Source organism: Kitasatospora sp. NPDC008115 (assembly GCF_042957205.1).
GTDB lineage: Bacteria > Actinomycetota > Actinomycetes > Streptomycetales > Streptomycetaceae > Kitasatospora.
Genome location: NZ_JBIBHU010000008.1, coordinates 1 through 114,728, shown reverse-complemented (window position 1 = coordinate 114,728; position 114,728 = coordinate 1). Strand labels below are relative to the sequence as shown.

At 74.4% G+C, this 114,728-nt stretch carries 91 protein-coding genes, 5 tRNA genes and 3 pseudogenes (1 of these 99 running past the window's edge); 46 read left to right on the top strand and 53 right to left on the bottom strand.

The window, feature by feature from the left end; genetic code table 11:
• The 7 genes from ACFZBX_RS12950 to ACFZBX_RS12920 all read right to left on the bottom strand — a co-directional run.
• Positions 1–296, bottom strand: partial view of a serine hydrolase domain-containing protein gene (locus ACFZBX_RS12950; RefSeq protein WP_391533563.1) — the start only. It extends 958 nt beyond the left edge of the window; only the first 296 of its 1,254 coding nucleotides appear in the window; its start codon is at positions 294–296; its stop codon lies beyond the left edge, outside the window.
• Between the two features lie 178 nt (positions 297–474).
• Entirely contained in the window at positions 475–1,245 is a 771-nt protein-coding gene (locus ACFZBX_RS12945; protein ID WP_391533561.1) for a CDP-alcohol phosphatidyltransferase family protein, read from the bottom strand.
• A gap of 99 nt (positions 1,246–1,344) precedes the next feature.
• Positions 1,345–2,067 (bottom strand): YidC/Oxa1 family membrane protein insertase, encoded by a 723-nt coding sequence (locus ACFZBX_RS12940; protein WP_391533560.1) that lies wholly within the window; start codon positions 2,065–2,067, stop codon positions 1,345–1,347.
• A gap of 76 nt (positions 2,068–2,143) precedes the next feature.
• The gene (locus ACFZBX_RS12935) at positions 2,144–2,443 is read right to left on the bottom strand and encodes a DUF6412 domain-containing protein (RefSeq protein ID WP_391533558.1); all 300 of its coding nucleotides are present in this window, start codon (positions 2,441–2,443) and stop codon (positions 2,144–2,146) included.
• Positions 2,444–2,528: 85 nt separating this feature from the next.
• Positions 2,529–3,074: a hypothetical protein gene (locus ACFZBX_RS12930; RefSeq protein ID WP_391533557.1), complete on the bottom strand. Its 546-nt coding sequence runs from the start codon at positions 3,072–3,074 to the stop codon at positions 2,529–2,531.
• Positions 3,071–4,531, bottom strand: a complete 1,461-nt coding sequence (locus ACFZBX_RS12925) for a hypothetical protein (RefSeq protein ID WP_391533555.1) — start codon at positions 4,529–4,531, stop codon at positions 3,071–3,073. Before ACFZBX_RS12925 ends, ACFZBX_RS12930 begins: the two co-directional genes overlap by 4 nt.
• Before the next feature lie 3 nt (positions 4,532–4,534).
• Positions 4,535–4,927: a type VII secretion target gene (locus ACFZBX_RS12920; protein WP_391533554.1), complete on the bottom strand. Its 393-nt coding sequence runs from the start codon at positions 4,925–4,927 to the stop codon at positions 4,535–4,537.
• Positions 4,928–5,053: 126 nt separating this feature from the next.
• Here ACFZBX_RS12920 and ACFZBX_RS12915 point away from each other — a divergent pair, with 126 nt between their 5' ends.
• Both ACFZBX_RS12915 and ACFZBX_RS12910 read left to right on the top strand, forming a co-directional pair.
• Positions 5,054–5,338 (top strand): type II toxin-antitoxin system Phd/YefM family antitoxin, encoded by a 285-nt coding sequence (locus ACFZBX_RS12915; protein ID WP_391533551.1) that lies wholly within the window; start codon positions 5,054–5,056, stop codon positions 5,336–5,338.
• Positions 5,331–5,753, top strand: coding sequence for a type II toxin-antitoxin system VapC family toxin (locus ACFZBX_RS12910; protein WP_391533549.1), 423 nt, complete (start codon positions 5,331–5,333; stop codon positions 5,751–5,753). The genes ACFZBX_RS12915 and ACFZBX_RS12910 overlap by 8 nt, the downstream gene beginning before the upstream one ends.
• Here ACFZBX_RS12910 and ACFZBX_RS12905 read toward each other — a convergent pair whose 3' ends face one another.
• From ACFZBX_RS12905 to ACFZBX_RS12890, 4 genes are all read right to left on the bottom strand, one after another.
• Positions 5,754–6,089, bottom strand: coding sequence for a hypothetical protein (locus ACFZBX_RS12905; RefSeq protein ID WP_391533547.1), 336 nt, complete (start codon positions 6,087–6,089; stop codon positions 5,754–5,756).
• 27 nt (positions 6,090–6,116) lie between these two features.
• Positions 6,117–6,311 (bottom strand): hypothetical protein, encoded by a 195-nt coding sequence (locus ACFZBX_RS12900; RefSeq protein ID WP_391533545.1) that lies wholly within the window; start codon positions 6,309–6,311, stop codon positions 6,117–6,119.
• Between the two features lie 605 nt (positions 6,312–6,916).
• Positions 6,917–7,435 carry a hypothetical protein gene (locus ACFZBX_RS12895; protein ID WP_391533543.1) on the bottom strand — a complete coding sequence of 173 codons (519 nt, stop codon included), beginning with the start codon at positions 7,433–7,435 and terminating at the stop codon, positions 6,917–6,919.
• A 99-nt stretch (positions 7,436–7,534) separates the two neighbouring features.
• A complete protein-coding gene (locus tag ACFZBX_RS12890; RefSeq protein ID WP_391533541.1) occupies positions 7,535–8,638 on the bottom strand; it encodes a Gfo/Idh/MocA family oxidoreductase in 1,104 nt (367 codons plus the stop codon).
• Between the two features lie 303 nt (positions 8,639–8,941).
• Here ACFZBX_RS12890 and ACFZBX_RS12885 point away from each other — a divergent pair, with 303 nt between their 5' ends.
• The 15 genes from ACFZBX_RS12885 to ACFZBX_RS12815 all read left to right on the top strand — a co-directional run bounded on the left by ACFZBX_RS12885 (position 8,942) and on the right by ACFZBX_RS12815 (position 24,715).
• Complete coding sequence (locus ACFZBX_RS12885; protein WP_391533539.1) at positions 8,942–9,538, top strand: HAD family hydrolase; 597 nt, start codon at positions 8,942–8,944, stop codon at positions 9,536–9,538.
• A 255-nt stretch (positions 9,539–9,793) separates the two neighbouring features.
• On the top strand, positions 9,794–10,090 hold the full coding sequence (locus ACFZBX_RS12880; protein ID WP_391533537.1) for an acyl carrier protein: 297 nt from the start codon (positions 9,794–9,796) through the stop codon (positions 10,088–10,090).
• Between the two features lie 4 nt (positions 10,091–10,094).
• Positions 10,095–11,393: a hypothetical protein gene (locus ACFZBX_RS12875; protein WP_391533535.1), complete on the top strand. Its 1,299-nt coding sequence runs from the start codon at positions 10,095–10,097 to the stop codon at positions 11,391–11,393.
• Positions 11,390–12,661, top strand: coding sequence for an ATP-grasp domain-containing protein (locus ACFZBX_RS12870; RefSeq protein ID WP_391533533.1), 1,272 nt, complete (start codon positions 11,390–11,392; stop codon positions 12,659–12,661). The genes ACFZBX_RS12875 and ACFZBX_RS12870 overlap by 4 nt, the downstream gene beginning before the upstream one ends.
• A gap of 82 nt (positions 12,662–12,743) precedes the next feature.
• Positions 12,744–13,886: an aldo/keto reductase family protein gene (locus ACFZBX_RS12865; RefSeq protein ID WP_391533531.1), complete on the top strand. Its 1,143-nt coding sequence runs from the start codon at positions 12,744–12,746 to the stop codon at positions 13,884–13,886.
• Entirely contained in the window at positions 13,879–15,153 is a 1,275-nt protein-coding gene (locus tag ACFZBX_RS12860) for an MFS transporter (RefSeq protein WP_391533529.1), read from the top strand. The genes ACFZBX_RS12865 and ACFZBX_RS12860 overlap by 8 nt, the downstream gene beginning before the upstream one ends.
• 70 nt (positions 15,154–15,223) lie before the next feature.
• Positions 15,224–15,886: an LmbU family transcriptional regulator gene (locus ACFZBX_RS12855; protein ID WP_391533527.1), complete on the top strand. Its 663-nt coding sequence runs from the start codon at positions 15,224–15,226 to the stop codon at positions 15,884–15,886.
• A 195-nt stretch (positions 15,887–16,081) separates the two neighbouring features.
• Positions 16,082–17,131, top strand: a complete 1,050-nt coding sequence (locus ACFZBX_RS12850; RefSeq protein WP_391533525.1) for a hypothetical protein — start codon at positions 16,082–16,084, stop codon at positions 17,129–17,131.
• A gap of 30 nt (positions 17,132–17,161) precedes the next feature.
• Positions 17,162–19,063, top strand: a complete 1,902-nt coding sequence (locus ACFZBX_RS12845; protein ID WP_391533523.1) for a 1-deoxy-D-xylulose-5-phosphate synthase — start codon at positions 17,162–17,164, stop codon at positions 19,061–19,063.
• 45 nt (positions 19,064–19,108) lie between these two features.
• The gene (locus ACFZBX_RS12840; RefSeq protein ID WP_391533521.1) at positions 19,109–20,149 is read left to right on the top strand and encodes a zinc-dependent dehydrogenase; all 1,041 of its coding nucleotides are present in this window, start codon (positions 19,109–19,111) and stop codon (positions 20,147–20,149) included.
• Positions 20,150–20,277: 128 nt separating this feature from the next.
• The gene (locus tag ACFZBX_RS12835; protein WP_380761078.1) at positions 20,278–20,415 is read left to right on the top strand and encodes a hypothetical protein; all 138 of its coding nucleotides are present in this window, start codon (positions 20,278–20,280) and stop codon (positions 20,413–20,415) included.
• 242 nt (positions 20,416–20,657) lie between these two features.
• Positions 20,658–21,437: an HAD-IIA family hydrolase gene (locus tag ACFZBX_RS12830; protein ID WP_350544932.1), complete on the top strand. Its 780-nt coding sequence runs from the start codon at positions 20,658–20,660 to the stop codon at positions 21,435–21,437.
• Between the two features lie 86 nt (positions 21,438–21,523).
• Positions 21,524–22,660, top strand: a complete 1,137-nt coding sequence (locus tag ACFZBX_RS12825; RefSeq protein WP_391533518.1) for a low temperature requirement protein A — start codon at positions 21,524–21,526, stop codon at positions 22,658–22,660.
• A gap of 168 nt (positions 22,661–22,828) precedes the next feature.
• The gene (locus tag ACFZBX_RS12820; RefSeq protein WP_391533729.1) at positions 22,829–23,506 is read left to right on the top strand and encodes a uracil-DNA glycosylase; all 678 of its coding nucleotides are present in this window, start codon (positions 22,829–22,831) and stop codon (positions 23,504–23,506) included.
• A gap of 165 nt (positions 23,507–23,671) precedes the next feature.
• On the top strand, positions 23,672–24,715 hold the full coding sequence (locus tag ACFZBX_RS12815) for a glycoside hydrolase family 6 protein (RefSeq protein WP_391533516.1): 1,044 nt from the start codon (positions 23,672–23,674) through the stop codon (positions 24,713–24,715).
• 24 nt (positions 24,716–24,739) lie between these two features.
• On the opposite strand, the gene ACFZBX_RS12810 is transcribed toward ACFZBX_RS12815, so the two are convergent.
• Positions 24,740–26,671, bottom strand: coding sequence for a galactose oxidase-like domain-containing protein (locus tag ACFZBX_RS12810; RefSeq protein ID WP_391533514.1), 1,932 nt, complete (start codon positions 26,669–26,671; stop codon positions 24,740–24,742).
• A 9-nt stretch (positions 26,672–26,680) separates the two neighbouring features.
• Entirely contained in the window at positions 26,681–28,597 is a 1,917-nt protein-coding gene (locus ACFZBX_RS12805; protein ID WP_391533512.1) for a glycosyltransferase family 2 protein, read from the bottom strand.
• Between the two features lie 758 nt (positions 28,598–29,355).
• Here ACFZBX_RS12805 and ACFZBX_RS12800 point away from each other — a divergent pair.
• Complete coding sequence (locus ACFZBX_RS12800; protein ID WP_391533727.1) at positions 29,356–30,237, top strand: alpha/beta fold hydrolase; 882 nt, start codon at positions 29,356–29,358, stop codon at positions 30,235–30,237.
• A 62-nt stretch (positions 30,238–30,299) separates the two neighbouring features.
• Here ACFZBX_RS12800 and ACFZBX_RS12795 read toward each other — a convergent pair whose 3' ends face one another.
• Both ACFZBX_RS12795 and ACFZBX_RS12790 read right to left on the bottom strand, forming a co-directional pair.
• Positions 30,300–31,583, bottom strand: coding sequence for a hypothetical protein (locus tag ACFZBX_RS12795; RefSeq protein ID WP_391533726.1), 1,284 nt, complete (start codon positions 31,581–31,583; stop codon positions 30,300–30,302).
• 250 nt (positions 31,584–31,833) lie between these two features.
• Positions 31,834–32,430, bottom strand: coding sequence for a DedA family protein (locus ACFZBX_RS12790; protein ID WP_391533510.1), 597 nt, complete (start codon positions 32,428–32,430; stop codon positions 31,834–31,836).
• Positions 32,431–32,938: 508 nt separating this feature from the next.
• Here ACFZBX_RS12790 and ACFZBX_RS12785 point away from each other — a divergent pair.
• Positions 32,939–34,054, top strand: a complete 1,116-nt coding sequence (locus ACFZBX_RS12785; RefSeq protein ID WP_391533508.1) for an LLM class flavin-dependent oxidoreductase — start codon at positions 32,939–32,941, stop codon at positions 34,052–34,054.
• Between the two features lie 31 nt (positions 34,055–34,085).
• Here ACFZBX_RS12785 and ACFZBX_RS12780 read toward each other — a convergent pair whose 3' ends face one another.
• Both ACFZBX_RS12780 and ACFZBX_RS12775 read right to left on the bottom strand, forming a co-directional pair.
• Positions 34,086–36,185 (bottom strand): putative bifunctional diguanylate cyclase/phosphodiesterase, encoded by a 2,100-nt coding sequence (locus tag ACFZBX_RS12780; protein ID WP_391533506.1) that lies wholly within the window; start codon positions 36,183–36,185, stop codon positions 34,086–34,088.
• Positions 36,186–36,569: 384 nt separating this feature from the next.
• On the bottom strand, positions 36,570–36,998 hold the full coding sequence (locus tag ACFZBX_RS12775) for an OsmC family protein (RefSeq protein ID WP_391533504.1): 429 nt from the start codon (positions 36,996–36,998) through the stop codon (positions 36,570–36,572).
• A 299-nt stretch (positions 36,999–37,297) separates the two neighbouring features.
• Here ACFZBX_RS12775 and ACFZBX_RS12770 point away from each other — a divergent pair, with 299 nt between their 5' ends.
• Entirely contained in the window at positions 37,298–37,660 is a 363-nt protein-coding gene (locus ACFZBX_RS12770) for a chorismate mutase (RefSeq protein ID WP_380758082.1), read from the top strand.
• A 121-nt stretch (positions 37,661–37,781) separates the two neighbouring features.
• Complete coding sequence (gene lepB / locus ACFZBX_RS12765) at positions 37,782–38,570, top strand: signal peptidase I (RefSeq protein WP_391533502.1); 789 nt, start codon at positions 37,782–37,784, stop codon at positions 38,568–38,570.
• A 21-nt stretch (positions 38,571–38,591) separates the two neighbouring features.
• Here the strand turns inward: lepB and ACFZBX_RS12760 are convergent, their stop codons facing one another.
• The 8 genes from ACFZBX_RS12760 to ACFZBX_RS12725 all read right to left on the bottom strand — a co-directional run bounded on the left by ACFZBX_RS12760 (position 38,592) and on the right by ACFZBX_RS12725 (position 47,926).
• Positions 38,592–39,677, bottom strand: a complete 1,086-nt coding sequence (locus ACFZBX_RS12760; RefSeq protein WP_391533724.1) for a DMT family transporter — start codon at positions 39,675–39,677, stop codon at positions 38,592–38,594.
• 121 nt (positions 39,678–39,798) lie between these two features.
• Positions 39,799–42,375, bottom strand: coding sequence for a transglycosylase domain-containing protein (locus ACFZBX_RS12755; protein WP_391533500.1), 2,577 nt, complete (start codon positions 42,373–42,375; stop codon positions 39,799–39,801).
• Positions 42,376–42,631: 256 nt separating this feature from the next.
• Positions 42,632–42,705, bottom strand: a tRNA-Lys gene (locus ACFZBX_RS12750).
• A 165-nt stretch (positions 42,706–42,870) separates the two neighbouring features.
• A tRNA-Lys gene (locus ACFZBX_RS12745) sits at positions 42,871–42,944 on the bottom strand.
• A gap of 86 nt (positions 42,945–43,030) precedes the next feature.
• Positions 43,031–43,789, bottom strand: coding sequence for a DUF4239 domain-containing protein (locus tag ACFZBX_RS12740; RefSeq protein WP_391533498.1), 759 nt, complete (start codon positions 43,787–43,789; stop codon positions 43,031–43,033).
• A gap of 93 nt (positions 43,790–43,882) precedes the next feature.
• Positions 43,883–45,952 carry a dipeptide ABC transporter ATP-binding protein gene (locus tag ACFZBX_RS12735; RefSeq protein WP_391533496.1) on the bottom strand — a complete coding sequence of 690 codons (2,070 nt, stop codon included), beginning with the start codon at positions 45,950–45,952 and terminating at the stop codon, positions 43,883–43,885.
• Complete coding sequence (locus ACFZBX_RS12730) at positions 45,949–46,830, bottom strand: ABC transporter permease (RefSeq protein WP_391533722.1); 882 nt, start codon at positions 46,828–46,830, stop codon at positions 45,949–45,951. Before ACFZBX_RS12730 ends, ACFZBX_RS12735 begins: the two co-directional genes overlap by 4 nt.
• Before the next feature lie 115 nt (positions 46,831–46,945).
• The gene (locus tag ACFZBX_RS12725) at positions 46,946–47,926 is read right to left on the bottom strand and encodes an ABC transporter permease (protein WP_391533494.1); all 981 of its coding nucleotides are present in this window, start codon (positions 47,924–47,926) and stop codon (positions 46,946–46,948) included.
• A gap of 284 nt (positions 47,927–48,210) precedes the next feature.
• On the opposite strand from ACFZBX_RS12725, the gene ACFZBX_RS12720 reads away from it, so the two are divergent.
• On the top strand, positions 48,211–49,917 hold the full coding sequence (locus tag ACFZBX_RS12720) for an ABC transporter family substrate-binding protein (protein ID WP_391533492.1): 1,707 nt from the start codon (positions 48,211–48,213) through the stop codon (positions 49,915–49,917).
• Positions 49,918–50,394: 477 nt separating this feature from the next.
• Entirely contained in the window at positions 50,395–51,588 is a 1,194-nt protein-coding gene (locus tag ACFZBX_RS12715; RefSeq protein ID WP_391533490.1) for a low temperature requirement protein A, read from the top strand.
• A gap of 323 nt (positions 51,589–51,911) precedes the next feature.
• Here ACFZBX_RS12715 and ACFZBX_RS12710 read toward each other — a convergent pair.
• Positions 51,912–52,718: pseudogene (locus ACFZBX_RS12710) on the bottom strand (LysR family transcriptional regulator); the annotation flags it as partial.
• A 592-nt stretch (positions 52,719–53,310) separates the two neighbouring features.
• Between ACFZBX_RS12710 and snpA the strand changes: the two are divergent.
• Both snpA and ACFZBX_RS12700 read left to right on the top strand, forming a co-directional pair.
• Positions 53,311–53,940 carry a snapalysin gene (gene snpA, locus ACFZBX_RS12705; protein WP_391533488.1) on the top strand — a complete coding sequence of 210 codons (630 nt, stop codon included), beginning with the start codon at positions 53,311–53,313 and terminating at the stop codon, positions 53,938–53,940.
• A 207-nt stretch (positions 53,941–54,147) separates the two neighbouring features.
• Positions 54,148–54,804 carry a pentapeptide repeat-containing protein gene (locus tag ACFZBX_RS12700; protein WP_391533486.1) on the top strand — a complete coding sequence of 219 codons (657 nt, stop codon included), beginning with the start codon at positions 54,148–54,150 and terminating at the stop codon, positions 54,802–54,804.
• An 11-nt stretch (positions 54,805–54,815) separates the two neighbouring features.
• On the opposite strand, the gene ACFZBX_RS12695 is transcribed toward ACFZBX_RS12700, so the two are convergent.
• Positions 54,816–55,613, bottom strand: a complete 798-nt coding sequence (locus tag ACFZBX_RS12695) for a phosphoribosyl-dephospho-CoA transferase MdcG domain-containing protein (protein ID WP_391533482.1) — start codon at positions 55,611–55,613, stop codon at positions 54,816–54,818.
• 215 nt (positions 55,614–55,828) lie between these two features.
• Between ACFZBX_RS12695 and ACFZBX_RS12690 the strand changes: the two genes are divergently transcribed.
• A complete protein-coding gene (locus ACFZBX_RS12690) occupies positions 55,829–56,095 on the top strand; it encodes a hypothetical protein (RefSeq protein ID WP_391533480.1) in 267 nt (88 codons plus the stop codon).
• A gap of 39 nt (positions 56,096–56,134) precedes the next feature.
• Here ACFZBX_RS12690 and ACFZBX_RS12685 read toward each other — a convergent pair whose 3' ends face one another.
• On the bottom strand, positions 56,135–59,362 hold the full coding sequence (locus ACFZBX_RS12685) for a S41 family peptidase (protein WP_391533478.1): 3,228 nt from the start codon (positions 59,360–59,362) through the stop codon (positions 56,135–56,137).
• Between the two features lie 258 nt (positions 59,363–59,620).
• Here ACFZBX_RS12685 and ACFZBX_RS12680 point away from each other — a divergent pair, with 258 nt between their 5' ends.
• A complete protein-coding gene (locus tag ACFZBX_RS12680) occupies positions 59,621–61,309 on the top strand; it encodes a chitinase (RefSeq protein ID WP_391533476.1) in 1,689 nt (562 codons plus the stop codon).
• Here the strand turns inward: ACFZBX_RS12680 and ACFZBX_RS12675 are convergent.
• Positions 61,294–61,710, bottom strand: coding sequence for a MerR family transcriptional regulator (locus tag ACFZBX_RS12675; RefSeq protein WP_391533474.1), 417 nt, complete (start codon positions 61,708–61,710; stop codon positions 61,294–61,296). The genes ACFZBX_RS12680 and ACFZBX_RS12675 overlap by 16 nt on opposite strands.
• A 65-nt stretch (positions 61,711–61,775) precedes the next feature.
• Between ACFZBX_RS12675 and ACFZBX_RS12670 the strand changes: the two genes are divergently transcribed.
• Positions 61,776–62,990 (top strand): MFS transporter, encoded by a 1,215-nt coding sequence (locus tag ACFZBX_RS12670; RefSeq protein ID WP_391533472.1) that lies wholly within the window; start codon positions 61,776–61,778, stop codon positions 62,988–62,990.
• Between the two features lie 9 nt (positions 62,991–62,999).
• Here the strand turns inward: ACFZBX_RS12670 and ACFZBX_RS12665 are convergent, their stop codons facing one another.
• Both ACFZBX_RS12665 and ACFZBX_RS12660 read right to left on the bottom strand, forming a co-directional pair.
• Positions 63,000–63,701, bottom strand: coding sequence for a response regulator (locus ACFZBX_RS12665; protein WP_391533470.1), 702 nt, complete (start codon positions 63,699–63,701; stop codon positions 63,000–63,002).
• Positions 63,698–64,867, bottom strand: coding sequence for a histidine kinase (locus tag ACFZBX_RS12660; protein ID WP_391533468.1), 1,170 nt, complete (start codon positions 64,865–64,867; stop codon positions 63,698–63,700). The genes ACFZBX_RS12665 and ACFZBX_RS12660 overlap by 4 nt, the downstream gene beginning before the upstream one ends.
• A 214-nt stretch (positions 64,868–65,081) precedes the next feature.
• On the opposite strand from ACFZBX_RS12660, the gene ACFZBX_RS12655 reads away from it, so the two are divergent.
• Positions 65,082–65,777 carry a DUF2306 domain-containing protein gene (locus ACFZBX_RS12655; protein WP_391533466.1) on the top strand — a complete coding sequence of 232 codons (696 nt, stop codon included), beginning with the start codon at positions 65,082–65,084 and terminating at the stop codon, positions 65,775–65,777.
• A gap of 70 nt (positions 65,778–65,847) precedes the next feature.
• The gene (gene hemC, locus ACFZBX_RS12650; RefSeq protein ID WP_391533464.1) at positions 65,848–66,783 is read left to right on the top strand and encodes a hydroxymethylbilane synthase; all 936 of its coding nucleotides are present in this window, start codon (positions 65,848–65,850) and stop codon (positions 66,781–66,783) included.
• A gap of 85 nt (positions 66,784–66,868) precedes the next feature.
• Here hemC and ACFZBX_RS12645 read toward each other — a convergent pair.
• Both ACFZBX_RS12645 and ACFZBX_RS12640 read right to left on the bottom strand, forming a co-directional pair.
• A tRNA-Lys gene (locus ACFZBX_RS12645) sits at positions 66,869–66,942 on the bottom strand.
• Positions 66,943–67,016: 74 nt separating this feature from the next.
• Positions 67,017–67,925 carry an NADP-dependent oxidoreductase gene (locus ACFZBX_RS12640; protein ID WP_391533462.1) on the bottom strand — a complete coding sequence of 303 codons (909 nt, stop codon included), beginning with the start codon at positions 67,923–67,925 and terminating at the stop codon, positions 67,017–67,019.
• Positions 67,926–68,133: 208 nt separating this feature from the next.
• On the opposite strand from ACFZBX_RS12640, the gene ACFZBX_RS12635 reads away from it, so the two are divergent.
• Together ACFZBX_RS12635 and pgi are read left to right on the top strand one after the other, a co-directional pair.
• Complete coding sequence (locus ACFZBX_RS12635; RefSeq protein WP_391533460.1) at positions 68,134–69,717, top strand: Na+/H+ antiporter; 1,584 nt, start codon at positions 68,134–68,136, stop codon at positions 69,715–69,717.
• A 212-nt stretch (positions 69,718–69,929) separates the two neighbouring features.
• Positions 69,930–71,591 carry a glucose-6-phosphate isomerase gene (gene pgi, locus ACFZBX_RS12630; protein WP_391533458.1) on the top strand — a complete coding sequence of 554 codons (1,662 nt, stop codon included), beginning with the start codon at positions 69,930–69,932 and terminating at the stop codon, positions 71,589–71,591.
• Between the two features lie 124 nt (positions 71,592–71,715).
• Here the strand turns inward: pgi and ACFZBX_RS12625 are convergent.
• From ACFZBX_RS12625 to ACFZBX_RS12600, 6 genes are all read right to left on the bottom strand, one after another.
• Positions 71,716–71,789: transfer RNA gene (locus tag ACFZBX_RS12625), tRNA-Lys, on the bottom strand.
• Between the two features lie 89 nt (positions 71,790–71,878).
• Positions 71,879–72,409, bottom strand: coding sequence for a bifunctional DNA primase/polymerase (locus ACFZBX_RS12620; RefSeq protein WP_391533457.1), 531 nt, complete (start codon positions 72,407–72,409; stop codon positions 71,879–71,881).
• A gap of 153 nt (positions 72,410–72,562) precedes the next feature.
• The gene (locus tag ACFZBX_RS12615) at positions 72,563–72,970 is read right to left on the bottom strand and encodes a hypothetical protein (RefSeq protein ID WP_391533455.1); all 408 of its coding nucleotides are present in this window, start codon (positions 72,968–72,970) and stop codon (positions 72,563–72,565) included.
• A gap of 229 nt (positions 72,971–73,199) precedes the next feature.
• Positions 73,200–74,582 carry an AAA family ATPase gene (locus ACFZBX_RS12610; protein WP_391533453.1) on the bottom strand — a complete coding sequence of 461 codons (1,383 nt, stop codon included), beginning with the start codon at positions 74,580–74,582 and terminating at the stop codon, positions 73,200–73,202.
• A gap of 8 nt (positions 74,583–74,590) precedes the next feature.
• On the bottom strand, positions 74,591–76,228 hold the full coding sequence (locus tag ACFZBX_RS12605) for a hypothetical protein (RefSeq protein WP_391533451.1): 1,638 nt from the start codon (positions 76,226–76,228) through the stop codon (positions 74,591–74,593).
• Positions 76,225–77,502, bottom strand: coding sequence for a hypothetical protein (locus tag ACFZBX_RS12600; RefSeq protein ID WP_391533449.1), 1,278 nt, complete (start codon positions 77,500–77,502; stop codon positions 76,225–76,227). The genes ACFZBX_RS12605 and ACFZBX_RS12600 overlap by 4 nt, the downstream gene beginning before the upstream one ends.
• Positions 77,503–77,729: 227 nt before the next feature.
• Between ACFZBX_RS12600 and ACFZBX_RS12595 the strand changes: the two genes are divergently transcribed.
• Positions 77,730–78,380 carry a histidine phosphatase family protein gene (locus tag ACFZBX_RS12595; protein WP_391533447.1) on the top strand — a complete coding sequence of 217 codons (651 nt, stop codon included), beginning with the start codon at positions 77,730–77,732 and terminating at the stop codon, positions 78,378–78,380.
• A 55-nt stretch (positions 78,381–78,435) separates the two neighbouring features.
• On the opposite strand, the gene ACFZBX_RS12590 is transcribed toward ACFZBX_RS12595, so the two are convergent.
• Positions 78,436–80,040 carry a tetratricopeptide repeat protein gene (locus ACFZBX_RS12590; protein ID WP_391533445.1) on the bottom strand — a complete coding sequence of 535 codons (1,605 nt, stop codon included), beginning with the start codon at positions 80,038–80,040 and terminating at the stop codon, positions 78,436–78,438.
• A 367-nt stretch (positions 80,041–80,407) separates the two neighbouring features.
• Here ACFZBX_RS12590 and ACFZBX_RS12585 point away from each other — a divergent pair, with 367 nt between their 5' ends.
• From ACFZBX_RS12585 to ACFZBX_RS12575, 3 genes are all read left to right on the top strand, one after another.
• Positions 80,408–80,908, top strand: coding sequence for a hypothetical protein (locus ACFZBX_RS12585; RefSeq protein ID WP_391533443.1), 501 nt, complete (start codon positions 80,408–80,410; stop codon positions 80,906–80,908).
• A 100-nt stretch (positions 80,909–81,008) separates the two neighbouring features.
• Positions 81,009–81,941, top strand: coding sequence for a spermidine synthase (locus ACFZBX_RS12580; protein ID WP_391533441.1), 933 nt, complete (start codon positions 81,009–81,011; stop codon positions 81,939–81,941).
• A 59-nt stretch (positions 81,942–82,000) separates the two neighbouring features.
• Entirely contained in the window at positions 82,001–82,468 is a 468-nt protein-coding gene (locus ACFZBX_RS12575; RefSeq protein ID WP_391533439.1) for a GNAT family N-acetyltransferase, read from the top strand.
• A 221-nt stretch (positions 82,469–82,689) separates the two neighbouring features.
• Here ACFZBX_RS12575 and ACFZBX_RS12570 read toward each other — a convergent pair whose 3' ends face one another.
• From ACFZBX_RS12570 to ACFZBX_RS12545, 6 genes and pseudogenes are all read right to left on the bottom strand, one after another.
• Positions 82,690–83,616, bottom strand: a complete 927-nt coding sequence (locus ACFZBX_RS12570; protein ID WP_391533437.1) for a hypothetical protein — start codon at positions 83,614–83,616, stop codon at positions 82,690–82,692.
• 83 nt (positions 83,617–83,699) lie between these two features.
• A complete protein-coding gene (locus tag ACFZBX_RS12565) occupies positions 83,700–84,146 on the bottom strand; it encodes a DUF4442 domain-containing protein (RefSeq protein WP_391533435.1) in 447 nt (148 codons plus the stop codon).
• A gap of 178 nt (positions 84,147–84,324) precedes the next feature.
• A tRNA-His gene (locus ACFZBX_RS12560) sits at positions 84,325–84,400 on the bottom strand.
• A gap of 127 nt (positions 84,401–84,527) precedes the next feature.
• Positions 84,528–85,130 (bottom strand): oligoribonuclease, encoded by a 603-nt coding sequence (orn, locus tag ACFZBX_RS12555; RefSeq protein WP_391533433.1) that lies wholly within the window; start codon positions 85,128–85,130, stop codon positions 84,528–84,530.
• 548 nt (positions 85,131–85,678) lie between these two features.
• Positions 85,679–86,866: pseudogene (locus tag ACFZBX_RS12550) on the bottom strand (helix-turn-helix domain-containing protein); the annotation flags it as partial.
• A gap of 1,676 nt (positions 86,867–88,542) precedes the next feature.
• Positions 88,543–89,388: an HAD family hydrolase gene (locus ACFZBX_RS12545; RefSeq protein ID WP_391533431.1), complete on the bottom strand. Its 846-nt coding sequence runs from the start codon at positions 89,386–89,388 to the stop codon at positions 88,543–88,545.
• Between the two features lie 784 nt (positions 89,389–90,172).
• On the opposite strand from ACFZBX_RS12545, the pseudogene ACFZBX_RS12540 reads away from it, so the two are divergent.
• The 3 genes and pseudogenes from ACFZBX_RS12540 to ACFZBX_RS12530 all read left to right on the top strand — a co-directional run.
• Positions 90,173–90,610: pseudogene (locus ACFZBX_RS12540) on the top strand (universal stress protein); the annotation flags it as partial.
• 136 nt (positions 90,611–90,746) lie between these two features.
• Positions 90,747–92,597 carry a hypothetical protein gene (locus tag ACFZBX_RS12535; protein ID WP_391533429.1) on the top strand — a complete coding sequence of 617 codons (1,851 nt, stop codon included), beginning with the start codon at positions 90,747–90,749 and terminating at the stop codon, positions 92,595–92,597.
• Between the two features lie 22 nt (positions 92,598–92,619).
• The gene (locus tag ACFZBX_RS12530; protein WP_391533427.1) at positions 92,620–93,390 is read left to right on the top strand and encodes a hypothetical protein; all 771 of its coding nucleotides are present in this window, start codon (positions 92,620–92,622) and stop codon (positions 93,388–93,390) included.
• Positions 93,391–93,495: 105 nt separating this feature from the next.
• Here the strand turns inward: ACFZBX_RS12530 and ACFZBX_RS12525 are convergent, their stop codons facing one another.
• From ACFZBX_RS12525 to ACFZBX_RS12510, 4 genes are all read right to left on the bottom strand, one after another.
• Positions 93,496–94,686: an acyl-CoA dehydrogenase family protein gene (locus ACFZBX_RS12525; RefSeq protein ID WP_391533425.1), complete on the bottom strand. Its 1,191-nt coding sequence runs from the start codon at positions 94,684–94,686 to the stop codon at positions 93,496–93,498.
• Between the two features lie 138 nt (positions 94,687–94,824).
• Positions 94,825–95,844: a hydroxymethylglutaryl-CoA lyase gene (locus ACFZBX_RS12520; RefSeq protein ID WP_391533423.1), complete on the bottom strand. Its 1,020-nt coding sequence runs from the start codon at positions 95,842–95,844 to the stop codon at positions 94,825–94,827.
• Positions 95,841–98,180, bottom strand: coding sequence for an acetyl/propionyl/methylcrotonyl-CoA carboxylase subunit alpha (locus ACFZBX_RS12515; RefSeq protein ID WP_391533421.1), 2,340 nt, complete (start codon positions 98,178–98,180; stop codon positions 95,841–95,843). The genes ACFZBX_RS12520 and ACFZBX_RS12515 overlap by 4 nt, the downstream gene beginning before the upstream one ends.
• 114 nt (positions 98,181–98,294) lie before the next feature.
• On the bottom strand, positions 98,295–99,983 hold the full coding sequence (locus ACFZBX_RS12510) for a carboxyl transferase domain-containing protein (RefSeq protein WP_391533419.1): 1,689 nt from the start codon (positions 99,981–99,983) through the stop codon (positions 98,295–98,297).
• Between the two features lie 134 nt (positions 99,984–100,117).
• Here ACFZBX_RS12510 and ACFZBX_RS12505 point away from each other — a divergent pair, with 134 nt between their 5' ends.
• Both ACFZBX_RS12505 and ACFZBX_RS12500 read left to right on the top strand, forming a co-directional pair.
• The gene (locus ACFZBX_RS12505; protein WP_391533417.1) at positions 100,118–100,792 is read left to right on the top strand and encodes a TetR/AcrR family transcriptional regulator; all 675 of its coding nucleotides are present in this window, start codon (positions 100,118–100,120) and stop codon (positions 100,790–100,792) included.
• 309 nt (positions 100,793–101,101) lie between these two features.
• Positions 101,102–105,205 (top strand): ABC transporter ATP-binding protein, encoded by a 4,104-nt coding sequence (locus ACFZBX_RS12500; RefSeq protein ID WP_391533415.1) that lies wholly within the window; start codon positions 101,102–101,104, stop codon positions 105,203–105,205.
• A 58-nt stretch (positions 105,206–105,263) separates the two neighbouring features.
• On the opposite strand, the gene ACFZBX_RS12495 is transcribed toward ACFZBX_RS12500, so the two are convergent.
• A complete protein-coding gene (locus tag ACFZBX_RS12495; protein WP_391533413.1) occupies positions 105,264–106,328 on the bottom strand; it encodes an ATP-grasp domain-containing protein in 1,065 nt (354 codons plus the stop codon).
• Positions 106,329–106,528: 200 nt separating this feature from the next.
• On the opposite strand from ACFZBX_RS12495, the gene ACFZBX_RS12490 reads away from it, so the two are divergent.
• Positions 106,529–107,110 (top strand): NUDIX hydrolase, encoded by a 582-nt coding sequence (locus ACFZBX_RS12490; RefSeq protein ID WP_391533411.1) that lies wholly within the window; start codon positions 106,529–106,531, stop codon positions 107,108–107,110.
• A gap of 14 nt (positions 107,111–107,124) precedes the next feature.
• On the opposite strand, the gene ACFZBX_RS12485 is transcribed toward ACFZBX_RS12490, so the two are convergent.
• Together ACFZBX_RS12485 and ACFZBX_RS12480 are read right to left on the bottom strand one after the other, a co-directional pair.
• Positions 107,125–108,207: a hypothetical protein gene (locus tag ACFZBX_RS12485; protein WP_391533409.1), complete on the bottom strand. Its 1,083-nt coding sequence runs from the start codon at positions 108,205–108,207 to the stop codon at positions 107,125–107,127.
• A gap of 177 nt (positions 108,208–108,384) precedes the next feature.
• A complete protein-coding gene (locus ACFZBX_RS12480; RefSeq protein ID WP_391533720.1) occupies positions 108,385–109,404 on the bottom strand; it encodes an ABC transporter substrate-binding protein in 1,020 nt (339 codons plus the stop codon).
• A gap of 393 nt (positions 109,405–109,797) precedes the next feature.
• Here ACFZBX_RS12480 and ACFZBX_RS12475 point away from each other — a divergent pair, with 393 nt between their 5' ends.
• The 4 genes from ACFZBX_RS12475 to ACFZBX_RS12460 all read left to right on the top strand — a co-directional run bounded on the left by ACFZBX_RS12475 (position 109,798) and on the right by ACFZBX_RS12460 (position 114,528).
• Entirely contained in the window at positions 109,798–111,429 is a 1,632-nt protein-coding gene (locus tag ACFZBX_RS12475; RefSeq protein WP_391533407.1) for an APC family permease, read from the top strand.
• A gap of 217 nt (positions 111,430–111,646) precedes the next feature.
• Positions 111,647–112,750 (top strand): tryptophan--tRNA ligase, encoded by a 1,104-nt coding sequence (trpS, locus tag ACFZBX_RS12470; protein WP_391533406.1) that lies wholly within the window; start codon positions 111,647–111,649, stop codon positions 112,748–112,750.
• 91 nt (positions 112,751–112,841) lie between these two features.
• A complete protein-coding gene (locus tag ACFZBX_RS12465) occupies positions 112,842–113,798 on the top strand; it encodes an LD-carboxypeptidase (protein ID WP_391533405.1) in 957 nt (318 codons plus the stop codon).
• A 13-nt stretch (positions 113,799–113,811) separates the two neighbouring features.
• Positions 113,812–114,528, top strand: a complete 717-nt coding sequence (locus ACFZBX_RS12460; RefSeq protein WP_391533403.1) for a nucleoside/nucleotide kinase family protein — start codon at positions 113,812–113,814, stop codon at positions 114,526–114,528.
• Positions 114,529–114,728: the final 200 nt, after the last annotated feature.

Genomic DNA, 114,728 nt, shown 5'->3' with positions numbered 1-114,728 from the left:
CGCACCGGGCGCCCGGAGTCGAGGTCGTTGACGCCGGCGCTGCCGCGATAGACCCGGCGGCCGTTCTCGCGGGCCTCGGTGAGCGCGGCCGTCGCGGCGCCGCGCTCGACGAGGGCCCGCAGCTCGGGGCCGAGGTCGACCCGGGCGGCGGCGTCGGCCGACACGGCGGGAGAAGCGCTTCCACCGTCGGCCGCGACGGCCGCCGTCGGGGCCAGCGCGACGACGGTGGCGCCGGCCAGTGCGACGGCGGCCAGCCGTATGGAGCGGGTGGTACGGGTGGTACGGATGGCGTTCATGGTGATCCCTCCCTGGGGCCCGAACTCCGGTCCCCTGGAGCCACGTTCGCACCCGGCCCGGGCCGCCCGCGTCATCCTCGGGAGGGCGTCGCACCGGCCGGAATCACCGTACGGACGCTTGACGGCGCGCCAACCCGCAGGTCGGCGCGCCGTCGGAGTCACCCGGCTCGGCGCCTGCTCAGCGCAGGCGGGAGGAGGACAGGATCGACGCCAGGTGCGCGACCACCATCCCCCAGGTGATCACGGTGATCGCGGCGACCGTCGCCTGCGTCGGGTCGGTGTGGCCGACCACCGCGTCCACGACCGCCGCCGCCAGCAGCACCAGCGAGGCCTCGATCCCGTTGGTCACCCGGTGGATCTTGAACACCGACGCCAGCCGGCGCGCCGTCGCGATGCCCTGGAACCGGGGCTGCGTCGACTCCTCGTCCGCCGGCGCCATCCCGCTGCGCGCCCGCGCCACGTCCACCAGGTCCGTGGACGCCTTCAGCAGCACCACGCCCAGCGCGGCCGCCAGGCCCACCGACACCCACAGCTCCGACCCGCCCCGGGCCGCCCGGACGCCCGCGCCGATCATCAGCGCCGCGTCCGCCAGGTACGCGCCCAGCCGGTCGACGTACACCCCGGCCATGCTGAACTGCTTCTTCCAGCGGGCCACCTCGCCGTCCACGCAGTCGAACAGCAGGAAGCCCTGCATCAGCACCACCGCCAGCACCGCGCCCGGCAGCCCCGGGATCAGCAGCGCCGCCCCGGCGCCCACCCCGCAGACCACCATCACCCAGGTCAGCGTGTTGGGCGACACCGAGGTCCGCACCAACTGCCGGGTGACGCGCAGCGAGACGGCGCGCATGTAGAGCCGTCCCGCCCAGTGCTCCCCGTTGCGGCTCGCCAGCTTCGCCTGCGGCTGGCAGACCTCCCGCAAATCGGCCAACGCCGGAGCAGCGACCGCCATGATTCCGACCCATCCCTTCGCCTGTGTGATCGTCCGGCCGACCGGACCAAACGATCACACAGGCTAGAGGAGACCAGGCGCTCCCTCCGACGCAGGGCGTCACACCAGCGCGACGCCGCCCGCCGGCTCCGGCGCGCCGTCCCGGTACAGCCAGGCGCGCTCGGCGGCGGACCAGGCGGTGGTGGTGAGCAGGTACACCCCGGCCGCCAGCGGGACGAGGGCGGCGAACAGCACCGTGCCGAACGACAGGTACGGCAGTACCGCCGACCCCGGCTGCGGCGGCGCGCCGTCGGCCTTCGCCGCCTGGGCGGCCTGGGCGGCCTGGGCGCGACGGGCCCGCCGGAAGCCGACGTACGCCACCGCCGTCAGCCCCGCGTACAGAACGGCGAACACCGCCCACTGACCCGCGCCCTGCGCCGAGCCCACGTGGAGGCCGAGCGGGGCGCCGAAGAGGGTGTGGCCGAGCAGGTCGTTCGGGGTGGTGAACAGCCGGTACATCACCGAGAAGAACGGGATCTGCACCAGCATCGGCAGACACCCCGCGAACGGCGAGGCCTTCTCCTCCCGGTACAGCTCGGCGAGCGCTGCCCGGAGCTTCTCCGGGCGGCCCTTGTGCTTGCGGTTCAGTTCGGCAACCCGCGGCGCCAGCCGGGCGCGCGACTTCTCGCCGCGCGCCGCCGCCCGTGCCAGCGGGTGGAGCGCCAGGCGGACGCAGACGGTGAACAGGACGATCGCCGACGCGGTCGGGACGACGTGCGCGAGCGCGGCGACGGTGTCGTGGGCCAGGCCGACGGCCGGGTCGAGAACAGCGAAAACGGACATGGTGGAGCGAGCCCTCCGGGGTCTCGGGGTACGAGTGATCGACGGAGGACGGCCGCGCCTGCGGATCTTCCAGGGGCTACGCGGCCGCCGGGGCCGCTCCCGGCGCCCTCGGGCGCCGCCGGCCCCGGGCGTCCGGATCGCGCTGCGGCAGGAACGCCGTCCGGAACGCGCGCCTGCGCAGCATCCCGTCCCGTACGTTCGCCGGCGCCCGCGCGCCCAGCAGCCGCGCGACGACCAGCGCCCCCGCGACCGCCCCGGCCACCAGCACCACGGCGGCCGCGGCCGCCACCGAGGTCAGCGACCCGCCACCCTCGGCGAGCCACTCCCCACCACTCAGCACCCGGAGCAGGCCGAGCAGCATCGCGACCACTGTCACGTCCCTGCCCTCCTCATGTGCTCCGGAGCCATGTCTTCAGAGCAGGAAGACGATCGGGACCCCGCGCCGGTTCCCGGTTTCCGGTTCAGGAGGTCTGGAAGGCGCTGACCCACACCTGACTTGTCCCGCCCGGCTGCGGGGCGAGGCACACACGCGTGGCGATGTTCTTGGCCGGGGCCGGGGAGTAGAAGTCCCCGCAGCTCAGCGGGAGCATGCTGGTTGGATCGGGTGCACCGACGTGCTGGAAGCCTGCCAGATCCACGCTCTGGACGTACGTGCTCTCGGCCCACTCGGAGACGGCGAGAGCGCCCTTGAACTCCTCCAGCCCGGTCTGTGGCAGCCGGAACGTGAGGACGGCGAAGTCGTCCTGGAACCCGTTCTGGTAGCCCCATCGGACATCGGCCGCCGCCGCCGGGATTCCCACACGGGTGAACTGGGACACCTCCTCCGGGCTCACGGTCATCCACGCCCCCGGCCGCCCGCTGTCCGGCTTCGGATGGCGGTCCTGCTCGTAGGCCCAGTAGAGCAGGGCCACTCCGGCCGTCAGCAGGACCAGGGGGCCGATGACCAGGATTCCGATCAGGCGACGGCGGGTCCGCCGGGGATCGGGGGAGGGGCGCGTCCTGCTCACCGGGTCTCCCGTCCGGGATCCGAGCGCGCGCCCTCCCGGGTGCCGTCCTGCCCGGTGCCCGCCCCGGACGGGGGCGCCGAGTCGGGAAGTGTGACGGTGGCCGGAGCGCTCCGGCCGGTCAGGTCGAACTCCCTGGCCAGGCCGGTCTGGTGGAGCTTGGCCATGTCGCTGTCCTTGATGCTGGTGAAGGCGATCGGTGTGCTCTTGCCAGGGTCCCAGTTGTAGCGGTCCCAGACATTGACCTGGTACTGGAACGAGACCAGGGGCTTCCCGTCCGGGCCGGGGCGGGCGGTCACCACACCGGAGGTGGCGTAGGGGTGGCTGCCGATCGCCAGGAACCAGTTGCGCTGGGCGGCTGCGTCGATGTTGCGGTGCGCGACGACTTCGACCGGGACGGCCACCGGGGCCCCGCCCGACTGTTCGAAGGCGTCGAGCGCCAGCTGCCGCCACTCCGCGTGGTGCTCGGCGATCTGTCGGTCCACCCGCCGGCGGAACTCCGGGTCGTCGTGCAGCATCCGGTCCACATCGACGGTGAGCGGTTCACCCGACGCGGTCAGGAAGTGCTGCAGATGACGCGCGGCGTCCGTGAATCCGGCGAGACTCCCGACTCCGACCAGCAGGTGCTCGGCCGCGACCCCGTTGGCGTAGTCACCGGGGCCGGGTGGACGCTGGGCGAAGGCACCGGCGCCGGCGTCCGGGGCGCGCCACTCGTAGTCGACCGGGCCCAGGACGCCCGCCGCGAGCAGCCGTTCCCCGTCCGCGGCCAGCAGCCCCGCGCGGACGCTCGGTTCGAGCGCACCCCACCAGGCCCGCAGCGCCTTGGCGTCGGTGGGCATGCCGGCGGCCTGGACGAGGTCGGCGCCCGCGTTCGCCACGGCCCCCGGGCGGGTCGACGGGTCGACCTCGGCGGGGTCGAGGGCGCGGAGGGCGGTCGTGGCGGCCGTGTCGGCCTCGGTGGCGGCGGACACCGCTTTGCCCATGGCTTCGATGTACTGCTGGAGTTCGTCCCACTTCCGCCGCTGGTAGGCGATCGCGTCCGGGTCGTTGCGGTCCTCGGGCGGCAGGGGCGGCAGCGTGACGGTGCCGTCGGCGGACACGACGGCGCCGAGTGCCTCGGCGTCGCCGATGGCGCGCAGCAGGTTCTGCTGCGCCTGCGTGAACGCGGACTTGGCCCGGCGCAGCGCGGCGGTGACGGCGAGCGCCTCGTAGTGGAAGGCGGTCAGCTCGTCGGCGAGCAGGCCGATCTCACGGGCGGCCTCGTCGGCCGCGACGCCGGTCCAGACGCGGGCTCCGGCGGCGGCGAAGGGGCCCGGTCCGGCGCCGGTGAGCGATTGCAGGACGCCGGACCGGACCTGGCCGGCGATCTGCTCGGTGCGTCCGGCGACGCCGTTCCAGGTGTCGCCGGCCTTGTCGAGCGGCTCGAAGGAGGCCTGCCGGAGCTGTGCGAAGGTCACCATGGCTCACGGCGCCTTGAACGGGGAGGCGGCGGACGCGTCCGTCGCGCGGTAGGCGCCGGCGGTGGCTTCCAACCGGTCTGCCGTCAGCCCGAGGCGGTTGTCGAGGCTGGTCCACCGGGCCTTCCACCAGGTGAGGACCTGGGCGAGCGCGGCGCCCGAGCCGAAGCACTCGGTGGACAGGGCCCGGGCGGCCGCGTTGGTGTCCGGCTCGGCGTGGCCGACCGCGAGCCGCAGCTCGCCCTGGAGGCGGCGCGACGTCCCGGCCGCCCGGCGAAGTGCGGCGGGCTCGACCCGGACCGGCGCGCCGGCCGAACCGGGCTGCGGCGGCACGCCGGAGGGCGGGTGCTCCTGACCGAGTAGCCACGGATTCCGTTGTGTCCCGGCGGCATCGGTCATGATCAGAACCCCCAGCGTGATTGCGCGTGTTCGTACCGTAACGAAGAGGCGGACTCCGCGCGATCGATTTAACGGAAGGCTTGCGCGGGTGTAGCCGCAGGTGCTACACGGGGCTACCTTGGGAGGATGAAGACGATTACCCAGCGGGAGTTCCGGAACAACTCCGCCGCGGTGATGGACGCCGTGGAGGCGGGGGAGACCTTCCACATCACCAGGAACGGGGTCGAGGTCGCCGAGCTGAGGCCGGTCGCGGGACGGCGGCGGCTCACGGCGGAGGAGCTGGTGGCGCGGCACGTGAAGCTCCCGCGCGTGGACTACCAGCAGATGCGCAAGGAGGCCGAGGACTACTTCGGCCCGGAGGACCTGATCGGGGACGAGGACGGCGACCCGTTCGAGCGGCCGCGTGGCTGAGCGGCGGCGGGCCTCCCGGCGCCGGCCGGCCGGGGTGCTGGACACCTGCGTCTACATCGACCTGGCCCTGCTCGGCCCGGCCGACCTGCCGGCCGTGCCGGAGCTGACCGCGATCACCTTCGCCGAACTGCAGCAGGGCGTCTCCATGGCCCGCGACCCGGTCAGCCGGGCGGCGCGGATGGAGGTGCTGGGCGCGGCGATGGCGGACTTCGAGCCGCTGCCCTTCGACGCGGCCGCCGCCGCCCGCTACGGCACCCTGGTGACGCTGACCATCGCCGCCGGGCGCCAGCCGCGCCCGCGCCGGATCGATCTGATGATCGCCGCCATCGCCTCCGCGCACGGCCTGCCGCTGTACACGCGCAACGTCTCCGACTTCAAGGGGCTGGGCTCGGCCGTCGAGGTCATCGGCGTCTGATCAGGGCCGGCCGCCCGTCGGGTGGAGGGCCGCCGGGCCCTCCCGCTCGACCCGGTCGGCCAGGGCCGCCGCGGCGAGGGCCACGGGCCGCTCGTCACGGTCGTGGTGCACGAGGACGGGCTCGCCGTCCGGCCCCACGGCGGCGACGGCCCGGCGCGGCCGGTCGGACAAGCGCAGGATCAGTCGGCGGATGCCGTGGTCGATCCCCAGCACGAGGGCGGTGACGGCGACGATCGCGAAGCCCAGCGGGTCGCTGATCCGGCCGTGCGTCGGGCCCCCGCGGAAGGCCCTGGCCACGGCCCGGTGCCGGCCGAGCCAGACCACGGCGATCCGCACCGGCTCTCCGCCGTCCGGGCCGGTGACCTAGGCGAACGTGTGGCTCCCGCCCCGCTCGCCGCGCGCCCAGGCCGCCCGCAGGGCAGCGGTGCGCTCGGCCCGCGCGCGTTCCGCCCGCGCCGCCGCCCGCCGTTCGAACTCGGCGGTCCACTCCCGCTCCCGGCGGCGCTGCTCCTCCCGGGCGGCGCGCCGCTCGTCCACCTCGTCCCGCTCCGTCGTCATGCGCCGCTCCCGGTGGTGCGGGTGGCCGCAGCGGTCAGGGCCTGCCGGCGGCTTGTGCGGTGGAGGGGCCGTGTGTGGTCGGGGCCTGCCGACCCGACCGGTGGCCGGTGGCGGGAGGTGGGGTGGTGGTGCCGTTGCGGGCGGCGAGGGTGGTTTGCGGTGGGTGGTGTGGCTCGGTCCGGCCTGGCCCGGGGCGGGGGTGGCCCCTTCCTGGGGGTCGGCTGTGGCGTTGTGGGGCCGTCGTGCGCGGTGTGGTGGTCGTCGGTGCTCGCGCTGATCGGCGGCCGGTGGTGGATGGCCGTGCGCTCCGGCGGACGCGGGGCTTCCCGGTGCCCGCTGCGGCGTTGCAGGCCCTTGCGACGAGGCGTGCCGGTCACGGGCTGCCTGCGCCGACCGTCCTGGGCGGCGAGGGTGGTTGCGGTGGATGGCCGTGTGGCCCGGCCCGGGGCGGGGCGGGGCGCCGGGGGAGGCTGTGGCGTTGTGGGGTTGTCGTGCGGGGTATGGCGGTCGTCGGTCCTCGCGCTGACCGGTGGCCGGTGGTGGGGGCGGTCCGGCGGAGGGGGCTCCGCTGCGGCGTCGCGAGCACGTCGTGCGAGGCGTGCCGGTCACGGGCTGTCTGCGCCGACCGGTGGTGGGAGGTGGAGGGCGATGGTGCCGTCGCGTTCGATGTGGTCGGCGAGGGTGGCTGCGGCGGTCAGGGCCTGTGTGCGGTGGCGGGTGCGGTGGACGGTGACGGGGGTGCCGCCGGTGGTGGCGACGACGGCCCAGCGCGGGCGGCCGGTCAGTTCGATGAACAGCCGGTGGCCGATGACGAAGCCCAGGAATGCCAGGACGCCGAAGAGATCCGAGAGGGCGCCGAGGAGTCCCAGAAGTCCGGGGAGGAGGCCGTCGCGGCTCCCGCGCTTCTTGGTGGCGCCGGTGGCGGGCAGGCCGACGTCGGTCCGGACGACCTTCAGGTCGACGGGCCGGCCGTCCGGGGTGGTCACCGTGACGGGGGACCAGAGGACCTGCTCGCCCCGGGCCCAGCTGCGGCGTTGCAGGGCGATCGCGTTGGCCCGGGCCCGCCGCGTCTGCTCGGCGCTGTCGGCCAGGCCCTGCTGGTACCGCTCCCCCCAGGTCTGCATACGGTGCAGCGTAGACAAAGGGAAACGGGCCGGCAGGGGCGCCGGGGCGAGTTCAGCGGAGTTCAGCGGCGGGCCCGGGCCGACGGGCCGGGTGGGGCGTCAGTCGAGCCGGATGGTGGTGCCGGTGGCGGCGGAGGCGCGGGCGGCCTCCAGGACGGTGAGGGTGGCGACGGCGTCGCGCGGGTCGACCGGGGGCGGGGTGCCGGGGTTGGCCAGGGCGGCGGCGACGCCCGCGTAGAAGGCGGGGTAGTCGCCGGGGTCGGTGGGCACGGTGACCGTCGACTCGTCGGTGCCGAGCACGCCGTCGCGGGCCGGGTCCTCGGCGCCCCAGGGGGTCGCGGCGTCGGGGCGCCGCCCGGACCGCAGGGCCGCCTCCTGCGGGTCCATACCGGACTTGACGTACCCGGCGGTGTCGCCGAGGACCCGCAGGTGCGGGCCGATCAGCGGGGCGAGGGCGCTGGTCCACAGGTGGGAGCGGGTGCCGTCGGCGTGGGTGAGGGCGAGGAAGGCGTCGTCGTCGACCACCGCGCCGTCGCGCCGGACGTCGATCTCCGCGTACACCGTGTCGACCGGCCCGAACAGCGTGAGCGCCTGGTCGACGAGGTGGCTGCCCAGGTCGTAGAGGGTGCCGCCGACCTCGGCCGGGTCGGCGAGCTCGCGCCAGCCGGGCTTGGGCTTGGGCCGGAAGCGCTCGAAGCGGGACTCGAAGCGGTGCACCCGGCCGAGCGCGCCCTCGCGGACCAGCCGGGCGGCGGTGAGGAAGTCGCCGTCCCAGCGGCGGTTCTGGAAGACGGTGAGCAGGGTGCCGCCCGCCTCGGCGAGCGCGCAGAGCTCGGCCGCCTCGGCAGCGGTGCCGGCCAGCGGCTTGTCGACCACGGTGGCCAGCCCGGCGGCCAGGGCGGCGCGGGTGAGCGGGGCGTGGGTGCGGTTGGGGGAGGCGATGACGACCAGGTCGAGCGCCTCCGGGTCGGCGAGCAGCTGCTCGGGGGTGTCGACGGCGCGGGCTTCGGGGTGCTCGCGCCGCAACTGCTCCCGGCGGTCCGGGTTGGCGGTGACCACCGCGTCCAGCCGGAGCCCGGGGGTGGTGGCGATGAGCGGGGCGTGGAAGGCGGAGCCGGCCAGGCCGTAGCCGATCAGACCGACGCGGAAGGGCGGGTGGGTGCCGGAGGGGGTGGCCGGGGCTCGGCGCGCGGAGGTCGTCATGCGACCTACTCAACCATGGCGTGTCCGGTTGGCCCGGTTCCGGCGTCGGCTCGGGGGCCGGGCCCCTCCCGGGCCGGGAGGGGACGGGGCGGGACGGGGCGCACGAGGAGGTCGTGCCGCCGCCGCGGTGGGGGACGCGGCGGCGTGGCGTTCACGCTAGCCGGGTCGGGCCGTGTGCCGAAGAGGCATCGCTGCGGTTAGGGGCGCCTTAAGGAGCCCTTGAGGAGGGCACGGCGACGGGTGCGGGCCGCTCAGGGACGGTGTCCTTCGGGTACGGCGTCACTCGGGTAGTACGGTGCCCCGATGATGATCACCCCGCCGCCGGGTCCCTACCGGGCCTACCTGTTCGACTGCGACGGCACCGTCGCCGACTCGATGCCCCTGCACTACGAGGCGTGGAAGCAGGCGCTGGGCGAGTGGGGGTGCGAGTTCCCGGAGGACCTCTTCTACGCCTGGGGCGGCCGCCCGGTCGCGGACATCATCGCGTCGCTCAACGACCGGCACGGCCTCACCATGCCGGTCGCGCGGGTCGCGCGCCGCCGGGAGGACCTCTTCCAGCGCATGCTCCCGCGCCTTCGGGCCGTCCCGGAGGCCCTGGAGCACATCGACGACGCGTACGGCCGCCTCCCCTTCGCCGTCGTCTCCGGCAGCACCCGCGAGTCGGTGACCGCCTCGCTGACCACCATCGGACTGCTCGACCGCTTCGACGTCCTGGTCTGCGCCGGCGACTACGTCCGGCCCAAGCCCGACCCCGACGGCTTCCTGCTGGCCGCCCGACTCCTCGGTGTCGCCCCCGAGCACTGCCTCGTCTTCGAGGACACCGACATGGGGATCCAGGCCGCGACCGCCGCCGGCATGAGGTCGGTCCGCATTCCGCAACGCCGGACGGAAAGCGACTGACGTCACGGCAGGTCACGCACGGAAGGCCGGAGGGGCCGGGGCCGGTCCCACCCGAACGCTAGCGGAAGCCCCGGGCCGAAGTCAGCCCGCGGAGCCCCGGCGGGAGGGCCGTTCGCCGCGGCTGTCCCGCCGGCGGGACAGCGGGCAGGGCGGCGGGCAGGGCGGCGAGCCGGGAAGTGGGCGGGACGGCGGACCGGAAGGCCGGAGCAATTCCTTGCCGCGGTACGGGCGGTGGCTGACAGTATTCGTCGCCGAATGATCATCAGCCCGGACGAGAAAGGCCCGCCGATGGACCACCCGCCGATGGACCGCCCATGGATCCGCACCTTGTTCAGCGGGTTGCTGTCGGAGGAGACCGTCACCCTGATCAGCGACCGGTACGACGACTACCGGGACGCCCCGCTGACGCAGCTGGGGCTCGAATCCATGGCCGTGATGGGGCTGGTGGTCAGGATGGAGAGCGAGTTCGGCAAGGAGGTCGACTACGAGGCCTTCCGGCTGGAGGACGTGTCGACGCTGGACCGGGTCAAGGAATTCCTGGGAGTTGACTGATCCGATGGACGCGCTGAGGAACACCATCAAGGCCTCCGTCGGACAGCCGGCGGTGCGTGACACGCTCACCACGCAGCTGCGCTTCTACTTCCCCCGGATCACCGCGGTCGAGTTCGGCGCGGACGAGCTGACGGTCGTCTCCGAGGAGGCCGTGCCGCAGGAGAAGCTGGAGCGCTCCGTCCGGCTGATCCTGGACCGCTTCCGGGCGATCCCGCGCGGCGTGCGGACCAGGACGCTGCTCGACTCCGGCGACCCGGCCTCCGTCGAGTCCTGGCTCGCCGCCCGCCCCGCCCGGTTCCCCTCGGCGGTGCTGTGCGACGCGGCGGACGCCTTCGCCGGGGAGCTGCGCCGGGTGGCCCGGCGGACCGGACGCCGGGCGGTCACCGGCCGTGCGGCGGAGCTGCGTTCGGGCGTCAACGTGTACGGGCACGAGAGCGCGGCGCTGCTGGCGGCGCTCGACCGCTTCGCCAACCGCTGCGTCGCCCGGGCGTACGACGCGGAGGAACTGCTGATCCCCTCGCTGATCCCGAGTTCGGTGGTGGACCGGTCCGGCTACTTCGAGACCGGTTGCCAGCACCTGAGCTTCGTCGCGCCGGTCAGCAACGACCCCGACCTGTTCGAGGAGTTCCTGCCGTTCTGGCGCGGATCGGCCGAGCGGGGCGAGCGCGGTGCGGACCGGCGGGTGCTCGACTACCTGAAGGCGCCGCGCGACCTCCTCAACCCCGCGGCCTGCCTGCACTGCTACCGGCTGCTGGAGGGCCAGGTCTTCGCCGAGGACGAGGCCCTGGTGATGACGGTGGGCGGCTCCGTCTTCCGCGACGAGTCCGGCAACCTGAACAACCAGGAGCGGCTGTACGAGTTCCGGATGCGCGAGGGCGTGGTGGTCGGCGGGGCCGGGCCGGTGGCCCGGATGCACGGCGAGCTGCTCGACCTGATGGCGATGACCGGACTGCTGCTGGGCCTGGACTTCTCGCTGGAGACGGCCTCGGACATGTTCTTCAGCGACGGCGCCGGCGCGCAGCTGTTCGCCCAGCTGGTCTCGGACAGCAAGATCGAGCTGGCCGTCCGCTCGCACACCCTCGGCCGCAAGGTCGCCAGCGCCTCGCTCAACAAGCACGGCAGCCACTTCTCCGACGCCTTCGGGATCCGCGACGAGCGCGGGCTGGCCGCCTCCACCCTGTGCATCGGCTTCGGCATCGACCGGCTGGCCTTCCTGCTCACCGAACGCGGGGACGCGGACCTCGCCGCGCTCGCCGACCGCGTCGCCGCGAACGCCGAACGGCTGGCGGGGGAGCGGTCGTGAACCGGACCTTCGTCTGCGTGGAGACCAGCGGCCACGTCACCCGGGCGCTGGAGCCGGTGGCCGCGGCCGAGGGCGACCGGCTGCTGTTCGTCTCCGCCCGGGCCGAGCCGCCGGCTGGCGTCCGCTCGCTGCGGATCGACGTGCGCGAGGACCCGCGGCGGGCGGCGGAGGCCATCGCGGAGGCCTGCGCGGACGCCCCGGCCGTCGCCGCGTTCACCAACCAGGAGCCGTACGTCATCACGACGGCGGAGCTCGCCGAGGCCCTCGGCGTGGGCCGGAACCCGCTCGCCTCGGCGAGCGCGGCCCGCGACAAGGCGCGGATGAAGGAGGTCTGGCAGGCGGCCGGGGTGAGCACCCCGCGCGGGACCCACGCCACCTCGCGCGCCGGGCTGGACCTCGCGGGCGTCGTGTACCCCGCGATCGTCAAGCCGACCCACGGCTTCGCCAGCTGCGGCGTCCGGAGGGTCGAGTCCGAGGACGAACTGCTGGCGCAGGTGCGCAAGATCGCCCTGCTCAACGCCACCACCATGGCGCAGGGGGGCGTCCCGGGCGGCGGCGGGTTCCTGGTCGAGCAGTGCCTCGAAGGGCGCGAGTTCTCCGTCGACACCGTCTGGTCCGACGGCCGGCCCGCCGTGGACCTCCTGATGACCAACAGGTCCGACCTGGTCTCCTCCGGGCCGTACTTCCCGGACCGGCTGTACGTCCTGGACCCGGCGCTGCCGCAGGAGGTCCGCCGGGCCGTCGTCGACCTGACCCACGACGCCGTGCGCGCCCTCGGCATCTCCCACGGCCCCACCCACACCGAGGTCCGGTTCCACGACGGGACGCCCTACGTGCTGGAGGCGGCGGCCCGGCCCGGGGCCGGCGGGGTCTTCTACGACCTCGCCCGGCACGCCCTCGGGGTCGACCCCATGCGGGCGATGTACCTCAGCCTGGTCTGCGAGGACCGGGAGGAGTTCGAGCGGCGCGCGGAGCCGGCCCTCCGGGAGTCGCACGTCCCCGGGGACACCAGCTACTTCTGGTTCAACGTGCCCCACCGGGGTTCGGGGATCATCCGCGCCGTCGAGGGCCTCGACGAGGTGCGCGACCGCGCGGAGGTCCTCCTCTGCGTCTGCTTCAAGGAGCCGGGCCAGCGCCTCCACCCGGACGGCGACCTGATCTCCGACTACTTCTGCAACATCATGGGCCGCCACCGCGAGGTACCGGGCGGCCCGAGCCTGTCGGAGCTCCTGAAGAGCTTCGAGGAAACGATAGAGATCGTCTACTGAGCGGCCCGCCCCCTCTCCGCCCCGACCTCTGCCGGGCGGACACGGACGGCGGAGAGCGCCCACCGGGCAGCTAGGAAACGGCATGGAATACCGTCAACTCGGCCGCAGCGGCCTGCACGTCAGCGAAATCGCCTACGGAAACTGGCTCACCCACGGGTCGCAGATCGAGGAGGACGGCGCCCGCAGCTGCATCTCCGCCGCCCTGGACGCGGGGATCACCACCTTCGACACCGCCGACGTCTACGCCCTCACCAGGGCCGAGGAGGTCCTGGGGAAGGCGCTCGCGGGAGAGCGGCGCGAGTCCGTCGAGATCTGCACCAAGGTCTACTGGCCCACCGGGCCGGGCGCCAACGACCGCGGGCTCTCCCGCAAGCACATCGTCGAATCGGCGAACGCCTCGCTGCGCCGCCTCGGCACCGACTACATCGACCTCTACCAGGCGCACCGCTACGACCACGCGGTCCCGCTGGCCGAGACGCTGCGCGCGTTCGACGACCTCGTGCGGCAGGGCAAGGTGCTCTACATCGGGGTGTCGGAGTGGCGGGCCGAGGAGATCGCCGAGGCCATGAGGATCGCCGACGACCTCGGGCTCGACCGGATCGTCTCCAACCAGCCGCAGTACAACATGATCTGGCGGGTGATCGAGACCGAGGTCGTCCCGGTCGGCCTGGAGCACGGCGTCGGCCAGATGGTCTTCTCGCCGATCGCGCAGGGGGCGCTGACCGGCAAGTACCGGCCCGGGACCGCCCCGCCGGCCGGGTCGCGGGCCACCGACGAGCACGGCGCCAACTTCATCAGGTACTTCCTGGCCGACGAGATCCTCCGCAAGGTCCAGCTGCTCGAACCGGTCGCGCGGGACGCCGGGCTGACGCCCGCCCAGCTCGCGGTGGCCTGGACGCTGCAGAACCCGGCGGTCTCCGCGGCCATCGTCGGGGCGTCGCGTCCCGACCAGGTCAGGGAGAACGCCGCCGCGTCCGGGGTCCGCCTGGAGGAGGCGACGATGCGGCGGATCGACGAGATCCTGGCCGGCGAGATCATCACCGACCCGGCGTACACGCCCGCGTCCAGCACCTACAGCACGGTCGCGGCGCGGGCCGGCCTGGCCCGGCCGTACGACCAGTCCGCCGGCACCTACAGCACGGCGGTCACGGCCGGGGCGGCCGCCGGCGGGGTGGCCGTCGGTGCGGGCGCCGGTGCGGTGGCCGGGGGTGGGGGCCGTGGCTGAACCGCCGAAGGGGCGGATCACCGCCGCGCTGCGCCACCGGGACTTCGCCCTGCTCTGGAGCGGACAGCTGGTCTCCCTGGCCGGCGACGGGATCTTCACGGTGGCGCTTCCGCTGGAGGTGCTGCGCCAGACCGGTCGCGCCTTCGACCTCGGGATCGTGGTCACCGCGCGGACCGTGCCGGCCGTCCTGCTGCTGCTGGCCGGCGGCGCACTGGTCGACCGGCTCTCCCGGCGCCTGGTGATGCTGGTGTCCGACCTGTGCTGCGCAGTCGCGGTCGGGCTGGTGGCGGTGCTGATGGCGACCGGGCGGGCCGGGCTCTGGGAACTCGCGGCGCTCTCCGCCGTGTTCGGCGTCGCCAGCGCCTTCTTCAAACCGGCCTCCTCGGCGGTCGTGCCCGAGGTGCTGCCGGCCGAGCTGCTGGTCTCGGCGGGCTCGCTCTCCTCGCTGAGCCACTCCGTGGCGAAGTACCTGCTCGGGCCGCTGGCGGGCGGTGTCCTGGTGGCCGCGATCGGGAACACCTGGGCGTTCGGCCTCAACGCGGTGAGCTTCGCCGCGAGCGCGGTCTGCCTCGCGCTGATGCGCCGGACACCGCGCCCGGAACCGTCCGGGGGGACGCTGGTGGACGGCATCCGGGAGGGGCTGCGGTACTGCCGGTCGGTGCCGTGGCTGTGGTGGAGCATGATCGCGGTCGGCATCGCCAACATCACCTGCTACGCCCCGATCACCGTGCTGCTTCCGGTGCTGGTGAAGGACGTGTTCCACGGGGGAGCCGTCGCGCTGGGGGCGCTGTTCGCGGCGGGGGGCGTGGGCGGCGCGCTGGCGGCCGCGTCGGCGGGCAGACGGCCCCCGCGGCGGCGGATGACGGCGATCTGGGCGGCGTGGTCGGGGGTCGGCGCCGCGACGGTCGCGCTGGCGCTCGCGCCGTGGGTCTGGCTGTCCGCCGTCTTCACGGCCGCCGCCTGGTTCGGCATGAGCTACGGGAACATCCTCTGGTACTCGCTGATGCAGCGTGAGCTGCGGCCCGAGATGCTGGGGCGCGCCGCCTCGGTGGACTCGGCGCTGTCGCTGGCCCTGACCCCGCTCGGCACGCTCGTCGGCGGCGCCGCGGCCGGGCTGGTGGACGTCCGGCTGACCCTGGTGGTCGGCGGCCTGGCGACGGCCGGCACCGCCGCGGTGCTGCTGGTGCCGGGGGTCAGGGACCCGGACCGCCCGGCCCAGCCCCCGGGTTCTCGAACGCTTGACCCCTCTGGGATTGTCCTGTCATGATCAAGATGTCATTAAGGTGAACAGAATTCAAACTTAAGATGAATCAGTGATTACGGGGGAAACTGTGATCATGATGCCTGTGTCGGCGCCGGGAAACTCCCAGAAACAACTGGTGGAGTTCGGGGCGGCGGCCGAGGCCGGTGCCATTTCGATTCCGCGGACCGGTCTCGACCTGCCGAACCGGCTGCCGTATGACAAATGGGTACTCATGGGGCGCATGCTTTCGACGGTCCACGCGTCGTCCGCATGGTGTCTCGGCGATTGGCTGGTGCACGGGGAGGCGGCCTACAGCGGCCGTTATCGCGAAGCCGTCGAGAATTGTTCGTTGAATTACCAGACCCTGCGGAACTACGCTTGGGTCGCCCGCAGGTTCCCGCTGTCCCGCCGGCGGGACACGCTCAGCTTCGGCCACCACGCGGAGGTCGGCTCGCTGTCCGATCCGGAGCAGGACTACTGGCTGCGCAAGGCGGAGGACCACGGCTGGTCGCGCAACCGCCTGCGCGCCGAGGTGCGGGCCAGCCTCCATGAGCGCGCGGCCGCGGACGCGCCCGCCGCCGAGGGGGAGGGCGGGGGCGCGAAGGCGGGGGCCGAGGCCGGCGAGGGCGGGATCGACCTGCAGCTGGACCTCACCGCCGACCGCGTCAAGCTCTGGCGGGCCGCGGCCGAGCAGGCCAGCCTCAGCGTCTCCGACTGGGCCCTGCGCGCGCTCGACGAAGCCGCCCGCACGGTTTGAGCCGGCGGAGTCCCCGCCCTTTCGCCTTTTCCGCCTGCTTTCCGCGTACCTTCCGCATCCTTTTCCGAATCGCGCTCCATCCGCCGTCGGCCGGTCCTCTTCCGCGCCGACCGCTTCAGCCCGCCCGATTCGCCCATGCGCCCATGCGCCTATTTGCCCATCCACCCGCCGAACCCGCGCAGTGAAGGAGTGACGGTGACCGAGACGAACGACGTCACGATGACAGCCCCGGAGCAGGCCCGCCGGGAGGTGCAGCTCGACCGGTCCCAGTACTACGTCTGCCACGAGCGGCACGTCTTCCACCGCTACTGCATCCTCCGGGACTCGCCCGCGTTCCCCCTGCTCTTCATGGACCGCTGCTACGACTGGCAGTTCGAGGTCACCGGGGACGTGCCGATCATCAGCCGCTACAACGGCTTCATGGAGCTGGTCTGCCAGGACTCCTGGGCCGAGCGCGACGTCCCCCGCGAGCAGCTGGGCAAGGAGATCAGGGCCGCCGTCGAGGCCGGCTCCCACGTCGCCCTGCTGGTGTCCCTGGTCCACACCGACGGCACGCCGTACCTCACCGAGTGGCTCGTCGTGGACATCGACGCCGAGGACACCGTCTACTACACCAAGACCAGCCCGGACCCGAACTTCCGGGCGGACCGCAAGCCGGTCCCGTTCGCCAAGCTCGCCGAGAGCCTCGCGTACACCGAGGACGGCCTGGTCCCCATCACCGAGATCCGGCCCTCGGCCGTCATCGAGCGGCTGGTCGGCCTGCCCCCGCTGGAGGCGTTCCGCGAGGTGTCCGCCCGCTTCGGCCTGCGCCTCTACGACGGGCGGCTCAGCCGCTACGTCACCCCGGTGGTCGTCGGTGTGGACGGGATCGACCGGCTCATCGCCGACTGGGAGCGCCGGGCCGACGGGATCCTCGCCGAGGGCGCCGTCCTCTTCAACGACCAGTCCCGGCTGAACAAGCACATCCAGAACCGGTTCCAGCCGGTCCAGCACTACCTGCACCACCTGCTCGGTGAGCCGGAGATCCGCGCGGCCCTCGGCGAGGAGCTGTGCGGCGAGGTCCGGGAGCAGATCGGCCTGATGGACGCCGCGCTCGCCGACATCCTGAAGTTCAGCAGCCTGCTGGTGCAGCTGCCCGACCGGCGGAACTTCGACCTCTACCTCAAGTATCTGCGCCGACTGCGCGACACGGTCGCGGTTTACCAGCAGACGAATGTCCGGATCCAGCTGACGCTGCTGAAGTAGTGGTGTCTTTTCTCGTGAAAGGATTTCCTCGTGGCTGCGCCTGGCGGCAAGGGAAACGCTGAATCCGCTGTCGGATCCGGCAGTGGAATCGACGGCGAATTCGATCTGACCGGCCTCACCCCGGAGGCGGTCCGCGGTCTGGACCTGGAGGGGTGCGAACGCCTCGCCGCGCGGATCCGGAGCTTCCTGATCACCGAGGTCAACCGGACCGGGGGCCATCTCGGGGGCAACCTCGGCGTGGTCGAACTGACCATCGCCCTGCACCGGGTGTTCCGCTCCCCGGACGACCCGATCATCTTCGACATCGGCCACCAGGCCTACACCCACAAGATCCTGACGGGCCGTGCCACGGGCTTCGCCGGATTCCGGCAGCGGACCGGCATGTCCGGATTCCCGTCCCGCGAGGAATCCCCGCACGACACGATGGAGAACAGCCACTCCTCCACCGGACCGGCCTGGGGCCTCGGCATCACCCTGGCCCGCGGCAGCAGGTCGGTGGTCGTGATCGGCGACGGGGCGCTGACCGGGGGCGTCGCGTACGAGGCCATCAACGCCATCGGCGTGCGTCGGCAGCCCGTGGTCATCGTCTACAACGACAACGGCCGCTCCTACGCGCGGACCATGAGCCGGCTGACCGCCGGCGAGCCGTGCGAGACCGGGACGGGCGGCGGTCCGCAGGACCAGGGCAACGTCGAACTCTTCTTCACCGCCCTCGGGTTCAGCTACATCGGCGCGGTCGACGGCCATGACCTCGGCAAGCTGGAGACGGCGCTGGCCGACGCGGCGGGGACCGGCGGACCGGTCGTGGTGCACGTGCGGACCCAGAAGGGGCGCGGCTGGTCCGAGGCCGAGGACGACGAGATCATGCGGCTGCACCAGGTCGCCGGGACGGGCGCCGCCGCACCCGTGGCGGCGGGCGCACCGGCGGCCACGCGGGCGGCCGGGGACCTCACCCGGCTGCCGCTCGGCGACCGGTCCTGGGGCGACGTGCTCGGCGGCACCCTGTGCGAACTCGCCGAGCAGGACCCCCGGGTCCATGTGATCACCGCGGCGATGCCCGACAGCCTGGGCCTGCTGGAGTTCCAGCGCCGCTTCCCCGAGCGCTACCACGACGTGGGCATCTGCGAGCAGTTGGCGGTCGGCCTCGCGGCCGGACTGGCCAGTCAGGGCTGCCGGCCCGTCTTCCCGGTCTTCGCCACCTTCCTCACCCGCGCCCTCGACCAGGTCGTCAACGACGTCGCGCTGCACGGGCTCCCGGTCACCTTCGTGGTCGACCGGGGCGGCGTCACCGGCGGCGACGGCGCCTCCTCGCACGGCATCTACGACGTCGGGCTGCTGCGCACCGTCCCCGACCTGGAGATCTACGCGCCCACCAGCGGCGCCCAGCTGACCGACCTGCTGCGCTCGGCGGTGAGCCGGGACGGCGGCCCGACGGTGGTCCGCTACGCGAAGTGGAAGCCGCTGCGCGACGAGCCCGAAGGCGCCCGCACCAGCGCCCTGCTGCGGCGGCGCGGCCACGACCTCTGCCTGCTGGCGCACGGTGCCATGGTGCAGACCGCGATGTCCGCGGCGGACGCACTGGAGCGCGAGCACGGCGTCTCGTCCACGGTGTGGGAGGTGGTCCGGCTGCGGCCGGCGGTCACCGAGGTGTTCGCCGACGCCGTGGGGCACCGGGCGGTCATCACCGTCGAGGACCTGGTGGCGGGCTCCGGCCTCTACGCCGACCTGCTCGCGCACCTCGCGGACGCCCGGCACCTCGGTGCTGGGCGGCCCGCCACCGCCGAGATCGCGCTGCCGTCCGCCTTCCTGCCCCTGGGGCCGCGCGACGAGGTGCTCGCCGAGTTCGGGGTGAGCACCGACGCGGTGGTCGAGCGGGCCGAGAGGCTGCTCGGGCTCACGGCCCTGGCCGGCACCGCCCCGGCGACGGGCTGATCCGCGTCCCCGCCCTGTCCTACCCCCAACGAGAGAGTCAGCGAAGTGAAGGTTGCGCGCTTTTACGCCCCCGAGAAGATCGTGATCGAGGACTCGCCCGAGCCCGCGCCAGGCCCGGGCGAGGTGAAGCTGAGGGTCCGCAACTGCTCGCTGTGCGGCACCGATCTGAAGATCTACCGGCACGGCAACCACCGGATCGACCCGCCCCGGGTGATCGGCCACGAGATCGCCGGCGAGGTGGTGGAACTGGGCCGCGGCGTCGAGGGCTGGGCCGTCGGCGACCGGGTGCAGGTGATCGGCGCCATCCCGTGCGGGACCTGCCACGAGTGCCGGCGCGGGCGGATGACGGTCTGCCCGAACTTCGAGGCGATGGGCTACCACTACGACGGCGGGTTCGCCGAGTACATGGTCGTCCCGCAGAAGGTCCTCGCCGTCGGCGGGGTGCACCGGATCCCGGACGGCGTGGGCTTCGCCGAGGCGTCCGTGGCGGAGCCGCTCGCGTGCGTGCTGAACGGCCAGGAGCTGATCGGCGTCGGGGCCGGGGACGACGTGGTGGTCGTGGGCTCGGGGCCGATCGGCTGCCTGCACGCCCGGCTGGCCCGCGCGCGGGGCGCCGCCAGGGTGTTCCTGGTCGAGCTCAACCGCGAGCGCCTCGCCCGGGCGGCCGAACTGGTCGAGCCGGACGGCGTGATCTGCGCCGCGGACGCGGACGTCACCGAGGAGGTGTTCCGGCTCACCGGCGGACTGGGCGCCGATGTCGTGATCACGGCCTCGGCCTCCGTCCCGGCCCAGGAGGAGGCCGTCCGGTACGCGGCGCGGCGGGGCAGGATCAGCCTCTTCGGCGGGCTGGCCCAGGGTGCTCCGATGACCGCCGTCGACGCCAACCTCGTGCACTACCGCGAGCTCATGGTCATGGGCGCCAACTCCTCCAGCCCGGCCCAGAACGCCCGGGCGCTGGAGCTGATCGCGGCGGGCACCGTCCCCGTGGCCGACCTGATCACCCACACCCTCCCGCTGGACCGCTTCGCCGACGCGCTGGAGATCCTGGAGCGCGGCGCGGCGCTCAAGGTGACGATCGCCCCCTGACGGGCCGGCCGCACGGGTTCCGGCCGGGGGCGCGGGTGCCCCCGGCCGGATTTCTGGCATGTCGCGGCCATTGCGGACATGATGACCGTCGGGCCCGGTCCGGGGCCGGAGGGGGAAGTGGAGTCGGAATGCTGTGGAACCGGATCCAGATAGCGTTCGCCGTCACCGTTCGATCGGTGCTGACGGTGCTGCTGTCGGCGGTGGACCTGTTGATCGCCAGTGTGCGGGGCGTGCGGCGCAGGACCCGGCCGGCGGTCCGGCGGTGAGCGCACGGTGACCGGCGGATCGGCGCACGGTGAGCGGGTGGTGAGCGGCCGGTGACGGTCCCGCGGGCGGCCGTGCCGTGCCGCCGGGCGCAGGGAGGGTGGCCGCAGGCCGTCGCCGCGGGCGACTGGCTAGGCTGGGGCGCGTTGGGGCAGCCAGTGGCGCCCGGCCCGGCCGAGGGTGTCCGGTCCGGAGCGATGTGCGAGATCGTTCAGTACCGTTGCAAGACCGAGGAGACACCGACGTGGCAGAGCGCAAGCCCATTGAGTCGTGGCTGACCGACATGGACGGGGTCCTCATCCACGAGGGCACCCCCATCCCCGGCGCCGAGGAGTTCCTGCGCCGGCTGCGGGAGTCCGGCAAGCCGTTCCTGGTCCTCACCAACAACTCCATCTACACCCCGCGCGACCTCAGCGCCCGCCTGGCCGGCATGGGCCTGGAGGTGCCGGAGGAGTGCATCTGGACCTCGGCCCTGGCCACTGCCAAGTTCCTCAAGGGCCAGCGCCCCGGCGGCACCGCCTACGTGATCGGCGAGGCGGGCCTGACCACCGCGCTCTACCAGGCCGGCTACGTGCTGACCGACAACAACCCGGACTACGTCGTCCTCGGCGAGACCAGGACCTACAGCTTCGAGGCCCTCACCAAGGCGATCCGCCTGATCAACCAGGGTGCCCGCTTCATCTGCACCAACCCGGACGAGACCGGTCCGTCCACCGAGGGCGTGCTGCCGGCCACCGGTTCCGTCGCGGCGCTGATCACCAAGGCGACCGGCGTCGAGCCGTACTTCGTCGGCAAGCCCAACCCGCTGATGATGCGCGAGGCGCTCAACACGGCCGGCGCCCACTCGGAGACCGCCGTCATGATCGGCGACCGGATGGACACCGACATCGTGGCCGGCATGGAGGCCGGCATGGAGACCATCCTGGTGCTCACCGGCCTCACCGCCGCCGCCGACGTGGAGCGCTTCCCGTACCGGCCGACCCGCGTGGTCAAGTCGATCGCGGACCTGGTCGAGCTGGTCTAACCTCTGCACTGCTGTTACGGGTCCCGCCCCCGGCCGACGACGGCCGGGGGCGGGACCCGTTCGTCGTGCGCGTCGGGGAGGACGGGATGAGCGGCACGGGGGAGAAGCGGGTCACCTGGGCGGAGTTGTACTTCGACCTGGTGTTCGTGTTCGCGATCACGCAGGTGTCGGGGCTGCTGCACCACCACCACGACTGGGCGGGGGTGGCGCGGGCGCTGGTGGTGTTCGTGCCGGTGTACTGGTGCTGGGTGGGGACCACCGTGCAGGCCAACATCCGGGACGTGGACACCGCGCGGGGCCGGCTGGGCATCCTCGCCGTCGGGCTGACGGGGCTGGTCATGGCGCTCGCCGTGCCCGGGGCGTACGAGGGGCGGGGGGTGCTGCTCGGGGCCGGGTACTGGGCGGCGCGGATCGTGCTGCTGCTCCTGGTGGTGCGGATCCCGGGGGCGTGGCGCGGGCCGTACGGGGTGGGGGCACTGGTCAGCGGGCCGCTGCTGGTGGCGGGCGGGCTGCTGCCGGAGGGGCCGCGGGTGGTGCTGTGGGCGCTGGCGGCGCTCTGCGACCTGTCGGCGCCGGTGGTGTTCCGGCGGAGGCTGGCGAACGTCTCGTACCACCCGGCGCACATGCCGGAACGGTTCGCCCTGTTCCTGCTGGTCGCACTCGGCGAGTCGATCGTCGGGATCGGCGCGACCGCGGCGGCGGCCCGCCTGGACGCGGCCGAACTCGTCTCGGTCACCGCCGCGTTCACCATCTCGGCCGGCCTCTGGTGGCAGTACTTCGTGCACGCCGCCGACGCCATGCGGTACGCCGTCGAGGTCGCCGACTCGCGCCGGGACGTCGTGCGCAGGGTCTTCCAGTACGGGCACCTGGCGCTGGTCGCCGGGGTGATCGCGGTGGCGGTCGGCTTCGGCGAGACGGTCGCCGATCCGCGCGCGGCGCTCGGCGCGGGCTCGGTGGCGCTGCTGTACGGGGGTTGCGGGCTGTACCTGCTGACCTTCGGCTACACCCGGTGGATGATGTTCCGCTCGGTCGCGACGACCCGGGTCGTCGCGGCGGCGGTGGTGCTGGCGCTCGCGCCGCTGATGGTGCGCTGGCCGGCGATCACCGCGCTGGTGGCGCTCGCGGTGGTGCTGGTGGCGCTGAACGTGGTCGAGCACCTGAGGGTGGCGCGGACGGCGGCCCGTGGGACGGCCGGGGAGCGGCTTGTCGGTGGGCCTGTGTAGCGTTCGGGGTGAAAGAGGGCGTACGGCGCGAGCGGCGCGATACGCCCGCGGGTCGGGGCGGTGCGGCGCTGCGCGGCCGCCCGGTGGGAGGTTGAGGACGTCGTGACGGACACGGTCGAGGCGGGGACGGTCGAGGCGAACGTGGGCGAGGCGGAGGCGGGCGCCGGGCTGGAACTTCCGGAGTCCTGGCGGGCGGTGCTGGGCGCCGAGACGGAGAAGCCGTACTTCGCCGAGCTGGCGGCCTTCGTGGCGGCCCAGCGCGCGGAGCACCAGGTGTTCCCGCCGAGCGGGCAGGAGTTCTCCGCGCTGGAGGCCACTCCGTACGAGAAGGTCCGGGTGCTCGTCCTCGGCCAGGACCCGTACCACGACGACGGCCAGGCGCACGGCATGAGCTTCTCGGTGCTGCCAGGCACCAAGACGCCGCCGTCGCTGCGCAACATCTTCAAGGAGCTGGACGCCGACCTCGGCATCCCGGCGCCGGACAACGGCTACCTGAAGCACTGGGCCGAGCAGGGCGTGCTGCTGCTCAACGCGGTGCTCACGGTGCGCGCGCACGAGGCCAACTCGCACAAGGCCAAGGGCTGGGAGAAGTTCACCGACGCGGTGATCAAGGCGGTCAGCGACCGCGAGGAGCCGGTCGTCTTCGTGCTCTGGGGCAACTACGCCAAGAAGAAGCTGCCGCTGATCGACACCGGCAAGCACGTGGTGGTCCAGGGCGCGCACCCGTCGCCGCTGTCCGCCAAGCTGTTCTTCGGCAGCCGGCCGTTCTCGCAGATCAACACCGCGCTGGACGGCTTCGGCGTCGACCCGATCGACTGGCGGATCCCGGACCTCAAGCAGGCCTGAGCCGGCAGGCCCTCGCCCGGGTGCGATCGCCCGCCGTTCACGGGGAGTTGGACGGCGGGCGGTACTCCGGTGTGCGAAGCTGGGGGCCGGACCGGGGCGGGGGAGGGGCGGTACGTGCGCCGAGTTGGGCGAGGGGCGGGGTTCCGGCTGGTCGTGGGGGCGGCGTTGCTGGGGCTTCTGACGGGTGTCACGGGATGCTCGGGAGGCGGCGGGGGGACCGTCGGCGACGCCAAGTCCACGCCTGGCGGCGGGAGTCCGACGACCGCGGCGCCCGCCGCGACCGCTTCGGCCGGGGCGGGGGCCGGCACGCTGCCGCAGCTTCCCGGCCAGACCTTCTACGTCTCCGACCAGACCCCCGTCGCCCGCCAGGCGGCCGCCCTGCGCGGCCAGGGCCGGACCGGCGAGGCCGACGCCCTGCTGCGGATCGCCGCCCAGCCGTCCTCGCACTGGCTCGGTGACCAGGCGGCCCGGGAGATCGCCGACCAGGTCGGCCGGCGCGCTGCCGAGGCCGACCGCACGCCGGTCTTCGTCGTGTACAACATCCCGCACCGGGACTGCGGCCTCTACTCGGCCGGCGGCGCGTCCGACGCCGCCGCGTACCGGGCCTGGATCACCGGTCTGGCGGAGGCGATCGGCGACCGCCGGGCCTGGGTGGTGCTGGAGCCGGACGCGATCGCGCACACCCTGGACACCTGCGGGGTCAAGGGCGACGCCGCGGCCGAGCGGTACGGCCTGCTGGCCTTCGCCGTCCAGGAGTTGAAGAAGCGCCCGCAGGTGCGGGTCTACCTGGACGCGGGCAACCCGGGGTGGACGCCGGACCCGACCACGCTGGCCGAGGCGCTGCGCAGGTCGGGGATCGCGGCGGCCGACGGCTTCGCGGTGAACGTCTCCAACTTCTTCACCACCGACCGCAACGCGGCGTACGGCGCGCAGCTGTCCGCCCTGCTGGACGGCAAGCACTTCGTCATCGACACCAGCCGCAACGGCAACGGCCCGCTGGACTCCGAGGCGTGGTGCAACCCGCCCGGCCGCGCGCTGGGCGCCCCGCCCACGACCGGGACCGGCCGGCCCGGCGTCGACGCGTACCTCTGGATCAAGAACCCGGGCGAGTCGGACGGCGAGTGCGGCCGCGGTGAGCCGCCGGCCGGTGAGTTCTGGCTGCCGTACGCGCTGGGTCTGGCGCGGTCCGGCGCCGCCACCGCGGGATAGCCGCGCGGCCGGCGCCCCGCTGACTCAGGGCGTGACCTGGATCCAGCGGGCCTCCGACGGGGTGCCGGCGGTGTCCGTGACGAAGAGCATGTACCAGCCGGGCGGCAGCAGGTTCGGGTTGGCGGGCAGGGTGAGCGTGACGCCGTCCGCCGTGCGCGCGGTGACGTCCAGGGCCACCGAGCGCTGCTCCACGTCGGTGGCGTGGGTGACCGAACTCGGCCGGACGAGCTTGGCGGTGGCGATGCCGCCGGGGGCCGGGGCGGCCACCCGCACGGTGCCGCCGAGCTTCGCCGCGGCCGGGGCGTCGGTCAGCCGCGGCCGCTCGCCGTGGAACAGGTACGGCGGGCTGTAGATCTCGATCCGCTGCTCGAAGCTGCCGGGCTCGTTGCCCGCCTTGTCGTTGAAGAGCGGGTCGGAGCCGAGCACCGCCACCCGGCCGTCGGGCAGCAGCAGGGCCTCGGCGTGGTAGTTCCGGCCGACGGTCGGCTCGGCGGCGGTGGTGAAGGTGTTGGTGTCCGGGTGGTAGGTCTGCGCCTTGAGCAGGTCGCTGCGGTGCTTGCCCCGGTAGTCGGCGGAGCCGCCGGTGGTGAAGACGGTGTCGTCGGGCAGGATCACGCTGTTGAGGTACCGGGTGCCGCCGGCCGGCAGGTCGGGGCCCGGGGTGAAGGCGGGCCGCGCGGCGCCGAGGTCGGCGATGTCCGTGCGGGCGGTGGAGAGCGGGGACTCGCCGACGCCCCCGCCGCCGAGCACCATCACCTTCTGCGCCTGCGCGGGCGGCAGCAGCACGGAGGAGGACGTCTCGGTGAGCCCGGGGTCGCGCAGGCCGGGCACGGGGTGGAAGCTGTTGTCGGCGAGGTCCCAGAGCCCCGGCTCGCGGCCCTTGTCGGCGGGCCCGTAGCCGGCGTTCGAGCCGGAGTAGAAGAGCCTGCCGGACGCGGTGAGGAAGATCGACGGGTAGGTCGGGAAGTACCGGTCGGGCGCCTTGGACCAGGTCTTGCCCGCCGGGTCGTAGATCTCGTTGTCGTTGCCGCTGAGGATCTGACCGGTGTCGTCCAGCCCGGAGACGGTGACCACCCGGCCGTCGCCCAGCCCGGTCAGGGTCGGGTACCAGCGGGCGTACGCCATGTCGGTGACCTGCTCGTACAGCTCGGTCTCCGGGTTGAACTCGAAGGCGGCGCGGATGCCCTGGTAGTCCTGCTTCTCCAGGGTCATCCGGTCGGCCGTGCCGTAGACGTTCCGGGCGTCGGCGCCGGTCAGGCCCTTGACCGTGTACTGGGCGGGGGAGTCCAGTACCGAGCCGGGGCCGGGGTTGACCGCCTCCGCGAACACCTTGGCCTCGGACGCCTTGACGACGGTCGCGGCGCCGGAGCCGGTCTTGGTCGCGGCGGGGACGGTGAGGTCGGCGGTGGAGACGTACTCGCGGCCGTCGGGGGCGCGGAAGACGGTGCCCTTGGGGAGGCTGCGGGCGGCGTCCGGGTTCTCGTTGCGGACCCGCATGGTGCCGGCCGCCTTCTTCACCGCGCCGTCCAGCGCCTCGTAGCGGCGGGTGCCGCCGGCCACCAGCATCCGGCCGTCGGGCAGCGCGGCGTGGCCGCCGCAGAACAGGTCGTCGGGGGTGGGGACGGTCTTGTAGGTGTTGGCGGCCGGGTCCCAGAGCAGGCTCTTGAAGGTGCCGGCGTCGAAGCTCTTCCGGTCGTTGCCGGAGCCGGCGATGATCAGGACCTTGCCGGTGCGCAGCAGGGCGGCGTGGATGGCGTTGATCCGGAACTCGGCGGGGAGCACCAGGGTCTGCCAGTGGCCGTACTCGGCCTTGTAGGCGGGGCGGTTGACCACGTAGTGGTGGTACCGGTCGGTGGCGAAGCCGAGGACGGCGGGTGCGTTCATCCCGGCCACGGTCAGGAAGACGGTGCTGCCGAGGGCGAAGCGCCGGGTGCGGCCGGTGTGGCGGATCTTCACGGTGGTTCGTCATCCCCTCGTGGCGGGTGCGGGTGCGGGTGCGGGTGTCGACTCGGCGGGGGAGCCGGGGGAGCCGGGGGAGCCGGGCGAGCCAGGGGTGCCGGGGGCCGCGCCGGGGGTGAGCGAGAGGGTGGAGACCGGCCTGGCCCGGCGGCGGCGCACGGCGTCCGCGGCGAGCAGCAGCATCGGCAGCAGGCTGAGCAGGAGCGCCAGGCAGGCCCATGTCCGCATGGCGACGTGGTCGTGGCCGGTCCGGAAGGAGGCCGCGATCGCGCCGCCGAACACCAGCGCCCAGAACAGGTGGAGCCGGAAGGTGGACACCCGGTCGGGGGTGGTCGAATCGCCCTTCGGGGTCACCACGAACCGGCTGCGGATCCGCAGGAGCGCCTGGAGGAACGCCGCCGCGTAGACCGGACCGCAGAGCGCCGACATCACCATGCCCGCCACCCCGGAGGAACCCGCCGGTTCGTGCGGGCTCACGTTGTGCTTGCGGTTCCAGGTGTAGAGCAGCAGTTGCAGCGCGGCCGCGTCGCTGTAGAGCGCCATCCAGATCTCGGACGACACATGGACGCCCGATGCGCCGAACCCCAGGTAGAGCACGCTGGACACCCCGCCGAGCAACCAGGTCAGCGCCGCCATCGGGTAGAAGGAGACCATCAGCGTGTAGTTGAGCAGCCGCCCCGGCGACAGCCCCCACGCCACCCGCCCGTACTGGGTCAGCAGGGTCTCGTAGGTGCCCCGGCTCCAGCGCAGCTGCTGCGAGAAGAAGTCCGTCCAGGACGACGGCCCCTCGCCGACCGCCAGCACGTCCGGTGTGTAGACCGACTTCCAGCGCTCGCCGGTTGCCGGGTTGCGGCGGCGGTGGAACTCCAGGCCGGTGGCCATGTCCTCGGTGACCGAGTCGTACAGCCCGCCGATCGAGCGCAGCGCTTCGAGCCGGACGGCGTTGTTGGTGCCGACGAACATCGGTGCGCCGTAGCGGTTCCCGGCCCGTTGGACCAGGGCGTGGAAGAGGTACTGCTGGCTCTCGGAGAACTTGGTGACCAGCGAACCCGAGCTGCGGTAGTTCCCGTACACCTGAGGACCGACCACGAACGCCACGTCGGGGTCGCGGAAGTAGCCGAGCATCCGCTCGCAGAACTCGGGCAGCGGCACGTGGTCGGTGTCCACCGAGACCCAGAAGTCGTAGTCGGCGCCGTACGCCTGGAGCCAGCTGTTGTAGTTGCCGTGCTTGGTCCTGGCGCGGAACCGGCCCTTGGGGGTGTTCCACTGCGGGATCTCGTCCCGGCTGAAGTGGCGCACGCCGAGCCGCTCGCAGAGCTCGCGCATGGCGGGATCGTTTCCCTCGTCCAACAGCCAGACGTGGTAGGGGCCTTCGTGCCGGACGGCGAGCGCGGCGGTGAGCGTGGCGCGCACCATCTCGGGCGGCTCCTTGCCCGGTACGAAGGTGGTGATGAACGCGACCCGGGTGCCGCGCTCGGGCGTCACCGGGACGGGGTCGCGGGCGGCGAGCGTGGCATGGGCGTTGGAGACCACGTTGACCAGCCGGAACGCCTCGACCACGGCGATGATCCCGATCATCACCTTGTCGCCGACCAGTAACCAGGTGTCGCTCTCGCCGGGCCGGACCGGCCAGTGGCCCGGCTGGAGCAGCCAGACCAGCAGCACGCCCTCGACCAGGGGGGCGGCCAGCAGGAGCAGCGCGGCCCGGATCCGGTGCGGTTCGCGGCTCAGCAGGCTGCGGTACCGCACCCGGTACGGCTCGTCCGGCGCGACGTCCTCGACCGCGCGGCCGGCCAGGCGGCTGAAGTAGGCGTAGTCGTAAGGGGCTTCGGGGACGGCGAGCGGTTCCGGCGCGCCGGCGGGCGCGGTGGCCGGAGCGGACGGTTCCGCGTCCTTCGCCCGGCGCGAGAACGGCCCGCTCATGTGCGCTCCCCCCGTGGCCGGCCGCGAGGGCCCGCCGTTCCGTGCGTGCTCCGACCAGGGGTGTGCGACCTGCCGCACCGCGCGGTCGCACGGCGGCCGACCTGGCGGTTCTGGCGACTACGGACCGTCAACCGCTAAAACGTATACGATCGATCGTGGTGCGCGATGACGCGAAAGCGTCGAGAGCCGACCCCCCGTCGACCGCCCCGGACTCCCTTCCGGGGGTGCCGGGATCCCCGGACTTCCCCAACTGTCCCGGAGGGGAGCCCTGATTGCAACCGGTCCGGAGAACGGGCGGTGCGCGGGCGGGCCGGTCCGGCGATTCCCGGCCAATCACCGGCGCACCGGTGTCGCGGGGGCCGAACCGCGTTCGGGCGCCGCCGGTTTGTCGTCCGGAACCGCGCGCGGCCCGGCCGGTTCGGTGGGCGGGTCGGCCCGGAGGCATGGAGCCGACCGCCACAGCGGCGCGGGCTGATGCGTCGGCCGGGCACATGTCGCCGCCCGCACACCCCGTCTACGGTTCCGGCATCCACCCCGCGGCACCCCCGGGAGCCGCCCGCTGCGCCCGTTCGGCCCGGACCGTCGGCGGGAATGCCGGAAGGGACACGATGCCGCCCCGGCGCCGGCCCCACAGGAGGTAGTCCAGCGTGAGCCAGTTCGAGAACCCGTCGACACCCGGGGCCACCGACCGACCCGCCGAATCCGCTCCGCCGTCCGGCGGGTCCAGGGCGGGCGCCGGGCCGGCGGCCCCGGAGCAGCTGGGCGTCCCGGTGCCCGGCGGGGAGCTGTCCGTGCTCCGGTGGCCCGCCACCGTGCCCGGTGCCCCGACCGTCGTGGCGGTGCACGGCATCACCGCCAACGGCCTCGCCTGGTTCGAGGTCGCCCGTCGGCTCGCCGGGCGGGCCACCCTGCTCGCGCCGGACCTGCGCGGGCGCGGTGGCAGCCGCGACCTCGGCGGGCCGTACGGCCTGGCCCGTCACGCCGACGACGTGGCGGCCCTGATCACCGGGCTCGGGCTGGGGCCGACCGTCGTGGCCGGCCACTCCATGGGCGCGTGGGTGGCGGCCCTGACGGCCGTCCGCCACCCGGAACTGGTCGGCCGGGTGGTGCTGGTCGACGGCGCGGTCACCTTCCCGCTGCCCGAGGGCGCGAGCGACGCCGACGCCCTGGCCGCCGTGCTCGGGCCGGCGCTGGCCCGGCTGTCGATGACCTTCCCCGACCGGCAGGCGTACCGCGACTTCTGGCAGCGGCACCCGGCCTTCGCCGCCGACTGGTGCGACGGGATCGACGCCTACACCCAGCGCGACCTCGTCGGCGCCGAGCCCGAACTGCGCTCCTCCTGCGTGCTGGCGGCGGTCGAGGCCGACGGGGCGCAGGTCCTGCTGGACCGGGAGGCCGCCACCGCCGTGCACCGGCTGCCCTGCCCGGGCGAGCTGATCTGGGCGGAGCGCGGCCTGCTCGACGAGCCGCAGGGCCTCTACGACGAGAAGCGGCTCGCGGCGATGGGGCTGGACCACACCCACCCGGTCCCGGCGTCGGGGGTGCCGGGCGCCAACCACTACTCGGTCCTCTGGGGCCGCGCCGGCGCCGGGACGGTGGTCCGCGCCCTGCTCGGCCAGGACCGCGCCACCGCCGGATAGCCGCGGCGAGGCCCTCTCCTTCGGATCACGCCGGGCGGGCGGCGTGATCCGAAGGAGAGGGCCTAACCGGCCGCGCCCAGGAAGGACTCCCAGCCGCCGGCCGGCGCCTGCCCGACGTTGAGGGTGCGCAGCTTGCGCAGGGTGGACTGATCCTGGGCCTCCAGCCACTCGACGAGCTGCTTGAAGGAGACCAGCCGGACGTCCGGCCTGCCCGCGACGGCCTTGAGCGTCTCCTCGACGGCGTCCATGTAGATGCCGCCGTTCCACTGCTCGAAGTGGTTGCCGATGAAGAACGGCGCGCGGTTGCCGTTGTAGGCGCGGTCGAACCCGGCCAGGTAGGCGTCCCGGGCCTGGGTGCGCCACTCGTCGTACTTGGCCGGGTCCCCCTTGGTGCTGCCGGAGGACTGGTTGGCCAGGATGTTGTAGTCCATGGAGAGCACCTGGAAGGTGTGCCCCGGGAAGGGGATGCTCTGCAGCGGGAGGTCCCAGACCTTGCCGTCCTGCACCTTCTGGGGCCAGATCTGCTGGCCGCCCGAGGAACTGGCGTCGTACTTCCACCCGAGGCCGGCGATGGTGGGCAGCAGGGCCTTCTGTCCCTCCAGGCAGGGGGTGCGGCCGCCGACCAGCTCCTTCCGGTAGTCGAAGGGGAGCGGGTCGACGTCGGTGAAGCCGGTGTTGGTCCGCCACTGGGTCACGAAGCCGACGGCCTGGTCTATCTCGCTCCGCCAGTCCTCGGAGGTCCACTTGTTGACGCCGTTGCCGTCCGAGCGGGTCGAGCAGAAGTGGCCGTTGAAGTGGGTGCCTATCTCGTGGCCGGCCAGCCAGGCCTGGCTGATGAGCTTGATGGTGTTCTGCACCGCGCCGTCCGACAGATAGGGGATGTCGGAGGCGCCGACCGCGTGCTTCGGCGGGTGGTACAGCTCGGCCTTGCCCTTGGGCAGGGTGTAGATGCCGGAGAGGAAGAAGGTCATCGAGGCCTTGTGCTCCTCGGCGAGCTTCAGGAACCGGGGGAACTGGTTGTCCTCGGTGGCGCCGGCGCCGTCCCAGGAGAAGACCACGAACTGCGGCGGGCGCTCGCCCGGCTTGAGTTTCTCGGGTTTGGGCTGGTTCGGCTGCGGGCCGGTGTCGGAGGTCGAGCCGTCCCCGATCGGCGTGCCCTTGGCCGGGGTCCCGGTGGGGGTGCCGGCGGTGGTCGGCCCCGTGCTGCCGGTGCCGGTCGTGGGGGCCGGGGCGGAGCCGGTGGGATCGGCCGGTCCCGAGCCGCCCCCGGAACAGGCCGCCACCGCTCCGAGGGCCGCGGTCGCGGCAGTGGCTGTGAGCACGGTCCTGCGCGAGATGCCGGCCATCGTCTCCCCTGGGCGTCCGGACCGGGTGACGACCGCGACCGCGGCCACGCCGGTCATATCGGACAATTGATTGATTATCCGTCGTTAGCATGTCATGCGAACGCGGAGGGCACCAAAGGCCCGGGGTTCGCCGGGACTGAACACGCGGGGAACACCTGCGCGGGATGCGAAGAGACGTCTTCTGTTGCCGACCCGTGACGATTCGCCCGATTCGCGCAACAGGCGTTCCGGGGGCTCGGCCGTCGCGGCGTCAGTCGAAGGAGAGCCGGCGATTGCGGCGCACGACCCGCGCGATGGCGGTGCTCACCGCGGTGGCGGCCGCGCAGGAGACCGCCAGGCTCAGCCAGGCGGTGTCGAACCAGTGGCTGTTGAGCCAGCCCAGGGTCACGATGTAGGCCGCCCAGATCATCGCGGCCAGCGCCGACCACCGCAGGAAGCGGTGGGGATGGGCGGGGGAGTGGCCGATGGCCAGGTCGAGGATGGTCCGCCCGGCCGGTACGAAGCGGGCGATCACCACCATGGCGGCCGCCGCCCGGGTGGTGCGTCCGTCCAGGGCCTGCTGGACCCGGGTCACGCTGGCCGCCAGCTTCGGCCGGTGCTCCAGGCGCCGGCTGACCATCGGCGCGCCGCGGCGTGCCAGCCGGAGCAGCAGCAGGTCGCCGAGGAAGGAGGCGGTGGCCACCCCGAGCCCGAGCATCAAGGGGGCGCCGTCTATCTGCGCCGTCTTGAGCACCGCGAGTATGACGAGGGTGCCGCTGGGGATGAACGGGAGGAAGGCGTCGCCGAGAACGGCGCAGAGCGCCAGGGCGCAGATCCACGAGGATCCGACCAGCGCGGCGATGTCCATGTCCGTCCTCCCTCCAGGCTGCCCGGGGGAGCAGTGGTTGCAAGGGACAACGCTAGCGCCTCGACTTTTCACACCATGAAGCACCCCGGCTGTGGGAAGGGCCACAGGTGACGGGCCTCACGACCGGGCCGGCAATGGCACGAGCCCCCGGAGCGGGGTGCCGCTCCGGGGGCTCGCGGGGATCGGTCGGCGCTGGTCCAGCCCGCCGATCTTGCTGGTGAGTGCGGATCCGGTTGGGTGATCCGCCTGAGCCCTAGCCTGCCGGAAGCCGGCCACCGACCGCGAGCCCGCGGGCTGGCGACTTCCCGCGCTGGCGTGAAGTCGCCACGGGTGTTCGTCCGCTGGCTCTGAGTCAGCCCCCCGCCGGACCGCGGGCCGGGAACAAGGGAGCCCGGCGACGGGGTTGACCAGTCTCGGCACCGGCCGCGGCACCGACCGCCACCGGTGGCCGGCACCGGTGAAGACGCACCGGCGGACGGGACCGACCACGGCCAGGAGGACGGACGGCATGACGACCGAGGACAGGCAGGAGAACCGGCGGGAGAACGGGGCCGGGCCGCACGCCGCGGACGCGATCCGGGGCACCGCCCGGGGAACGGCACCCGCCCCGCTGTCGATCCTCGACCTGGCCACCGTCGGGGCCGGCCACACGCCCGCACAGGCACTCGCCGCGACCACCGCCCTCGCCCGCAGCGCCGAGCAGTGGGGCTACCACCGCTTCTGGGTGGCCGAGCACCACGGGATGCCCGGCGTCGCCAGCTCCGCGCCCGCCGTCCTGCTGGCCCACCTCGGGGCCCACACCACCACCCTGCGCCTCGGCTCCGGCGGCGTGATGCTGCCCAACCACGCCCCGCTGGCGATCGCCGAGCAGTTCGGCCTGCTGGAGGCGCTCCACCCCGGCCGGATCGACCTCGGCCTCGGCCGGGCCCCCGGCACCGACCAGGCCACCGCCCGCGCCCTGCGGCGCGGCCTCGGCGAGGGCGCCGACGACTTCCCCCACCGGCTCTCCGAGCTGATCCACTTCCTCGACGGCAGCTTCCCGGCCGGGCACCCCTACGAGCGGCTCACCGCCGTTCCGAAGGGGGAGGGACGCCCGCCGGTCTGGCTGCTCGGCTCCTCCGGGTTCAGCGCCCAGCTGGCCGGCCGGCTCGGCCTGCCGTTCGCCTTCGCCCACCACTTCAGCAGCGCGAACACCCTGCCGGCGCTCGACCTCTACCGCTCGGAGTTCCGCCCCTCGGCCGTCCTCGACGAGCCGTACGCACTGATCGGGGTGAGCGCGGTCGCGGCCGACGACGAGGCCTCCGCCCGCCGCCTCGCCCGCTCCGCGGCGCTCGGCATGCTGCGCCTGCGCCGGGGCAACCCGGGCCCGATCCCCACCCCCGAGGAGGCCGAGTCCCACCCGTACAGCCCGGTGGAGGCGGACTTCATCGACGACTGGCTGGGCAACGTCGTCCTGGGCGCGCCCGGCGAGGTGGCCGACGGGCTGGAGGCGCTCCGCAAGCGGACCGGGGTGGACGAGCTGATGGTGACCTCGCACATCCACGGCCACGAGGCGCGGCTGCGCTCCTACGGCCTGATCGCCGAGGCGTACGGCCTGACGGCGGGGCGGCCCGGGAGCGCCTGAGCGGCGGCCGCCGGACGGCCCCGGGCCCGGGCTAGCGCCCGCCCGGGGCGCCCCGGTCCTCGGCGCCCTCCCGGTCCTCGCGGCCGTCGCGGAGTATCGCCGCGACCAGCTCGGCCTCCCCGGGGCGGGCGAAGTACCAGCCCTGGGCGGTGTCGCAGCCGGTGAGCCGCAGCCGCTCGGCCTGGGCGGCGCTCTCGATGCCCTCGGCGGTCACGGTCAGGCCGAGGGTGTGGGCCAGCTGCACCATCGCGCCGACGATCTGCTCGTCGGCGTCGCTGCGCCGGGAGCGGAGTTCGGGGAGCTCCGGGCGGCCGCCGGCCGGGGCCGGGTCGCGGAACCCCTCGATGAAGGTGCCGTCCAGCTTCAGCACGTGCACCGGGAGCCGGGAGAGGTAGGCCAGGTTGGAGTAGCCCGTTCCGAAGTCGTCGATCGCGATGCGCACGCCCATGTCGGCGAGCGCCTGGAGCGCCTGCAGCGGGCGCCCGCCGGGGCCGAGCAGGGCGCTCTCGGTGATCTCCAGCTGGAGCAGCCGGGCCGGCAGGCCGGTGCGCTCCAGGGCCTGGGCGACGTCGGCGACCACGTCGGAGTCCCAGATCTGGCGGGCGGCCAGGTTGACGCTCACGAAGGTCTCGGTCTCGGGGAACTCGGTGAGCCAGCGCCGCGCCTGGCGGCAGGACTCCTCCAGCACCCACTTGCCGAGCGGCACGATCGCCCCGGACTCCTCGGCCAGCGGGATGAAGCGGTCCGGCGAGAGCGTCCCGTAACGGGGGTGGCGCCACCGGACCAGGGCCTCGGCGCCGTGCACCGCGCCGTCGGCCAGGCCGACCAGCGGCTGGTACTCGATGGTGAACTCGCCGCGTTCCAGCGCAGGGCGCAGCGCGGTGGCGAGCAGCTGGCGGGTCAGCTGGTGGGCGCCCCGGTCGGGGTCGTAGAGGGTCCACCGGGCCCGGCCGTCGGCCTTGGACCAGTAGAGGGTGGCATCGGCGTCCTTCACCAGGTCGGTGGGGGTGGTCTCGTGCACGGAGCGTTCGACCACGCCGACGCTGGCGGTGACCACCAGCCGGTGGCCGGCCACGTCGAAGGGGCGCTCCAGGGCGTCGAGGATCCGGGCGGCCAGGTCGGTGAGCTGGTCGCTGCCCTGGCTGTCGGTCACCAGGACGGCGAACTCGTCGCCGCCCATCCGTGCGACCAGCTGGGTGCCGTGCGCGGAGAAGCCGCGCCGCAGACGGGTCGCCACGGCGATCAGCAACTGGTCGCCGATGTGGTGGCCGAGGGCCTCGTTGATCGCGGCGAACCCGTCGAGGTCCAGGTAGCAGACGCCGACCCGGGACCCGCCGGTCCCGGTCCCGGCGACCGTGATCGCCGTACCCGCGGCGGGACCGCCGGCCGCGCCCTCGGCCCGGTCGGGGGTGAGGCAGGCGGCGTCGAGGCGCTCGAAGAAGAGGGTCCGGTTGGGCAGCCGGGTCAGCGGGTCGTGCAGGGCCTGGTACTCCAGGCGGTCGCCGAGCCGGCGCTGCTCGGTGATGTCCTCGACGAGGGCGAGCGTGTACAGCGGGCGGCCCTCGGCGTCCCGGATCAGCGAGACGGTCACCTTGCTCCAGACCGTCCGGCCCGTGCGGTGCTTGAGCTGCTTCTCGACCCGGATCCGGTCGTGCTCGCCGTGGGCGAGCGCGCGGAACAGCCGGCGCGGCATGCCCTCGGGGTCGGCGATCTCGTGGATGTGGGTCCCGACCAGCTCGTCCACGGTGCGGCCGGTCAGCGCGGCGAAGGCGGGGTTGACCTCGATGATCCGGTCCACGGGGTCGATGAGCGCCATGCCGATGCCGGCGTCGCAGAAGGCGGCCCGCAGCCGGGACTCGCTGGCCCGCAGCACGGCCAGCTGCCGGTCGTCGCCCGGCGCCGAGCAGGCGGGGCAGCGGAGGGCGCCGTCGCCGGGCGGCCCCTCCCGGAGGCCGGCCGGCCCGGCCGGGGAGGCCGTGGCCGGTCCGTGGCCGGTGGCGCCGGCCGTGCCGTTGGCCGCGCCGTTCGCCGGGGCGGCGTGGAGGACGGGCGGCGGCAGGCGGAGCGGCCGCGGGTCCTCGTGCCGCACGCCTGGGTGGTGCGCGTCGGCCCCCTCGTTCTGGCCCGGCACGGCATGCTCCCGTCCGCTGCTGACGCTTGACGCTGGTCCGGCCGGTCACCCGACTTCGGCGGCCGGCCCCGCGCTCTGCCGCACTCGCGGAGGACGGACTCCGGTGCGGGACGCTCGGGACGGAGCGGCCGGGTGGAAACCCGCCTGAGGAACCGTGAGGAACAGGGCGCTGCGGCCGATCATAGGACGCGATGGCAACGCGCGGTGACCGCCGCCGGGGTGATTCGTCTGGTTTGGGGTCAAGTGTAGTGATACATGCGGACGCCCCCGGTGCACATCACATGATGTGCACCGGGGGCGTGTGCTCCGGGAACGCGCCCTCGGGCTCCGGGGCGGCGCCGGACGTGCGCCCGACCGGGGCCGTGGGCGGGACGCCCGGGGAGGTCAGCCGGCCAGGTTGGCCGAGAGGGTGATGGTGGTGCCGGTCAGGGCCTGGCTCACCGGGCAGTTGGCCTTGGCGTCCTCGGCGGCCTTCACGAAGCCGGCCTCGTCCAGCCCGGGGACCTCGCCGACGACCGTCAGGTGGATGCCGGTGATGCCGGTACCGGGCTGGAAGGTGACGTCGGCCTTGGTGTCGAGCTTGGTGGGCGGGGTGCCCGCGCCGGTCAGGCCGTGCGAGAGGGCCATCGAGAAGCAGGCGGAGTGCGCGGCCGCGATGAGCTCCTCCGGGCTGGTCTTGCCGTTCGCGGCCTCGGCGCGGGCCGGCCAGGAGACCGGGTACTCGCCGATGCCGGACGACGCGAACGTCACCAGGCCCTTGCCCTCGACCAGGTTGCCTTCCCAAACGGTGCTGGCGGTGCGAGTGGTTGCCACGATCGGTACCTCCGTTACTGAGGAACTGCTGATTCGTCACGTCCGGTCATGCCGCGGCCCAGCCTACGGGCAGGCCCGGGGCGTGCCACAAGTAGCACACCGGCCCGTCGCGTCCGAAAATCCCCCGGTGGTCCCGGGTGGGCCGGGCCCCGCGCGGGACGGTCCGGGGCCGTCCGGATCGTGGACGGTCGGGGTTAATGGTGCGGGCACGTGCCGGGCGTCCTGTTAGATTGGCCCGGGCCCGGGCCCGGCCGCCGCACGGTCGGGCGCACCACCGAGAGAGCCGCGGAGCCGCCCCGATGACGGACCACCCCACGACCCCCGACGCCGGACTGCCCGAGGGGGTCGGCGATGCCGTGCGGGCCGAGCTGACCAGCCTGCGCGAGAGCATCGACAACATCGACGCCGCGGTGGTCCACATGCTGGCCGAGCGTTTCAAGGCGACCCAGCGGGTCGGCCGGCTCAAGGCCGAGCACAAGCTCCCGCCGGCCGATCCGGCCCGCGAGCGGACCCAGATCAAGCGGCTGCGCGAGCTGGCCGCCGGTGCCCACCTGGACCCGGTGTTCGCGGAGAAGTTCCTCAATTTCATCATTGCCGAGGTCATCCGCCACCACGAGGCCATCGCCAGCGACGCGGTGACCCACGGGAACGCCTCCGTCTGACGGCGCGCGCGGTCCGCCGGGCCCGCGGGATGTCTGGCGCGGGTAAACGTCCGATTTCGCCTGGATCACCGGTTGGCGTAGCGTGCAGGTTCCCCCGCAGCCGGAGAGTGGAGCAGCGACGATGGCGGTGAACCTGCCCGAAACGCACGGTGGCGACGCCGGGCCCGGGCCCGCCGCCCCGGTCGGGGGCCGGGCCGAGGCACGGCGGGCCCGCCGTGCCGCCGAGGGGCGCCGGAGCGGATCGCCGAAGGCCCGCCGGTCCGGGCGCCGGCCGCGGCCGTGGTGGATCGAGATCCCGGCGATGGCGGCGGTCGGTCTGGTGGTCGCGCTGCTGATCAAGACCTGTCTGTTCCAGGTGTTCACCATCCCGTCCGGTTCGATGGAGAACACCCTGCGGATCGGCGACCGGGTCGGCGTGAACAAGCTCGCCCCGCTGACCGGCTGGGAGCCCGAGCCGGGCCAGCCGGTGGTCTTCAAGGACCCTGGGGACTGGCTGCCGCCGCAGCCGACCGGCGGGAACCCCGTCTCCAACGCGCTGGGCTCGGTGCTCTCCTTCGTCGGCCTGGTGCCACCGAAGGACGACAACTACCTGGTCAAGCGGGTCATCGCGACCGGCGGGCAGACCGTGCAGTGCTCGGGAACCACGCTGAGCGTCGACGGTGCCAAGGTCGACGAGCCGTACCTGCACCCCGGGAACGACTCCTGCGCCGGGCTGGACTTCGGTCCGGTGACGGTGCCGCAGGGCTACGTCTGGGTCGAGGGCGACCACCGCAGCGACTCCGCGGACTCCCGCTACCACCAGCGCGGCCCCGGCGGCGGGGCCGTGCCGGTGGACAACGTGGTCGGCCCGGTGGCGGCCGTCGTGTGGCCGCTCGGCCACCTCGACTGGTTCGGCTGGGCCGGTCGCTGACCGGTCGCCGCCCCGGGCCGGTCAGCGGCCCTGGCGCCGCTCCCCCTCCGGCTCGCGGTCCTGGTTCCGGTCCCGGCGGGCCTCGGCCTCGGCGGCGCGGGCGAGCCGGTCACCGAGCGCCGTCGCGCCGGCCGGTACCGCGCCGGCCGCCGAACCCGGGTTCCCGGCGGCCCCCGCCGGATCCGCTCCGGCGGCCTTGGCGGGCTTGCTCGCCTGGGCGGCGAACGCCCCGGCCAGCACCAGCAGGCCGCCGGCCGTCTGCGGCAGGCCGAGGTGCTCGCCCAGCAGCACCCAGGCCAGCACGGTGGCCACCACGGCCTCCAGGTTGGCCACCACCCCGGCGACCGGCGGTGAGAGGTGCTGGACGGCGACGACGCCGGTCAGATAGGCGAGCACGGTCGCGATCAGGACCATCCAGGCCGCCGGGAGCAGCGCGGGCAGGGTGTGTCCGTTCATCACCACGTCCCCGCCGAGCCTGCTCCAGTCCGCCTCCCAGGGGCGGGTCAGGACGGTGAGCACGATCGAGCCGATCAGCAGGCCGAACGCGCTGACGGCGATCGGGTCGACCGGGCGCTCGCCCCGGCTGCCGGCGTCGGCGAGCACGAAGTAGCCGACCTGGCAGCAGGCCGCGCCGAGGGCGAACAGGACGCCGAGCGCGTCGAAGCTCAGGCCGTTCCAGACCTCGACGACGCAGGCGAGCCCGGTGACCGCGACGCCCGCGCCGATCGCCGCGCCCCGGCTGATCGGCCGGCGCTGGACGAACCGGACGTAGCCGATGAGCAGCGGCGGGCCGAGGTACTCGATCAGCAGGGCGACGCCGACCGGGATCCGGGAGATCGCCGCGAAGTAGCAGGCCTGGACGCCGGCCACGGCGAGCAGGCCGAAGCCGATCAGCAGGCCGGGCCGCCGGAGGAAGGCGTCGCGGTGGCGGTAGGCCAGCGGCAGCAGCACGACGGCGGCGCCGGTGACCCGGAGCCAGACCACGTGGAGCGGGGAGAGCCCGGCTTCGATCAGCGGCTTGGCCGCCGTGCCGGAGCCGCCGAAGGCGAACGCGGAGACGAGGGCGAGGGTGAGCCCGAGGGTCCGGCCGGGGGAGCGGCCGAGCAGGGGGTTGGAGCTGTGCACCGACGAATTGTGACAGTCGTACCGGCAATCCGGTAAGGGGTCATTCCATCATTCGGTCCTGCTCGGCCTGCGCCACCTGCACGGAAGCGTGCGCGGGCGCGCGCTACCCGGCGGATCCGGCGCCGGCCCCGGCCGGGGTACCCGCCCCGGTGCCCGCGTCCGTCCCGCCGTCGCTCGACCCCGATCCGGACCCGGTGGACCCCGATCCGGACCCGGTGGATCCCGACCCGGACCCGCCCGAGCCGGAGCCGCCGGTGCTGCCGGACCCGGACCCGCCGGACCCCGAGCCCGATCCCGAGCTGCCGCCCGGGGGCTCCGGGGTGGTGGTCGGCGCCGGGGGCTTGGTCGGCTGGACCGGCGCGGTGCCCGTCCCACCTGACCCGGACCCGCCCGAACCGCTGGAACCGCCCGAGCCGGAGCCGCCGCTACCGCTGCCGCCCGACCCGCCGGAGTCGGACCCCGACCCGGTCGACGGCGTACTGGGCGACGACGAGCCCGTGCCCCCGGAGGAGCCGGAGGAGCCGGAGCCGCCCTGACCGCCCTGGCCGCCGCCCTGGGACGGTCCGCCGGACGGCTTCGACGACCCGCCGGAGCCGTTCGACGGCGCCGACGGCGTGCTCGAAGGCGTGGACGGGGAGCCGGACCCGGAGGAGCCCGAGCCGCTGCGCGTGGAGTACTCCGCACCCGAGGGCGCGGGGAACTCGGCGACCGGCTGCCCCTTCAGCGCGGCCTTCATGTACGTGGTCCAGATCTGCGCGGGGTACTGGCCGCCCGCCGCGCCGTCGATCCCGCCGGTGCCGCTCAGGCTGACCTGCGCGCCGGTGCCCGGGTCCTGCCCGAACAGCGCGACCGAGGTGACCAGCTCCGGGGTGTACCCGATGAACCAGACCGACTTCTGGTCGTCCGTCGTACCGGTCTTGCCCGCCGCCGGACGGCCCAGCGCCTTCGCCCGCCAGCCGGTGCCGCCCTGGTCGCTCACCACGCCCTGGAGCATCGACGTGACCTCGCGCGCGGTCTGCTCGCTGATCGCCTGGGTGGTCTTGTGCGCGGGCAGCTCGACCGGTTCGCCCTCGTGGTCCACCGACTGCACCAGCCACGGGGTGATCTGCTTGCCGCCGTTGTCCAGCGTGGCGTAGACGCCCGCCAGGTCGAGCACGCTCGGGGTGGCGGTGCCCAGCGGGATCGAGGGCACCGCCTCCATGCCGGGGGTGTTGCTGGGCAGGCCGAGCGCGATCGCGGTGTCCCGCACCTTGGCCAGCCCGGTGTCCTGGGCGAGCTGGGCGAAGGCCGAGTTCACCGACCAGTCGGTGGCCTGCTGGAGGGTGACCTGGCCGTAGCTCTTGTCGCCCTCGTTCGGCGGCGCGTACGGGGTGCCCTTCCCGCCGCGGACCTTGCGGCCGCTGGTGCCGTCGTAGACGGTGCGCGGGGTGATGGTCTGGCCGGACTGCGTCTTGGCGTCGTTCTCCAGCGCCGCGGCCAGCGCGATCGCCTTGAACGTCGAGCCCGCCTGGTAGTCCCGCCGGGTCGCGTTGTCGACGTAGTGCTTGGTGTAGTCGACGCCGCCGTACAGGGCGACCACGGCGCCGGTCTTCGGGTCCACGGAGGCGGCGCCGGGCTGGACGGCCGCGTCCTTCTTCCGCTTCTCCGGGTTCAGGGTGTCGTGCAGCTGGGCCTGGACGGCGTCCTGGAGCGCCTGCTGGCGGTTCGGGTCGATGGTCAGCTTGATCGTGTAGCCGCCCTTGGCCAGCTCCGACTCGCCGATGATCTGGTTGGTGGTGAGGTACTCGGTCGCGGCGTTGACCAGGTAGCCGGCCTGGCCGGACAGCCCGAGCTGCGCCTGCGGGTCCCTGACCTCGGGGAACGTGGTGGCGGCCCGCTCCTCGGCGGAGAGCCAGCCTTCCTTCACCATGCCGTCGAGCACGTAGTTCCACCGGTTGACGGCGTTCTGCTTGCCCGCCGGGGTGGCGGTGGCCACGTCGTAGGCGCTCGGGGCGTTCAGCAGCGCGGCCAGGTAGGCGCCCTGGGCGGCGGTGAGCTCGGAGGCGTCGACGCCGAAGTACTGCTGCGCGGCGGCCTGGATGCCGTACGCGCCGCGCCCGTAGTAGGAGGTGTTGAGGTAGCTGGAGAGGATCTCGTCCTTGCTCTCGGTGGCGTCCACCTTGATCGCTATGAAGAGTTCCTTCACCTTGCGGGAGACCGACTGCTTCTGGCTCAGGTAGGTGTTCTTCACGTACTGCTGGGTGATCGTGGAGCCGCCCTGGGTGCCCTCGCCCTTGGCGGTGTTGAGGGCGGCGCGGACCAGCCCGGGTACGTTGACGGCGCCCTCGTGGTAGAAGTTGCGGTCCTCGGCGGCCAGCGTGGCGTGCTGGGCGGCGGGGGAGACCTTGTCCAGCGGGACGTTCTGCCGGTTGGTCTGGCCGGTCCGGGCGATCACCGAGCCGTCCTGGTAGAGCCAGGTGTTGCTCTGCGCGGTCGCGGCGGCGTGCGCGTCCGGCACCTTGACCAGCGTGATGCCGAGGGCGAAGAGGCCGACGCCGAGCAGCAGCGCGGCGGCGAAGCCGACCAGGGTCATCCGCCAGGTGGGGACCAGTCTGCGCCAGCCGGTGCGGCGGGATCTGCGGAGTCTGCGGGCCTTGGGTTTCCGGGTGCGCGGTGCGCCGCTCAGGGCGGGACGGGACAAAGCGGCGGCCTCCTGCGGGCGGGCGGCTGCGCGGGGCCGGGCAGGACGCGGGGGACCGTGCCGGCTCGCGCAGACGGGATCGTCGGCGGTCGGGGACCTTTGTCCCTTTTCCGGTTTACAGCCCAGAACGCGCCGAAGGTACCGGTTGGCTCCACTACGACGGGAAGCGAGACCGACATCACACACAAATCGGACGCCAATGGGCAGCGAAAAGCCGGAGAGCCCCTCGTTGCTACGAGAGGCTCCCCGGTGTCGGTGCGCCGCCAGGGACTCGAACCCCGGACCCGCTGATTAAGAGTCAGCTGCTCTAACCAACTGAGCTAGCGGCGCCTGCTGACGAAGAGAACAATACACGCTTCCGGGCGGTGCCTCGAACCACCGGGCGCCACCCGGGGGGTCCGGCCCGTTCGCCCCCGGGCCGCCCGGGGTTCACCTCCGGTGCCGGAAACGCCGAAGGGCCCCCTCGCTGCTGCGAGAGGACCCTTCGACCGTCGGTGCGCCGCCAGGGACTCGAACCCCGGACCCGCTGATTAAGAGTCAGCTGCTCTAACCAACTGAGCTAGCGGCGCCTGCTGACCTGGAAGACATTACACGCTGTCGGGCCGATCCGCCGAATCGCCACCCTCCGGTGACCCGCAGTGACCGGGGGCGGGCCTCAGCGGGTGGTCGGGAGCCGGTTCAGGAAGACCTGGAAGGCGTCGGGCTCGACGGCGTTCACACCGTCGAAGGGGTAGTTCATCTCCTTGATCACGATCAGCACCACGCAGATCATCGCGGTCATGGTCAGCACCATCGCCAGGTGCAGCCGGATGCTGGAGATGCCGAACACGAAGGCGAAGCCCACGGTCAGCACCGCGCCGGCGATCAGTGGCACCCAGAGCAGCGGCGGCACCGCGTCCTGGACCTGGGTGAGCCGGGCACGGCGTTCGCTGGCCAGGCCCTCGACGTGCCTGAGGGCGTTCTCGAAGTGCGCCTGCTGGCGGGCGTCGACGGGCTGGAGGGCATTGGTCGTGTCGCGGATCCGGTACACCAGCTCGGTGGTGTTGGGGTCGGTCCGGTGGTCGGCCATCAGTCGCCACTCGTCGCCGATGACGGTGTGCGCGTACCGGAGGGTGAGGTCCGTCAGCTCGATGCCCGCGGGGCTGTCGAACTCCCGGGACGTCCAGTAGAGCCCGGCCAGTTGGTCGGCCTCGCGGAAAGTGGTGGCCCGGGCGTCGTCGGCCGCCTCCCAGACCACGATCACCACGAAGGCGAGCAGGACGGCGTAGAGCACGCCGACCATGGCGAAGATGGCGGCCGTCACCTCGTTGTGCTGTTCCCGGGCCTTGGCGGACACGAAGTGGGGCAGCAGCAGGAGCACCGCGGAGGCGATGGCGAGCGAGCCGACCGTGATCGTCAGGTTGGACCAGGACATAGCAGAGTTGTCGCACGGCGGCGGGGAGTCCGCCAGGCGGGTGTCCGCTGTTCGGAGCCCCCGAGCCCCGAGCCGCCCGGAGCTCGCGTCGCGTCACCTCTCCGGGAAGTGGCAGGCGGCCTGGTGGTCGCCGTGGTCGCCGTCCGCCGTGAGCGGCGGCGCCTCGTTCTCGCAGCGGGCGCGCTCCGCCGGGGTGAGCCCCGGGTGGACGGGGCAGCGGGCCCGGAACGGGCAGCCGGTGTGCCGGACGGTGGGGGAGGGCGGGTCGCCGGCCAGCAGCACGCGGGCGCGGGCGCGCTCGGCGGCCGGGTCCGGCAGCGGGACGGCGGAGAGCAGGGCGCGGGTGTAGGGGTGCCGGGGGCGGCCGAAGACGGCGGACACCTCGCCCTGCTCGACGGTCCGCCCCAGGTACATCACGCCGACCCGGTCGGCGAGGTGCCGGATCACCGAGAGGTCGTGCGAGACGAGGAGGTAGGAGAGGCCCAGCTCCGCCTTGAGCGACTGGAGCAGGTTGAGCACCCCGGCCTGGATCGAGACGTCCAGCGCGGAGACCGGCTCGTCGAGCACCAGCAGCCGGGGCCGGACGGCCAGCGCGCGGGCGATCGAGATCCGCTGCCGCTGCCCGCCGGAGAACTGGTGCGGGTAGCGGACGGCGTGCGCCGGGTCGAGGCCCACCTGGCGCAGCAGTTCGGGCACCCGGCGGGCGATCTCGTCCTTCGCGGCCCGCTGGGCGCGCAGCGGCTCCGCGACGATGTCGCCGACCGGCATCCGGGGGTCGAGGGCGGCCGTCGGGTCCTGGAAGACGATCTGCAGCCGGGACCGCATCCGGTGGGCCTCGGCGCGGGAGAGCCCGGCGGTGTCCCGGCCGAGCAGCTCGATCCGGCCGGACTCGGGGGCGGCGAGGCGCAGCAGTTCGAACAGGGTGGTGGACTTGCCGGAGCCGGACTCGCCGACCAGGCCGAGCGTCTCGCCCTCCCGGATCGACAGCTCGACGCCGTCCACCGCGTACACCGAGCCGACCCGGCGCTTGAGGACGGTGCCCTTGAGCAGCGGGAAGGTCCTGGTGAGCCCGCCGACCTCCAGGACCGGCGGGCGCTGTGCCCGGGGGAGCGGCGGGCCGGGCGCCGGAAGCTCCGGCACGGGGTACACCTCGGCGGGCGCGGGCCGCCGCGCGGCCAGCTCGCCGGCCCGGACGCAGGCGGCGAGGTGGCCGTCGCCGGCCAGTGGCGGTTCCGCCGTGCGGCAGCGGTCCTCCGCCAGCGGGCAGCGGGCGGCGAACGGGCAGCCGTGCGGCAGCGCGGCCATCGGCGCGGGCGTGCCGGGGATCGGGACCAGCGGCCCGCGCCGCCCGTCCAGCCGGGGGACGGCGCCGAGCAGGCCGAGCGTGTAGGGGTGGCGCGGCGCGGCGAACAGCTCGTCGACGCCGGCCGTCTCGACGACCCGGCCCGCGTACATCACGGCGACCCGGTCGGCCATCCCGGCGATCACCCCGAGGTCGTGGCTGACCAGGACGAGGGCCGCGCCGGTCTCCCGGCGGGCGGTGCGCAGCACGTCGAGCACCTGCGCCTGGATGGTGACGTCGAGGGCGGTGGTGGGTTCGTCGGCGAGCAGCACGTCGGGGTCGTTGGCGACGGCCATGGCGATCACGGCGCGCTGGCGCATGCCGCCGGAGAACTCGTGCGGGAAGCGGTCCAGGGCGCGGTCGGGAGCCGGGATGCCGACCAGGTCGAGCAGTTCGGCGGCCCGCTCGCGGGCGGCGGCGCGGCCGAGGCCGGGGCGGTGGACGCGCAGCGCCTCGATCAGCTGGTCGCCGATCCGGTGGACGGGGGTGAGGGCGGAGAGCGGGTCCTGGAAGACCATGGCGATCCGCCGGCCGCGGACGGCGGCCAGTTCGCGCCCGGGCAGGCCGAGGAGTTCGCGGCCGTCCAGCCGGACCGAGCCGCGGACCCGGGCGGTGCCGGGCAGCAGCCCGAGGACGGCCAGCGCGGTGACGGACTTGCCGGAGCCGGACTCGCCGACGATGCCGAGGGTCTCGCCGCGGCGCAGCGTGAGGTCGACGCCGCGCAGGGCGGGGACGGGGGCGGCGCCGCGCGGGCCGGTGAAGTCGACCCGCAGGTCGCGCACCCGCAACAGCGGAGCGTCGGTCACGGTGGTGCCGGTCACGCGCGGCTCCTCTTCCTCTTGGCGCGGTCGCGCGGGCGGCGGGGCCGTCGGGCGGCCTCGGCGGTGGGGTCGAGGGCGTCCCGCAGTCCGTCGCCGATCAGGTTGACGGCCAGCACGAAGAGCACCAGCAGCCCGGCGGCGAAGTAGAACAGCCAGGGGAAGACCGGTGCCTCGCTGGTGCCGGCGGCGAGCAGGGTGCCGAGCGAGACGTCCGGCGCCCTGACGCCGAAGCCGAAGTAGGAGAGCGCGGTCTCGCTCATCACGGCGCCGCCGACCGCGATGGTGGCGTCGATGACGAGGAAGGAGGCGACGTTCGGCAGCACGTGCCGGGTGATGATCCGCAGCGGGTGGACGCCCATGAACCGCGCGGCCAGGACGAACTCCCGCTCGCGCAGCGAGATCGTCATCGAGCGGACCACCCGGGCGGCGATCATCCAGTTGAACAGGGCGAGCAGCAGCACGAAGGCGAGCCAGCCGGTGCCCTTCAGCCGGGGCGAGACGATCGTGATGATCAGGAAGCTCGGGAAGACCAGCATCAGGTCGACCAGGAACATCAGCAGCCGGTCGGTCCAGCCGCCGAAGTAGCCGGCGCAGGCGCCCACCAGGGCGGCCGGCACCGTCGAGAACAGCGCCACCAGCAGGCCGATGACCAGCGACTTCTGCAGGCCGCGGAGGGTCTGCGCGAAGACGTCCTGGCCGATCCCGTTGGTGCCGAACCAGTGGGTGGCGGAGGGCGGTTGCCGCAGCGCGCCGTAGTCGGGGGCGGCGTAGTCCCAGGGGGTGAGGTAGGGGCCGCCGAAGGCCAGCAGGAACAGCAGCAGGACGACGACGGCGCCGAACACCGCCCCGCGGGCGGCGAGCAGCCGGGCGAGGACGATCCGCCCCCGGCCGGCCGTGCCGCCCGGCACGGGCCCGGCGGGTTCGGCGGGTCCGGCGGATTCCGCGGGCTCGGCGGGTCCGGTGATCGCGGCGGTCACGGGGCTCCTCCTCGGGTCAGGACCGCACGCGCGGATCGAGCGCGGCGTGCAGGGTGTCGGCGAGGAAGCCGGAGGCGAGCACCACGACCGCCGCGAACAGGTTGACCGCGACGACCGCGTTGACGTCCTGCTCGTTGACGGACTGGATGAACCACTCGCCCATGCCGTGCCAGCCGAAGATGGTCTCGGTGAAGGCGGCGCCGGTGAAGATGCCGAGGAAGCCGTACGCGAACATCGTCGACATCGGGACGACCGCCGTCCGCAGCCCGTGCTTGACCAGCGCCCGGCCCCGGGTGAGGCCCTTGGCCTCGGCGGTGCGCAGGTAGTCGGAGCCGAGCACGTCGAGCATGGTGCCGCGCTGGTAGCGGCTGTAGGTGGCGAGGCCGCCGAGCGCCAGCGAGAGGGTGGGCAGCAGCAGGTGCAGCGCCCAGTCGGCGAGGTGCGCGCCGAGGCCGCCGGTGAGGCCGGGCGTCTCGTACCCGGTGAACGGGACGACCTCGTGGCCGACGGCGTTCTTGGCGGCGATGGCGCCGTTCTTGAGGAAGAGCGCGACCAGGAAGACCGGGGTGGAGAGCAGGACGAAGGAGAGGACGGTCAGCAGCCGGTCGGAGAGCCGGTACTGGCGCACCGCGCTCCACGCCCCGGCGGCGACGCCGAGCGCCATGCCGAGCAGGCTGCCGATCAGCAGCAGCCGCAGCGAGACCCAGGCCCGGCGCCGGAAGTCGTCCATCACGGGGGTGTCGTGGATGGTGCGGCCGAGGTCGCCGTGCAGCAGGCCGCCGGCCCAGCGGCCGAACCGCTGGACGACCGGGGTGCGGTCGTTCAGGTTGAGGTCGGTGAGTTGGCGCTCGACCGAGGCGGCGGCCGGGCGCGGCACCTTGGCCTCGAAGTAGGCGCGCGGCTGCAGGGCGGCGCCGGCCAGCGCGTACGCGAGGAAGACGGCGGCGACCAGCAGGACGGCGTAGTAGGCGAGCCGCTTGGTCAGGTGGCGGAGCATCGGCGGCCGCCAGGGGTGGGAGCGGGGCCGACGCGTCTGGTGGGCATCGGAGGGTGGCCTTTCGGGAAAGCGCAGATCGGTCCGGCAGCGGTGCGCGGCCGGGGTGTTGCGGCCGTGTTGCGCCCCGTTTCGCTTGGATCAGGTGTCAACTCGGCCCTCTGGTAGTGATTCTGATCGGCTGTTACGTTCTGTCCCCGGCACCGACTTGGCTGCCCACGATCAAGCCTCGCCACACCTCGCGACGCTCACCCTCACCACTCGCCGGACAACACGGGGGGACCCTCATGGACGCTTCCGCCACGCCCGCGCGCCGCCTCGGCCGCGCCGCCGCCCTCGCCCTCGCCGTCGTCCTCACGGCCGCCGCGTGCAGTTCGGGCGGCGGCGGTTCGGCGGACCCGGCGGTCAGCAGTGGGGCGCCCGGGCAGGGGTCCATCGACATCAACGCCAAACCGCTGGACCAGGTCCGCGACGGCGGCGAGGTCCGCTTCCCGCTCTACCAGTGGATCACCCAGTGGAACCCGTTCCAGGTGGACGGCCGCTACGGCGACGCGGTGGAGATCATGCGCACGCTGGAGCCGAACCTGTTCAGCACCGACGAGACCGGCACCTTCCAGCCGGTCGCGGACTACCTGCTGGGCGCCGAGGTGACCTCCACCTCACCGCAGGTGATCACCTACCGGCTGAACCCGAAGGCCAGGTGGTCGGACGGCAAGCCGCTGAGCTTCCTCGACTTCAAGGCCGACTGGGAGGCCGGCAACGGGAGGAAGGACGGCTACAACATCGCCGACTCGGCCGGCTACGAGCTGATCTCCGCCGTCGAGCAGGGCGCCGACCCGACCGAGGTCAAGGTGACCTTCTCCGAGTCCTACGCCGACTGGCAGAACCTCTTCCGCCCGCTGATCCCGGCCGCCGGGATCGCCACCGCCGACGACTTCAACAAGGGCTGGGTGGAGCGGATCCCGATCACCGCGGGCCCGTTGAAGGTCGGCACCGCCGACAAGACCGCGCAGACCCTGACACTCGTCCCGGACCCGAACTGGTGGGGCGCCAAGCCGAAGGCGGACCGGATCGTCTTCCGGGTGATGACGCAGTCGGCGACCACCCAGGCCTTCCTCAACAACGAGATCGACATCGCCACCGCCGGTACCGCCACCGCGTACGGGCAGCTCAAGGACGCCAAGGACGCGGTGATCCGGTCCGCCAGCCCCTGGGACGAGGTGCACATCTCCTTCGGCGGCGGCGGTCCGCTGGCGGACGTGAGGGTGCGCCAGGCGCTCGGCAGGGCGCTGGACCGCAATGCGCTCATCAGGATCGCCAACAACGGCGTGCCGGTGGAGTTCAAGCCGCTCGGCAACCACATCTTCATGCCCAACCAGACCGGCTACCGGGACAACTCCGGGGAGTGGGCGAAGTTCGACGCGGCCGCGGCGCGGAAGCTGCTGGACGAGGCCGGCTGGAAGGAGGACGGCGCCGGCCGGCCCCGCACCAGGGACGGCCGGGCGCTGACCCTGCACTGGGTGCTCAACGAGTCCACCCCGCAGGCCCAGGTCGACCTCGCCACCGCCGCCCAGGCGATGTGGCTGGCGGTCGGCGTCAAGGTGGAGATCGACAAGGTCGCGGCCAACGACTTCTTCACCAAGTACGTCAACCCCGGCAAGTGGGACATCGCCAGCTGGCGCAACACCGACTCGTTCCCGCTCTCCACCAGCCTGACCAACTTCCGCCTGCCGCAGGGCGACAACGTCTTCGGCAACTTCTCCAAGCTGGGCAGCGAGGAGATCGACGCGCTGCTCAGGAAGGCGGCCGGAACGATCGACCCGGTGCAGGCCGCGAACCTCTACAACCAGGCGGACGCCAGGATCTGGGAGCTCGGCCACACCTATGAGCTCTACCAGCGGCCGACCGTGGTGGCGGCCCGCAAGGGGCTCGCCAACTACGGCGCGCCCGGGCTGGCCGGCGTGGACTACTCCAAGGTCGGCTGGGAGAAGTAGCCGGGGCCAGGGCCGGAGCCGGGTCCGCGGTCGGGGACGGCCGCCGCAGGGCGGGCGTACGGCGGGCACTGGCGAGCAGCGCGGTGATCACGAGGCCGGTGGTGCGGACACGGGGGGACGGCGTCGCCGCCCCCGCTGTCCTGCCACCCGCCTTGACCTTCCGCGATGCCCGCAGGCCGCCCGTGCCGGGGCCCGTCCCCGGGCCCCGTTCGCTTCGAACCGGGGACGAATCTAGCGGGCGGTCCAGGACCTCACGCCGTACGGCGCGGGCGCGCCCGGAAACCCGTCGCGCTGTCACCCGGTTCGCGCACCGGGGCGTCAACTCTCGCTGACGCCAGGGAATATCGGACGTACCGGGGCAATCGGTGCGCCCGGTCCGGCCGCGCCACGGCCCGGCCCGGTGCGTGCGCGGTGCCCGGCGCGCTGCCAGGATGCGGCGGTACCGTCCGCCCGTCCGCAGTCCGGAGACCCGTCCCCATGAGCAGTGAATCCACCGCGGCACCCCAGCCGCACCCCGTCGATCCGCGCCCGGTGCGCCGGATGGTCCCGCGCAGCCAGGACGAGCCGCACCGGGTCGCCACACCGCTGGAACTCTTCTTCGACCTCTGCTTCGTGGTCGCCGTCGGCCAGGCCGGCCGGGAGCTCGCCCACGACCTCGCGGGCGGTCACTGGGGCGACGGCCTGACCGGCTACCTCCTCGCCTTCTTCGCCATCTGGTGGGCGTGGATGAACTTCACCTGGTTCGCCTCCGCCTACGACTGCGACGACGTCCCGTACCGGATCACCACCCTGGTCCAGATCGCCGGTGTGCTGGTCCTCGCGGCCGGTGTGCCGAGGCTCTTCGCCGAGCAGGACATCGTGCTGACGGTGCTCGGCTACATGGTGATGCGGCTGGCCATGGTCACCCAGTGGCTGCGCGCGGCGGCCGCCGAGGAGGGGCTCGCCCGGGCGGTGGCGCTGCGCTACGCCGCCGGGATCACGCTCTGCCAGATCGGCTGGGGCGTGGTGATCGTGCTGCCGCACGACGTCCGCACGATCGTGATCCCGATCGGGATCCTGGCCGAGCTGGCCGTGCCGGTGATCGCCGAACTTCGGCTGCGGACCCCCTGGCACGCGCACCACATCGCCGAGCGGTACGGCCTGTTCACGCTGATCGTGCTCGGTGAGACGGTGGCGGCGGCGACCGTCGCCGTGCAGTCCGCGGTGGACGAGCACGAGGGCCTGGCCCGGCTGCTGCCGGTCGCGCTCGGCGGTCTGCTGATCTGCTTCTCGGCCTGGTGGATCTACTTCGCCCGACCGGTCCACGAGCACCTGCGCTCCAGCCGCCAGGCCTTCCTCTGGGGCTACGGCCACTACCTGGTGTTCGGCTCGGCGGCGGCGATCGGCGCCGGTCTGGAGGTGGCGGTCGAATCGGCCGTGCACAAGGCGCACATCTCCGAGACGGCCGCCACCGCGACGGTGACCGTGCCGACCGCGCTCTACCTCGTCACCGTCTGGGTGCTGCACGCCAGGCACGCCAAGACCGGCGCGGTTCAGCTGTCGCTGCTGCCGGTGGCCTCGGTCGCGGTGCTCGCCTGTACGGCGGCGGGCGGCGCCGGCGTGCTCGCGGCGGGCCTGGTGACGGCGGCCACGGTGGCGGTCGGCGTGGTGCTGCACGCCAGGGAGCGCTGAACGAGGACCGGCGGGCGGCGCTGCGCCGAGCCCTCCCGGGGCTGCCCGTCGCGGGGGTGCTCCTCGGTGCGGCCGCCCGTTCCGCCGCCCGGGCCCGCTCCGTTCGGCGGGCCCGCTCCGTTCAGTACCACCGGCCCGTTCAGTACCACCGGCCCGTTCGCCCGGAGCGGGTCCGGCGGCGGCCCCAGCAGTGCGCGTAGCACCTCGTCGTGCCCGGCGAGCCAGGCCCGGTACGCCGGGCTGGCCTGGGCGAGGTCCAGGTAGGCCGCCCGCAGTTCCTCGTACAGCGCCTCACGGGCCGGCGGGCCGAGCGCGCGGGGACGCCAGACCAGCAGCAGCCGCACCGCCAGCGGGTCGCCGTGCAGCCGGCGCACGACGGTGCCAGGGCCGGGCAGCGAGGTCGGCTGGCAGGGGCGGACCGCCTCCCCGGAGGCGACCAGTTCGGCGGCGGTGGCGTTGTCCCGCACCTGGACCACCCGGGGGTTGAGCCCGGCGGCGCGGAACACCCGGCGCATCGCGGCGTACTCGTGGTCGGCGGTCGGGTCGACCATCCAGGTGTCCTCGGCGAGTTCGGCCAGCCGGACCTCCGGCCGGGCGGCCGCCGGGTGGCCGGCCGTCAGCGCGACGAACTGCGGCTCGCGGGCGAGCAGCACCCGGTGTTCGGCGTCCGGGGGCAGCCGCAGCGGGAAGCCCTCGCTCTCGTGCACGAAGGCCACGTCCAACTGGTCGGCGGCGATCATCCGGAGCAGGGCGTTGGCCGAGATGTCGATCTGGATGGTGGTGTCGGTCTCCGGCAGCCGCTCGTGCACCCGGCGCAGCCAGGCGGCCACCGCCCGGCTGCCGACGCTGCCGATCCGCATGCGCCGGGCACGCTCGCCACCGGCCGCCTCCCGGGCCTCCTGGCGGGCGGCGGCCACCAGCGCCGCCATCTCGGCGATCACCGGCCTGGCCCGGGACAGCACGGAGTGGCCGAGCGCGGTGGGCCGGCTGCCGGTCTGCTCCCGGGTGAACAGCGTGCCGCCGACGGCCCGTTCGATGCGGTGCAGCTGGGTGGTGAGCGACGGCTGGGTCATGCCGAGCTGCAGCGCTGCCTTGCGGAGGCTTCCGGTGTCGGCGATCGCGCACAGCACCCGCAGGTGTCTCACGTCGAGCTCCACATCGGGGAGCGTAACGGTCGAAACGGGCTGACGCCAGGGACATGACAGGCTGTCGAGGGCCGGAGTGCCGGGAGCGGCCCTGCCGAGGGGGGAGCGGCGGAGGGATCGCCGGGCGGTGCGGTGATTGGTCCGGGCTATCGCCGGTTGACATCATCCGCCGGGCCGCCGGCCTGGCCGAAGCTCTGGGGGCACAAGCATTCGTCCGATGCCCGCGGCCCGGGCCCCCACCGGCCGCGGCGCACTCGTGAAGCGGAGCCCCCACATGCACCGTGTCCCGCGCAGGCCTTCCGTGGCGCCCGGACTGGAGGCCGGCCACGTGCCCGGCCCGCCCGACCACCACCGCGGTCCGTGCGGCGGGCCGGTGTCCGGCGGTGGCTCCGGCACCTCCTGACGGTCCGCCTCCCCGGCGGCCCTCGGCACGCCCCGACCGGACGACCCCCTCCGGCCGGCAGGGCGCGCGCCCACCCCGCACCACCGCACCACCCCCACCCGCGCCACCGGCGGTACGCCGTACCGCCGCACCGCGGGACCCCCACCCCCTCGACCCGTGAACGGGAGCCCCCACATGAACCGTGTCTCGCGCACGTTCTCCGCAGCCCTCGGCCTGGCGCTCGCCGCCGGCCTGGCCGCCCTGCCGACCAGCGCCGCCGCCGCGCCGACCCAGGGGTACACGCCCTCCGGCACCGCCTACGCCGGCTCGGTCGCCGAGGACGCCGACAACCAGGCGTTCTTCGAGGCCGTCATGAAGTCCGCGCGGGCCAAGCAGGCCGCCAACCCGTTCCTGCTGGCCGTCACCGTGACCTACGACGCCAGCAGCGCGCCCACGTTCCGCAACCAGATAGCCCAGAGCGCCCAGATCTGGAACAGCTCGGTCACCAACGTGCAGCTGCGGTCCGGCACGGCGGCCGACTTCCGCTACTACGAGGGCAACGACTCCCGCGGCTCCTACGCCAGCACCGACGGCCACGGCCGCGGCTACATCTTCCTCGACTACGCGCAGAACCGGCAGTACAACTCGCTGCGCGTCACCGCGCACGAGACCGGCCACGTGCTCGGCCTGCCCGACCACTACTCCGGCCCGTGCAGCGAGCTGATGTCCGGCGGCGGCCCCGGCACGTCCTGCACCAACCCGAACCCGAACGCCACCGAGCGCTCCCGGGTGAACACCCTGTGGCGGTACGGCCTGGCCGGCTGATCCCGCACCGCAGCGGACGGCCCGGTCGCCGGAACCCCGGCGACCGGGCCGCCCCGTGCGTTCCCGCCCTTCGCGGCGTACCCGAGCAGGGCCGGCGGTGCGCGCCCCACCGTGTCACCGCCGCGCCCGCTCGCGCCGGACTGTCGGTGCCCCGTGCGAGCATGCGGACCAGGACCCGTCCGCCGCCGACCGCGAGGTGCGCCCGTCATGCCCCAGCACGTCCCCGACCGCCTGGAAGACCTGCCCTACGCCGGCCACCTGACCCCGCACACCGGGCCGCTGCGCAGCGACGGGCGCTACGACACCGTCCACTTCGACGGCGGCGAGTACACCGACCAGTCGGGGGCCGGCGCGACCTTCCTGGAGTGCGCCCTCACCGGCGTCGCGCTCAGCGGCGTCAAGCTCCGCCAGGCCCGGTTCAACGAGGTCTGGGTGCAGGCCGGCCGCTGGGTGGCCTGCGACCTCGCCGACGGCGAGTGGCAGGACAGCGCCGTCACCGGCGGCGTGCTGGCCGGCATCTCCGCCCACGGCTCGGCGCTGCGCCGGGTGGTGTTCCGCGGCTGCAAGCTGGAGGCGGTCAACCTGCGCGCCGCCGTGCTGCGCGACGTCGTCTTCGAGGACTGCCTGCTGCGCGACGTCGACTTCGGCGACGCGCGGCTCACCGATGTCACCTTCCCCGGCTCCACCCTGGAGGAGGTCCGGCTGCGCGGTGCCACCCTGAGCAAGGTCGACCTGCGCGGCGCCGTCGGCCTCGGTCTGCCCGACGGCCACCAGGGCCTGCGCGGGGCCCTCATCAGCTCGACCCAACTCCTCGAACTGGCGCCCCAGTTCGCCCAGGCCCTGGGGATCACCGTGAAGGACTGAGCGGCGCGGACTCACAGGCCCCGGGGGAACCACGGATCGTGGACCTCCCGGGGTCCGTACGGCGTGAGCAGGGTCAGCGACAGCGGCGAGGCCGCGTACTCGGCCAGCAGCACCGCGCCGTGCCGGGTCTCCAGTTCGGCCTGGACCGGCACCCGCAGCCGGCTCAGCGCCCGCCGCAGTTGCAGCGCGTCGCGCCGGCTCACCGGCTGCGGCGCGCGCAGCACCAGCCGCAGCGGGCTCAGCGGGCCGGAGACCGGTTCGCCGGTGGCCAGTTCGTAGCCGATCGCGCCGATCGGCCCCCAGGCCAGCCGGTGGTCGGTGATCAGCTGCCCGGCGAGCGGCAGCACCGTCAGCGCGGGGATCGCCGCGATCCGCTCGGGCGACAGCAGGGAGAGCCGTCCCGGCAGCTGCTCGGGGCGCAGCGCGCGGGCCACCGCCGCCCGGGGCGCCAGCGCGTCCAGCCGCTGCCCGCGTTGGGGGCCGCGCACCGTCACCGGCAGCCAGGTCTCCGGCGCTGCCGACACGTCCCGGGTGCAGCGCACGGGGTGCGGGGTGTCCGCGGGCGCTCCCGCCACGGCCGGCGCCCGTCCTACGGTCACCCAGGGGTGCGCGCGCAGCACCTGCCGCGCCCAGTCCGGCAGCGGGCCGCCGCCGAGGGGGCGCAGCGAGCTGGGGCACTGCATCAGCAGCAGGTCGTGGACGCCGGGCAGCCGTCCGTCGAGCGCGGCCAGTGATCCGACCAGCCGGCGCGGTCCGCCGTGCAGTTCCTCACTCGGACGGGGGACGCGGGGGCGGGCGGCGACGGTCACGGCGGGCTCCAGGGGTGGGATCGGGACCGGCTGACGGCTTCCACCCTCCTCCCGCCCCACCGGGAGGGCTACGGCCTTTCGGCGCCCGCGACCCGGGACCAACGGCTCAACGTGGCCCCGGCGCCCCGGCCCGGGCAGCGGGTGCGGCCCGGGCGCGGCGGTGTGAGAGTGGGGGCAGTCCGGAATTCGCCCGCAGGAGGAGTCGAGGAGGAGTCATGGGCATCTTCGACAGGTTCCGCCACAGGACTCAGCACACCGCCGAGGAGACCAGGTCCACGCTCGGCGGGGGCGCCGAGCAGGACACCACCGCGATGACCGACGCCGCCCAGCGTGCCGCCCTGGCCCACGACGAGGCCGCGGACGCGTTCAGCGCCGAGACGGAGAAGGCCCGGGAGGTCCAGGAGTCGTCCGCGGCCCGCGAGCGGGAGGCCGAGGAGCGCGCCCGCCAGGACATGACCTCCGAGGGCGACCCCTGGGGCTGACCGGCCCGTCGGGGCCGACCGGCTCGTACCCCGGCCCGCTCACCGGTCCCGCGGCGGCAGCGCCGGCCGCCGCAGGTCCGGCCGCGGCGTGTCCGCCGGCGGCGGGACGGCGGCCGGCACGTCGTCCAGCAGCTCCAGCGCCAGCCGCACCGCGGTGACCAGCTCCGGGTAGCGCCCGGCGGCCCAGTCCCGGGGCGCGCGGATCACGTGCACGTCCGGCTCGACGCCCCGGTTCTCCACCGACCAGCCGAGCCCGCCGGTGAACCAGGAGGCGTTCTTCGGCACCGAGATCTGCGTCCCGTCGCCGAGCGTGTGCCGCCCGGTCATGCCGACCACCCCGCCCCAGGTCCGGGTGCCGACCACCGGGCCGAGCCCGAGCAGCCGGATGGCGGCGATGACGACGTCACCGTCCGAGCTGGTGGCCTCGTCGGCGAGCGCCACCACCGGCCCGCGCGGCGCGTCGCGCGGCCACCGCACGGGCTCCCGGCCGCGGCTGAAGTCCCAGGCCAGGACGCGCCGGGTGAGCTTCTCCAGGACGAGTTCGGAGACGTTGCCGCCGGCGTTGCCGCGCACGTCCAGGACCAGCGCGGGCTTGTCCAGCTCCCGCCGCACGTCCCGGTTGAACTGCGCCCAGCCGGAGCCGCCGAGGTCGGGGATGTGCAGGTAGCCGCACCGGCTGTCGCTGAACTCCCGGACCAGGGAGCGCCGTTTGGTCACCCAGTCCTGATAGCGGATGGCCCGTTCGTCGGTGAGCGGGGTGACCGTGATCCGGTGCACGGAGCCGTCCGGGCCGCCCCGGCGCAGGGTGAGCTCGACGCTCGTCCCGCCGGTGCCGGCGAGCAGCGGCAGCGGTCCGCGCACCGGGTCGACGGGCCGCCCGGCGACGGCGAGCAGTTCGTCGCCGCTGCGGACGCCATGGGTGGCGAGCGGGGCGCGGGCGCGCGGGTCGGAGGACTCGCCGGGCAGGATCCGGTCGACCAGCCAGCGCCCGTCGGGGGAGCGGTGGGCGTTGGCGCCGAGCAGGCCGAGCGGCTGCTGGGCGAGTGCGGGCCCCTCGCCGCGCCGGGACGGGGTGACGTAGGCGTGCGAGGTGCCGAGTTCGCCGAGCAGTTCGCGCAGCAGGTCGGCGAAGTCGTCGGGGCCGGCGATCCGTTCCAGCAGCGGTTCGTACTGGGCGGCCAGGGCCGGCCAGTCCAACCCGCACATGCCCGCGTCCCAGAACTGGTCGCGCACGATCCGGACGGCCTCCGCGAAGGCCTGGCGCCACTCGGCGGGCGGGTGCACGGTGTGGGTGATCCGCCGCAGGTCGACGGTGGTGGCGGCGGACGGGGCGGTGACCGGGACGATCCGCAGGGTGCCGGCCGTGTAGACGGCCACCGAGCCGCCGTCGCCGGAGACCGCGTAGCCGTCGAGCCGGTCGGCGAGCGTGGAGCGGGAGCCGCGGGCCAGGTCGAAGTACTCCAGGGTGGGGCGGCCGGAGGTGTCGTCGGGGTTGGTGAAGGTCTGCCCGAGGACTCCGGAGATCGGCCAGCGCAGCCAGACCAGGCCGCCGCGCACGGTGTCGGTGGCCGAGTACTTGCCGGCGAGCACCGGGAAGGGGATCAGCCGCTCGCCGATGCCCTCGGCGTCCACCTCGACGGTGCCGTCGCCGCCGCCGTCGCCGTGCGGGGCGCCGTCCTCGGCGGGGGCGGCGAACGGGGACGGGGTGCCGGTGGTCAGCGGGACGAGGTAGGGGCGGCAGCCGAGCGGGAAGGAGAGGTCGCCGGTGTGTACGTCGTGCACCGGGTCGAAGCCGCGCCAGGAGAGGAAGGCCAGGTAGCGGCCGTCCCGGGTGAAGACGGGCTGCTCGTCCTCGAACCGGCCGTCGGTGACGTCGACGACCGGCGCGGGCGCGTCGGCGCGGGTGAGCCGGATGCGGCGCAGCGAGCGGCCGGCGGCGGGCTGGGACCAGGCGAGCCAGTGCGAGTCGGGGGAGAAGCGGGCGCCGGTGACCGGCCCGTGGCCGGAGGCGGCGAGTTCGCGCACGGTGCCGTCGGCGGCGGTGACCAGCAGCAGCCGGCCGTCGGAGGTGGTGGCGGCGAGGCGGGCGCCGTCGGGGGCGGCGGTGAGCTCCAGGACCCGGCCGACCCGGCCGGCGGCGAGCACCCGGTGGCCGTGCTGCGAGGGGGCGTGCTCGTGGCCGGGCAGCGGCACGATCTCGACCGCGTCCTCGCCCTCGGCGTCGGTGATCCAGGCGGCCTCGCCGGTGCGGCCGAGCACGACGGGCAGCCGGGTGCGCACGCCGGGGGTGTCGGCGAGCGCCCTGGCCGGCCCGTCGCGGTGGGTGAGCCAGTACTGGCTGCCGCGGACGGTGACCACCCCGGCCCGTCCGGTGGCGTCGCAGGCGAGGTCCTTGACGTGCGAGGCGGCGTTCACCTGGTAGGGGCGCCGGCCGGCCCGGGCGCCGCCGAGCGGGACGTGCAGCCGGCGCGGGGCGGGCGCGTCCAGGCCGTCGAGCAGCCAGAGGTCGCCGGCGTGCTGGTAGACGATCCGGACGCCGTCGCCGGCGGCCTCGCGGGCGTAGTAGGAGGCGTGGTCGGTGTGCCGGCGCAGGTCGGTGCCGTCGGGGCGGCAGGAGTAGAGGTTGCCGATGCCCTCGTGGTCGCAGAGGAAGGCGATCCGGTCGCCGTCGGGGGCGGCGACCGGCATGGGTGAGGCGAGGTGGCCGGGCAGGCCGGCCAGGATCCGCTCGCCGTCCACCCAGAGCCGGCCGGTGGCGCCGCCCCGGTAGCGCTTCCAGGCGGCGGGCTCGTGCGGGGCGGCGCCGGTGAGCAGCACGGTGTGGGCCGCTCCGGCCTGGGCGTCGCCGACCGGGCCCCAGGGCATCCGGCGGGTGGGTCCGCCGTCGGGGGGTAGGGCGTGCGCCCAGGTGTAGTGGCCGAAGGGCTCGTGGTAGGAGGTGACGGCGAGCAGGTCGCCGTTCGGCAGCCAGCCGCGCAGCCGGGTGTCCTGGCTGCCCCAGTGGCTGAGCCGGACGGCCTCGCCGCCGTCCACGGGCGCGGCCCAGATCTCGGGGGCGAGGCCCTGCCAGGAGGTCCAGGCGAGGGTGCGGCCGTCGGGGGACAGCCGGGGGTGGCTGACCCGGGTGCGGTCGCAGCTGACCCGCCAGGCCCGGCCGGTGGTGTCGGCGCCGGGTTCGAGCGGGGCGATCCAGACGTCGTCCTCGGCGGTGAACGCCAGCAGGCCCCCGCGCAGGTGGGGGTAGCGGAGGTAGCCGGGCGACGTCACCCTTCCATGCTTCGACGGGGCGTCACGCGCGGCAACCGGAGCGGCCCCGCGTCCGCCGTCGTCGGGGCCGGAAGCAGGGGCGGACCGGGGCCGGACCGGGGCCGGAACCGGTCTGGACCATTGACACCGTACGGCCGGATCCACTTCAGTGGTCTAGTCCAACTCTCATGCCCGGCCGCGCCGTTCCCCCACCACCGGTGCGCGCCCAGGCATGCCCGGACGCCCCCACGACCGCGCCCTCCGCAAGGAGTCCCCCACATGCGCAGAACCCCCATCACCCCCTCCTCGGCCCCCCGCCGCCGCTCGCGCACCGCGCTGGCCGCCGGCACCGCCTCGGCCGTCGCCGCGGCCACTATGGTCGGCCTCACCCTGGGCCTGGCGCCCAGCGCCTCGGCCGGCGAGTTCCTGGTCAACGGCGGCTTCGAGAGCGGCTCCCTCGGCCCGTGGAGCTGCGCCGCCGGCACCGGCAGCGTCGTCACCGGCCAGGCCCACGGCGGCAGCTACGCGCTCGCCGCGGCCGCCTCGGCGGGCGACACCGCCCGCTGCGCGCAGACCGTCACGGTGGCGCCCAGCACCACCTACACGCTCAGCGCCCACCTCAAGGGCTCGTACGTCTACCTCGGCGTGGACGGCGGCACCTCGACCTGGACGCCCGGCACCGGCGGCGCCTACCAGAAGCTGAGCACCACCTTCACCACCGGCGCCACCCAGACCAGCGCCACCGTCTACACCCACGGCTGGTACGGCCAGGGCACCTACTACGCGGACGACGTCTCGCTGGACGGCCCCGGCGCGCCCAGCCCGACCATCACGCCCACCCCCACGGTCACCCCCACCGTGACGCCTACGGTCACCCCGACCGTGACGCCCACCGTGACGCCCACCGTCACCCCGACCGTGACCCCGACCGTCACGCCCACCACGCAGCCCGGCTCCAAGTCCCTGGTCGGCTACCTGCACGCCAGCTTCGCCAACGGCGCCGGCTACACCAAGATGGCCGATGTCCCCGACTCCTGGGACATCATCAACCTCTCCTTCGGCGAGCCGACCTCGGTCACCTCCGGCGACATCCGGTTCAACCGCTGCCCGGTCACCGAGTGCCCGGGCGTCGAGTCCGACGCCGACTTCAAGGCCGCCATCGCCGCCAAGCGCGCCAAGGGCAAGAAGGTGCTGATCTCGATCGGCGGCCAGAACGGCCAGGTCCAGCTCAACACCACCGCCGCCCGGGACGCCTTCGTCAGCTCCGTCTCGGCGATCATCGACAAGTGGGGCCTGGACGGCCTGGACATCGACTTCGAGGGCCACTCGCTGTCGCTCCAGACCGGCGACACCGACTTCAAGAACCCGACCAGCCCGGTCATCGTCAACCTGATCTCCGCGATCAAGACGCTCAAGGCCAAGTACGGCCCGAACTTCGTGCTGACCATGGCGCCGGAGACCTTCTTCGTCCAGCTCGGCTACCAGTACTACGGCTCCGGCCCCTGGGGCGGCCAGGACCCGCGGGCCGGCGCCTACCTGCCGGTCATCCACGCCCTGCGCGACGACATCACCGTGCTGCACGTCCAGGACTACAACTCCGGCTCCATCATGGGCCTGGACAACCAGTACCACTCGATGGGCGGCGCCGACTTCCACGTCGCGATGACCGACATGCTGCTCAAGGGCTTCCCGGTGGCGGGCAACACCAACAACGTCTTCCCGGCGCTGCCCGCCTCCAAGGTCGCCATCGGCATGCCGGCCACCACCAACGCGGGCAACGGCCACGTCGCCCCGGCCGAGGTCAACAAGGCCCTGGACTGCCTCACCAAGCTGGCCAACTGCGGCAGCTACGTCCCCAAGTCGGGCGCCCAGCCCGGCCTGCGCGGCCTGATGACCTGGTCGATCAACTGGGACCAGTTCGGCGGCCGGGAGTTCTCGAAGAACTTCGACTCCTACTTCCGCCGCTGACGGCCCGACCGCTGGGTGACGGGACCCGAACCCGTCACTCGGCGGTCCACCCGGACCGCCGCCAGGTACTCCGCGATCGCGTCCCGGTTGCGGGTCAGGCAGGCGATCCGCGCGCTCATCCCCGCCAACTCCCGCTCCAGGGTGGCGATCATCTCCGGCTCGGCGTCCTCGAAGTGGATCGCCCCCGGTGCGTTGAGACAGGGCAGGATCCGCTTGATGATCCGGGTCGGCAGCCCCGAGTCGAGCAGCCCCCGGATCTGCATCACCCGGTCCACCGTCGCGTCGTCGTACGCCCGGTAGCCGTTCGCACAGCGCTCGGCCGCGATCAGCCCCTGCTCCTCGTAGTAGCGCAGCAGCCGCCGGGACGCCCCGGTCCGCTCGGACAGCTCGCCGATCCGCATGTGGCCCACCTCACAGCCGGTCGCGTTGACCCTCACATCGATGTGAGCGTTTGAGCATAGCGGCCATGCGGACCTCCACACGGACCCCCGTCCCCACTCCCTCCCGGCCGCGGGCCACCCTGCCCCTGTTCGCCCTCCTCGCCCTCGCCACCGCGGCCTTCGTGACCTCCCTCACCGAGACCCTGCCCGCCGGCGTGCTGCCCGCCATGAGCGCCGACCTCGGCGTCGGCGAATCCGCGATGGGCCAGGCCGTCACCGTCTACGCCCTCGGCACCGCCGTCACCGCCGTCCCGCTCGCCGCGGCCACCGCCGGCTGGGGCCGGCGGCGCCTGCTGCTCACCGCGATGCTCGGCTTCGCCGCCGCCAACACCGTCACCGCGCTCTCCACCCACTACCCGCTCACCATGGCCGCCCGGTTCGTCGCCGGGGTCGCCGCCGGCCTTGTCTGGGCCCTGCTCGCCGGGTACGCCCGCCGGCTCGCCCCGCCCGGGCTCCAGGGCCGGGCGATCGCCGTCGCGATGACCGGCATACCGCTCGCCCTGTCGCTGGGCGTGCCCGCCGGGACCTTCCTCGGCGAGGTGCTCGGCTGGTGGGTGGCCTTCCTGCTGATGACCGCGGTCGCCCTCGGCGTGACCGGCTGGATCGCCGCCGCCGTCCCCGAGGTGCCCGGCCGGGCCCGCGGCGAACGGGCCCCGGTGCTGCGCGCCCTCGCCGTCCCCGGCGTCACCCCGGTGCTCGCCGTCACCTTCGTGCTCGTCCTCGCCCACACCGTCCTCTACACCTACATCGCGCCCTTCCTCGACCGGCGCGGCATGGGCGGCGCCACCGACGCCGTGCTGCTGGCCTTCGGCGCGGCCTCGCTGGCGGGCATCTGGTTCACCGGCGCGCACATCCACCGCCGGCTGCGCGCGCTCACCCTCGCCTCGGTCCTGCTGATCGCCGCCGCGGCCGTCGTGCTCGGCCTGGCGGCCGGCAGCGCCGCCGCGGTGTACACCGCCGCCGTGCTCTGGGGGCTCGGCTGGGGCGGCGTCCCGACCCTGCTGCAGACCGCCGCCGGGGACGCGGGCGGCGGGCAGGCGGACGCGGCGCAGGCGATGCTGGTCACCCTGTGGAACGCGGCGATGGCCGGCGGGGGCGTGGCCGGCGGCCTGCTGCTCGACCGGCTCGGCACCGGCTCCTTCCCGTGGGCGGTGCTGCTCCTGCTGCTGCCCGTCCTCGCCGTCGTCCTCGCCGCCCGCGCACACGGCTTCCCGGCCCGCCGCCCCGGCGCCGCCCGGTGACCGGGGCGCTCAGTACCCGCCGAGCGGGTCCGGGGACGACATCAGCCCGCCGCGGTAGGAGATGGCCACCGCCTGGGCCCGGTCCCGGGCGTCGATCTTCGCCAGGATCCGCTTCATGTGGGTCTTCACCGTCGACTCGGCGAGCACCAGCAGCGCGGCGATCTCCCGGTTCGAACGCCCCTCGGCCGCCAGCCGCAGCACCTCCCGCTCGCGCGCCGTCAACTGGGCGAACCGGCTGTCCCGCGGCTGCGGCGGGGGCCGCTCGCCGCCCAGGCCGACCACCTGGGCGACCAGGTCCCGGGTGACCGCCGGGTCCAGCACGGACTCGCCCCCGGCCAGGGTGTGCACCGCGTCGATCAGCCGCTCGGCCGAGGCCCGCTTCAGCAGGAAGCCGGCCGCCCCGGCCCGCAGCGCCCCCCACACGTAGTCGTCGTGGTGGAAGGTGGTCAGCATCAGCACCCGGGTGGGCAGCCCGGCGGCGGTGATCCGCCGGGTCGCCTCCACCCCGTCGACCCCCGGCATCCGGACGTCCATCAGCACCACGTCCGGCAGCAGCTCCCGGCAGCGGGCCACCGCCGCCAGCCCGTCCGCCGCCTGGCCGACCACCTCGATCCGGTCGTCGGTCTCCAGCACCAGGGAGACCCCGGCGCGCAGCAGCGCGTCGTCGTCGGCCACCACCACGCGCACCCGTCCGGCCCCCACGGCGTTCACGGGACCGGCAGCTCGGCGCGCAGCCGGAACCCGCCCGGCTCGCCCGGCCCGTGCTCCACCCGGCCGCCGAGGACCGACACCCGCTCGGCCACGCCCAGCAGCCCGCGCCCGGGCGCGTACCCGGCGGGCACGCCGTGCCCGTCGTCGCACACCTCGACGGCGAGCCGGCCGGACGTGCACCGGACGGTGACCCCGACGGTCCGGGCGTCCGCGTGCTTGACGGTGTTGGTGAGCGCCTCCTGGACGATCCGGTACGCCGACACGTCCAGGCTGCGCGGCACCCGGCGGGCGGCCTGGTCGATCCGCAGCCGCACCCTCAGCCCGGCCCGGCCGAGCCGCTCGGACAGCCGCTCCAGGTCGGCGATCCCGGGCTGCGGCGCGGCGCCGTCCGCGTCCCAGTCGCCCTCGCCGCGCCGCAGCAGGCCGAGCATCCGGTCGAGGTCGTCCAGCGCCTCCCGTCCGGTGTGCTCCATCCCGGACAGCAGCTCCCGGGTGCGCTCCGGCTCCCGGTCGAGCAGCCGGCGGGCCGCCCCGGCCTGGACCAGCACCACGTTCAGGGTGTGGCCCACCGAGTCGTGCAGCTCCCGGGCCAGCCGGGCCCGCTCCTCGGTGACCACCTCCCGGTGCAGCAGCAGCCGGGCGGCCTCGCGCTGCTCGCCGCGCCGGGCCGTCCCGTAGCCGACCGCCCAGCCCAGCAGCCACAGGAACAGCACCCCGGTCGGGATGACGGGGTAGGCCCGGCCGAGGTCGGCGAAGTACGCGGCCATCCCGAGCAGGGCGGCGAACGGCCCGATCCAGGCGCGCCGCCGGGGCGCGTACAGGCCCAGCGAGTAGAGGCCGACCAGGTCGGCGTACGGGGAGACCGGGCTGGGGAGCACGAACAGCGACTCCACCGACAGCGCGGCCGCCCCGACCAGGTACCCGGCCAGCGGCCTGGTCCGGCGCACCGCCAGCGGAGCGGCCACCCCCGTGCTCAGGACGAGGGCGAGCGGCAGGCCGCCGCGCAGCCCGTGTGCCACGCCGATCCGTTCGGCGGCCATCACCAGCAGGAACGCCCCGGCCAGGGCGGCGTCCCGCCGTTCGGCCGGGACCGCCCGGAGCACGGCGAGCGGCGACCAGGGCGGCGGGGCCGCCGGGATCACCCGGGTGTGCGGCGGAGAACTCATGGCGGCTCCGGGGTCGGGGGTGGCCGCCGCGCGGTGCCGCGGGCGCACGGGCCGTACGGTAGCGGCGGCCGTCCGGGCGGCGCATCGCCCTGGTGGGGTATTGCGGGCCCGCCCGCCCGGGGTCCCGGGCCGTCCGGCCACCCCCGCGGGGGTGGTCCGCGGCACCCCGCCGGGCGGACGCGGGCGGGCCCCCGCGCTCCGTAGCGTCCGCACCATGAACGCTCCCGACCCGGCGGCCGTGACCGCCCAGTCCGCCTCCGCCTCCGCCGCCCCGTCCGCGCCGCGCCCCGGCCGGGCCCGCCGGGCGGGCTGGTGGACGGTCACCGTGCTCGCCTTCGCCACCGCCCTGTTCACCGCCCGCTACCTGACCCTCGACCCCGAGGTCTTCCTCGACCAGCAGCGCGCCGTCTACCTGGCCCACCGCGTCCCGCTCGCCCTGCACGTCGGCGGCGGGGTGCTGGCGATCCTGCTCGGCCCCTGGCAGTTCCTGCCCCGGCTGCGGGCCCGCCGCCCGGGACTGCACCGGCTGACCGGCCGGCTCTACCTGCTCGCCGTGCTGGCCACCGGAACCGGCGGACTGCTGCTGGCCCCCCACGGGCTGGTCGGCCCGATCGCGCCGATCGGCTTCACCCTGCTCGCCGCCTTGCTGCTGCTCTCCTCGGTGCTGGCCTGGCGCTCCGCCCTGCGCCGCGACCTCGTCCGCCACCGGGCCTGGGCCACCCGGTCGTACGCGCTGGTCCTGGCCGCCGCCACCCTGCGGATCTGGCTGCCGGTGATGGACCTCGCGGGCGTTCCGTTCGACCAGGCCTACGCGGCCGTGGGCTGGACCTGCTGGCTGATCAACCTGGTGGTGGCCGAGCACCTGATCGGCCGCTTCCCACGCCCCGCCGCCGCGCCGCCGGCCGGGTGACCCGGCGCCGGCCCGGGTGTCGTGACGTCCCGTCATCCACCCGGACGTCATGACGGCCTATCATCCAGCAATGACCAACGCAGAGTTGATCCGCATCGTCTCCCGCTCCTCGCCGATGGCGCTCGCCCAGGTCGAACGGGTCAGGGCCGAGCTGGCCGCGCTGCATCCGGGGGTGCGCACCGAGGTGGTCCCGGTGACCACCTCCGGTGACCGCTGGATGGGCGACCTCGCCCGGCTCGGCGGCAAGGGCGCGTTCACCAAGGAGGTGGACGCCGCGCTGCTCGCCGGCGAGGCGGACCTCGCCGTCCACTGCCTCAAGGACGTGCCCGCCGACCGCCCGCTGCCGGCCGGCACCGTGTTCGCCGCCTACCTGCGCCGCGACGACATCCGCGACGCGCTCGTCCACCCCGGCGGCCTGACCCTGGACGAACTGCCGCCCGGCACCCGGATCGGCACCTCCTCGGTCCGCCGCCGGGCCCAGCTCGCCGCCTCCCATCCGCACCTGGAGTGCGTCCCGATGCGCGGCAACGCCAACCGCCGGCTGGCGAAGCTGGAGGAGGGGCAGGCGGACGCCCTGCTGCTCGCGCTGTCCGGGCTGGAGCGGATCGGCGAGGCCGGCCGGATCACCGAGGTGCTGTCGCCCGACGCGATGTGCCCGCCGATCGGCGCCGGGATCCTCGCCCTGCAGTGCCGCGCCGAGGACACCACCACCATCGACGCGGTCACCGGCCTCGGCGACCATCCGACCTGGCGCGAGGCGAGCGCCGAGCGGATGTTCCTGCACGTGCTCCAGGGCCACTGCAACTCGCCGATCGCCGGCTACGCCCGGGCCGAGGCGGACGGCCGGCTCTCACTGCGCGGCCGGGTCTTCACCCCGGACGGCAAGCAGGTCCTGGACGCCCACGAGTGGGCCGGCGCGCTGAGCCCGGAGGACCTCGGCACCGCGACCGCCCTCGCCCTCAAGCGGCAGGGCGCCTCCGAGCTGATCGCCGCCATCCCGCACTGAGCGGGGAAGGGCCGGGGCCGGGGGAGGGGCCGGCCGGAAACGCCGGAAGGCCCCTCGTTCTCGCGAGGGGCCTTCCGGCTGTCTGTGCGCCGCCAGGGACTCGAACCCCGGACCCGCTGATTAAGAGTCAGCTGCTCTAACCAACTGAGCTAGCGGCGCCTGCTGACGAGGAAGACAGTACCTGGTCAGCAGCCGAAACACACAATCGGCCCGGAGCCCCGCCCGCGGGGGCACTAGGGGGTGAGGACGACCTTCCCCCGGACGTGCCCGGCGCCGACCAGCCGGTGCGCCTCGGCCACCCGCTCCAGCGGGAAGGTGTCGGCGATCTCCAGCCGCAGCGCGCCGGACTCCCAGAGGCCGACCAGCTCGGCCAGCCGGGCCGCCGTCCGCTCGCCCCGGATCCCCAGCGCGCCCAGGCGCAGGGCCCCCGGGTAGTCGACCACGGTGCCGATCCGGGCCCGGTCGGCGACCAGCTCGACGGAGGCCTCCAGGGCGCCGCGCCCAGCCGCGTCGAAGGCCGCGTCCACGCCCTGCGGCGCCGCCGCCCTGACCCGCTCGACCAGGCCCTCGCCGTACGTGACCGGGATCGCGCCCAGCTCCCGCAGGTAGTCGTGGTTGCGCTCGCTCGCGGTGCCGATCACCGTGGCGCCCCGGGTCCGGGCCAGCTGGACGGCGACCGTGCCGACCCCGCCGGCCGCGCCGTGCACCAGCACGGTGTCCCCCTCGCCGACCTTCAGCGCGTCGAGCGCGATGTGCGCGGTCTGCCCGGAGGCGGACAGCGAGCCGGCGTGCTCCCAGGGCATCCCGGAGGGCTTGCGCACCAGCCGGGCGGCGTCGGCCACGACCAGCTCGGCCGCGCAGCCGAGCAGCCGGAAGCCCAGCACCTCGTCCCCCACCGCCCAGCCCTCGACGTCCGCCCCGACCCGGTCGACCACCCCGGCGAACTCGTTGCCCGGGGTCAGCCCGGGGTTCAGCTCGATGCCGGCCGGGGCGTCGCCCTCCCGGATCGCGAGGTCCACCGGCTGCACTCCGGCGGCGTAGACCCGGACCCGCACCTCGCCGGGGCCGGGCACGGGGTCGGGCACCGCGGCCACCCGCAGCACCTCGGGGCCGCCGAACCGGGGAACGGTCACTGCCTTCATCGCGGGCACTCCTGTCGGATCCGGCCGAGTCCCGTGGAGCGGGTCTCGGGTCCCCCGATCCTGCGGGGTGAAGCCCACTTGAGGTCAACCCCTCACCGGCGTGTCGCACCAGTTGAGATCATTGTCGGATTTATCCTCGACGGCGGCCCGGGCCATGTCCGGACCCGCACACCCGTGCGATCCCGCCCGCCACCGAGAGGACGTCCCCGTGGGCCAGCTGCCCCTGCTCTTCCTGGTGCTGCTCGCCTCCGTGGTGACCATGCCGCTGGCCCGCCGGACCGGCGTGCCCCAACCCGTGCTGATGACCCTGCTCGGCATCGCCATGGCGCTGATCCCGCAGATCCCCGACATCGCCATCGAGCCCGAGCTGATCCTGCCGCTGGTCCTGCCACCGCTGATCTTCGCCGTCGCCCGGCGCTCCTCGGTGCGCTACTTCAAGGCCAACATCCGCTCCATCCTGCTGCTCGCCGTCGCCCTGGTCGTGGTCACCACCGCCGCCGTGGCCGGCACCGTGCACTGGCTGCTGCCCGGACTGCCGATCGCCGCCGCCATCGCGCTCGGCGCCCTGGTCTCCCCGCCCGACCCGGTCGCCGCCGTCGCGGTGGCCGGCAGCGTCGGCCTGCCCCGCCGACTGGTCTCCATCCTGGAGAGCGAGGGCCTGTTCAACGACGTCACCGCGATCGTCGTCTACTCGCTGGCCATCGAGGCCGTGGTCGGCGGCGACTTCTCCGGCGGCGGCGCGGTGCTGCGCTTCGTCCTCTCGGCGGTCCTCGCGGTCGTCATCGGCGTCGTCCTCGGCTGGGCCAACACCAAGCTCGCCGCCCTCCTGGAGGACCCCACCCAGCAGGTCGCGCTCAACCTGCTGGTGCCCTTCGCCGCCTACAGCATCGCCGAGGAGATCCACGGCTCCGGCGTGCTCGCCGTCGTGGTCTGCGGCCTCTACCTCGCCGAGCGGGCCGCCGACGCGGACGCCGTCGCCTACCGGCTGGTCGGCAACGCCTTCTGGGAGATCGTCGAGATCCTGATCACCGGCGTCGCCTTCGGCCTCATCGGCCTCGAACTGGCGACCGTCCTCAAGGAGGCCGGTTCCGGCTGGACCGGCATGCTCGGCGACGCCGCCGTGGTGATCGCCGTGGTCGTGGTGGTCCGGCTGCTCTGGCTGCTCCCGGCCGGCTGGCTCTCCCAGAAGCTGCGCTCCGGCTCCGAGGAGGACACCCCGATCAGCTGGCAGGAGAGCGTGCTGCTCTGGTGGTCCGGGATGCGCGGGGTCGCCACCGTCGCGCTGGCCCTCGCCATCCCGCTCACCCTGGACTCCGGCGAGGGCTTCCCGGAGCGCGGCCGGCTGGTCTTCATCGCCTTCAGCGTGGTGCTGTTCACCCTGCTGGTCCAGGGCCTCACCCTGCCCTGGCTGGCCAAGCGCTTCGAGCTCGACCTCGGCCACGACCGGCACGAGCAGCAGGTCCGCCAGCTCTGGTGGCGGGCCGCCAAGGCCGGTCTGCGTCGGCTCGGCGAACTGGAGGAGGCCGACCGGCTGCCCGCCGAGGTCGCCGACCGCCTGCGGGACCGTCAGCACGACCGGCTGGCCCGGCTCTGCCCGGAGAACTACGCCGAGGAGGAGGCCGCCGACGCGAAGCAGCGCCTCGCCCAGTGGCGCGCGGCGCACAGCGTCGAGCAGGAGATGATCGCCGCCTCCCGGCGCGAGATGGTGGTCGCCCGGGCCGAGCCCGGCGCCGACCCGGAACTCGTCGACCAGGTGCTGCGCGGCCTCGACCTGCGCTCCGAACGGCGGTGACGCCCGGTGGGAGCCGGCCGGAGGTCCGGCCGGCGGGGGCCCGACGGGTCGTCGGGAAGCGGAATGTGCGGTCGGGCTCCCGGCGTTGCATAGGCTGGCCCCGGGCAAGGCCGTCAACGGAGTCGGCGCACCCCCAGAACCCGCACGACCTCGCGAAACCCTCCCGCCTGGCCCTGCCGGTATCTGCACCCAGATGAAACGAGGAGCCACCGATGTCGGAGACCCGCGCCGACGCCCGTACCCCGCTGGACCGCACCCCGCAGTGGGCCGCCCTCGCCAAGCACCGGGAGGAGTTCGGCGACACGCACCTGCGCGAACTGTTCGCCGCCGACCCGGAGCGCGGCCGCCGTTACACCCTCCAGGTCGGCGACCTGCACGTCGACTACGCCAAGCAGCTGGTCACCGACGAGACCCTGGCGCTGCTGCGCGAGCTGGCCGGGGCCACCGGTGTCGCCGATCTGCGGGACGCCATGTTCCGCGGCGAGAAGATCAACACCACCGAGCACCGGGCCGTCCTGCACACCGCGCTGCGCGCCCCGCGCGGCGCCGTCGTCGAGGTCGACGGCGAGAACGTCGTGCCCGCCGTGCACGCCGTGCTCGACAAGATGGCCGCCTTCGCCGGGAAGGTCCGCAGCGGCGAGTGGCGCGGCCACACCGGCAAGCGGATCCGCACCGTCGTCAACATCGGCATCGGCGGCTCCGACCTCGGCCCCGCGATGGCCTACGAGGTGCTGCGCTCCTACACCCTGCGCGACCTCGACGTCCGCTTCGTCTCCAACGTGGACGGCGCCGACCTGCACGAGGCGGTCCGCGACCTGGACGCCGCGGAGACGCTCTTCATCGTCGCCTCCAAGACCTTCACCACCATCGAGACCATCACCAACGCGGTCTCCGCCCGGAACTGGCTGCTCACCGAGCTGGGCGCGGACACCGACGCGGTCGCCAAGCACTTCGTCGCGCTCTCCACCAACGCCGAGGGCGTCGCCGACTTCGGCATCGACACCGCCAACATGTTCGAGTTCTGGGACTGGGTCGGCGGCCGCTACTCCTACGACTCGGCGATCGGCCTCTCGCTGATGATCGCCATCGGCCCGGACGCCTTCCGCGAGATGTTGGACGGCTTCCACCTGGTCGACGAGCACTTCCGCACCGCCCCGCCGGAGGAGAACGTCCCGCTGCTGCTGGGCCTGCTCGGGGTCTGGTACGGCGCGTTCTTCGACGCCCAGGCGCACGCCGTGCTCCCGTACTCGCACTACCTGTCGAAGTTCACCGCCTACCTCCAGCAGCTGGACATGGAGTCCAACGGCAAGTCGGTGGACCGCGACGGCCGCCCGGTGGGCTGGCAGACCGGCCCGGTGGTCTGGGGCACCCCCGGCACCAACGGCCAGCACGCCTACTACCAGCTGCTGCACCAGGGCACCAAGGTGATCCCGGCGGACTTCATCGGCTTCGCCGAGCCGGTCGCCGACCTGCTGCCCGGCCTGGTCGCCCAGCACGACCTGCTGCTCGCCAACTTCTTCGCCCAGACCCAGGCGCTGGCCTTCGGCAAGACGCCGGAGGAGGTCGCCGCCGAGGGCGTGCCGGCCGAGCTGGTCCCGCACAAGACCTTCCGGGGCAACCACCCGACCACCACCGTGCTGGCCACCGGGCTGACCCCCTCGGTGCTCGGCCAGCTGGTCGCCCTCTACGAGCACAAGGTGTTCGTCCAGGGCGCGATCTGGAACATCGACTCCTTCGACCAGTGGGGCGTCGAGCTGGGCAAGGTGCTCGCCAAGCGGATCGAGCCGGTGCTGGTGACCGGTGAGGGCGCGGAGGCGCTGGACAGCTCCACCGCAGCGCTGGTCGCCCGCTACCGCGAGCTGCGCGGCCGCTGACCCGCCCGGGCCGGTGGTGCGCGGGCCGTCCGCCTCGGCGGGCGGCCCGTCGCCCGGCCCGGCCGGCCCTGTCCGGAAACGCCGGAAGGCCCCTCGTTCTCACGAGGGGCCTTCCGGCTGTCTGTGCGCCGCCAGGGACTCGAACCCCGGACCCGCTGATTAAGAGTCAGCTGCTCTAACCAACTGAGCTAGCGGCGCCTGCTGACAGAGAAGACTCTAGCAGCGCGTCGCGGTCCGGCCAAAATCGAATACCCGCACCTCCCGGGCCCCGCGCCCGGCGGGCGGGCTCAGAGCGCGTCGACCGGCTCGCGGGCCGCCCGGACGCAGGCCCACAGGACGACGGAGGCCCCCGGCAGCCACGGCTCCCGGCTCTCCGGGGCCACGATCCACCGCCCCCGGCCGTGCCCCGACGCGTCCGGGCCGCCGTCGGCCGCCCGCTGCACCGGCGGCACCGTCACCGTGTCGCCCTTGCCGTGGCAGAGCAGCGGGGGCACGTCCCGGGCCCACTCCTCCCAGGCCAGCAGCCGGCGCAGCCGGGGCGCCGCCCCCGGCTGCACGAACAGCAGTGTGCGCCCCCGGACGACCGCCACCGGCCCGCAGCCGGGCCCGGAGGCCCACAGCTCGTCCAGGACCCGGCGGCCGAACAGCGCCGGCATGCTGATCACGTCGAAGGCCCGGCCGCAGGGCAGCACCGAGGGCGCCCACGGGCGGGACTCCCACAGGGCGCGCATGCTGCGCGGGTACTCGCTGGCGGAGGCGAGCCAGGCCTCTCCGGCCACGGTCACGTACTCCACCGACTGATAGGTCCAGATGTCCACGCACAGCAGAGTGGGGTGTCCGGGGCACGTCCGGGAGGGAAAGCACGGTTCGCCGGACAGCGGGGCGGGCGGGGGCGTACCCTTCCGCGTCCTCCGGCATATGCCAGGGGCGACGGAGTCGCGACGGAACCGGCCGGGGTGCCTCCGGGCGGGTCAGTCCTCGTGCCGACGGGGACGGAGCAGGGTGCGCCCGTACTCGATCATCTTGGCCGCGTAGTCCGGCGTCCAGTCCGCCCGGTCCGCGATCTCGGCCTCGGACAGCGCGTCGAACCGGCGCGGGTCCGCCAGCTGCGCGGCGGCGACCGCCTGGAAGTCGGTGGCCCGCTCGGCGGCCGTCCGGAAGGCCAGCGCCAGCTCGGTGGAGCGGCGCAGCAGCTCGGCCGGGTCGTCGATCGACTCCAGGTCGAAGAAACGCTCCGGCTCCGGTTCGTCGGCCTGCGGCTCGAACAGCAGTTGCGCCGGGCGCTGCCGCCGGCCGGACGCCGTACCGGCGCCCGTGCCGGGACCGGCCGGCGCGGCGGGGCCGCTCGGGTCGGACGCCTGCGCATGGGAGTCGGGCATGGACGGACACCTCCGGGTGCTCGATGGGGGCGGGCGACGGCTGCTCGGGCCGGCGTCGCCCGGTCGTGGCCGTCGTCCATTGTCTCGCGGCGGCGGCCGGTAACGGAACGGTGCGCGTCCGGGCGCTATTCCCGCCCGGCGCGCCGGGGGCGTACATCGGCCGGAGCGGCCCGCCGCGCGCCGGTCCGGTCCCGCGCACGCCCCCCCCGCGGCCCGCGGGCCTGACCCCTCAGGGCCGGCCCAGCCGCACCCGGTGCCCGGACAGGTGGTGCAGCACCCGGTGGTTGGCCTCCCAGCCGTCGGGGAACGCCACCGGAACGTTCAACTGCACCGGCTCGGTGGCCGGATGCTCGTCCAGCAGCTCCGCGATCCCGGCCCGGGCCACCACGATGCAGGCGTGCCGGTGCCGGGAGGCCAGCACGCAGAGCCGGCCGGTCTCCAGGTGGAACGCGGTCGCGTCCGGCCGCCCCGACAGCGGGTGCAGCACCACCGTGACGTCGTACTCGCGTCCCTGCAGCCGGTTGGCGGTGTCCACCGTCACCGCGGGCCCGGCCGTCGGGTCCACCGGCACCCCCGCCTTGACCAGCGCGGCCCGTACCGCCGCCGCCTGGTCCCGGTGCGCGGTGCCGACCGCGACCCGGTCCGCGGTGAGCGGGGCCGACCCCTGCTCGGAGTGCGCCGTCAGCCCGCGGTCCAGCAGCCGGCGCACGGTGGCCGCGACGGCCGCCACCGCCTGCGGATCGGTGCGCACGGTGTGCCGGGCGGGCAGTTCCAGCAGCGCCCAGCCGTGCTCGGTGGCGCGGTCGATCGCGGCGTCCACCGCGGAGCCGTCCGGCCGCACCGAGGCGGTCATCGAACGGTCCCCGGGGCCGGTGCCGGAGCGGAACGGCGTGAACGGGTAGAACGCCCCGGAGATCAGCGGCGCCGCACTGGCCGGCAGCCGCCAGGACACCGGCAGCCGGTGCGGCTCGATCTGCGGGTTGTGCGCCAGCAGGGTGACCACCGCGCTGCTCGACGGGTCGTACGACAGGCCCGCCCACTGCTCGGTGCCCACCACGGTGAACGGGTCCAGCTGGCCCGGGTCGCCGACGAACAGGGCCCGCTCGAACAGCCGGGCCACCGCCAGCAGCGCGTCCGAGCGCATCTGGTACGCCTCGTCGACGATCGCGTGCCGCCACGGCTGCTCGGCCCGCACCCACTGCCACTTGGCCGAGGTGGAGATCACCACGTCCAGCTCCGCCAGGTCGGCGACCTTGTCCGAGGGCGTGACATTGGCGTGCCGCAGCACCTCGGGGCCTGGGCGCGCGTCGGCCGCGTGCAGCCGGCCGATCGTCAGATCCGGTGCCTTGACGGCCAGCCGGTCGACCAGGTCGTCCACCTGGCCGTTGGTCTGGGCGACGATCATCAGCCGCTCACCGGCCCCGACCAGCTCCCGGGCGGCCCGCACCACCAGGGTCGACTTGCCGGCCCCGGGCGGCGAGTCCACCACCACGCCGCGCGGCGCGCCGACGGCCGGCCGGACGGTCGCCTCCAGGATCCGCGCCACCGCGGCGTCGGCGGCCGCGCCGGGGCTCTGGCCGGGAGTCGGGCCCGGGTCCTGCTCGGTGCTCATCGGGCGGATCACTCCCAGTCCTCGGCGGCGCCGGCCACGGCCGGCAGCACGGTGACGACGGCGCCGGGCGGGCCGCCGTGCGTCCACGGCGTGTCGTCCGGCTCGGGCAGCGGCGCGGCCTGCCGGACCGTCAGTTCGAACAGCGTGAAGGTGACCCGCTCGCCCGGCTCGGGCAGGCTCCCCGGCTCGGGCTCCTTCCTGCGCCCCATGCCGGACAGCACCCGCACGGTGATGGTGCCCTCCTCCGGGTCGGCCGCCGCGATCACGGCCTTCTGCGCCGGGCCCGCCGCGGCCTCCGGAGCCACCGGCCCACGGACCCGGTGCACCTCGCGGCCCAGGTCGGCGTGCGGGCGGTCGTCGGTGCGCACGGTGACCAGCGGGCGCGGTTTGGGGGAGCGGCCGGTGGTGTCGTAGTCCGGCACCACCTCGGTCACCACCCCGGAGAACGCCTCCCCGGCCAGCCGGTGCTCGGCCATCGCCAGCGGATCGTCCAGCGCCTCCTGGACGTCCAGCCGGGCCTGCTCGCGCTCGCGCTGGGCGAGCTTGCGGGCGGCCGTCACCGCGTCGTCGATCCGCGGCTGCGGCGGCTCGCCGGCCGCCAGCCGGTCCCGGTGGCCGGTGTACGACCAGCGGTCGCCGGTCCAGCGCTCGGGCAGATGGCCGGCCGGGGGCAGCGCGCGCAGCAGGTCCAGGCCGTGCCAGACGTCGTACCAGGTCGGCAGCAGCTCCTCGCGCAGCACCGTGCGCAGCTGGCCGACGGCGACCCGCACGGCCTCCCGGGCCGCCCCTTCGTCCACGCTCCCCGGACCACCGGGGGCGTCGGCCTTGCGCAGCGCCGCCGCGGCCGCGTCGTAGCGGGCGATCGCCGGGGCGAGCACCTTGGCGTCGAACACCGGATCGGTGGTCGGGCCGGCCGGCGGATGGAGCAGCCGGCCCTCCCCGTTGCGGCCGGTCTCGGCCAGCTCGGCCGCCTCCGCGCCGGTCAGCCCCTCCGGCGGGGAGTGCCAGGCCAGCCGGGCGGCCAGGTGCTGGTCCTCCAGATGGCTCTGGCCGGTGGCCCAGTGCCGGGCCAGCAGCCCGGTCATCGGCAGCAGCAGGCTGGAACCCGGCACCATCGCCCGTTCGGCGAGGTGGGTCAGCCAGCGCCCGAGCAGCGGCACCCGGGCCGGGGCCGGGAAGGGGCCCGGGTCCTCGTCCTCGGCGGTGCGGCGGAACCGGGTCGAGCGGCCCAGCAGCGCCAGGTACCGCACGCCCCCGCTGTTGGGCACGATCAGCTGCGGCGCGTCCGCGCACAGCTCACGGACCACCGGCGTCTTCTCGCCGCTCTCCGGGTCCTTCTCGGAGCCCTCGATCAGCTCGACCTCGTCGCCGAAGGACTCCAGGTAGGGCAGCAGCTCGGCGGCCAGGTCGGCCAGGAACTCCGAGCGCAGCGTGCGGTTGAGCGGTTGCGGCACGATGTGCAGCGCCGGCGCGTCCCGGTCGGTGCCCAGCAGCACCGCCAGCGGGGCGCCGTCCTCACCGGCCGAGGTCAGCGGGACGAGCACCATCGGGCGCTCGGAGAGGTGCCGGTGGCGGACGGTGGCCAGTGGCTCGGCCCGGCCGCTGCGTACGGCCTCCAGCCGGGCCAGGGTGGACAGCAGGCTCACCGCTCGGCCCCCGCACCGGCCGGCGCGGGGCGGCCGAGCGCCTCGGCGCGCAGCGCGGCGGCGTAGGCCAGCCGGGCGGCGGCCTCGTCGGCCCCGTCGCCGTCCTCGTCCTCCTCGGTGCCGGTGCCAGTGCTGGGGCTGGCGCTGGCGTCGGCCGCGCCGCGCGGACCGGTGCGGGCGACGTCCAGCGCCTCCCGCACCGTGCGGATGCTGCCCAGCTCGCCCCGCACCCCCCGGCCGAGCTGCTCGACCCGGTCCCCGCAGCGCGCCTGGGTGCGGCAGTGGAAACCGAGCTCGCAGGTGGACAGGCAGTCCGGGCTGTACGCGGCGGGGACCGTCCCGACCGTCTTCTCCAACTCCTCGGCCGACCGGACGGGGGTGCCGTGCGGGTCGGGTGAGAGGTCGAAGTCCGCGCCCGGCGGCAGCAACGCCAGCAGCCGCTCGATGCCGGTCATCCGGCTCAGCTGCCGGCGGGTGGTGGCCAGTTCGCGGCGCACGTCCACCGGAACGGCGGTCGGGCGGCTGCCGAAGTCCTCCGGGCAGACCAGCAGCACGCTGGTGCGGGGGCTGCCCGGCAGCCGCTGCTCGGCGTACGGGTCCGGGTCCACGGCCTGCCCGGCCAGCGAGGCGGCGGCCTCCTGGAGGGCCAGCACGTAGACGGCGGCCTGCCGGGCGGCGGCGCCCACCTTGCCCGGGTCCGCCGTGCCGTCCAGAACGGGGAAGGACTTGATCTCCACGACCGTGCAGCGGCCGCCGTGCACCACGACGGCGTCCGGCTCCAGGTAGGCGGTCGAGCCCGCCACCTCCAGCCGCAGCATCGGATGGTCGAGGAGCGTCCAGGCGTGCTCCTCGGCGGAGGCCTCCGCGAGCGCGGCCGTCGTACGGTCGGCCCGGACCGCCGGGCCGGAGGAGCGGAGCAGGTCCGGCACGAGCAGCGGACCGCCCTCGTCGGACATGCCGAGCCGGCGGCGCAGCGGCTCCAGCAGCGCCGTGTAGCCGTCCTCCTTCAGCCGGGCCTCGAACACGACGCCGCGCGCCAGCGCGAACGGCGACCGGCCGAAGGGGGCGGGGCGGCCGAGCCGGGCGGCCAGCGCCGACTTGTCCACCCCGGCGGCGTCCAGTACGGCGCGGCGGTGGCATCCCGGATTGGCGGCCAGGGCGGCGAGGGCACGGGCGTTCAGACTGCGCTGCGGCGCCGGTCCGCGCAGCTCGGCGAGCCGCTGTGCGAGCGGCTCCGCCGGCCCGCGGAGCGGGGCGTTCGTCGAGACGTTCATGGTGCGGCCCAGTGTCGCATCCGGCTCCGACAATCCGCCCCGAACGGGCCGTTGGCGGCGAATCCGCAGGTGCCGGACCTGCCCCGGCCCCGCCCTTCCGCCCGGTCCGGCCCCGCCGGGAGCCGCAGGCCGCGATCGTGGGCGGCCGACCGGTGGGGGATCATGGAGGCCGGTGCTCGCTGGCGAGGCCGACCGTTGACACCGCCCCGAGCGCGAGGAGCCTGCCCATGCCCGCCCGCATCCTGCTGGTCCGCCACGGCGAGACCGACTGGTCGGCCACCGGCCGCCACACCGGCCGCACCGACATCCCGCTGACCGAGGACGGCCGCGCGATGGCCCGCGCGCTCGGCACCCGGCTCGCCGCGGCGCCCTGGAACGGCCTGCCCGACGCCCTCGTCTACACCAGCCCGCTCGACCGGGCCAAGGAGACCTGCGCCCTGGCCGGCTTCGGCGACCGGGCCGTGGACCGCCCCGAACTCCTGGAATGGGACTACGGCCAGTACGAGGGCCGCACCGGCGCCGACATCCGCGCCACCGACCAGCCCGGCTGGCTGATCTGGCGCGACGGCGTCCCCGGCGGCGAGAAGCTCTCCGAGGTCGCCGCCCGGGTCGACGCGCTGCTCGCCGGCCTCAACACCGAGCACGGCGTCCCTGACCCGGACACCACGGTGATGCACTGCGCCGACCGCGACGTGGTGCTCTTCGCCCACGGCCACCTGCTGCGCATCCTGACCGCCCGCTGGCTCGGCCTGCCGCCCGAGTACGCCCAGCGCTTCAAGCTCGGCACCGCCGCGCTCTGCGTGCTGTCCTGGGAGTACGGGGCGCCGGCGGTCGAGCTGTGGAACGACCAGGGCCACCTGGAGACCCTGCAGCACTGACCCGTGACGGCGCCGACCGCCTGACGATCGTCAGGCGGTCGGCTTGGGCGTCCTGTCAGGCGGCCGAGGTCGCCGCGCCGTACGCGGCCAGGAACCGCCCCACCTCCGGCACCCGCCGGTGCTCGCGCAACTGCTGCGCGGTGTCCGCGAGCATGGAGCGGATCCGGGCCGAGCGGACGTCGTCGAACAGCGCGACGGCGGCCGACCCGTGCTCGGCCGCGCCCGTCAGGTCCCCCCGGCCGAGCCGGTCGTGGGCGAGTTCGGCGGTGTAGAGCACCCGGTTGCGGACGAAGTGCGGCTGCTGGAGCGCTATGGCCAGCCGGGCGTGCTCGCTGGCCCGGTCCCAGTCCCCGAGCGCGGACCAGCACTGGGCCTGCAGCCCGGCGAGTTCGGCGTCGCCGAAGAACGACATCCACTCCGGGTCGTCCTGGCAGGAACCCTGCTCGAACAGCCCGCGGGCCCGGGTGATCGCCCGCTCGCAGGCACCGCGGTCCTGCAGCAGCGCCCAGCCGCCGGCCTCGCGCATCGCGAGCAGCGAGAGCAGCCGGGGGGAGCCGAGGCCCCGGGCGGCGGACTGCCCGGCCTGGGCGGCGCGCAGCGCCTCGCGGGGGCGGCCGGCGTCCCTGGCGAGGAAGGCGCTGTTGGAGAAGACGTGCGCCTCCAGCGCGGAGTCGCCGGCCATCCGCGCGGTGGCCAGCGCCTCCGCGTAGTACGAGCGGGCGTCCGCGAGCCGGTTCGAGTCGTGCGCCAACCAGCCGACCGAGATGGCCAGTTCACCGGCCCCGGCCTGGAGTCTGCGCTCGGTCTCGGTGGAGTACTCGCAGGCGTCGAGCAGCAGGTAGGCCTCCCGCAGCGAGCGGCCGGCCTGTTCGAACAGGGCGTCGGCGCCGTGCGCGTCGTCGGCCAGCCGGATGTCCCGGACGGCCTGCTCCACGCCGAGCACCTCGGCCGAGCCGACCTTGCGGGGCAGCGGGACGGGGCCGGGGCGGCCGGGCAGGACGGCGCTGCCCGGAGCCGGACAGGGAGCGGCCGCGCCGTGGGGGGCGGGGGCCGCGGCGGCCGGGTCCGGTCGGTCGATGCCGATCACGGAGGCCAGCGCGGCAGGGCCGCCGGCCAGGAACGTACGGCGACGCACGTCGTCGTTCTCCTCGTCACAGGGGTGCGGTTCGTCGGGCCCCCGGGGCGCCGTCGCGAACCTCGGCACCGGGGCCCCGACCGGTGGGGGTGGTTCCGCGTACGGCGAGGCAGCGTACGGGAGTTGGGTGGAGAGCGGCGAGCGAGGGGCGGGCGGCGGGGGGAACGCCGGATGGAAGGGCGGCGGTGCCCCGCCGTCCCGGCCGCCACCGCTCCCGTTCCCGTTCCCGCCGCCGTCCGCCGGGCGGCGGCGGACGGCGGTGCGGGGGGCGAAGCCGAGGTCGTTGAGCGAGCGGTCCGGCCACATGTGCCGGAACACCCGCTCGTACGCGTAGTTGGGGCACCGGATCTCGCCGGACTCGACCCGCCCGACGTACCGGGCGTCGCAGGAGACGTGCTCGCCGATCTCGCGGGCCGCCCGGCGCACCGCCACGGCGAACTCGCCCGGAGAGCGGTCGCCCCGCAGGGCGCGCATCGCGGTGTTGGGCGACGGGCGGTTCGGCTCGGCCGGTGGGGTGGCTGCCATGGTGCGCTCCGTGGTGGTGCGGGTGGTGGTGCGGGGTCGGGCGGCGGGACGGCGGGGGCGTTCGGCCACGGATGGTTCCGGTGGGGCCCGGTGGACGGCCGGGCGCGGCACGACAGTACCGGGAGTCACCGTCCGGCCACAGCGGGTTCGTGGGTGATGTGCTGCCAAAGCAGGGCAAACCGGTCATAGTTACCGGGATCCGCCATGAAATGCCATGCCTTGCTGTAAAGCGCCCCGTGGCCTGCGACGCGCACCCTGCGTTGTCCTGGTACACGGAAGCCCCCGCCGCCGTCCCCCGCCGCGTCCCTGGCGGCACCCCCACCCGGGCGGCACGGCTTCCGGTCCCGACGAGGTGACAGGAGGGCCCATGCCGGCCACTGGAGTACCGCAGTTCCGCCGTCTTGCCGTCGGCGGGGTGCTCGACGGAGCGGCCCCCGCCCTGCTGCCCGAATCGGCCGACGACCGCGGCCCCGACCGCTCCCCGTCCGGCGGCGGCCCCTCCCGCCGCCCGCGCGTCCACGCGGAACCCGTGCTCGTCGCCGCCTTCGACACCGTGACCGTCGCCCTGCGGCACGGCCTGGAGGCGGTCGACATCCTGCGGCTGCGCCGGGCCTGCGGCGCGGTGCTGCAGAGCCGCAACGGAGCCACCGTCTCCTTCCTCGTCCCGGCCGGCACCTCGGACTCCTGGCACCTGCCCGGCAGTTCCTGTACCGCCGGCGCCCGGCTGCTGCCCGCCACCGACCCGCGCTGGGTGATGCCCCCGGCGGGCGCCGACTGCGCCGCCCGCCCCACCGACCCCTGGGTCCTCCGCTCGGCCCTCTGCGAGGCCGCCTGCACCCTCACCGCGGGCGGCCTCGGGCCGTTCTGACCCTCACGGCCTCCGTTCTGCCCGCGTCCGCCCGCCGCACCCGTCCGCCCGCGCCCGCTGAGCTGCGGGGCTCTCCCGGGCGGCGGCGATAATGGCGGTCATGGGACGAAGCAACCGAGCCGGCCGCGCCGCGGACCGGAGCCGCACCGCCGCGGAGAGCGGCCCGGCCGCCGCCACCGGCCCCGGCGGTCGCACCCACGCCCAGGGCCCGCTCACCCGGGCCGTCGACTCCGGGCTCGCCGAACTCCGCCCCGACCGCGACCGCCCCGCCGCCTGGTCGCTGCTGATCGACGGCGCGCCGCAGTCCCTGGTCGACCTCGCCGACCCCGCCCACCTGGGCTTCGAGTACCAGCGCCGGCTCGGCCACCTCGTCGACCTGGTAGCCCCGCCCGGCCGCCCGCTCACCGTGCTGCACCTCGGCGGCGGCGCCCTCACCCTGGCCCGCTACGTCGCCGCCACCCGCCCGCGCTCGCGCCAGCAGGTCGCCGAGATCGACACCGCGCTCACCGAACTGGTCCGCGCCGAACTCCCGCTGGAACGCGGCTGGCAGGTCAAGGTGCGCGGCGCGGACGCCCGCGCGGTGCTGGAGCGCACCCCCGAGGGCAGCGTCGACCTGGTGATCGCCGACGTCTTCTCCGGCGCCCGAGTGCCCGCCCACTGCACCACCGTCGAGTTCACCGCGCTGGCCGCCCGGGCCCTCGCCCCCGGCGGCTGGTACGCCGTCAACATCGCCGACGGCTCCGCCCTGCCGTTCGCCCGCTCCCAGGTGGCCACCCTCGGCGCGGTCTTCCCCGAGCTCTGCCTGGTCGCCGACCCGGCGGTGCTGCGAGGCAAGCGCTTCGGCAACCTCGTCCTGGCCGCCGCGCACACCCCGCTCCCGCTGGCCGAACTGACCCGCCGGGTGGCCTCCGACGCCGCCCACGGCCGGGTCGAACACGGCCGCGCCCTGGCCGACTTCGCCGCCGGAGCCGCCCCCGCCACCGACGCCGCCGCCACCCCGTCCCCGACCCCGCCCCCGGGGGTCTTCCGCTAGACCGGCTTCCGTTGCACCATGTCCGGATCCCGGACGACCCGACCAGGAGGAGCACCCGCATGCTGATCCGACCGGCCAGGCCGAGCGAGGCGGCGGCGCTCAGCGCCCTCGCCCTGCGCTCCAAGGCGCACTGGGGCTACGACGCGGCGTTCATCGAGGCCTGCCGGGCCGAACTCACCCTCGACCCCGGGCGCATCGAGTCCGACCGCACGGCCGTCGCCGAGGACGACGACGGCCGGGTGCTGGGCTTCATCACCCTCACCGGAGCGCCCCCGCAGGGCGCGCTGGGCATGCTGTTCGTCGAACCCGCCGCCATCGGCAGCGGCATCGGCCGCCGCCTGGTGGAGCACCTGCGGGCCGAGGCCACGGCCCTCGGCTTCGACCGGATCACCGTCGAGGCCGACCCCAACGCCGAACCCTTCTACCGGGCCATGGGCGCCGTCCGCACCGGCACGGCCCCCTCCGGTTCCATCCCCGGCCGGGAACTGCCTTTTCTCACCATGGACTTGGCCTCTCCCGCCGCCTAGGGCCCGCATGCAGACCCCCGTCTGCCGGGCGCCGCGCCCCCGGCCTTCGGCCGGGAGGTGTCCCCACCTCCGCCGTGCGACGCACGCGTGTGTGGACCGGCCTGCGGCCCACTCATCGCGCCCGAACCCCCATCCTCGAACCCCCGCCCTCGAACCCCCGTCGTCCGCCCGGAGGGCGGGCCGGGCGGCGTCCGGCGGAGCGTCCCAGGGGCCGGCCCCGCTCAGTGGCCCTTCGGCAGGCCCCGGTGCTTGTACATCGCGGCGCCGGTCAGCAGCAGCCCGGCCGTGATGGGGGCGAGGACGGCGGTCGCGGTGCCGGTGGTGTCGTGGGCGACGGTGACGGCGGCCGTCCTGGTCGCGGTCCCGGGGAGCGTCACCGGCGGGTCGAGCGCCGGGACGCCGGGCACGGTGGGCCGGTGCTCCCGTCCGTCCGGCCGCCCGCTCCCGCCGGCTGCGGCGGCGGCGCGGTGCGCGCCCGCGAGGTGCGGGGCGAGGCCCGGAGCGGCGGGGGCCGGCGGTGGGGCGGAGGGGCCGTGCGGGGTGCCGTCCGGCCGGGAAGGACGGCTGCCGCCGGGCCGGGCGGAGGGGCCCGACGGCCCGTCGGGCGCCTCGCCGCGGGTCGCGCGCGCCTCGGCCGGGCGGACCTGGGCGGGCGCGGCGCCGAGCAGCCCGGAGGCGATCGCGAACGCGTCCGGCACGGCGGCGCGCTGCCCCGGCAGCGGGAGGCCGCCGGCCCTGATCACCTCCTGGAGCGCGCCGCCGATCGAGCCGGTCGCAGCGTCCAGTTCCAGCACGAGGACGTCCGCCGCGACCCCCGGGACGGCGCCCGCCAAACCGTTCAGCAGCCCGCCGGACGGGCCCGGCCCGGGCTGACCGGCCGGGTTCCCGGGCGCGGCCGCGCCGTCGGTGAGCGCCCGGCCGACGGTCCGGTCGGCCGGCTCCGGGAGGCCTTCGGCCCCGGCCGCGCAGGAGAGAGGGGCGCCGAACCCCCAGAGCTGGGCGAGCAGCGCCCCGCCCGCCGCGACGGCCCGTGGCCGGGGCAGCCACCGCCGGACCGCTCGCCGGACCGTCCGCCGGGCCGCTCGCCATCCGCCGCCGACGGTCCGTCGGACGGGATCCGGGCCCCTGGTCGCGTGATTGGCTCGCACGTGAATCGAGAACGAGCGGGCGGACCGTGAGGACACGGACGGTCGTCACGGACGGCCCCCACGGACCGTCCGCCGTGCCCCGCTCAGGAGTTGGGGCGCAGCGTCCAGACGACCGTCATGACGCCGGTCACCGCGCCGTCGGCCCGGGTGATCTCGACGGTCACCGGGAACTCCGGGCGCTCGCCCCGGTCGAGCTCGGCGACGATGTCGGCGGCCGGCCGGCCGAGCACGGCGGTGGCCGTGACGGCGCCCATGGCGAGCTTCTTGTAGGCGATCTCGGCGCTCACCGCGAGCGGCACCGCGCGGGAGAGCTGGTCGCCGAAGGCGCCCAGCACGATGCAGCCGCTGGCCGACTCGGCGAGGGTGAACATCGCGCCGGCGTGCGGGCCGCCCACGTGGTTGTGGTACTCGGGCTGGTCGGGCAGCCGGAGCACGGCGCGCTCCGGGGTGGTCTCCAGATACTCGAGCCTGAGGGTCCGGGCCATCGGGACGGTGGAGTCGAGCAGCTGGCCGATCGAAGCAGTGGTCATGGCGGCAACGTTACTAGCCGGTAGCTTCTGGCGGCAGACCCGTGGCCGGGGAAAGGAATGAGACGCGGACCACGGTGCGACGCACGCCGCACCACCCCCGCCCGGTCGCCGCCGATGTGAGGGAACGCGAAAAAGCCCGAGGGGCCGGTCCCTTGACGAGACCGGCCCCTCGGGGCGATGGGGTGAGTGACGGGACTCGAACCCGCGGCCACCTGGACCACAACCAGGTGCTCTACCAACTGAGCTACACCCACCATCTGTCCGGACCGTTCCCGCTCTTCGGCGTTCCCGCTCCGACAAGAAGAACTCTACAGGATCCGGGAGGGTGCTCGCGCCAGGGTTTCCGTTCCCCGGCGCGAGCACCCTCCGCCGCCCCGGGGCTCAGCCCGCCGGCGCCTGGTACTTCTCGGCGATCGCGCGCGCGGTGTCGGTGTCCGGGCCCGGCTGTGCGACGAACACCGCCTCGCGGTAGTAGCGCAGTTCGTCGATGCTCTCGCGGATGTCGGCGAGCGCGCGGTGGTTCCCGCCCTTCGGGGGGCTGTTGTAGTACGCCTTCGGGTACCAGCGCCGGGCCAGCTCCTTGATCGAGGAGACGTCCACGATCCGGTAGTGCAGGTGGCTCTCCAGCGCGGGCATGTCCCGGCTCAGGAACCCGCGGTCGGTGGCCACCGAGTTCCCGCACAGCGGCGTGCGCCCGGCCTCCGGCACGTGCTCGCGCACGTACGCGAGGACCATCGCCTCCGCCTCGGCCAGCGTGACCCCGTGCTCCAGCTCCTCCAGCAGCCCGGAGGCGGTGTGCATCTCCCGCACCACCTCGGGCATGTTCGCCAGCGCCTCGGCGGGCGGGCGGATGATGACGTCCACACCCTCGCCGAGGATGTTCAGCTCCGAGTCCGTCACCAGCGCCGCGACCTCGACCAGGGCGTCCCGGTCGAGGTCGAGGCCTGTCATTTCACAGTCGATCCATACCAAACGGTCATTCACGCCACTCACCCTACGGCGCGATCCCGCGCCGCGGGCACCGACGGAGCCGAGCGCGGCGCCGGGGCGCGGCCCTCGGACCCGTGCTGGTCCTGGGGGTGGCCCTCGGTCTCCCGGGCGTCGCGCACCTCCCGGGCCTCCCGCACCTCGCGGCCGGGGTGGCCGGCGGGGTGCGCCGGGCGGGCGTCCCGGCCGGGCCGCACCTCCCGGGGATCCCGGGCCTCGGCCGCGGTGGCCCGGACGCCCGGCGGACGGAGCTGACCCGCCCGGGCCTGCCGGGCCCGGGCCTCCGCAGACCCGTCCTGCGACCGTTCGGCCGCGCTCCGGTGCCCCTGGCCCTGGCCGCGAGCGCCCGGCTGCGGGACCCCGTCCTCGGCGGCGGCGTGCTCCGCGGTCCTCGGCGGACGGCCCGCGCCCGGCCCCGGCTGCGCCGGAACCAGCGGCGGACGCGCCGGACCGCGGCCCGACCCCGGCTGCCCGGGGTGCGCCTGGTGCCCGGCCGCCTGGTGCGGGTACGGCTGCCCGGCCCGCGCGTGGACGCCCGGCCCGGACGGCTGCCCGTGCTGGCCGGGGTGCGCGGTGCCGGGCCCGCCCGGGAACCCGGGGGCGCCGGCCGGCCCGTGCCCGCCGTGCTGGCCCGGGGCGGACCCGCCCATCGGGCCGGCCGCGGCCGGCGACGGAACCGCCCCGGCCGTCCGCAGGTCGCCGCCCACCGGAGAGGACGACACCGGAGCGGACGCCCCGGGCCGCCGGGCCCGGTAGCTCGTCCGGTACGCGGCCGGCGAGACCCCGAGCTGGCGGCGGAAGTGCCCGCGCAGCGCCACCGGCGACCGGAAGCCGCAGCGGCGCGCGACGTCGTCCACCGACAGTTCCGAGGTCTCCAGCAGCCGCTGCGCCTGGAGCACCCGCTGGGTGATCAGCCACTGCAGCGGGGCACTGCCGGTGAGCGTGCGGAACCGCCGGTCGAAGGTCCGCCGGCTCATGTAGGCGCGGGCCGCCAGCACCTCGACGTCGAACTGCTGGTTGAGGTTCTCCAGGGCCCAGGTCACGACCTCGGCGAGCGGGTCGTTGCCGATCTCCTCAGGTAAAGACTGATCGATGTACTGGGCCTGTCCGCCGCCGCTGCGCCGGCTCGGCACCACCAGCCGGCGGGCGAGCGCGTTGGCCGCCTCGGCGCCGTGGTCGCTGCGGACCACGTGCAGGCAGAGGTCGATCCCGGCGGCGGTGCCGGCCGAGGTGAGCACGTCGCCGTCGTCGACGAACAGCTCGCGCGGGTCGACGTGCACCCGCGGGTAGCGCTTGGCCAGGGTCGGCGCGTACATCCAGTGCGTGGTCGCCGGGCGGCCGTCCAGCAGGCCGGCGGCGGCGAGGACGAACGCGCCGGTGCACAGGCCGATGATCCGCGCGCCCTCGTGGTGCGCCTTGCGCAGCGCGGTGATCGCCTCGACGGGCGGCGGCTGCGAGATCGAGCGCCAGGCCGGGACGACGATGGTGCCGGCCCGGGCCAGCGCCTCCAGCCCGTACGGGGCGGAGAGGGTGAGGCCGCCGGTGGTGGCGAGCGGGCCCTCCTCGCCGGCGCAGACCAGCAGGCGGTAGCGCGGCACCCCGGCGTCCTGGCGGTCGACGCCGAAGACCGAGAGCGGGATCGAGCTCTCGAAGATCGGTGCGCCGCCGAAGATCAGCACGGCGACGGTCTCGCGGCGGCGGCGGCCGGAGAGTTTGCGGGGGGCTGCGGCCATCGCGGGTGCCGAGGAGCCGTTGAGGCCGGCGGAACCGCCGTGGCCACTGGGGCCACCGGGGCCGCCTGGAGCACCTTGGCCGCCGGGGCCGTGCACCGACGGGCCGTGGCCGCCGCCGTGTCCGGCGGCGCCGAGGCCGAGCGGTCCGGCGGGGAGCCCGCCGGCCGAGGGGCCGGGGCCGGACAGGCCGGGGAGGGCCGGGCCGAAGCCGCCGCCGGGAGACCCCGGGGCGAAGGACGTGCTGGACGGGGCGGCGGCGAAGGCCGTGAAGCCGCTCTCCGGCCCGCTGTGGCCACCGGGGTACCCGCCGGAATGGCCGGTAACCGACGCCCCGGCCCGGCCGTCCGGGCCGCCTCCGTACCCGCCCGGATGGCTGACGGACGGTCGGCTGACGGGGCGTCCGCCGTGCTCCGGGGTGGCCGGGAAGGACGGGGTGCCCGCGGCCGCCGGGGCACCGGAACCGGCTGGTGCGCCCGGGACGGAAGGGCCTCCCGGGACGGACGGGGCCGCAGGGGAGTAGGAGGGGTACGAGGCGGTGCCGGAGTGACGGGTGTTGGCGGTGGAGGCCTGGGAGACGGTGCTTCTCGCGGAACGACCCGCGATGCCGGTCGCGGCCTGGCCGCTGTCAGGACCCGCGTCGCTCCTGCTCACCCTGCTCAAGGCGCTCAAGCCCCCTCGGTGGTGTGGTGTGGTGGTGCGGCACTGCTGGCCAAGATCGAATCTATCGGGTGGACCGTTGCCGTTGTGACAAGTTCACCATCCGACGCTATGTCGACATGGCAATTTGGCGTGATGCATTCGATCACGAAGCGTGGCACCCGTCGACCCTTCTGGGAAGAGGGTCGGTGCAACGGTGGCTGGTTGTCGCGGGACGGGTCCTGGGGCGTCCGGCTCCGGCGCGCCCGGCCGGTGCGCCTGGGCTGCGGATATGCCCAAGGGTGGGGGAGCCGCATGAGATTGACCGAAAATAGGCGGTGCACAAGAGGGGCGCACGGCTGCTTGCCGTGCGCCTCCCAGGCTTCATCCGGCCAGTGCCGGAGCCGCGGAACGGCGGTCGAGGGGCCGTGCGGGCGTTCGCCGGTGGAGATCTCCGGCCGGCTCGAACAGGCCAACGGCGACTTCGCGGGCCGCCGGCCAGGCCGGCCCGGACGGCGGACCTTCACGCCGTGACGCCCTCGCGGTGCACGAACCGGCGGTGGCGGCAACGGAACTGACGACGCCGATCGCGGCCGTAGGGTTGCGCGGCGAACGGCCTCGATTCGATCCGCGGGCCGGTGGTCGCGCTCCGACCGCCCTGTGGCGCCGATCTGCTGACGGCGGGTGAGCCGCTCGGCCTGCCGGCGGGGTCCCCGCCGCAGCCGTCCAGCCGTTCAGCCGTTCGGCGGGTGGGACGGGTGGGACGGGTGGGCGGGCGCGGGTCGTGGACACCTCGCCCTCGTTCTTGGTCTCGCCCGGGTCGGGCGGTGCGGAGCGGACGGCCGTGTCCTCGGCAAACCCGCCGGACCGATTTGAGACAGCCTGTCCGGTCCCTGGAGCGGATGAAGCACTGCCCGCCGCGTGCACGGTTGAAAGCGCGCGCCGATCGTCAGAGGGCGGGCGGCCGGAGCGGCGCGCCGTCGCGCGCGCTGCTCCGCGCCGCCACGCGCCGCCACGCGCCGCTGCGCCTCGGGTGCGGACTACGCCACGCTCGCGCCCGGCCCGCCGATCACCATCGGGGCCGCCGCCGCCCGGATACCGGCGCGCCCGCGCTCGCGGGCCCGCGGTGCACCCACACCGCCCGTTCCCGGCGCAGCCGCCGCGCACGAGACCGCGACGCCGCCGACGATTCCGGCGAGCGCCTCCGGACGGGGCGCCGGGACATCGCGGTCGGCCAGCACCTGCCCGACGGCCTCCGGCAGACCGGCCGCCTTGAGCGTCGGCCGGTAGGCGGGCTCGGCCCACGGCCGGCCGTGGTGCAGCCAGACGCTCCGCAGCCCCGTCAGCGCGGCGCCGGCGATGTCGGCGGGAGCGTGATCTCCGATCATCCAGGTGTGCGTGGCCCAGTCCCCGGTCGGCGCGATGCCGCAGCGCTGCGCCGCGATCTCGAAGATCAGCGGGTCCGGCTTGACGCAGTCGGCCTCCTCGGAGATCACCCAGCCGTCGACCATCGGCCCGAGGCCGGTGCGCCGGATCTTCTCCAGCTGGGGACCGGTGCTGCCGTTGCTGACGATGCCGAGCGTCCACCCGGCGGCGCGCGCCGCGCGCAGCGCGTCGATGTTGCGGGCCGGGCAGTGGATGTAGGAGTTGATGCCGTGCCGGTAGTGGGTGAGCAACCGGTCGAGCGACTCGTCGAGGCCGTAGCGGCGGCGGGCGGCGGACAGTACGGTGCTGCGCGGTACGTAGCCGCCGCCGTCGATGGTGACGAGCCAGTCGACGTCGCCGGGCGGCAGCGCCCGTTCGGTCAGAAAATCCTGAGCCCAGGCCCGGAATGCGGCGTCCCTGGGGAGCAGCGTGTTGTCGAGGTCGAGCAGGAGCAGGGGCATGTCGAGCATGGTGCCAGCGGCCGCGCCTATGCACCTGGCAAATGCCAGACGGCGTCCCGAACCGGTGCCCCTTGGCTGAAACGGGCGCCGGACCCGTGCCACACCAGCCGCCCGCGGCCCGCTTCACCCCTCCTTTCACCGGCTTTCACTGCCCGGTGACCGGTCGCAACGGATCGTCATCGATCCATGACAGTCCGGTCACGGTGTCCCTGAAGCCTGTTGCGCCGCCCGGTCCGCTCAGTCAAGCTCCAGGGAACCTCCTTCGCCGGAGGGGCGCCTCGCGCCCGAGCGAGGGCGCACCGCCGCCGGCGCGCGCATCCCTCGTTCGCGGGAAGAGTGCCGCCCCCGAGGCCGCGCGGCTGGGCTGCGTGTCCGGCCCGTCGTATTCTGAAAGGAACAGGTCACCAACGGTGGTGCTCGGCGCAGACCGACGTCTTCCCGTGTGCGGGCCTGCCGCCCGGGCAGCGTTGTCCTCTCCTGTCGGCCCACCTCCTTCGAAGAGCCTTGTGCCATGGCTGGTTCTGAGCCCTCCCGACCGGTGGAACCGGGCGAGGACGCCCGGGGCGGTGGCTTCACCCGCCCCCTTCGCTATCTCGCGCGCCGGGGCCGCCCGGGTGCAGGCTCCCGCCAGCGCCGTGACGACCGGCGGGACGACCACCGGGACGGCCGTCGGTCCGACGCTGCGGAGCCCCCGGTGACCGGCCGGCCGGGACCGGGCGCCGAGCGTCCGAGCACCTCCGGCCCGCCCGGTGCGACCGGCGAGCCGGCGGTCCGCGAGGCGCGCGCCAAGCCCTGCGACCCGGCCTTCCAGCACGGCGTGGTGGTGGGCTTCGACGGCTCGCTGTCCAGCGAGCGCGCCCTCGCCTACGCGGTCGGCATGGCCCGCCGCTCCCAGTGCGGCCTGGTGATCGTGCACGTGGCCAACCGCCTGCCCGCCACCGTCTGGGCCGGCTGCGAACCGCCGGTCTTCGTCGACCTCCCCGACCACCGGACGGAGGTGCTCGGCCTGGAGCTCGCCTGCGCGGACTTCCTCGCCGGGGTGCCCTGGATCCTGGTCGAGCGGGGCGGCGACATCTGCCACGAGATCGAGGAGGTCGGCCGCGAGTTCGCCGCCGATGCGATCGTCGTCGGCACGACGCACGGCCTGCTCGGCAAGATGTTCGGGTCGGTCTCCGGCCGCCTCGCCCGCCGGGCCAATCGCCCGGTGATCGTGATCCCCTGACGTCCGGTCCGGTGCCCGCGCCGCCCCGTGCCCGCGGCGCGGGCGGTCGGGGCGGTGTGGGCCGTCCGTGTCATCCACGCCGACGGCGCGCGGTGCCGCCCCGCTCCGCCGTGCGGGTGCGGCGAAGAATGGCACGGTGATCGTTGGGCCAGCCTCGCCGCCGAGTCGTTCCCCACACCGTTCCCCGCGTTGTTCCCCGAGCCGTCCGTTCCGCCGTGCCACCGTCTTCCCGGCCCTCCTTCTCACCCTCCTTCCCGCGCTTCTCCTCGCCCCGGCCACGGCCGGGCGCGCCGACGTTCCCCGGTCGCCGACGGTCCACCCGGCGGGCGGCGAGGCCAGGGGAGCGGTCCGGCTGGAAGTCCGCACCAACGGCGCGACCGGTGTCGACGTCCGGGTCCGCGCCGACGAACAGCTGCTCCGCGTCTACCGGTTGACGAACCAGGCCGAGTACCCGCTCACCGTCACGACCGTCACGGACGCCCAGGTCTCCGGGGCGGCGCTGGTCTGTGGAAGCGGGCAGCCCTTCGTACTGCCGCCGCTGGGAGTGGTCGAGTGCCCGGCCACCCTGCCGGCCCGGAGCGGACGGCAGCGGACTGAGGTCCGCGTCGAGGCCACCGCCCCCAAGGGCATGCCGAAGGCCGTGGCGACCGGGGCGGCCGGCTACCAGGGGCTGGCCGCCGGGATCACCCTGACCCGGGTCGGCGTCCCGACGGGCTCGGGCGTGGTGGCCCGTGCCGCCCGGGCCGCGCGCCGAAGCGTGATGGCGGGTCAAGTGACTGCTGGTGGTGCTCCGTTCCTCGGCGGACAGCCGGCATCGTCCGGTCGATGGGCGCTGCCGATGGTGGTCGGCGGCGACGTCCGGCTGCGGTACCGGGTGGAGGCCGTCGGGGATTCGCCGATCAGTGCGGTCAGTGTGGTGGACCACCTCCCCGGGGTGGGCCCGGTCAGCTGTACCGGACAGTCCGCCGGCGGGCTGCTGGAGCTCGGCCGCCCGCTGGACTGCACCGCCTCCGGGGAGGCCGTGCCCGGCCGGCACACCGCCGTGGCGAGGGCCGAGGGCCTGGCGGTCGACGGCGCGGTCGGCCAGGACGGCCGCCCGCTGCCACCCCGGCCGGTCGCTGCCGAGGCCCCCGGCGACTACGAGGGTGAGGGCCCTGCCCCTGCCCCCGCCGCGGCGGCTCCGGCCGGGGCGGCCGGCGGAGCGGTCAACCCCGCCGGTGCGCCACCGGGCGCCGCCCCGGGTGCGGCCGCCGGACCCGGAGCAGCCGGTGCGGCCGGTGCCAATGCGCCACCACCCAACCCTGCGGCCCCCGGTGCCGCCGCAGCCGCGCCCCCCGGTGTGGCCACCGCCGGGCAGGCCGCCCCTGCACCGGGCACGGCTGCCGCTGCGGCAGCAGCAGCCGCCGCCGCAGCCGCAGCCGCTGCGGCAGGGTCCGCGGTGCCCTTCCGTCCGGGCACCACCATCTTCGGGCTGCCCGCGAGCCCGTTCCAGGCGGTGGGAGCCACCGGAGCTGCTGGTGCGGCCGGAGCAGCAGCCGCCGCTGCCGCCGCTTCCGCCGGAGCAGCAGGCGCCGGAGCGGCAGCAGCGGCCGGAGGTGCCGCCGGGGCAGCTGCCGGAGCAGCCGGAGCGGGCGCGGCCGGAGCCGGTGCGGCGGCCCAGGGAGTCGCCGCAGGTGGCGCGTCGGGTGGTGGTGCGGGTGCCACTGCCGGTTCCGGCCCTGGTACCGGCTCGGGCTCCGGCTCCGGCCCCACGGGGCCGGAGCAGCCGGGCCAGTCCGGAAGTCCGAACCCGAACGGGAGCGAGGCCGGGGCCGCTCAGAGCCCGGACGACACACCGTTCGACTGGGACGACGACTGGGGCACCGACGAGGTGCTGATGCTGCTGTTGGCGATCGTGCTTCCCGTTCTTGTCGTATTGGCCGCCGCGATGTCGGTGCGGCAGCGTCGGAGAGAGGGGCCTGGTGGCGGTGGTGGCGGTGGCGAGTGAACGTCGGGGGAGTGGTCGGTAGATGTGGGTCAATGTCGTGGCGGCGCTGGCCGGCGCAGCGCTCGCCCTGTCCATCGGTGCACTGGTCGGCCGGTCCCGCGGTTCCCGCGAGGGTGCGACCAACCCGTCCGCGATCGGCTTCGCGGGCGCGGCGGTGCTCGGTTTCTTCGCCCTCTTCACCGGCTTCGCCATCGCCGGTTCGTGGCAGCAGCTGAACACCGCCCGCCAGCACACCTACGAGGAGTCCCGGGCTCTCACCGAGGTGTACTGGTCGGCGCGGCTGCTGCCCGTCCCGGACCGCCCGGTGGTGCAGCAGCACGTACGCGACTACACCCACCAGGTGATCACGGACGAGTGGGAGCAGATGGGGCGTGGGCACGGCAGCGCCGAGGCCTGGGCGGCGGCCGACCGGATCCGGACTTCCGTGGACGCGGTGCGGAGCCAGAACGCGTCCGAACTCGCCGCCAAGGCCGATGTGTTGAGGAGTCTGACGGACGTCTACGCGCGGCGGAACGCCCGGCTGGCCGACATTCGCGCGCAGGTGCCGACGCTGGTCCTGGGAGGTCTGGTGGTGGGGGCGGTGTTCGTACTGGCGACGCCGCCGGTGGTCGGGCTGACCGCTACGGGCCGCAACCTGGTGCTGATGGGGTTCGTGGGTGCCTCGGTGGCGTTCGCGGTCAGTCTGGTGTTCCAGCTCAGCGGCCCGTTCGACGGCGCCGTCAGGGTGGAGCCGACGGCGTTCGAACTCGCGCTGACCCGCTACGACCAGATCGACTCGGGCGGCCTCGGGTGACTCCTCTCTCCTCGTGATCGCCCCGCCCTGTCCGCCGGTCAGGGCGGACCGGAGGACAGGGCGGGTTGGGTGGGTTGGGTCGGGCAGGCGGGGCCTGCGGCAGCCTCAGGAGGTGACGCCGAGCTCTCGCGCGATGAGCATCCGCTGGACCTCCGAGGTGCCCTCACCGATTTCCAGGATCTTGCAGTCCCGCCAGAAGCGGGCGACCGGGAATTCGTTCATGAAGCCGTACCCGCCGTGGATCTGGGTCGCCTCGCGGGCGTTGTCGACGGCGGCCTCCGACGAGTACAGCTTGGCGATCGCGGCCTCCTTCTTGAACGGTTCCGAGTGCAGCAGCCGGGACGCGGCGTCCCGCCAGGCGAGGCGGGCGGTGTGGGCGCGCATCTCCATGTCGGCGAGCTTGAACTGGATGGCCTGGTTGGCGCCGATCGGCCGACCGAAGGCGCGGCGCGTAGCGGCGTACGAGACGGACTGGTCGACGCAGCCCTGGGCCAGGCCGGTGGCCAGGGCGGCGATCGCGATGCGGCCCTCGTCGAGGATCCGCAGGAACTGGGCGTAGCCGCGGCCTCGCTCGCCCAGCAGGTTGGCCGCGGGGACGCGGCAGTCGGTAAAGGACAGTTCGCGGGTGTCGGATGCGTTCCATCCGACCTTCGAGTACTTCTTCGACACCTGGAACCCGGGGGTCCCGGTGGGCACGATGATGGAGGAGATTTCCCGCCGTGGCGAGGAGAATTCGCCCTCTTCACTCGAACGAGCGATCGGTTCCGTGAGTGCGGTGACGGTGACCAGACCCGTGATGTCGGTGCCGGAGTTGGTGATGAAGCACTTGGTGCCGTTGATCACCCACTCGTCGGTGGCCTCGTCGTACCGCGCGGTGGTGCGGGTCGCCCCGGCGTCCGAGCCGCCCTCGGGCTCGGTCAGGCCGAATGCGCCGAGCAGTTCGCCCGAGGTCAGCCGGGGCAGCCACTCGCGCTTCTGCTCCTCGGTGCCGAAGCGGTAGACGGGCATCGCGCCGAGCGAGACCGCCGCCTCCAGGGTGATCGCGACCGAGGAGTCGACCCGGGCCAGCTCCTCCAGCGCCAGGCCGAGCGCGAAGTAGTCGCCGCCCATGCCGCCGTACTCCTCCGGGAACGGCAGACCGAACAGGCCCATCCGCCCCATCTCCCGCACGATCTCGTAGGGGAACTCGCCCTGCTCGTAGTACTCGCCGATCTTCGGCGCGACCACGTCCTGGGCGAATTCGGCCACGGTGCGCCGCAGTTCCTCGTGCTCGGGGTTCAGCCGGTGGTCGAGCATGGTGATCCTCCTGGGGCCCCGCCGGTGGGCGCGGGCGTGGTTCGGGACGACCGCCGCCGTGCTGGTGTGACGGGCGGGCGGCGTGGTGGGCGGGCGGACGCGCGGGAGCCGGTCGGCGCGCGCGACGGTCGGAGCGGGTCAGTCCGGCGAGCCGGCGGGGGCGCCGCCGAGCAGGGCCTGGACCGTGCGGGAGGGGCTCGGGCGGCCGAGCCGTCGTGCCATCCAACCGCTGGTGGCGACCAGGGCGCGCAGGTCGACGCCGGTCCGGATGCCGAGTCCGTGCAGCATCCACACCAGGTCCTCGGTGGCCAGGTTGCCGGTGGCGCTCTTGGCGTAGGGGCAGCCGCCCAGCCCGCCGGCCGAGGCGTCCACGGTGGTGACACCGGAGCGCAGCGCCGCCAGGGTGTTGCTGAGCGCCTGGCCGTAGGTGTCATGGAAGTGCACGGCGAGCCGGCCGGCCGGCACCCCCGCCGCGGCGAACCCGTCGAGCAGGGCGGTCACCTGGCCGGGGGTGGCCACACCGATGGTGTCGCCGAGGCTCAGCTCGGCGCAGCCCATCTCCAGCAGCTCCACCCCGAAGCGGACCACCTGGGCGACCGGGACCGGGCCCTCCCAGGGGTCGCCGAAGCACATCGACAGGTAGCCGCGGACCGGGATCCCGGCCGCCGCGGCCCGCGCCACCACGGGGCGGAACATCGCCATCGCCTCGTCCGCCGAGCGGTTGAGGTTGCGGCGGGCGAAGGTCTCGGTGGCGCTGGCGAACACCGCGACGTCGCCGGCGTGGTGGGCCAGTGCGCGGTCCAGGCCGCGCTCGTTGGGCACCAGTACCGGCAGCCGCAGGCCCGGGTGGCGGCCCGGCAGGCCGGCGAGCCGGGGCATCAGTTCCTCGGCGTCGGCGAGCTGCGGTACCCATTTCGGGTGAACGAAGCTGGTGGCCTCGACGGTGCGCAGGCCGGCCGCCGCGAGCCGGGCGATGAACTCGGCCTTGACCTCGACGGGGACGAGCGCGCCCTCGTTCTGCAGGCCGTCGCGCGGGCCGACCTCGTGGATCCGCACCTCCTCGGGCAGGCCGGGGGAGCGGACCGGGTCCGGCAGGCCCAGGTCGAGGGCGTCCGGTTCGCGGGCCGGGCCGGCGCCCCCCGGCTCGGGGGCGGTCACGACCGCACCGCCGCGGGCGCCTGGGCCAGGGTGGCCGCGGGGGCCTCGTCGGCCTCGTCGGGCGTCACCACGACCAGCAGTTCCTCCATCGCCACGGTGGCGCCGGCGACGGCCCGCAGCTCGCTCACCGTGCCGTCGTGCGGGGCGGCGATCACGTGTTCCATCTTCATGGCCTCCAGGACGAGCAGGGGCTGGCCCTTGCGGACCGCCTCCCCGGCCGTGGTCTTCACGACCGTGACGGTTCCCGGCATCGGCGCGGTCAGGGCGCCGTGGTGGGCGGCGCCGGCGGCGGCGCTCTCGCCGACCGCGTCGTGGGTGTGCACCGGCCAGGCGTCGCCCTCGACGCCGAGCCAGGTCACCGGGCCGGCGGCGGGTGCGGCGGGGCCGTCGGCGGCGAGGGCGAAGCTCGTGCGCAGGCCGTCGACGGTCAGGTGGAGCCGGTCGCCGGAGCGGCCGGCCCGGGCCCGGTGGACCGGTCCGTCGGCGAGCCGGATCTCGACCTCGAGGGCGGGGCCGGCAGGATTGTCAGTGGCGTCCGTTACGTTGCCCGCAGTGATCGAACGGATGCGCACCGACACCGGATCCTGGCCGGGGGTACGGAGTCGGTGGGTGGTCCAGGCCGGGTCGCCGCCCAGGCGCCAGCCGGAGGGAAGGGAGAACGGGTCGGTCCAGCCGTCGGGGTCGGCGGCCGGGGTGAGGTCCAGGTGCCGCGCGAGCGCGGCCGCGTAGTAGAGGAGGTGGACGGGAGCCGGCGGCTCCGGCGGCAGGGAGTCGGAGGTCGTGGCGGCCGGCGTGGTTCCGGCGGCCGGGGAGTACGGCGAGGCGAGCAGCCCGGGCTGCTGCTGCGCCGTCTGCTCGACCAGGCCGGTGTCGAGCCGGCCGGCGGCGACCTCGGGGTGGGCGAGGAGTCGCCGCAGGAAGCCGGTGTTGGTGGTGACGCCGAGGATCCGGGTGTCGGCCAGCGCGGCGCGCAGGCGCCGCAGCGCGGTCGGCCGGTCGGGTCCGTAGGCGATGACCTTGGCGAGCATGGGGTCGTAGGAGCTGGTGATCACGGTGCCGGGGGCGACCCCGGAGTCCACCCGGATGCCTTCGCCCCGCGGCTCGTCGAGGAGCAGGATGCGTCCGCCGGTGGGCAGGAAGTCGCGTTCCGGGTCCTCGGCGCAGATACGGGCCTCGATGGCGTGGCCCTGGAAGGAGATGTCGGACTGGGCGAAGGAGAGGGGCTCGCCGGCGGCGATCCGCAGCTGCCACTCGACCAGGTCCAGCCGCCGGGGCCGGCCGGCGGCCGGGCCGGGCTCGGCGGACGCGGCGGTGGCCGGGGCACCGGTGGCCGAACCTGACGTGGACGAACCCTGTGGGCGGGGTGCGGCCACGGCGACGGCGAGTTCGGTGACGGGGTGTTCCACCTGGAGACGGGTGTTCATCTCCATGAAGAAGAAGTCCCGCACACCCTCGTCGGTGTCGGGGGAGGCCGGGCCGATGCCGGGGACGATGAACTCCACGGTGCCGGCGCCGGTGTAGCCGCAGGACTCGGCGGCGCGGACGGCCGCGGCGCCCATCGCCGCACGGGTCGCGGCGTTGAGCAGAACGGAGGGAGCCTCTTCGATCAGCTTCTGGTGGCGACGCTGCAGGCTGCACTCGCGCTCGCCGAGGTGGACGGTGGTGCCGTGGGCGTCGGCCAGCACCTGGACCTCGATGTGGCGCGGCCGGTCGATCCAGCGCTCCAGCAGCAGGGTGTCGTCGCCGAAGGCGGTGCGGGCGACGCGCCGGGCCGCGGCGATCTCGGTCGGCAGGTCGGCCGGGTCGCGGACCAGGCGCATGCCCTTGCCGCCGCCGCCGGCGGACGGCTTGAGCAGCACGGGGTAGCCGATCACCTCGGCGGCCGCGACGAGTTCCGCGTCGGTGGGGGCGGTGGCCTGGCTGCCCGGAACCACCGGAACGCCGGCGGCCCGTACGGCCTCCTTGGCGTTGATCTTGTCACCCATCAGTTCGACCGCGGCGGGAGGAGGTCCGATGAAGACGAGGCCGGCGTCGGCGCAGGCGCGGGCGAAGGAGGCGTTCTCGGCGAGGAAGCCGTAGCCGGGGTGGACGGCCTGGGCGCCGGTGCGGCGGGCAGCGGCGAGGAGCTGGTCGGTCCGCAGGTAGGTCTCGGCGGCGGAGCTGTCGCTGCGGTCGGCCGGGCCGAGCCGGACCGCGACGTCGGCCTCGCGGACGTGCGGCGCGTCGGCGTCGGCGTCGCTGAACACGGCGACCGAGCGCACGCCGAGCCGCCGCAGGGTGCGGATCACCCGGACGGCGATCTCGCCGCGGTTGGCGACCAGAACTGTGTCGAACATGGGAGGCGTTCCTCCGGGTCGAGGGGAGCCGTACGAAGGAGGTGGTGACACCGGGTGGGTGCCGGGCACCGGGGAGGCGGCGGAGCGGGTGGGCCGCCGCCCGCGGGAGGGGCGCTACATGCGGAAGACGCCGAACGGTCCGGGCGCCGGGAGCGGGGCGTTGGCGCAGGCGGTGAGCGCCAGGCCGAGCACGGTCCGGGTGTCCATCGGGTCGATCACACCGTCGTCCCAGAGCCGGGCGGTGGCGTAGTAGGCGTTGCCCTGGCGTTCGTACTGCTCGCGCACGGGGCGCTTGAACTCCTCCTCCGCCTCGGCGGGCCACTGCTCGCCGTGCGCCTCCAACTGGTCGCGGCGGACGGTGGCCAGCACCGACGCGGCCTGCTCGCCGCCCATCACGGAGATCTTGGCGTTCGGCCACATCCACAGGAAGCGGGGTGAGTAGGCCCGGCCGCACATCGAGTAGTTGCCGGCTCCGTACGAGCCGCCGATCACCATCGTCAGCTTCGGGACGCGGGTGCAGGCGACGGCGTTGACCATCTTGGCGCCGTGCTTGGCGATGCCGCCCGCCTCGTACTGGCGGCCGACCATGAACCCGGTGATGTTCTGCAGGAAGAGGAGGGGGATGCCCCGCTGGTCGCACAACTCGATGAAGTGGGCGCCCTTGAGGGCGGACTCGGCGAACAGCACGCCGTTGTTGGCGACGATGCCGACGGGGTGGCCGTGGATCCGGGCGAACCCGGTCACCAGGGTCGCGCCGTACTCGGCCTTGAATTCGGCGAACCGGCTGCCGTCGACCAGCCGGGCGATCACCTCGCGCACGTCGTAGGGCGTGCGCGGGTCGACCGGCACGGCCCCGTACAGGCCGGCCGGGTCGACGGCCGGTGCCTCGGCCGGGGTGAGCGGCCACGGACGGGCCGGGCGCGGGCCGAGTCCGGCGACGATGGTGCGGACGATGGACAGGGCGTGGGCGTCGTCCTCGGCCAGGTGGTCCGTGACGCCGGAGGTCCGTGAGTGCAGGTCGCCGCCGCCGAGTTCCTCGGCCGTCACGACCTCGCCGGTCGCCGCCTTCACCAGCGGAGGCCCGCCGAGGAAGATGGTGCCCTGGTTGCGGACGATGACGGCCTGGTCGCTCATCGCCGGGACGTACGCGCCGCCGGCCGTGCAGGAGCCGAGCACGGCGGCGATCTGCGGGATGCCCGCGGCTGAGAGGCGGGCCTGGTTGTAGAAGATCCGGCCGAAGTGGTCGCGGTCCGGGAAGACCTCGTCCTGCATCGGGAGGAAGGCGCCACCGGAGTCGACCAGGTAGACGCAGGGCAGCCGGTTCTCCAGCGCGACCTCCTGGGCGCGCAGGTGCTTCCTGACCGTCATCGGGTAGTAGGTGCCGCCCTTGACGGTGGCGTCATTGGCGACCACGACCACCTCTCGCCCGGCGACCCGGCCGATGCCGGCGATCACCCCGGCGGCCGGGGCGGCGCCGTCGTACATCCCGTCGGCCGCCAGCGGGGCCAGTTCGAGGAAGGGGGAGGCCGGATCGAGCAGGGTGTCCACCCGGTCGCGGGGGAGCAGCTTGCCGCGCGCGGTGTGGCGGGCGCGGGCCTTGGCGCCGCCACCGAGTGCGGCCGTGCCGAGCTTCTCGCGCAGCTCGCCGACCAGGGCCCGGTGGGCGGCGGTGTTCGCCCGGTACGCCTCGGAACCGGGGTCGACGGCGGTGCCGAGCCGGGGTGCCGGCGCGGCGGCGCCCGGGGTGCCGGTCGCCGCGCTGCCGTTGATGCCGGTGGGTGCGCCGGCGGTGGAGATGACCATCCCAAGAGCTCCCTTGCCCTCGGCGGCAGGTGGGCCGACGGGGCTGGTGAGCCCGCGACCCCCACACGTTAATGAACGTTAACTTCCGTTGCCCAGGTTAACGACCGATAACCCCACTGTCTACGATGGACCGCATGCCGAACGTCCCACCCGCCTCCGGGCTCCCGCGCCGCGACCAGATCCGCAAGGAGGCCGCCCGGTTGTTCGCGGCCCGGGGCTTCCTGGGTGTCGGAGTGGACGAGATCGGCAAGGCCGTCGGGATCAGCGGCCCCGGCCTCTACCGGCACTTCGCCGGCAAGGACGCGATGCTCGCCGACCTCCTCGTCGGCATCAGCGAGCGCCTGTTGGAGGAGGGGCGCCGCCGCGCGGGCGGCAGCGAGGGCCCGGCCGCCGCGCTGGACGCGCTGATCGGCGGCCACGTCGACTTCGCGCTGGACGACCGCGACCTGATCACCCTGCACGACCGGGAGCTGCTCAACCTCCGCGAGGAGGACCGCCGGACCGTCCGCCGCCTCCAGCGCGCCTACGTGGAACTCTGGGTCGACGTGGTCCGCCAGGCCTACCCGTCGCTCGCGGCCCCGTCCGCCGAGCCGGTTGCCCGGGCGTCCGTGCACGCCGTCTTCGGTCTGATCAACTCCACCCCGCACAGCCACGGGCCGAACCCCGCCCAGGGCGACGAGCGGGCCGGGCTCGCCCGTGACGCGATGGCCGCACTGCTGCACGACCTGGCCCACGGGGCCTTCTCGGCGGCGGCCGACACCATCGCCGCCCGGGCCGCCCGGGCCGCCCGCGCCGACGCGCGGACCTGAGTCCGGATCCCGTCCGGGCCGGTTGCGCCGTCCGGGTGCCGGCGGGAGCGACCCGAACCGCGCGGACCCCGGGTCGGTGCACGCTCGGGCGGATGGCCTAGGACCAAGGGTGGTCCGCCCCCTGCGCCGGTGGGCGGTGGGCGGCTCCGGGCCCCGTCGGCGACCCTGGTAGCGGGCGCGCCGGTCCGGTCCGCCGGGAATCAGTGCTGGTTGTGGGCTGTTGCCCCCACCGTCGGGCCGGGATCCCCGGCTCGCCCTGGCCTGAAACTCCATGGCGGCCACCCGACGGAATGGTTAGCATCCCTAAATATGCCTGAGACTCACGGATCTACGGTGGAGCTTTCCCCGAGCGGCACCCGAACCGGCACCCCGGCCGGGCCCGGGGACGGGCACGCCCGACCGGCCCCGGACCCCACGACCGACACCGGCACCACCAGCACCACCGGCAAAGGCCGCGGCCACCACGGAGAAGGCGCCGGCGACGACGGCGCGGGCTGGCTCCGGCGGCTGCTCGGCTACTGCTGGCGCTCCCGGCGCAGCGTGCTGCTGGCCTTCGGCGCCTCGCTCCTCGGCATGGCCGTCACCGCCCTGGTGCCCCTGGTCACCAAGGTGATCATCGACGACGTCATCACCGCCCACACCCGCCCGCTCGCCCCGTGGGCGGTGGCCCTGCTGCTGGCCGCCGCCGTGGTGTTCGGCTGCACCCAGGTCCGCCGCTACTACGGCGGGCAGTTGGCCGTCGACGTCCAGCACGACCTGCGCGCCGACCTCTTCCGCTCGCTCGGCAGACTCGACGGCCACCGCCAGGACCGCCTGGACACCGGCCAGGTCGTCGGCCGCGCGACCTCCGACCTCCAACTGGTCAACGGGCTGCTCTCGATGCTCCCGATGATGACCGGCTACCTGATCATGTTCGCCATGTCGCTCGGCGTGATGATCTGGCTCTCGCCGCCGCTCACCCTGGTCGCCCTGGTCATGGCCCCGGCGCTGTGGTGGGTCTCGACGCTCAGCCGCAAGCGGCTCTTCCCCTCCACCTGGGCCGCCCAGCAGGAGGCCGCCGCCGTCGCCGGCGTGGTCGACGAGTCGATCGGCGGCGTCCGGGTGGTCAAGGGCTTCGGCCAGGAGGCGCAGGAGCTGGACAAGCTGGAGGCGGCCTCGCGCCACCTCTTCGCGGCCCGGCTCCGCTCGATCCGGCTCAACAGCCGCTACAACCCCGCCATGCAGGCGATCCCCGCGCTCGCCCAGGTGGCGGTGCTGGCCTTCGGCGGCTGGCTGGCGGTCGACGGCCGGGTCTCGCTCGGCACCTTCGTCGCCTTCTCCACCTACGTCGCCCAGATGACCGGCCCGGTCCGGATGCTGACCATGGTCATCACGGTCGGCCAGCAGGCCCGGGCCGGTGTCGAGCGCGTGCTCCAGCTGATCGACGAGCGCCCGCTGGTCCAGGAGCGCCCGGACGCCGTCACCCTCGACCTCACCCTCGACCTCGCCCTGGACCCGGCCGCCGCGCCCTCGCCCGCCTCCACCGCCGCCCCCGACACCGCGCCCGCCGCCGGCGCCCAGGCCGGCGCCCCCGGCCCCCGCGTGGTCGGCCCGCTCACCACCGAGGTGGCACTGGAGTTCGACCAGGTCGGCTTCCGCTACGACCCCGAGCACCCGGCGCCCGTCCTGCACGGCCTCAGCCTGCGCCTCGCGCCCGGCGAGACCCTGGCCCTGGTCGGCGCCTCCGGCTCGGGCAAGTCCACCGTCGCCCAGTTGGTGCCGCGCTTCTACGACCCGGCCGCCGGCGCCGTCCGCCTCTACGGCCACGACCTGCGCGACCTCACCCTGGACTCGGTCCGGGCGGCCATCGGCACCGTGCCCGAGGAGAGCTTCCTCTTCTCCGAGACCGTCCGCACCAACATCGCCTACGGGCGCCCCGACGCCACCGACGAGCAGATCGTCGCCGCCGCCCGCGCCGCCCAGGCCGACGAGTTCGTCCGGGCCCTGCCCGACGGCTACGAGACCAAGGTCGGCGAGCAGGGCCTGACCCTCTCCGGCGGCCAGCGCCAGCGCATAGCCCTGGCCCGGGCGATCCTCACCGACCCCCGCATCCTGCTCCTCGACGACGCCACCTCGGCGGTCGACCCGCAGATCGAGGCGGAGATCCACGACGCGCTGCGCTCGGTCATGGCCGGCCGCACCACGCTGCTGATCGCCCACCGCCGCTCCACCCTCCAACTGGCCGACCGGATCGCCGTCCTGGACCGGGGCCGGCTGCTGGACCTCGGCACGCACGAGGAACTCGAAGCCCGATGTCCCCAGTACCGGGCCCTGATCACCGACCCCGAGGCCGGCCGCGCTCCCGCCGCGCCGAAGCCGGCGGACCCGGCAAGCGCACCGGACCCGACGGACGCACCGGACCCGACGGACGCGCAGGATCCGGCGAGCGCACCGGACCCGGCGAAGGCACAGGACCCGGCCGCTCGGGCGGAGGAGCCCGCCGCGCCGCCCGCGCGCCCCGCGATGCCCACCCCGGCCCTGGCCAAGGCGGCCCGCACCGCTGCCCCCGACCTGCTCGCCAAGGTCACCGCCCTCCCGCCGGCCACCGACACCCCGGCGATCCCCCGCACCGAGGCCGAGCGCGGAGACGCCGACTTCAGCCTCCGCCGCCTGCTGCGCCCCTTCCGCGCACCGCTCGCCCTCGCGCTGCTGCTGGTCGCCCTGGACGCGGGCGCCGCCCTGGTCCTGCCGATCCTGATCCGGCACGGCATCGACGACGGCGTCAGCAAGGGCGTGATGACCGGCATCACCGTCGCCTCGCTCGCCGCGCTGGCGGTCGTCCTGCTGGACTGGGCGGTGCAGAGCGCCGAGAACCGGGTCAGCGGCCGCACCGGCGAACGGGTGCTCTACACGCTCCGGCTCAAGATCTTCGCCCACCTCAACCGGCTCGGCCTCGACTACTACGAGCGCGAGCTGTCCGGCCGGATCATGACCCGGATGACCACCGACCTGGACTCGCTCACCTCCTTCCTGCAGACCGGCGTGGTCACCGCCGTGGTCAGCCTGCTGACCTTCCTCGGCATCCTCGCGGCCCTGCTGGTGATCGACGCCGGACTCGCCCTGGCGGTCTTCGCGGTGCTGCCGCTGCTGGTGGTGGCGACCCTGGTCTTCCGCCGGAAGTCCAAGGTCCAGTACGAGATCTCCCGGGACCTCATCAGCACGGTCAACGCCGACCTCCAGGAGAACGTGGCCGGCATGCGGATCGTCCAGGCGTTCCGCCGGCTGGACACCAACACGGACCGCTTCGTCGCCCGGGGCATGGCCTACCGGGACGCCCGCGTCCGGGCCCAGCTCTACATCTCGCTCTACTTCCCGTTCGTGCAGTTCCTCTCCAGCGTCGCCGCCGCGCTGGTGCTGATCGTCGGCGCGTCGCGGGTGGACGCCGGGACGCTCACCGTCGGCGCGCTGGTGGCGTACCTGCTCTACATCGACCTGTTCTTCGCCCCTGTCAACCAGCTCTCCCAGGTGTTCGACGGCTACCAGCAGGCGGCGGTGGGCCTCGGCCGGATCCGCGAACTGCTGCGCACCCCCACCAGCACCGCCCAGGCCGCCGACCCGGTGCCGGTCCCGGCCGGACTGCGCGGCGAGATCGAGTTCGACCGCGTCGGCTTCGCCTACAACGGCGGCGCGGACGGCGCCCCGGACGTGCTCACCGACGTCAGCCTGCGGATCCCCGCCGGGCAGACGGTGGCGCTGGTCGGCGAGACGGGGGCCGGCAAGTCGACGCTGGTCAAGCTGGTCGCCCGGTTCTACGACGCGACGGCCGGCACCGTGCGGGTCGACGGCGTGGACCTGACCCGCTACGACCTCGCCGAGTACCGGCACCGGCTCGGCGTGGTGCCGCAGGAGGCCTACCTGTTCGCCGGGACGGTCCGCGAGGCGATCGCCTACGGCCGGCCCGGCGCCTCGGCGGCCGAGGTGGAGGCGGCGGCCCGGGCGGTCGGCGCGCACGACATGATCGTCCGGCTGTCGGGCGGCTACGACCACGAGGTCGCGGGCCGGGGACGCAACCTCTCGGCGGGCCAGCGCCAGCTGATCGCACTGGCCCGGGCGGAACTGGTCGACCCGGACATCCTGCTGCTGGACGAGGCCACCGCGGCCCTCGACCTGGCCACCGAGGCGGCGGTCAACCACGCCGCGGACCGGCTCAGCGGCGGTCGCACCACGCTGGTCATCGCGCACCGGCTGACCACGGCGGAGCGCGCCGACCGGGTCGTGGTCCTGGACCACGGCCGGGTGGTCGAGGACGGCACGCACACCGAACTGCTCGCCCGGGGCGGGGCCTACACCCGGCTCTGGCAGGCGTTCGTGGCGGAGGGCCACGGCGGGAGCGGTGCCGCTCCCGTACCGGCCGCGGACATGGTCGTCGGATAGCCCGACCACCGGGCGGCGGGTGTTCGAACAGGCCCGCCGCCCCGTCAGGCCCGCCCGGTCACGCCGCGAGCAGCGCGATCAGCAACGCCGAGGGATCGATGCCCCGGGGCAGCTCGCTCACCTGCCCGTCCCCGACCTCGACCACCCGCCATCCGGAACCGTCGGCCCGTTCGGCGAGGTCGGTGGTGACGAACCGGCAGCCCAGCGCCCGCACCAACGGCCGGACCAGGGACAGGTCGGGAGCGGCCGGGCAGCCGGGCAGGTCCGGATGCGGCCCGACCAGCACCGGCTCGCCGTCCAGCCACCACACCCGGGCCTCCACCGCCCGCCGCCGCCCGTCCGGGATGCCGTCGGACCCAGCAGACCCGCTGGACCCCTCGGACCCATCGGACCCCTCGGAGCCATGGGTGTCATGGGAGTCATCGGAATCACCGGGGCCGTCGGAACCGTCGCCGGACGGGCCGCCACGGGTGTCCCACCCCACCCGGGTGAACTCCTCGAACCGCCGCAGCACCACACCGCCCGCCAGGTGCTCTGCCTGCAATTCCACGAACCGCGCGACCACCCGCTCCACCGCCGGCAGGTCCGCCAGTTCCGGGATGTAACAGGCCTCGTCCCACTCGTGCTTGCGGGACTTCACGTAGTCCTTGACGATCGCCGGCCCCCGCCCGCCGAGCCGGGCGACGGCCGACGCCAGCCGTTCCGCACCGGGCGGCTCCACACCACCGGCCCCGGCCCCGCCCCCGGTCCCGGCGCCCGCCAGCGGCAGCCAGACGCTCGGCGGCGTGGCGCCCTCGAACACCTCGTACCAGCCCGGCAGTTCGTGCGCCGAGGCGTACCCGGGCGGAGTCGTCAGCAGCAGCCCGCCGCGCTCCGACAGGGCGGCGGCGAACTCCGCGTAGCGGTGCGAGGGGAGCATCCACCCCCGGTACCAGAACGCCCCGCGCCCCGCCGGCACGCCGCGGACGGCCGCATGGGCGTCCCCGGCGAGCAGCGCGTCATGGTCGACCAGATGGTGCTCGCCGCCCAGATCGCGCAACAGCCTGGCCTCCCAGGCGAACTGCGGGTCGATCCGGCGGGGGTCCAGCGGATGGGCGGGGAGGAGAAAGGCGGGTGCGGGCATGGGCGTCAGGGTAAGGCCACCCACCGATCGGCGGGCCGTCAAAACCCCGACGTCACAGGCCTCGACCCGCCCGGACGCGCCCGCCCGGGCACCCGTCCGGCAGCCCGCCGCGAAGCCCCGCCGACCGCGCCCGACCGCGTCCGACCGCGTCCGGTGGAATCCGCTCGACGCCCGGAGCGGCCCGCTGCGAGAGTGACCCGATGCGAAACCTGTGGCGCAACGCGCGAAGGATCCCGCGGCAGGCGGCCCGCACGGTCGTCCTGGACGAACGGGGCTCCGTCTTCCTCCTGCGCTCGGACAACAGCGAGGTCGGAGTGCACTGGACCATGCCGGGCGGTGGCATCGAGGCCGGCGAGTCACCGTGGACGGGGGCGCGTCGCGAACTCTGGGAGGAGACCGGCTGGTCCGACCTCGAACCCGGCCCGCTGCTCTGCACCTGGGAGCACGACTTCACCTGGCACGGCACGCCCGTCCGCCAGCACGAGCACATCTACCTCACCAGCGGCCCGCACCGCGGCCCGGTCGGCGACGTCAGCGCGATGCACGCCGCAGACAAGATCCTCGACTGGCGCTGGTGGACACCGGAGGACCTCGCCGACGAGAACGCGGACGCCCTCTGGCCGCCCCGGCTGCCCGACCTGCTGGCAGCCGTACGGGAGGGCTGGCTCACCGAACGCCTCGTACCCGAGCCCGTCGACCTCGGCTACATCCCGAACGCCCGGCCCGCCCCCGAACGGCCCGCCCCCGAACAGCCTGCTTCCGAACAGCCCACCCGTTCCTGAGCAGCCGGACCCCCTCAGGCAGGCCGGCGTCCGCCGCGCCGGCCGGCGCGACCGGGCGGGCCGGCCTGCCAGTCGCGCGGCTCCAGTTCCCGGTCGTGCAGCGCACCGGGGTTGATCACGACGGAGAGCTGCGCCCCGGCCAGTCGCTCGTAGGCGAGCCCGGTGGCACTCAACAGGTGCTCGGTCGGCACCGACACGGCGATCGCGGGCCGCCAGGCGGGCAGCACCACCAGACAGGTGCCCCGCCCGAGCCGGACGAGTTCGGCGGCGGTCCGGACGGCCGGCCGCTCCTCGGGACGCCCGGACGTCCCGGCGGGCCCGGGGCGTGCGGCCGTCTCCGGCAGGTTCGAGGCGCCCCCGATCAGGACGCCCAGCGGCGCCTCGCCACCGGCCGCCGACCGCGCACCGATGCCGGTACCCGTACCGGTCGGACCGTCGTCGCCGGTACGCGGCGCGGGGACGGTCGGCAGGTCCGCCGCCGGCACCGGGCCGGTGCGCGCGGCGTCGGAGCGGACGGTGCCGCCCGCCTGCGGGTGCATCCGGCGCAGTCGGCGCGAGGGCGCCGGGCGCCGGGTGACGACGGTGCGCAGCTCCTCCCGGGCCGCCCGCAGCACGGGAACGGTCCGGTCCTGGGCGACCGGCGGCTGCTGGAGCCGGACGAAGCCCTCGCCGCCGGCGGCACCGCCGTCCGGGCCGTCACTCGAACCGCCGCTGAAACGATCACTCGGACGGTCACTCGGACGGCCACTCGAACCGTCACCCGGACGGCCGTCCGGCCCGCCGGACCGGCCGGGGCCGCTACCGGCGTCGTCGCCGCGCGGCCGAGGCACGGACCCGCCCGGCAGGACGCAGGCCGCGCCGCCGGCCCGGCCGTCCGCCCCCGCCGCCGCGATCGAGCAGCGGGTCGCACCGCCCGCCGGAGCGGCGGTCACGTCACCGTCCGCAGCGGCGCTCGCCGCGGACGCCACGCTCGCCGCGGACGCCACGCCCGCCGCCCCCTCGGGGCGCGAGGGCGCCGACGGGGCGAGCGGCACGAGTGGCACGAGCGGCGTGGCCGACGGGGGCCGGTCGGCGGTGGTCTGGTCGAGCGTGGTCATTGGCACGGGCCCTTCGGGGTTCGGTGCCGTCGATCCTCCCGCACCGGACGGCCTGCTCCAAGCGCGTTTCCGCCTCGTGCGCCCGGCGCCGCCGTTCCGTCCCATCCGTCCCATCCGTCCCGCCCGCCCCACGTCCTGACGCCCCCTCGGCCCGGGCCGCCCCCCCCGGGCCGCCGGTCAGGCGCCGGCCGCGACGAAGCCCTTGAGGTCGGCCAGGACGACGTTGGCCGCGGCCACGCCGAGACCGAGGAACCAGGTCTCGTCCGGCACCGGACGGGCCTGACCGGACTTGACCGCGCCGAGCGTCTTCCACAGCGCCCCGCCGAGCACCGCGTCCTGGTTGGTGGAGCTGGGCGTGCCGTAGACGCCGTAGAAGACCCAGTCGGCGTCCGCCTTGTCGATCTGCTCCGGGCTGATCTCCACCGCGAGCTCCTTGACCTGCATGATCTTGGGCTGCGGCAGCTGCGCGTCGATGAGGATGGTGCCGATGAAGGACAGCTCCGCGTAGAGCCGGGTCTTGCCGGGCATGAAGCGCAGCGGCGTGATGGTCGGCTTCTTGTCGCCGAGCCCGGCGCCGATCGCCGCGGCGGCCGCCTGGTAGGCGTCCAGCTGGGACTTGGCCTCCGCCTCCAGACCGAACGGGGTCGCGTTGAGCAGGAAGTTCTGCTTCCACGGGTAGCCGGGGCGCAGCGAGAAGACGGTCGGCGCGATCTTGGACAGCTGCTCGTACTGGTCCTGGGCGCGCAGCTGGCTGCCGAGGATCAGGTCGGGCTTGAGCGCGGCGATGGCCTCCAGGTTGAGGCTGTTGATGGTGCCGACGTTGGCGGGGCTGCCGGCCTTGTCCTTGAGGTAGGACGGCATCGACTTGGAGCCCTCGGTGTGGACGACGCCGACCGGCTGGATGCCGAGCGAGACGACGTTGTCGAGCTCGCCGGTGTCGAGGACCACGACCCGGACCGGCTTGGCGGGGATGACGGTCTCGCCCATCGCGTGCTTGATGGTCCGGGGGTAGACGCCGGGGGCGGCGTCGGTGCCGAAGCCCTTCATCTTCTCGATCACGGTGGCGTAGTCGTCGCCGCCCTGCTTGACCGACTTCTGGTCCGGCGTGGAGCCGCCGGACGGCTTGGCCGTCGCGCCGCCGGAAGCGCCGGAGCCGCCGGAACCGGACCCGTCCGAGCTGCCGCAGGCGGTGAGCATGCCGCCGAGGCCGAGCACGGCTCCGCCGGTGAGGGCCGCGGTGAGCAGCGTGCGGCGGGTGGGACGGGGGGCGGTCGGGCGGCCGGAGGTGGGGGACACGCGGCACTCCTTCACGGACAAGTCGGGGTTAGGTGAGGCAAACCTATCCGACGGATCCGGCGCGTTTCCCGCCGCACCGCCCGACCAGGGCGGATTCGGGTCCGGAAACATCACAAACCGTGACATACCCGGCAAATCAATTCGGTAACGACCCTTAGAAATAAAGGTACACGCCTTAACAACCCATGCATCACCGGGCGACGGTTGGCCACTCTCAGGCAAATCGAAGGGAGTGGCTCAGATCACCCGAGGTTGGGCTACTCAACCTTCGGTACCCGCACCTAGGGTGCGCTGGTGTTTGATCAGCAGCTCTCAGAGCACGGAAGCAGCGGCCGGGCAACGGCGCCCGCCGCTCCGCAGGGTGCCCCGGTCAGTGGCGCCACTGGTGGAGCCCCCGGCACCGGTCCGGGTGCGGCGGGGGCGACGGGGGCAGCGGGGGACAAGGGTCTACGGGGCAACTCCGTCGGCCTGCTGAGCAGCGTGGTCCTGGGCGTCTCCACGGTCGCCCCGGTCTACTGCCTGACCGCGACGCTGGGTCCGACCGTCACGGCCGTCGGCGTCCAGATGCCCGCGGTCTTCCTGGCCGGCTTCCTGCCGATGCTGCTCGTCGCCTTCGCGTACAAGGAACTGAACAAGGACTTCCCGGACTGCGGCACGTCCTTCACCTGGACGGTCAAGGCCTTCGGCCCCCGGGTCGGCTGGATGGCAGGCTGGGGCCTGACGGTCGCCACGATCATCGTGCTGTCCAACCTCGCCGGGGTGGCCACCGACTTCCTGTACCTGATGCTCGGCGAGATGACCGGCAGCGGCGCCGTCGCCGACCTCAGCGACAACAAGGCCGCCCACCTGGCCACCGTCGTCGTGCTGATCGCCGCCGCCACCGCGATGAGCTATCGCGGAATGACCGCCACCAAGTGGTTCCAGTACAGCCTGGTCGGCCTGCAGCTCGCCGTCCTGCTGCTGTTCTCCGGCATCGCCATCGCCAAGGCCGCCGCCGGCGACCTGCCCGACTCGATCGGCTTCTCCGCCTCCTGGCTCAACCCGCTCGAAGTGAGCTCGTTCAGCGCGTTCACCGCCGGCCTGTCCCTGTCGATCTTCATGTACTGGGGCTGGGACACCTGCCTCACCATGAACGAGGAGACCAGCGGCAGCGCCAAGACCCCGGGCCGCGCCGCGATGATCTCGATGGTCACCCTGGTCGGCTCCTACCTGCTGGTCGCCATCGCCGCCCAGATGTTCGCCGGAGTCGGCACCACCGGCACCGGCCTCGGCAACCCCGACACCGCCGACAACGTCTTCGCCGCCCTGGCCCGCCCGGTGCTCGGCTCGCCGTGGAGCATCCTGCTCTTCGTGGCCGTCGTCGCCAGCGCCGCCGCCAGCCTGCAGACCACCTTCATCCCGGTCGCCCGCACCCTGCTCGCGATGAGCGCCTACCGGGCCGTGCCGCCGCGCTTCGGCACCGTCCACCCGCGCCACCGCACCCCGGGCTTCGCCACCGTCGCCGCGGGCATCGCCACCGCCGCCTTCTACGTCGGCATGAGCGTGATCAGCGAGAACGTCGTCCAGGACACCATCCTGGCCCTCGGCCTGATGATCTGCTTCTACTACGCGCTGACCGCCTTCGCCTGCGTCTGGTACTTCCGCCGCTCGCTCCGCGACAGCCTGCGCGACCTCCTCGTCAAGGGCGTCGCCCCGCTGCTCGGCGGCGTCCTGCTCAGCGGTGTCTTCCTGCAGACCCTCACCGACGCCTGGGACCCGGGCTACGGCAGCGGCGCCGTGTTCGGCATCGGCTCTGTGTTCGTCATCGGCGTCGGCATCCTGCTGCTCGGCGCGGTCCTGATGCTCGTGTACGGCATCTACCGGCCCGCGTTCTTCCGCGGCGAGACGCTCCGCAAGGACACGCCCGCCCTCGTCGTCGAGGACTGACGGCGACCGGGGAACCCAACGGCGGGCCCGGGCGGGCACCCGCTATCCTCGAACCCATGAAGCGCTTCGCAGGTCTCGACTGGTGGCCGTCCTAGGACGGCCACCAGCCACGCCTGACCAGGGCCGTCCGGGATGGACGGCCCTGCTGCGTTTCTCCGACGGGACGGGCCCCGAGCCCCGGACGGCCGCCACCACCGCCGTACCGAGGAGAAGCCCCGTGACCACGACCACCACCACCGCTGTCGCCGACCCCGTCGACCCGGCCGACCCCGCCGACCCCGCAGACCTCGCCGGCTTCGACGCCCTCGACGAGAGCGTCCGCGCCGACCCGGCCGCCCACCGCGTCCTCACCGGCGACCGCCCCACCGGCCCGCTCCACCTCGGCCACTACTTCGGCAGCCTGCGCAACCGCGTCCGCCTCCAGCGCCTGGGCGTCGAGATGTTCCTGGTCATCCCCGACTACCAGGTCATCACCGACCGGGACGTCGCCGACCGCCTCGCCGAGCACACCGAGAACCTCGTCCTCGACTACCTCGCCACCGGCATCGACCCCGACCGCGCCACGATCTTCACCCACAGCGCCGTCCCCGCCCTCAACCAGCTGCTGCTGCCCTTCCTCAGCCTGGTCAGCGTCGCCGAACTCCACCGCAACCCCACCGTCAAGGACGAGATCGCCCACTCCAGCCAGGCCGCCGTCAACGGCCTGATGCTCACCTACCCCGTCCACCAGGCCGCCGACATCCTCTTCTGCAAGGCCGACCTGGTCCCCGTCGGCAAGGACCAGCTGCCCCACCTGGAAGTCACCCGCACGGTCGCCCGCCGGTTCAACGAGCGCTACCCGCACCCCGACGGCACCACCGTCTTCCCCCGCCCCCGGGCCCTGCTGGACGCCGCCCCGCTGCTGCTCGGCACCGACGGCGGCAAGATGAGCAAGAGCCGCGGCAACTCCATCCCGCTCGGCGCCGACGAGGACACCACCGCGCGGCTCCTCAAGGGCGCGAAGACCGACACCGACCGCCGCATCACCTACGACCCCGCGGCCCGCCCCGAGGTCTCCAACCTCGTCCTGCTCGCCGCCCTCTGCCAGGACCGCGTACCCGAGGAGGTCGCCGAGGAGATCGGCGACGGCGGCGCCGCCGCGCTCAAGCGCACCGTCACCGAGGCCGTCAACGAGCACTTCCGCCCGATCCGCGCCCGCCGCGCCGAACTCGCCGCCGACCGCGGCCACCTCCGCGACGTCCTGCGCGCCGGGAACGAACGCGCCAACGCGATCGCCGACGCCACCCTCACCGAAGTGCGCGAGGTCATGGGATCGCTGTGAACGCGTCAGGGGCATAACCTCTCGGGGCCGGTCGCACGCCGGCCCCGAGACCACCCCGCCGCCGCGACCACGCCCCGGAAGGAACCCGGCCATGGACCACCACCCGACCACCCCCGGCCGAGGACTGACCCGCCCGCCGCACCTGCGCCCCGGCGACCACGTCGCGGTGGTCGCCACCAGCGGCCCCATCGACCCCCAGCGCCTCGCGGCCGGCACCGCCCTCCTGCGCTCCTGGGACCTGCGCGTCACCGTCGCCCCGCACGTCCTCGACACCCACCCCGTCCTCGGCCACCTCGCCGGCACCGACGCCGACCGCGCCGCCGACCTCCGGACCGCCTGGCTCGACCCCACCGTCAACGCCGTCATGTGCGCCCGCGGCGGCTACGGCGTGCACCGCATGGTCGACCTCCTCGACTGGGACGCCCTGCGCGCCGTCCCGCCCAAGGTCCTGATCGGCTTCAGCGACGTCTCCTCCCTGCACGAGGCCTTCGCCCAGCGCCTCGGCCTCGCCACCCTCTACGGACCCATGAGCGCCACGGCCGCCTTCATCGAGGACGGCCCCACCGCCGAACACCTGCGCCGCACCCTCTTCGACCCCGCCGCCACCACGGTCCTCACCTCGGCCACCGCCACCGCCCTCGTCCCCGGCCGGGCCCGCGGCACCACCGCGGGCGGCTGCGCCCACGTCCTCGCCGCCGAACGCGGCACCCCCGCCGCCCGCCCCTCCTACGCCGGCAGCATCCTGCTCCTGGAGGACGTCAACGAGCACCCCTACCAGCTCGACCGCCTCCTCACCCAGCTGCTGCGCTCCGGCGCCTTCGACGGCGTCACCGGCATCGCCCTCGGCTCCTGGGAGGGCTGCGGCCCGCTCGACCGGGTCCGCGACGTGATGCTCGACCGCCTCGGACCCCTCGGCGTACCGGTCGTCTGGGAACTGGGCTTCGGCCACTGCCCCTCCACCCTGACCGTCCCGCTCGGCGTCCCCGCCCTGCTCGACGCCGACGCAGGCACCCTCACCCTGGACCTTCCCGCCCTCGCCGAACGCTGAATAGGGTGCGCCCATGAACGCGGACCGCTCCACGGCGCCATCCACCGTGGCCGACCTCGACGCGGACAGCCTCACCGCCCTCGCCCTCGGCCTGCTGCGCGGCCCCGGCAGCGACGCCCGCACCATCCTCGGACTCGCCGGCCCGCCCGGCGCCGGCAAGTCCACCCTGGCCCGGTACCTCGTCGCCGAGGCCGAACGCAGAGAGGGCCCGGGCAGCGCCGCCTACCTCCCACTGGACGGCTTCCACCTCTCCGCCGCCCAGCTCGACCGCCTCGGCCTCGGCCACCGCAAGGGCGCGCCCGCCACCTTCGACGCCCACGGCTACATCGCCCTGCTGCGCCGGGTCGCCGGCGAGCGCTTCCAGGACATCTACGTCCCCGACTTCGACCGCGACCTCGACGAACCGGTGGCCGCCCGGCACGTGGTCCACCCGCACACCCGTCTCGTCATCACCGAGGGCAACTACCTCGCCGCCGCCGACCACCCATGGCCGGAGGCCCGGCGCCTGTGCCGCGAGCTCTGGTACATCGAGACCGACGACGCCGTCCGCGAGGCCCGCCTGCTCGGCCGCCACCGCGCCGGCGGCCGCGACGAGGCCGCCGCCCGCGACCGGGTCACCGGCAACGACCACCCCAACGGCGAGTACGTGAAGGCCGGCCGCGCGGTCTGCACCCGCATCGTCCGAGTGAGCCGTTTGCCTTCGCCCCCGAATGGGCGTAGTGTTCTCTAGTCGCTCGGCAGGGAGCACCGGACACGCGTCTGCGCGGACGGTCCCGGAGCGGCCAATCCTCTGAAACACCACCTCTTCCCGGTTACGGGCCGAGGCGCGTCGTCGTCTTTTCGATGCGTTCCGGCTCAGGGTTTATTCGGTGTGCCTGTTTTCAGGGATTGCGGCCGGATTCGCTTTTCGGAGCGGGGATCGGCTAGAGT

Bases quoted from the DNA above. Each gene is read 5' to 3' on its own strand.
- ACFZBX_RS12490 (WP_391533411.1), top strand. From the start codon at position 106,529: ATGCGAAACCTGTGGCGCAACGCGCGAAGGATCCCGCGGCAGGCGGCC.
- ACFZBX_RS12515 (WP_391533421.1), bottom strand. From the start codon at position 98,180: ATGTTCGACACAGTTCTGGTCGCCAACCGCGGCGAGATCGCCGTCCGG.
- ACFZBX_RS12510 (WP_391533419.1), bottom strand. From the start codon at position 99,983: ATGGTCATCTCCACCGCCGGCGCACCCACCGGCATCAACGGCAGCGCG.
- lepB (WP_391533502.1), top strand. From the start codon at position 37,782: ATGGCGGTGAACCTGCCCGAAACGCACGGTGGCGACGCCGGGCCCGGG.
- ACFZBX_RS12460 (WP_391533403.1), top strand. From the start codon at position 113,812: ATGAACGCGGACCGCTCCACGGCGCCATCCACCGTGGCCGACCTCGAC.
- ACFZBX_RS12790 (WP_391533510.1), bottom strand. From the start codon at position 32,430: ATGGACATCGCCGCGCTGGTCGGATCCTCGTGGATCTGCGCCCTGGCG.
- ACFZBX_RS12680 (WP_391533476.1), top strand. From the start codon at position 59,621: ATGCGCAGAACCCCCATCACCCCCTCCTCGGCCCCCCGCCGCCGCTCG.
- ACFZBX_RS12890 (WP_391533541.1), bottom strand. From the start codon at position 8,638: ATGACGACCTCCGCGCGCCGAGCCCCGGCCACCCCCTCCGGCACCCAC.
- ACFZBX_RS12660 (WP_391533468.1), bottom strand. From the start codon at position 64,867: ATGAGTTCTCCGCCGCACACCCGGGTGATCCCGGCGGCCCCGCCGCCC.
- ACFZBX_RS12465 (WP_391533405.1), top strand. From the start codon at position 112,842: ATGGACCACCACCCGACCACCCCCGGCCGAGGACTGACCCGCCCGCCG.
- ACFZBX_RS12805 (WP_391533512.1), bottom strand. From the start codon at position 28,597: ATGAGCGGGCCGTTCTCGCGCCGGGCGAAGGACGCGGAACCGTCCGCT.
- ACFZBX_RS12610 (WP_391533453.1), bottom strand. From the start codon at position 74,582: ATGAGCACCGAGCAGGACCCGGGCCCGACTCCCGGCCAGAGCCCCGGC.
- ACFZBX_RS12920 (WP_391533554.1), bottom strand. From the start codon at position 4,927: ATGACCGATGCCGCCGGGACACAACGGAATCCGTGGCTACTCGGTCAG.
- ACFZBX_RS12925 (WP_391533555.1), bottom strand. From the start codon at position 4,531: ATGGTGACCTTCGCACAGCTCCGGCAGGCCTCCTTCGAGCCGCTCGAC.
- ACFZBX_RS12640 (WP_391533462.1), bottom strand. From the start codon at position 67,925: ATGAAGGCAGTGACCGTTCCCCGGTTCGGCGGCCCCGAGGTGCTGCGG.
- ACFZBX_RS12585 (WP_391533443.1), top strand. From the start codon at position 80,408: ATGCCGGCCACTGGAGTACCGCAGTTCCGCCGTCTTGCCGTCGGCGGG.
- pgi (WP_391533458.1), top strand. From the start codon at position 69,930: ATGTCGGAGACCCGCGCCGACGCCCGTACCCCGCTGGACCGCACCCCG.
- ACFZBX_RS12530 (WP_391533427.1), top strand. From the start codon at position 92,620: ATGTGGGTCAATGTCGTGGCGGCGCTGGCCGGCGCAGCGCTCGCCCTG.
- ACFZBX_RS12615 (WP_391533455.1), bottom strand. From the start codon at position 72,970: ATGCCCGACTCCCATGCGCAGGCGTCCGACCCGAGCGGCCCCGCCGCG.
- ACFZBX_RS12525 (WP_391533425.1), bottom strand. From the start codon at position 94,686: ATGCTCGACCACCGGCTGAACCCCGAGCACGAGGAACTGCGGCGCACC.
- ACFZBX_RS12855 (WP_391533527.1), top strand. From the start codon at position 15,224: ATGATGCCTGTGTCGGCGCCGGGAAACTCCCAGAAACAACTGGTGGAG.
- ACFZBX_RS12500 (WP_391533415.1), top strand. From the start codon at position 101,102: ATGCCTGAGACTCACGGATCTACGGTGGAGCTTTCCCCGAGCGGCACC.
- ACFZBX_RS12865 (WP_391533531.1), top strand. From the start codon at position 12,744: ATGGAATACCGTCAACTCGGCCGCAGCGGCCTGCACGTCAGCGAAATC.
- ACFZBX_RS12785 (WP_391533508.1), top strand. From the start codon at position 32,939: ATGACGACCGAGGACAGGCAGGAGAACCGGCGGGAGAACGGGGCCGGG.
- ACFZBX_RS12940 (WP_391533560.1), bottom strand. From the start codon at position 2,067: ATGTCCGTTTTCGCTGTTCTCGACCCGGCCGTCGGCCTGGCCCACGAC.
- ACFZBX_RS12880 (WP_391533537.1), top strand. From the start codon at position 9,794: ATGATCATCAGCCCGGACGAGAAAGGCCCGCCGATGGACCACCCGCCG.
- ACFZBX_RS12770 (WP_380758082.1), top strand. From the start codon at position 37,298: ATGACGGACCACCCCACGACCCCCGACGCCGGACTGCCCGAGGGGGTC.
- ACFZBX_RS12580 (WP_391533441.1), top strand. From the start codon at position 81,009: ATGGGACGAAGCAACCGAGCCGGCCGCGCCGCGGACCGGAGCCGCACC.
- ACFZBX_RS12575 (WP_391533439.1), top strand. From the start codon at position 82,001: ATGCTGATCCGACCGGCCAGGCCGAGCGAGGCGGCGGCGCTCAGCGCC.
- ACFZBX_RS12590 (WP_391533445.1), bottom strand. From the start codon at position 80,040: ATGGCAGCCACCCCACCGGCCGAGCCGAACCGCCCGTCGCCCAACACC.
- ACFZBX_RS12875 (WP_391533535.1), top strand. From the start codon at position 10,095: ATGGACGCGCTGAGGAACACCATCAAGGCCTCCGTCGGACAGCCGGCG.
- hemC (WP_391533464.1), top strand. From the start codon at position 65,848: ATGACCAACGCAGAGTTGATCCGCATCGTCTCCCGCTCCTCGCCGATG.
- ACFZBX_RS12715 (WP_391533490.1), top strand. From the start codon at position 50,395: ATGAGCAGTGAATCCACCGCGGCACCCCAGCCGCACCCCGTCGATCCG.
- ACFZBX_RS12655 (WP_391533466.1), top strand. From the start codon at position 65,082: ATGAACGCTCCCGACCCGGCGGCCGTGACCGCCCAGTCCGCCTCCGCC.
- ACFZBX_RS12900 (WP_391533545.1), bottom strand. From the start codon at position 6,311: ATGACGACGGAGCGGGACGAGGTGGACGAGCGGCGCGCCGCCCGGGAG.
- ACFZBX_RS12505 (WP_391533417.1), top strand. From the start codon at position 100,118: ATGCCGAACGTCCCACCCGCCTCCGGGCTCCCGCGCCGCGACCAGATC.
- ACFZBX_RS12700 (WP_391533486.1), top strand. From the start codon at position 54,148: ATGCCCCAGCACGTCCCCGACCGCCTGGAAGACCTGCCCTACGCCGGC.
- ACFZBX_RS12825 (WP_391533518.1), top strand. From the start codon at position 21,524: ATGAGCGGCACGGGGGAGAAGCGGGTCACCTGGGCGGAGTTGTACTTC.
- ACFZBX_RS12480 (WP_391533720.1), bottom strand. From the start codon at position 109,404: ATGCTCACCGCCTGCGGCAGCTCGGACGGGTCCGGTTCCGGCGGCTCC.
- ACFZBX_RS12565 (WP_391533435.1), bottom strand. From the start codon at position 84,146: ATGACCACTGCTTCGATCGGCCAGCTGCTCGACTCCACCGTCCCGATG.
- ACFZBX_RS12945 (WP_391533561.1), bottom strand. From the start codon at position 1,245: ATGGCGGTCGCTGCTCCGGCGTTGGCCGATTTGCGGGAGGTCTGCCAG.
- ACFZBX_RS12545 (WP_391533431.1), bottom strand. From the start codon at position 89,388: ATGCCCCTGCTCCTGCTCGACCTCGACAACACGCTGCTCCCCAGGGAC.
- ACFZBX_RS12740 (WP_391533498.1), bottom strand. From the start codon at position 43,789: ATGTCCTGGTCCAACCTGACGATCACGGTCGGCTCGCTCGCCATCGCC.
- ACFZBX_RS12915 (WP_391533551.1), top strand. From the start codon at position 5,054: ATGAAGACGATTACCCAGCGGGAGTTCCGGAACAACTCCGCCGCGGTG.
- ACFZBX_RS12600 (WP_391533449.1), bottom strand. From the start codon at position 77,502: ATGAACGTCTCGACGAACGCCCCGCTCCGCGGGCCGGCGGAGCCGCTC.
- ACFZBX_RS12720 (WP_391533492.1), top strand. From the start codon at position 48,211: ATGGACGCTTCCGCCACGCCCGCGCGCCGCCTCGGCCGCGCCGCCGCC.
- ACFZBX_RS12895 (WP_391533543.1), bottom strand. From the start codon at position 7,435: ATGCAGACCTGGGGGGAGCGGTACCAGCAGGGCCTGGCCGACAGCGCC.
- ACFZBX_RS12885 (WP_391533539.1), top strand. From the start codon at position 8,942: ATGATGATCACCCCGCCGCCGGGTCCCTACCGGGCCTACCTGTTCGAC.
- ACFZBX_RS12485 (WP_391533409.1), bottom strand. From the start codon at position 108,207: ATGACCACGCTCGACCAGACCACCGCCGACCGGCCCCCGTCGGCCACG.
- ACFZBX_RS12795 (WP_391533726.1), bottom strand. From the start codon at position 31,583: ATGGCCGGCATCTCGCGCAGGACCGTGCTCACAGCCACTGCCGCGACC.
- ACFZBX_RS12595 (WP_391533447.1), top strand. From the start codon at position 77,730: ATGCCCGCCCGCATCCTGCTGGTCCGCCACGGCGAGACCGACTGGTCG.
- ACFZBX_RS12670 (WP_391533472.1), top strand. From the start codon at position 61,776: ATGCGGACCTCCACACGGACCCCCGTCCCCACTCCCTCCCGGCCGCGG.
- ACFZBX_RS12725 (WP_391533494.1), bottom strand. From the start codon at position 47,926: ATGCTCCGCCACCTGACCAAGCGGCTCGCCTACTACGCCGTCCTGCTG.
- ACFZBX_RS12675 (WP_391533474.1), bottom strand. From the start codon at position 61,710: ATGCGGATCGGCGAGCTGTCCGAGCGGACCGGGGCGTCCCGGCGGCTG.
- ACFZBX_RS12835 (WP_380761078.1), top strand. From the start codon at position 20,278: ATGCTGTGGAACCGGATCCAGATAGCGTTCGCCGTCACCGTTCGATCG.
- ACFZBX_RS12690 (WP_391533480.1), top strand. From the start codon at position 55,829: ATGGGCATCTTCGACAGGTTCCGCCACAGGACTCAGCACACCGCCGAG.
- snpA (WP_391533488.1), top strand. From the start codon at position 53,311: ATGAACCGTGTCTCGCGCACGTTCTCCGCAGCCCTCGGCCTGGCGCTC.
- ACFZBX_RS12495 (WP_391533413.1), bottom strand. From the start codon at position 106,328: ATGCCCGCACCCGCCTTTCTCCTCCCCGCCCATCCGCTGGACCCCCGC.